At 61.7% G+C, this 112,609-nt stretch carries 99 protein-coding genes, 1 tRNA gene and 1 pseudogene (1 of these 101 only partly in view); 51 read left to right on the top strand and 50 right to left on the bottom strand.

All coding sequences use genetic code 11. The features are described from left to right. A protein-coding gene (locus ACE4QZ_RS22170; RefSeq protein ID WP_021785769.1) for an ATP-binding protein crosses the window boundary here: on the bottom strand, window positions 1-1,721 show its 5' portion. The gene continues 37 nt to the left of window position 1, outside the view; the window shows 1,721 of its 1,758 coding nt (coding positions 1-1,721); the start codon lies at window positions 1,719-1,721; its stop codon lies off the left edge, out of view. Window positions 1,722-1,851: 130 nt separating this feature from the next. Beyond that, the gene (gene bglX / locus ACE4QZ_RS22165) at window positions 1,852-4,143 is read right to left on the bottom strand and encodes a beta-glucosidase BglX (RefSeq protein ID WP_103469435.1); all 2,292 of its coding nucleotides are present in this window, start codon (window positions 4,141-4,143) and stop codon (window positions 1,852-1,854) included. Between the two features lie 186 nt (window positions 4,144-4,329). Here bglX and ACE4QZ_RS22160 point away from each other — a divergent pair, with 186 nt between their 5' ends. Then, window positions 4,330-4,947: a TPM domain-containing protein gene (locus ACE4QZ_RS22160; protein ID WP_021785767.1), complete on the top strand. Its 618-nt coding sequence runs from the start codon at window positions 4,330-4,332 to the stop codon at window positions 4,945-4,947. Between the two features lie 88 nt (window positions 4,948-5,035). After that, on the top strand, window positions 5,036-6,250 hold the full coding sequence (locus tag ACE4QZ_RS22155; RefSeq protein WP_392526234.1) for a class I SAM-dependent methyltransferase: 1,215 nt from the start codon (window positions 5,036-5,038) through the stop codon (window positions 6,248-6,250). A gap of 56 nt (window positions 6,251-6,306) precedes the next feature. Here ACE4QZ_RS22155 and ACE4QZ_RS22150 read toward each other — a convergent pair whose 3' ends face one another. The 10 genes from ACE4QZ_RS22150 to ACE4QZ_RS22105 all read right to left on the bottom strand — a co-directional run bounded on the left by ACE4QZ_RS22150 (window position 6,307) and on the right by ACE4QZ_RS22105 (window position 17,135). Continuing rightward, window positions 6,307-7,218: an EamA family transporter gene (locus tag ACE4QZ_RS22150; RefSeq protein ID WP_021785765.1), complete on the bottom strand. Its 912-nt coding sequence runs from the start codon at window positions 7,216-7,218 to the stop codon at window positions 6,307-6,309. Continuing rightward, window positions 7,215-7,946, bottom strand: coding sequence for a hypothetical protein (locus ACE4QZ_RS22145; RefSeq protein ID WP_021785764.1), 732 nt, complete (start codon window positions 7,944-7,946; stop codon window positions 7,215-7,217). The genes ACE4QZ_RS22150 and ACE4QZ_RS22145 overlap by 4 nt, the downstream gene beginning before the upstream one ends. Continuing rightward, window positions 7,934-9,346: a saccharopine dehydrogenase C-terminal domain-containing protein gene (locus ACE4QZ_RS22140; protein ID WP_410480185.1), complete on the bottom strand. Its 1,413-nt coding sequence runs from the start codon at window positions 9,344-9,346 to the stop codon at window positions 7,934-7,936. The genes ACE4QZ_RS22145 and ACE4QZ_RS22140 overlap by 13 nt, the downstream gene beginning before the upstream one ends. An 836-nt stretch (window positions 9,347-10,182) precedes the next feature. Beyond that, window positions 10,183-11,202: a DUF4917 family protein gene (locus tag ACE4QZ_RS22135; protein WP_410480184.1), complete on the bottom strand. Its 1,020-nt coding sequence runs from the start codon at window positions 11,200-11,202 to the stop codon at window positions 10,183-10,185. Window positions 11,203-11,415: 213 nt separating this feature from the next. Beyond that, the gene (locus ACE4QZ_RS22130) at window positions 11,416-13,122 is read right to left on the bottom strand and encodes a SulP family inorganic anion transporter (RefSeq protein ID WP_103463008.1); all 1,707 of its coding nucleotides are present in this window, start codon (window positions 13,120-13,122) and stop codon (window positions 11,416-11,418) included. Between the two features lie 210 nt (window positions 13,123-13,332). Further along, window positions 13,333-13,406: transfer RNA gene (locus tag ACE4QZ_RS22125), tRNA-Gly, on the bottom strand. A gap of 110 nt (window positions 13,407-13,516) precedes the next feature. Continuing rightward, window positions 13,517-14,404, bottom strand: coding sequence for a (R)-3-hydroxydecanoyl-ACP:CoA transacylase (gene phaG, locus ACE4QZ_RS22120; protein WP_410480183.1), 888 nt, complete (start codon window positions 14,402-14,404; stop codon window positions 13,517-13,519). Between the two features lie 343 nt (window positions 14,405-14,747). After that, window positions 14,748-15,440 carry a pseudouridine synthase gene (locus ACE4QZ_RS22115; RefSeq protein WP_021785758.1) on the bottom strand — a complete coding sequence of 231 codons (693 nt, stop codon included), beginning with the start codon at window positions 15,438-15,440 and terminating at the stop codon, window positions 14,748-14,750. Between the two features lie 8 nt (window positions 15,441-15,448). Then, the gene (locus ACE4QZ_RS22110; RefSeq protein ID WP_021785757.1) at window positions 15,449-15,661 is read right to left on the bottom strand and encodes a cysteine-rich CWC family protein; all 213 of its coding nucleotides are present in this window, start codon (window positions 15,659-15,661) and stop codon (window positions 15,449-15,451) included. Next, window positions 15,654-17,135 (bottom strand): diguanylate cyclase, encoded by a 1,482-nt coding sequence (locus ACE4QZ_RS22105; RefSeq protein WP_021785756.1) that lies wholly within the window; start codon window positions 17,133-17,135, stop codon window positions 15,654-15,656. The genes ACE4QZ_RS22110 and ACE4QZ_RS22105 overlap by 8 nt, the downstream gene beginning before the upstream one ends. A 212-nt stretch (window positions 17,136-17,347) precedes the next feature. Between ACE4QZ_RS22105 and ACE4QZ_RS22100 the strand changes: the two genes are divergently transcribed. Continuing rightward, complete coding sequence (locus tag ACE4QZ_RS22100; RefSeq protein WP_410480182.1) at window positions 17,348-17,797, top strand: hypothetical protein; 450 nt, start codon at window positions 17,348-17,350, stop codon at window positions 17,795-17,797. 44 nt (window positions 17,798-17,841) lie between these two features. Here the strand turns inward: ACE4QZ_RS22100 and ACE4QZ_RS22095 are convergent, their stop codons facing one another. Then, window positions 17,842-18,948, bottom strand: a complete 1,107-nt coding sequence (locus ACE4QZ_RS22095) for an enoyl-CoA hydratase/isomerase family protein (protein WP_410480181.1) — start codon at window positions 18,946-18,948, stop codon at window positions 17,842-17,844. A gap of 126 nt (window positions 18,949-19,074) precedes the next feature. Here ACE4QZ_RS22095 and ung point away from each other — a divergent pair, with 126 nt between their 5' ends. Continuing rightward, window positions 19,075-19,767: a uracil-DNA glycosylase gene (ung, locus tag ACE4QZ_RS22090; RefSeq protein ID WP_103469429.1), complete on the top strand. Its 693-nt coding sequence runs from the start codon at window positions 19,075-19,077 to the stop codon at window positions 19,765-19,767. 27 nt (window positions 19,768-19,794) lie between these two features. Here the strand turns inward: ung and ACE4QZ_RS22085 are convergent, their stop codons facing one another. The 6 genes from ACE4QZ_RS22085 to ACE4QZ_RS22060 form a co-directional block, all read right to left on the bottom strand. Further along, window positions 19,795-21,477, bottom strand: coding sequence for a bifunctional metallophosphatase/5'-nucleotidase (locus ACE4QZ_RS22085; protein WP_410480180.1), 1,683 nt, complete (start codon window positions 21,475-21,477; stop codon window positions 19,795-19,797). Window positions 21,478-21,567: 90 nt separating this feature from the next. Continuing rightward, window positions 21,568-22,623, bottom strand: a complete 1,056-nt coding sequence (locus ACE4QZ_RS22080; RefSeq protein WP_021785751.1) for an AbrB family transcriptional regulator — start codon at window positions 22,621-22,623, stop codon at window positions 21,568-21,570. Further along, window positions 22,616-24,130, bottom strand: a complete 1,515-nt coding sequence (locus ACE4QZ_RS22075; RefSeq protein ID WP_021785750.1) for a tripartite tricarboxylate transporter permease — start codon at window positions 24,128-24,130, stop codon at window positions 22,616-22,618. The genes ACE4QZ_RS22080 and ACE4QZ_RS22075 overlap by 8 nt, the downstream gene beginning before the upstream one ends. Before the next feature lie 3 nt (window positions 24,131-24,133). Further along, window positions 24,134-24,592 carry a tripartite tricarboxylate transporter TctB family protein gene (locus ACE4QZ_RS22070; protein ID WP_084850814.1) on the bottom strand — a complete coding sequence of 153 codons (459 nt, stop codon included), beginning with the start codon at window positions 24,590-24,592 and terminating at the stop codon, window positions 24,134-24,136. A 67-nt stretch (window positions 24,593-24,659) separates the two neighbouring features. Beyond that, window positions 24,660-25,640, bottom strand: coding sequence for a Bug family tripartite tricarboxylate transporter substrate binding protein (locus ACE4QZ_RS22065; protein WP_021785748.1), 981 nt, complete (start codon window positions 25,638-25,640; stop codon window positions 24,660-24,662). 46 nt (window positions 25,641-25,686) lie between these two features. Beyond that, complete coding sequence (locus ACE4QZ_RS22060) at window positions 25,687-26,976, bottom strand: OprD family porin (RefSeq protein ID WP_410480179.1); 1,290 nt, start codon at window positions 26,974-26,976, stop codon at window positions 25,687-25,689. A 200-nt stretch (window positions 26,977-27,176) separates the two neighbouring features. Between ACE4QZ_RS22060 and ACE4QZ_RS22055 the strand changes: the two genes are divergently transcribed. Then, window positions 27,177-27,848: a response regulator gene (locus ACE4QZ_RS22055; RefSeq protein WP_021785746.1), complete on the top strand. Its 672-nt coding sequence runs from the start codon at window positions 27,177-27,179 to the stop codon at window positions 27,846-27,848. Then, complete coding sequence (locus ACE4QZ_RS22050; RefSeq protein ID WP_021785745.1) at window positions 27,841-29,220, top strand: sensor histidine kinase; 1,380 nt, start codon at window positions 27,841-27,843, stop codon at window positions 29,218-29,220. Before ACE4QZ_RS22055 ends, ACE4QZ_RS22050 begins: the two co-directional genes overlap by 8 nt. Before the next feature lie 63 nt (window positions 29,221-29,283). Here the strand turns inward: ACE4QZ_RS22050 and ACE4QZ_RS22045 are convergent, their stop codons facing one another. Both ACE4QZ_RS22045 and ACE4QZ_RS22040 read right to left on the bottom strand, forming a co-directional pair. Beyond that, window positions 29,284-30,090 carry an HDOD domain-containing protein gene (locus ACE4QZ_RS22045; RefSeq protein WP_028698136.1) on the bottom strand — a complete coding sequence of 269 codons (807 nt, stop codon included), beginning with the start codon at window positions 30,088-30,090 and terminating at the stop codon, window positions 29,284-29,286. Window positions 30,091-30,145: 55 nt separating this feature from the next. Next, window positions 30,146-31,087 carry a YgfZ/GcvT domain-containing protein gene (locus tag ACE4QZ_RS22040; protein WP_101196228.1) on the bottom strand — a complete coding sequence of 314 codons (942 nt, stop codon included), beginning with the start codon at window positions 31,085-31,087 and terminating at the stop codon, window positions 30,146-30,148. A 133-nt stretch (window positions 31,088-31,220) separates the two neighbouring features. On the opposite strand from ACE4QZ_RS22040, the gene ACE4QZ_RS22035 reads away from it, so the two are divergent. Next, window positions 31,221-31,475: a succinate dehydrogenase assembly factor 2 gene (locus ACE4QZ_RS22035; RefSeq protein WP_003252043.1), complete on the top strand. Its 255-nt coding sequence runs from the start codon at window positions 31,221-31,223 to the stop codon at window positions 31,473-31,475. Further along, window positions 31,459-31,917 carry a protein YgfX gene (locus tag ACE4QZ_RS22030; RefSeq protein ID WP_410480178.1) on the top strand — a complete coding sequence of 153 codons (459 nt, stop codon included), beginning with the start codon at window positions 31,459-31,461 and terminating at the stop codon, window positions 31,915-31,917. The genes ACE4QZ_RS22035 and ACE4QZ_RS22030 overlap by 17 nt, the downstream gene beginning before the upstream one ends. A 117-nt stretch (window positions 31,918-32,034) precedes the next feature. Here the strand turns inward: ACE4QZ_RS22030 and nadB are convergent, their stop codons facing one another. Continuing rightward, window positions 32,035-33,639 carry an L-aspartate oxidase gene (gene nadB / locus ACE4QZ_RS22025; RefSeq protein WP_410480177.1) on the bottom strand — a complete coding sequence of 535 codons (1,605 nt, stop codon included), beginning with the start codon at window positions 33,637-33,639 and terminating at the stop codon, window positions 32,035-32,037. Between the two features lie 435 nt (window positions 33,640-34,074). Here nadB and rpoE point away from each other — a divergent pair, with 435 nt between their 5' ends. The 10 genes from rpoE (at window position 34,075) to pdxJ (ending at window position 44,045) form a co-directional block, all read left to right on the top strand. Beyond that, window positions 34,075-34,656: an RNA polymerase sigma factor RpoE gene (gene rpoE / locus ACE4QZ_RS22020; protein WP_003252049.1), complete on the top strand. Its 582-nt coding sequence runs from the start codon at window positions 34,075-34,077 to the stop codon at window positions 34,654-34,656. Window positions 34,657-34,689: 33 nt separating this feature from the next. Further along, window positions 34,690-35,280 carry a sigma-E factor negative regulatory protein gene (locus tag ACE4QZ_RS22015; protein WP_021785741.1) on the top strand — a complete coding sequence of 197 codons (591 nt, stop codon included), beginning with the start codon at window positions 34,690-34,692 and terminating at the stop codon, window positions 35,278-35,280. Between the two features lie 12 nt (window positions 35,281-35,292). Beyond that, window positions 35,293-36,258, top strand: coding sequence for a MucB/RseB C-terminal domain-containing protein (locus ACE4QZ_RS22010; protein ID WP_084850810.1), 966 nt, complete (start codon window positions 35,293-35,295; stop codon window positions 36,256-36,258). A gap of 206 nt (window positions 36,259-36,464) precedes the next feature. Next, the gene (locus ACE4QZ_RS22005) at window positions 36,465-37,868 is read left to right on the top strand and encodes a DegQ family serine endoprotease (protein WP_373939453.1); all 1,404 of its coding nucleotides are present in this window, start codon (window positions 36,465-36,467) and stop codon (window positions 37,866-37,868) included. Between the two features lie 180 nt (window positions 37,869-38,048). Continuing rightward, complete coding sequence (gene lepA / locus ACE4QZ_RS22000; RefSeq protein WP_031322928.1) at window positions 38,049-39,848, top strand: translation elongation factor 4; 1,800 nt, start codon at window positions 38,049-38,051, stop codon at window positions 39,846-39,848. Between the two features lie 5 nt (window positions 39,849-39,853). Next, window positions 39,854-40,708, top strand: coding sequence for a signal peptidase I (gene lepB, locus ACE4QZ_RS21995; protein WP_021785737.1), 855 nt, complete (start codon window positions 39,854-39,856; stop codon window positions 40,706-40,708). Window positions 40,709-40,871: 163 nt separating this feature from the next. Continuing rightward, window positions 40,872-41,561, top strand: a complete 690-nt coding sequence (gene rnc / locus ACE4QZ_RS21990) for a ribonuclease III (RefSeq protein ID WP_003252059.1) — start codon at window positions 40,872-40,874, stop codon at window positions 41,559-41,561. Next, the gene (gene era / locus ACE4QZ_RS21985) at window positions 41,554-42,456 is read left to right on the top strand and encodes a GTPase Era (RefSeq protein WP_003252061.1); all 903 of its coding nucleotides are present in this window, start codon (window positions 41,554-41,556) and stop codon (window positions 42,454-42,456) included. Before rnc ends, era begins: the two co-directional genes overlap by 8 nt. 121 nt (window positions 42,457-42,577) lie before the next feature. Beyond that, complete coding sequence (recO, locus tag ACE4QZ_RS21980) at window positions 42,578-43,261, top strand: DNA repair protein RecO (RefSeq protein ID WP_021785736.1); 684 nt, start codon at window positions 42,578-42,580, stop codon at window positions 43,259-43,261. 61 nt (window positions 43,262-43,322) lie between these two features. Then, on the top strand, window positions 43,323-44,045 hold the full coding sequence (gene pdxJ, locus ACE4QZ_RS21975; RefSeq protein ID WP_265413591.1) for a pyridoxine 5'-phosphate synthase: 723 nt from the start codon (window positions 43,323-43,325) through the stop codon (window positions 44,043-44,045). 126 nt (window positions 44,046-44,171) lie between these two features. On the opposite strand, the gene ACE4QZ_RS21970 is transcribed toward pdxJ, so the two are convergent. Together ACE4QZ_RS21970 and ACE4QZ_RS21965 are read right to left on the bottom strand one after the other, a co-directional pair. Continuing rightward, window positions 44,172-45,554 (bottom strand): heavy metal sensor histidine kinase, encoded by a 1,383-nt coding sequence (locus ACE4QZ_RS21970; RefSeq protein WP_410480176.1) that lies wholly within the window; start codon window positions 45,552-45,554, stop codon window positions 44,172-44,174. Continuing rightward, a complete protein-coding gene (locus ACE4QZ_RS21965) occupies window positions 45,551-46,225 on the bottom strand; it encodes a heavy metal response regulator transcription factor (protein ID WP_021785733.1) in 675 nt (224 codons plus the stop codon). The genes ACE4QZ_RS21970 and ACE4QZ_RS21965 overlap by 4 nt, the downstream gene beginning before the upstream one ends. A gap of 309 nt (window positions 46,226-46,534) precedes the next feature. Here ACE4QZ_RS21965 and ACE4QZ_RS21960 point away from each other — a divergent pair, with 309 nt between their 5' ends. Then, window positions 46,535-46,738 carry a hypothetical protein gene (locus tag ACE4QZ_RS21960; protein WP_009684756.1) on the top strand — a complete coding sequence of 68 codons (204 nt, stop codon included), beginning with the start codon at window positions 46,535-46,537 and terminating at the stop codon, window positions 46,736-46,738. 69 nt (window positions 46,739-46,807) lie between these two features. Here the strand turns inward: ACE4QZ_RS21960 and cmoB are convergent, their stop codons facing one another. From cmoB to ACE4QZ_RS21925, 7 genes are all read right to left on the bottom strand, one after another. After that, a complete protein-coding gene (gene cmoB / locus ACE4QZ_RS21955; protein WP_084850807.1) occupies window positions 46,808-47,764 on the bottom strand; it encodes a tRNA 5-methoxyuridine(34)/uridine 5-oxyacetic acid(34) synthase CmoB in 957 nt (318 codons plus the stop codon). Then, window positions 47,761-48,504 carry a carboxy-S-adenosyl-L-methionine synthase CmoA gene (gene cmoA / locus ACE4QZ_RS21950; RefSeq protein ID WP_084850806.1) on the bottom strand — a complete coding sequence of 248 codons (744 nt, stop codon included), beginning with the start codon at window positions 48,502-48,504 and terminating at the stop codon, window positions 47,761-47,763. The genes cmoB and cmoA overlap by 4 nt, the downstream gene beginning before the upstream one ends. Window positions 48,505-48,593: 89 nt before the next feature. Continuing rightward, window positions 48,594-48,986, bottom strand: coding sequence for a protease inhibitor I42 family protein (locus ACE4QZ_RS21945; protein WP_410480175.1), 393 nt, complete (start codon window positions 48,984-48,986; stop codon window positions 48,594-48,596). A 151-nt stretch (window positions 48,987-49,137) separates the two neighbouring features. Beyond that, window positions 49,138-51,555: an endopeptidase La gene (gene lon / locus ACE4QZ_RS21940; RefSeq protein ID WP_410480174.1), complete on the bottom strand. Its 2,418-nt coding sequence runs from the start codon at window positions 51,553-51,555 to the stop codon at window positions 49,138-49,140. A gap of 203 nt (window positions 51,556-51,758) precedes the next feature. Then, window positions 51,759-54,170 carry a glucose/quinate/shikimate family membrane-bound PQQ-dependent dehydrogenase gene (locus ACE4QZ_RS21935; protein ID WP_021785727.1) on the bottom strand — a complete coding sequence of 804 codons (2,412 nt, stop codon included), beginning with the start codon at window positions 54,168-54,170 and terminating at the stop codon, window positions 51,759-51,761. A 30-nt stretch (window positions 54,171-54,200) separates the two neighbouring features. After that, on the bottom strand, window positions 54,201-55,535 hold the full coding sequence (locus tag ACE4QZ_RS21930) for a carbohydrate porin (protein WP_103443789.1): 1,335 nt from the start codon (window positions 55,533-55,535) through the stop codon (window positions 54,201-54,203). A 603-nt stretch (window positions 55,536-56,138) separates the two neighbouring features. Continuing rightward, window positions 56,139-58,181 (bottom strand): TonB-dependent receptor, encoded by a 2,043-nt coding sequence (locus ACE4QZ_RS21925; protein ID WP_103443790.1) that lies wholly within the window; start codon window positions 58,179-58,181, stop codon window positions 56,139-56,141. Window positions 58,182-58,344: 163 nt separating this feature from the next. Between ACE4QZ_RS21925 and ACE4QZ_RS21920 the strand changes: the two genes are divergently transcribed. Continuing rightward, the gene (locus ACE4QZ_RS21920) at window positions 58,345-58,566 is read left to right on the top strand and encodes a VF530 family DNA-binding protein (RefSeq protein ID WP_021785724.1); all 222 of its coding nucleotides are present in this window, start codon (window positions 58,345-58,347) and stop codon (window positions 58,564-58,566) included. A 1-nt stretch (window position 58,567) separates the two neighbouring features. Beyond that, window positions 58,568-59,203, top strand: a complete 636-nt coding sequence (locus ACE4QZ_RS21915; RefSeq protein ID WP_410480173.1) for a Pr6Pr family membrane protein — start codon at window positions 58,568-58,570, stop codon at window positions 59,201-59,203. Window positions 59,204-59,363: 160 nt separating this feature from the next. Here the strand turns inward: ACE4QZ_RS21915 and ACE4QZ_RS21910 are convergent, their stop codons facing one another. From ACE4QZ_RS21910 to ACE4QZ_RS21895, 4 genes are all read right to left on the bottom strand, one after another. Continuing rightward, window positions 59,364-63,890: a hemagglutinin repeat-containing protein gene (locus tag ACE4QZ_RS21910; RefSeq protein WP_103443791.1), complete on the bottom strand. Its 4,527-nt coding sequence runs from the start codon at window positions 63,888-63,890 to the stop codon at window positions 59,364-59,366. Window positions 63,891-63,917: 27 nt separating this feature from the next. Next, window positions 63,918-65,603 carry a ShlB/FhaC/HecB family hemolysin secretion/activation protein gene (locus ACE4QZ_RS21905; protein ID WP_103443792.1) on the bottom strand — a complete coding sequence of 562 codons (1,686 nt, stop codon included), beginning with the start codon at window positions 65,601-65,603 and terminating at the stop codon, window positions 63,918-63,920. Window positions 65,604-65,763: 160 nt separating this feature from the next. Further along, window positions 65,764-66,318 carry a murein L,D-transpeptidase family protein gene (locus ACE4QZ_RS21900; protein ID WP_010952551.1) on the bottom strand — a complete coding sequence of 185 codons (555 nt, stop codon included), beginning with the start codon at window positions 66,316-66,318 and terminating at the stop codon, window positions 65,764-65,766. A 22-nt stretch (window positions 66,319-66,340) separates the two neighbouring features. Next, window positions 66,341-66,892: an NUDIX hydrolase gene (locus ACE4QZ_RS21895; protein WP_103443793.1), complete on the bottom strand. Its 552-nt coding sequence runs from the start codon at window positions 66,890-66,892 to the stop codon at window positions 66,341-66,343. Between the two features lie 123 nt (window positions 66,893-67,015). On the opposite strand from ACE4QZ_RS21895, the gene ACE4QZ_RS21890 reads away from it, so the two are divergent. The 5 genes from ACE4QZ_RS21890 to purT all read left to right on the top strand — a co-directional run bounded on the left by ACE4QZ_RS21890 (window position 67,016) and on the right by purT (window position 70,298). Next, window positions 67,016-67,615: a CoA pyrophosphatase gene (locus ACE4QZ_RS21890; RefSeq protein WP_021785718.1), complete on the top strand. Its 600-nt coding sequence runs from the start codon at window positions 67,016-67,018 to the stop codon at window positions 67,613-67,615. Window positions 67,616-67,659: 44 nt separating this feature from the next. Further along, window positions 67,660-68,184, top strand: a complete 525-nt coding sequence (locus ACE4QZ_RS21885; RefSeq protein WP_103443794.1) for a gamma carbonic anhydrase family protein — start codon at window positions 67,660-67,662, stop codon at window positions 68,182-68,184. 1 nt (window position 68,185) lies between these two features. Next, window positions 68,186-68,377, top strand: coding sequence for a DUF1289 domain-containing protein (locus ACE4QZ_RS21880; protein WP_162149608.1), 192 nt, complete (start codon window positions 68,186-68,188; stop codon window positions 68,375-68,377). Between the two features lie 195 nt (window positions 68,378-68,572). Continuing rightward, window positions 68,573-69,040, top strand: coding sequence for a VUT family protein (locus ACE4QZ_RS21875; protein WP_021785715.1), 468 nt, complete (start codon window positions 68,573-68,575; stop codon window positions 69,038-69,040). A 76-nt stretch (window positions 69,041-69,116) separates the two neighbouring features. Beyond that, window positions 69,117-70,298, top strand: coding sequence for a formate-dependent phosphoribosylglycinamide formyltransferase (gene purT, locus ACE4QZ_RS21870; protein ID WP_103443795.1), 1,182 nt, complete (start codon window positions 69,117-69,119; stop codon window positions 70,296-70,298). A 37-nt stretch (window positions 70,299-70,335) separates the two neighbouring features. Here purT and ACE4QZ_RS21865 read toward each other — a convergent pair whose 3' ends face one another. The 3 genes from ACE4QZ_RS21865 to ACE4QZ_RS21855 all read right to left on the bottom strand — a co-directional run bounded on the left by ACE4QZ_RS21865 (window position 70,336) and on the right by ACE4QZ_RS21855 (window position 73,928). Continuing rightward, a complete protein-coding gene (locus ACE4QZ_RS21865) occupies window positions 70,336-71,634 on the bottom strand; it encodes an MFS transporter (RefSeq protein WP_021785713.1) in 1,299 nt (432 codons plus the stop codon). A gap of 269 nt (window positions 71,635-71,903) precedes the next feature. Next, window positions 71,904-73,109, bottom strand: a complete 1,206-nt coding sequence (locus ACE4QZ_RS21860) for a transporter associated domain-containing protein (protein ID WP_103443796.1) — start codon at window positions 73,107-73,109, stop codon at window positions 71,904-71,906. 9 nt (window positions 73,110-73,118) lie between these two features. After that, window positions 73,119-73,928, bottom strand: a complete 810-nt coding sequence (locus ACE4QZ_RS21855) for an inner membrane protein YpjD (protein WP_021785711.1) — start codon at window positions 73,926-73,928, stop codon at window positions 73,119-73,121. A 311-nt stretch (window positions 73,929-74,239) separates the two neighbouring features. Here ACE4QZ_RS21855 and ffh point away from each other — a divergent pair, with 311 nt between their 5' ends. The 6 genes from ffh (at window position 74,240) to ACE4QZ_RS21825 (ending at window position 78,319) form a co-directional block, all read left to right on the top strand. Continuing rightward, window positions 74,240-75,616: a signal recognition particle protein gene (ffh, locus tag ACE4QZ_RS21850; RefSeq protein WP_003252139.1), complete on the top strand. Its 1,377-nt coding sequence runs from the start codon at window positions 74,240-74,242 to the stop codon at window positions 75,614-75,616. 258 nt (window positions 75,617-75,874) lie between these two features. Then, window positions 75,875-76,126 (top strand): 30S ribosomal protein S16, encoded by a 252-nt coding sequence (gene rpsP / locus ACE4QZ_RS21845; RefSeq protein ID WP_003252142.1) that lies wholly within the window; start codon window positions 75,875-75,877, stop codon window positions 76,124-76,126. A gap of 5 nt (window positions 76,127-76,131) precedes the next feature. Then, complete coding sequence (rimM, locus tag ACE4QZ_RS21840) at window positions 76,132-76,668, top strand: ribosome maturation factor RimM (protein ID WP_084850792.1); 537 nt, start codon at window positions 76,132-76,134, stop codon at window positions 76,666-76,668. Between the two features lie 3 nt (window positions 76,669-76,671). Next, entirely contained in the window at window positions 76,672-77,424 is a 753-nt protein-coding gene (gene trmD, locus ACE4QZ_RS21835) for a tRNA (guanosine(37)-N1)-methyltransferase TrmD (RefSeq protein ID WP_003252146.1), read from the top strand. A 42-nt stretch (window positions 77,425-77,466) separates the two neighbouring features. Next, window positions 77,467-77,817 carry a 50S ribosomal protein L19 gene (gene rplS, locus ACE4QZ_RS21830; RefSeq protein ID WP_003252148.1) on the top strand — a complete coding sequence of 117 codons (351 nt, stop codon included), beginning with the start codon at window positions 77,467-77,469 and terminating at the stop codon, window positions 77,815-77,817. 94 nt (window positions 77,818-77,911) lie between these two features. Continuing rightward, window positions 77,912-78,319, top strand: a complete 408-nt coding sequence (locus ACE4QZ_RS21825) for an acyl-CoA thioesterase (protein ID WP_014592194.1) — start codon at window positions 77,912-77,914, stop codon at window positions 78,317-78,319. A gap of 3 nt (window positions 78,320-78,322) precedes the next feature. On the opposite strand, the gene ACE4QZ_RS21820 is transcribed toward ACE4QZ_RS21825, so the two are convergent. Further along, window positions 78,323-80,128: a cation:proton antiporter gene (locus tag ACE4QZ_RS21820; RefSeq protein WP_103443797.1), complete on the bottom strand. Its 1,806-nt coding sequence runs from the start codon at window positions 80,126-80,128 to the stop codon at window positions 78,323-78,325. A 68-nt stretch (window positions 80,129-80,196) separates the two neighbouring features. Between ACE4QZ_RS21820 and xerD the strand changes: the two genes are divergently transcribed. From xerD to ACE4QZ_RS21790, 6 genes are all read left to right on the top strand, one after another. Continuing rightward, on the top strand, window positions 80,197-81,093 hold the full coding sequence (gene xerD, locus ACE4QZ_RS21815; protein ID WP_003252154.1) for a site-specific tyrosine recombinase XerD: 897 nt from the start codon (window positions 80,197-80,199) through the stop codon (window positions 81,091-81,093). 153 nt (window positions 81,094-81,246) lie between these two features. After that, window positions 81,247-81,990, top strand: a complete 744-nt coding sequence (locus ACE4QZ_RS21810; protein ID WP_103443798.1) for a thioredoxin fold domain-containing protein — start codon at window positions 81,247-81,249, stop codon at window positions 81,988-81,990. Between the two features lie 83 nt (window positions 81,991-82,073). Then, on the top strand, window positions 82,074-83,378 hold the full coding sequence (locus ACE4QZ_RS21805) for a homoserine dehydrogenase (RefSeq protein ID WP_003252157.1): 1,305 nt from the start codon (window positions 82,074-82,076) through the stop codon (window positions 83,376-83,378). Window positions 83,379-83,438: 60 nt separating this feature from the next. Next, window positions 83,439-84,848 (top strand): threonine synthase, encoded by a 1,410-nt coding sequence (gene thrC, locus ACE4QZ_RS21800; protein ID WP_003252159.1) that lies wholly within the window; start codon window positions 83,439-83,441, stop codon window positions 84,846-84,848. 130 nt (window positions 84,849-84,978) lie between these two features. Beyond that, a complete protein-coding gene (locus ACE4QZ_RS21795; protein WP_021785707.1) occupies window positions 84,979-85,398 on the top strand; it encodes a response regulator in 420 nt (139 codons plus the stop codon). A 79-nt stretch (window positions 85,399-85,477) separates the two neighbouring features. After that, entirely contained in the window at window positions 85,478-85,759 is a 282-nt protein-coding gene (locus ACE4QZ_RS21790) for a DUF3509 domain-containing protein (protein ID WP_021785706.1), read from the top strand. 188 nt (window positions 85,760-85,947) lie between these two features. On the opposite strand, the gene ACE4QZ_RS21785 is transcribed toward ACE4QZ_RS21790, so the two are convergent. Further along, complete coding sequence (locus ACE4QZ_RS21785; RefSeq protein ID WP_103443799.1) at window positions 85,948-86,823, bottom strand: TIGR02285 family protein; 876 nt, start codon at window positions 86,821-86,823, stop codon at window positions 85,948-85,950. Between the two features lie 19 nt (window positions 86,824-86,842). Further along, a complete protein-coding gene (locus ACE4QZ_RS21780) occupies window positions 86,843-88,042 on the bottom strand; it encodes a CaiB/BaiF CoA transferase family protein (protein ID WP_010952569.1) in 1,200 nt (399 codons plus the stop codon). 130 nt (window positions 88,043-88,172) lie between these two features. Here ACE4QZ_RS21780 and ACE4QZ_RS21775 point away from each other — a divergent pair, with 130 nt between their 5' ends. Continuing rightward, window positions 88,173-88,715, top strand: coding sequence for a YaeQ family protein (locus ACE4QZ_RS21775; protein ID WP_003252169.1), 543 nt, complete (start codon window positions 88,173-88,175; stop codon window positions 88,713-88,715). An 8-nt stretch (window positions 88,716-88,723) separates the two neighbouring features. After that, complete coding sequence (gene recJ, locus ACE4QZ_RS21770; RefSeq protein WP_020192999.1) at window positions 88,724-90,433, top strand: single-stranded-DNA-specific exonuclease RecJ; 1,710 nt, start codon at window positions 88,724-88,726, stop codon at window positions 90,431-90,433. 92 nt (window positions 90,434-90,525) lie between these two features. Here recJ and ACE4QZ_RS21765 read toward each other — a convergent pair whose 3' ends face one another. From ACE4QZ_RS21765 to ACE4QZ_RS21755, 3 genes are all read right to left on the bottom strand, one after another. Next, window positions 90,526-91,068 carry a hypothetical protein gene (locus tag ACE4QZ_RS21765; RefSeq protein ID WP_103443800.1) on the bottom strand — a complete coding sequence of 181 codons (543 nt, stop codon included), beginning with the start codon at window positions 91,066-91,068 and terminating at the stop codon, window positions 90,526-90,528. Between the two features lie 52 nt (window positions 91,069-91,120). Continuing rightward, entirely contained in the window at window positions 91,121-92,005 is an 885-nt protein-coding gene (locus ACE4QZ_RS21760) for a hypothetical protein (RefSeq protein WP_410480172.1), read from the bottom strand. A gap of 496 nt (window positions 92,006-92,501) precedes the next feature. Then, entirely contained in the window at window positions 92,502-92,780 is a 279-nt protein-coding gene (locus ACE4QZ_RS21755) for a DUF3077 domain-containing protein (RefSeq protein ID WP_103443802.1), read from the bottom strand. 330 nt (window positions 92,781-93,110) lie between these two features. On the opposite strand from ACE4QZ_RS21755, the gene tnpB reads away from it, so the two are divergent. The 3 genes from tnpB to ACE4QZ_RS21740 all read left to right on the top strand — a co-directional run bounded on the left by tnpB (window position 93,111) and on the right by ACE4QZ_RS21740 (window position 96,395). Continuing rightward, window positions 93,111-93,470: an IS66 family insertion sequence element accessory protein TnpB gene (gene tnpB / locus ACE4QZ_RS21750; protein ID WP_019437365.1), complete on the top strand. Its 360-nt coding sequence runs from the start codon at window positions 93,111-93,113 to the stop codon at window positions 93,468-93,470. An 18-nt stretch (window positions 93,471-93,488) separates the two neighbouring features. Next, window positions 93,489-95,045 (top strand): IS66 family transposase, encoded by a 1,557-nt coding sequence (gene tnpC, locus ACE4QZ_RS21745; RefSeq protein ID WP_410480171.1) that lies wholly within the window; start codon window positions 93,489-93,491, stop codon window positions 95,043-95,045. Between the two features lie 243 nt (window positions 95,046-95,288). After that, a complete protein-coding gene (locus tag ACE4QZ_RS21740) occupies window positions 95,289-96,395 on the top strand; it encodes an NADH:flavin oxidoreductase/NADH oxidase (RefSeq protein ID WP_103443803.1) in 1,107 nt (368 codons plus the stop codon). Window positions 96,396-96,705: 310 nt separating this feature from the next. On the opposite strand, the gene ACE4QZ_RS21735 is transcribed toward ACE4QZ_RS21740, so the two are convergent. From ACE4QZ_RS21735 to ydcS, 5 genes are all read right to left on the bottom strand, one after another. Further along, window positions 96,706-98,130 (bottom strand): gamma-aminobutyraldehyde dehydrogenase, encoded by a 1,425-nt coding sequence (locus ACE4QZ_RS21735; protein WP_084852279.1) that lies wholly within the window; start codon window positions 98,128-98,130, stop codon window positions 96,706-96,708. A gap of 17 nt (window positions 98,131-98,147) precedes the next feature. Continuing rightward, window positions 98,148-98,954, bottom strand: coding sequence for an ABC transporter permease (locus tag ACE4QZ_RS21730; RefSeq protein ID WP_103443804.1), 807 nt, complete (start codon window positions 98,952-98,954; stop codon window positions 98,148-98,150). Continuing rightward, window positions 98,944-99,855, bottom strand: a complete 912-nt coding sequence (locus ACE4QZ_RS21725; RefSeq protein ID WP_021784211.1) for an ABC transporter permease — start codon at window positions 99,853-99,855, stop codon at window positions 98,944-98,946. Before ACE4QZ_RS21725 ends, ACE4QZ_RS21730 begins: the two co-directional genes overlap by 11 nt. Before the next feature lies 1 nt (window position 99,856). Further along, on the bottom strand, window positions 99,857-100,888 hold the full coding sequence (locus tag ACE4QZ_RS21720) for an ABC transporter ATP-binding protein (protein WP_103443805.1): 1,032 nt from the start codon (window positions 100,886-100,888) through the stop codon (window positions 99,857-99,859). A gap of 150 nt (window positions 100,889-101,038) precedes the next feature. Continuing rightward, window positions 101,039-102,190, bottom strand: coding sequence for a putative ABC transporter substrate-binding protein YdcS (ydcS, locus tag ACE4QZ_RS21715; protein ID WP_021784209.1), 1,152 nt, complete (start codon window positions 102,188-102,190; stop codon window positions 101,039-101,041). A gap of 216 nt (window positions 102,191-102,406) precedes the next feature. Between ydcS and ACE4QZ_RS21710 the strand changes: the two genes are divergently transcribed. The 8 genes and pseudogenes from ACE4QZ_RS21710 (at window position 102,407) to wspR (ending at window position 111,944) form a co-directional block, all read left to right on the top strand. Next, window positions 102,407-103,090 carry a tellurite resistance TerB family protein gene (locus ACE4QZ_RS21710; protein ID WP_103443806.1) on the top strand — a complete coding sequence of 228 codons (684 nt, stop codon included), beginning with the start codon at window positions 102,407-102,409 and terminating at the stop codon, window positions 103,088-103,090. A 392-nt stretch (window positions 103,091-103,482) separates the two neighbouring features. Then, on the top strand, window positions 103,483-105,105 hold the full coding sequence (locus ACE4QZ_RS21705) for a methyl-accepting chemotaxis protein (protein ID WP_021785882.1): 1,623 nt from the start codon (window positions 103,483-103,485) through the stop codon (window positions 105,103-105,105). 5 nt (window positions 105,106-105,110) lie between these two features. Beyond that, on the top strand, window positions 105,111-105,617 hold the full coding sequence (locus ACE4QZ_RS21700) for a chemotaxis protein CheW (RefSeq protein ID WP_103443807.1): 507 nt from the start codon (window positions 105,111-105,113) through the stop codon (window positions 105,615-105,617). Next, window positions 105,614-106,897, top strand: coding sequence for a CheR family methyltransferase (locus ACE4QZ_RS21695; protein ID WP_103443808.1), 1,284 nt, complete (start codon window positions 105,614-105,616; stop codon window positions 106,895-106,897). Before ACE4QZ_RS21700 ends, ACE4QZ_RS21695 begins: the two co-directional genes overlap by 4 nt. Continuing rightward, a complete protein-coding gene (locus ACE4QZ_RS21690) occupies window positions 106,894-107,559 on the top strand; it encodes a chemotaxis protein CheW (RefSeq protein WP_021785885.1) in 666 nt (221 codons plus the stop codon). Before ACE4QZ_RS21695 ends, ACE4QZ_RS21690 begins: the two co-directional genes overlap by 4 nt. Beyond that, complete coding sequence (locus tag ACE4QZ_RS21685; protein WP_103469421.1) at window positions 107,556-109,847, top strand: hybrid sensor histidine kinase/response regulator; 2,292 nt, start codon at window positions 107,556-107,558, stop codon at window positions 109,845-109,847. Before ACE4QZ_RS21690 ends, ACE4QZ_RS21685 begins: the two co-directional genes overlap by 4 nt. After that, window positions 109,844-110,857, top strand: coding sequence for a Wsp signal transduction system protein-glutamate methylesterase WspF (gene wspF, locus ACE4QZ_RS21680; RefSeq protein ID WP_103443810.1), 1,014 nt, complete (start codon window positions 109,844-109,846; stop codon window positions 110,855-110,857). Before ACE4QZ_RS21685 ends, wspF begins: the two co-directional genes overlap by 4 nt. A gap of 48 nt (window positions 110,858-110,905) precedes the next feature. After that, window positions 110,906-111,944, top strand: a pseudogene (gene wspR / locus ACE4QZ_RS21675) (Wsp signal transduction system regulator diguanylate cyclase WspR). A gap of 50 nt (window positions 111,945-111,994) precedes the next feature. On the opposite strand, the gene ACE4QZ_RS21670 reads toward wspR, so the two are convergent. Further along, window positions 111,995-112,417 carry a hypothetical protein gene (locus ACE4QZ_RS21670; protein ID WP_084852168.1) on the bottom strand — a complete coding sequence of 141 codons (423 nt, stop codon included), beginning with the start codon at window positions 112,415-112,417 and terminating at the stop codon, window positions 111,995-111,997. Window positions 112,418-112,609 lie beyond the last annotated feature (192 nt).

The raw sequence follows: 112,609 nt of genomic DNA, 5'->3' as shown, positions 1-112,609 counted from the left end.
CTCAGGCGCGCGCCGCCAGGCAGGTTTTCGGCCCGCAACTGGCCGCCGGCCTCATGGACTATGCCGTAAGAGATGGCCAGGCCCAGCCCTAGCCCTTCCCCCACCGGTTTGGTGGTGAAGAACGGGTCGAAGACCTTGGCCAGGTCGGCTTCGGCAATGCCGCCACCCGAGTCGAGCACACTCAGGCGCCATAGCTCCCCGTCGGGTTCGATGCGGATCTCCAGGCGTTTGTAACGCTTGTCGATCATGGCGTCGAGTGCGTTGTGCAGGAGGTTTATCAGCACCTGCTCCAGGCGGATGGCATCGCCGCGTACCCAGGCCGGGCGTGCCAGGTACAGAGCCACCTCCACTTCCTCGCTGCGAATGCGCGCTTCCAGCAGGTGCAAGGCCTGGTCGACCACGGTTGCCAGGTCGAGGCGTTCGCGCAGGCCCATCGGACTGTTGCGGGCAAAGGTTTTCAGGTGGCTGGTAAGTGCTGCCATGCGCGTGAGCATCTGTTCCAGCGGCTCCAGCGCTTGCCGCGCTTCGTCATGGCGACCATGGTCAAGCAGCAGGCGCAGGGTTTCCAGTTGCATACGTTGGGTGGTCAGCGGCTGGTTGATTTCATGGGCCATGGCCGCTGACATTTGCCCGAGTGCGGCCAGTTTGGCTGATTGCACCAGGCCTTCCTGGGCAGTGCGCAGCTCGCGGGTGCGCTCCTCGACCTGGCGTTTGAGTTCTTGCCGGCTGCGCTGGCGCAGGCGTGCCAGGCGCAGGCGTTGACTGACGAAAAGGGCGGCGAACACCAGGCTCAGCCAGACGGCGGCGGCGCCAAGGGCTGCATTACGGCCGTCTGCAGCGACCTGCGGTTTGCGCAGCAGGTGCAAGGTCCAGTTTTCGCCTTCCAGCGGCAGGCTTTCCCACAAGTACTCGGTGCTACCCTCGGGGCCTTGCACGCGGCTAAGGGTGCTGTAGGGGGCAAACCGCGTCAGTACCTGATGCTGTAGCGGCACCAGCGGTTGCTTGTCGTACTGACGGGTTTCGGCCAGCTCGGCTCGGTCGGCGCCACTGAGCGGCTGAAGCTCGCGGTAGCGCCAGCCATCCTGGTTTGCGATGAACGTAATGCCGCGGGCGTCGCTGACCAGCAGGATATCGTTGCCCTGTCGCCATTCGCGTTCCAGCTCGGGGAATTCCAGCTTCACCACCATGGCACCAAGGAATCGGCCGTGCTCGTCGTTCACCGCGCTGGCGAGGAAGTAGCCCGGCACGCCACTGGTCACGCCCACGGCATAGAAGCGGCCACTGCCCTGGCTGCGGGTTTGCTTGAAGTAGGGACGGAAACCGTAGTTGGAGCCGACGTAGCTGCTGGGCAGCCGCCAATTGCTGGCGGCAATGGCCAGGCCGGTGCGGTCGAGCAGTTCGAGGGTGGAGGAATTGGCGGCGCCATTGATACGTTCGAGCTTGTGGTTCAGGGCGTTCTGAACGCCTTCGTCGACCGGGCCGCGCAAGGCTGCGATCAGTTCCGGGTCGAGCGCCAGCACGGCGGGGAGGGCACGGTAGCGGTCGATCAGGGTGTGCAGTGCGTTGGCGTACAGGCCCAGTTGCTGGCTGGCACGCTTGGCGTCGTCTTCCATGGCCTGGCGCTTGGCCTGGTGCATGGCCCAGCCGGCGCTGAGTGCGGTACCCAGCACGATCAGCAGGGTGATCAGCCCCAGACGCAGGGCGCGAAAGGAAAAGGGCATTGGGGGCGGATCCGGTGGTGGGATATCGGGGCCGGCCTCTTCGCGGGTAAACCCGCTCCTACAGGTACTCTGCAGCACCTGTAGGAGCGGGTTTACCCGCGAAAAGGCCGGAACAGGCGGCCTTTTTCAGTCAAAGCAATTCGAAGCTCTGCTGCTGCACCGCCTGGGAATCCAGCCCTACCTGGACATTGAACTCCCCAGGTTCGGCAACCCGCTGCAACTGGCCATTGTAGAACTTCAGGTCGTCCTCGCTGATGCGGAAGGTCAACGTGCGGGTTTCGCCCGGTTCAAGCATCAGCTTCTGGAAGTTTTTCAGCTCTTTCACCGGGCGGCTCATCGACGCCGACACATCCTGCAGGTACAACTGCACCACCGTCTCGCCTGCAACCTTGCCGGTGTTCTTGACCGTTACCTTGGCTTCCAGCGTATCGCCGCGCTTGAGATCCTTGCTCGACAGGTTCAGGCCTGACAGCTCGAAGCTGCTGTAGCTCAAGCCATAGCCGAACGGGTAAAGCGGCCCGTTGGGTTCTTCGAAGTATTGCGAGGTGTAGTTGCCCGGCTTACCCGGCGTGAACGGCCGGCCGATGCGGGTGTGGTTGTAGTACATCGGGATCTGCCCCACCGACCGTGGGAAGGTAATGGCCAGCTTGCCGGAGGGGTTGTAGTCGCCAAACAGCACGTCGGCGATGGCATTGCCGCCTTCGGTGCCGGCGAACCAGGTTTCGAGGATGGCGTCGGCCTGCTCGCGCTCCCAGCTGATCGACAGCGGCCGGCCGTTCATCAACACCAGCACCAGCGGTTTGCCGGTGGCCTTGAGCGCCTTGATCAGCTCGCGCTGGCTGGCAGGGATCTCCAGGGTGGTGCGGCTCGACGACTCGTGGGACATGCCACGGGACTCGCCGACCACTGCGACCACGACGTCGGATTGCTTCGCCGCCTTGACTGCTTCATCGATCAGCACGGCAGGCGGGCGTGGGTCGTCGACGATTTCCGGGGCATCGAAGTTGAGGAAGTTCAGGTAATCGAAGATCGCCTTGTCGCCCGTGACGTTGGAGCCTTTGGCGTAGACCAGCTTGGCCTTGCCCTCCACGGCGCGGCGCAAGCCTTCGCGCACGGTCACCGAGTGGACGGGTTTACCGTCGGCGGCCCAGCTGCCCATCATGTCGATCGGGGCATCGGCCAGCGGGCCGACCAAGGCAATGGTGCCGGCCTTTTTCAGCGGCAGGGTCTGGTTGCGGTTTTCCAGCAGCACCAGGCTGCGGCGTGCCACGTCACGCGCAGCTTCGCGGTGCAGGCGGTCGTTGCCGTAGTAGTCCTTCAGGTCGGTTTCGGCCTTGCCGATGCGCACGTACGGGTCTTTGAACAGGCCCATGTCGTACTTGGCGCCAAGCACCTCACGCACCGCCTGGTCCAGTTCGCGCTGGGTCACCTCGCCGGACTTCAGCAGGCCCGGTAGCTCTTCGCCGTACAGGGTATCGTTCATGCTCATGTCGATGCCGGCCTTGATCGCCAGCTTGGCGGCTTCACGGCCATCACGGGCGACGCCGTGGCGAATCAGTTCCTGGATGGCACCGTGGTCGCTGATGGTCACGCCCTTGAAGCCCCACTCCTTGCGCAGCAGGTCGTTCATCAGCCAGGTGTTGGAGGTGGCCGGTACGCCGTTGATCGAGTTCAGCGCGACCATCACGCCACCGGCACCTGCATCGAGCGCGGCGCGATAGGGTGGCAGGTAGTCGTTGTACATTTTCGGCAGGCTCATATCGACCGTGTTGTAGTCGCGCCCGCCTTCCACGGCGCCATACAAGGCGAAATGCTTGACGATGGCCATGATGCTGTCGGGGTTGGCCGGGCTGCTGCCCTGGAACGAGCGCACCATTACCTGGCCGATTTTCGAGGTCAGGTAGGTGTCTTCGCCGAAACCTTCACTGGTGCGGCCCCAGCGCGGGTCACGGGCGATATCCACCATTGGCGCGAACGTCATGTCCAGGGCGTCGGCCGAGGCTTCGATCGCGGCGGTGCGGCCGACCTTGGCGACGGCCTCCATGTCCCAGGTAGCGGCCATGCCCAGGCCGATCGGGAAGATGGTGCGCTCGCCGTGGACGGTATCGTAGGCGAAGAACATCGGGATCTTCAGGCGGCTGCGCATGGCCGCGTCCTGCATTGGCCGGTTTTCGGGGGCAGTGCGTGAGTTGAAGGTGCCGCCGATGCGGCCGGCGGCGATCTCCTCGCGGATCTTGTCGCGGGGCATTTCCGGGCCGATGCTGATCAGGCGCAACTGGCCGATTTTTTCGGCTTCGGTCATCTGGCTGATCAGATGCTCGATGAATGCCTGCTTGTCCTGCAGGGGCGGGGCGGAGGGGGCGGCGAGGGCCGCCTGACTGGCAAGGCCCATGGCCAGGCCCAGCAAAGACAGTTTCATCATCAATTCCGTTATGGGGCCGCTGCCGTATCCACGGTGATAGGTGCGCGACCGAAGTTTTCAGGCGGCTATTGTTGTACGATTTGCGGGCAATTCTTCCAGCGGCGGATTATGCCTGAATATGTCGCCTGCGGATGAAGCCCCGAATGCCGGGATAACAACTATAAGAACGCTCAAGAGACCGACGGCATGACCCCCTTCGACGAATACCATCAGCGGCAGATTGCCGAAGCCATTGCCCGTGCCGAACGGCGTACCGATGCCGAACTGGTGACGGTGCTGGCCCGCCGAGCAGACGATTATGCCTATTGGCCGTTGCTCTGGGCCGCCGTGCTGGCGCTGGCCGTACCCGGTCTGTTGCACTGGCTGCTGGCTTGGCCCAGCGTGCGCGGTGTGCTGATGGGCAACGTGCTGTTGTTCGTCGGCCTGTGCCTGCTTCTGCGCAACCCGCGCCTGGCCGATTGGTTGATCCCCCGTGCCTTGCGCCGCTGGCGCGCCTCGCGCCTGGCCCGCCAGCAGTTTCGCGAGCAGAACCTGCAGCGCACAGCAGGCGCTACGGGCGTGCTGATTTTTGTCAGCGAGGCGGAGCGGCATGTGGAAATACTGGTCGATCGGGGTATTGAACACTGCCTGGATGCCGAAGCCCGCGCGGCCATCGGTGCCCGCTTTGCCGAGCAGGTGCGCCAGGGGCGAACGTTCCAGGGCTTTGTCGAGTGCATCGAGGCGTGTGGCGAGCTGCTTAGCCAGCACGTGCCGCCAACCCATGCCCGCAACGAATTGCCCAACCGTTTGGTGATTCTCGACTGAAGGAGCACCAGCGTTTCTGGAGAGCGCTCCCACAGGGTGCTTGGGGCACGTTAGAATAGGCGTTCCGCTACCCAAGGCTCCCTTTTTCATGTCCGCCAGTACTTCTGCCTCTTGCGCGCCGGATGCGCGCGCTCAGTTTCTCGACCTGCTGAACGCCGCCCTGCACGGCGAAACCCTGGTCAAGCTGGTGCTGGCGCGCCATGTCGGTGCCGACCAGACCTTGCAACGGATCATTGCCAAGCCGCTGCAGGTCAAGGGCCAGCCGTGCCTGTCGCTGGTCTACCGCCACCAGACCCGCGACATCACCCGCAACCTGCCGCTGGACCAGGCCCAGGTGCTGGTTGCCGAGTTGCTGCCGGACAGCTTCCGCAATGCTCACCTGTTCGATGCTGACGGCGAAGTGCAGCTGACCTTCAGCAAGAAGGGCAAACCGATGCTCCAGCGCCACGGTGCCCAGGCGCCGCGTGTGGCCGACGCGGGCAGCGGGCATGACCGCGAGAAGAAGCGTTATCTGGAACTGTCGCGGCCATTTCTGCGCGACCTCGGTGTGACCGACGCACAAGGCGCACTGATCCCGTCCATGTCGCGCAAGTGGAAGCAGATCAACAAATTCATCGAGGTCTTCGGTCACGCCCTCGCCAATGCACCGGTGTCGGCGGAACAGGCGCTGCGGGTGGCCGACTTCGGTTCGGGCAAGGGCTACCTGACCTTTGCCATGCACGATTACCTGCGCAACAGCCTGGGCCGCGACGCACAGGTGACTGGCGTGGAACTGCGCCAGGACATGGTCGACCTGTGCAACACCGCAGCCGCACGCCTGGACCACCCGGGCCTGGAGTTCCAGTGTGGTGATGTACGCAGCGTGGTGCCTGAGGCCATCGAGGTGATGATCGCCTTGCATGCCTGTGACATCGCCACCGACTACGCCATCCACACCGGCATCCGCTGCAACGCCGCAATCATCATGTGCTCGCCGTGCTGCCACAAACAGATCCGCCCGCAACTGCACAGCCCGGGGTTGCTGCAACCCATGCTGCAGTACGGCCTGCACCTGGGCCAGCAGGCCGAAATGCTCACCGACAGCCTGCGCGCGCTGTATCTGGAAGCCTGTGGCTATGAAACCAAGGTGTTCGAGTTCATCTCGCTGGAGCACACCAACAAGAACAAGATGATTCTTGCGGTGAAGCGGCGCCAGGCGGGGGATAACGGGGCGTTGCTGGAGAAAATTGCCCAGCTCAAGGCGTTCTATGGGGTGCAGGAGCATTGCCTGGAAACATTGTTGCGCGCGGATGGATTGCTTTGATGGTCATCTTTGCGTGAATGTTGGCGCGCCCCCAGGCTCTTGCAGTTTCATGCTTTTTACATGTCATTAAATGCCGCTATCGATATGCCTGATATGATGATCAGGATTGAGATGGACTTCCTCAGGATGCCAGAGGGTGCGATATCTTCGCTAATGAAGTTCGGAAAGAACCGGGTGGCGATGATTCCAAAAATAAGTACAAACACAGGGTGAATACTAACAACGACTGAGACCAAGGCCGCGCCGCCGCCTACTGCCAATGCGGCCATGAAAAATACGTAGCCTCCTACATCGAATAGATTGGTGGCGGCGAAAATGCTAAATTGCCTGGCGTTAAGAACTTTCAGGTCCTGAATTATTAGCCTTCTCCAGGCAGGGTTAAGCAGCAGTAGAAGCCCACCGAATGCATACCCTGAAAAGTTGAAAAGCAGAACGAACTCAAGGTTTTTGCTTTTTAGTATTTCGTCGGAAATGATGGTTGATATAGCGCCAAAAAATGCGGATACAAATACCATCGCAACATGCCTTCTTTCTCCTAGCCCAAGAATTGTTTTTTTTGACAGGCAGAGCGATAAAATACCCCCGGTGATCAAGAAAAATCCTAAAAACTGCTCGTGCGTGGGGAAAGCGTGAAATATTAATATGGATGCCGCCAGAACAAATAGTGGCTCTGACTGATGGATAGGTATCACTACCGAAACATCCATGTCCTCCAGGGAGTAGCTATATGCGAAATACTGAAGGAATATAGCAAGCCCAGAAAGTATATTAAGGCTGGCGAATAGGGGGTCGATTTCAGAGACATCAAGAAAAGTAAGTATGGCTGCGGCAAAAAATATATTACCTATGCTGAGAAGGAAAATAAAGGGTATATAATTTGATGTTATATGTTCAATGGCGAATTTGTCTAGTATGTTGGATAGGCTCCATAGTAATGGTGCCATTAGAGATAAGTATATCCAAGTCATGGGTGACGCTCCAGGGCACCGATGATCGTGCTTTTGCTATGTTGTAATAGTTCATGGGAAAAATCGTCAGTGTTATGATCAAAAAGGAATGTATTGTTGTAGGTGAATGATTGTGAGGTTTCATGTGCCAAAATGTTGTCCAGTATAGTTGGCGCCTCCTTTAATCTTGATGAGTGGCGAAGCTTCAAGATTGTTATTGTGTTTCCATAGTGTGCAGCTTCATCCCTAGCGGCGTTACGTATCCAGGTTGACAGACATGAAGGTCCCAAGCTATCAAAAAAATCAAAGTCTTGCTTGTAGGCTCTTGTGCTTGTTATTTCATCGAATGCAATAGAGAGCAGAATGGTGAATTCATCAGTCAGAAATTTTTCAATGGCCCCAAAGTCTGGCTCTCTGGCATTCAGCTGGCGTTCGATGAGCTCTTCGCTTTGTCCGTAAAGAACGCTGTTTATCTTGCGCAGGCCTCTGTAGTGGTTTTGTTCGTCGAGATGCCAAAGGCATGTAAACTCCAGGAATTCATCGCTTAGATTAAGGTCTTTACGTTTCAGGAGATAGAGAAGAAAGTGCTTCGAATCGAACTCGGAACTCATGTCGTGCCATAAATTTTCTTGGCGACGCTTGATGTCTTTCTTGTTTTTGGTAATGGTGGCAGGTGAAAGTTCTTTCAATAGTTCGACTGATGACCAGTCATGGCACTTCAGGCCGATTGCCGTCTTTATATAGCCCATGTTTGTACGTCCTGTACGTGTTCAAGGAATTTCTCAAACTGCCATGAGAGGTAGGTTGAGGGATAAAGGCTATCCTTTGCGTTGTAATCAGGTGACCAGTTTGTGTATGCGCCGACCAGCTCTCCCAAATAGGGTTGTGCAATGCCGAGTATGAACTGGAAATCGATTTCCTCCGCCTCCACAATTCCATGTCTTGGGTTTTCTAAGGCCCATCTGATGCCAGCTATTACACCTGCAACTACTTGTAAGGTGGTGGCAGAACTTTGGGGGTTCAAAGCTTGAGCTGCACAGTTTTTAAGGGCAGAGCCGTACCAATATGCATTCTTCTCATGCCCCAGCAAGAGAACGCCGAGATAGTCAGCGCCCTCAAGGATATCATTGCCACTAATGACACGTTTTCGCTGCTGTGGCTGCCATGAATTTCCGATTAGTTCATGAAGTGAGAGAATGGCGTCATTGCAAGGATGATAGGCGTAATTGACGGTTGGCCTATAGGAGACGCCGTTCTCATCATGAACTGTCAAGTAATCCGACAGGGATATGGATTCGTTGTGAGTGATCAAGAATCCCAAGCAAGGGCCGGCAGCAGGTGTCCACGTTTTTATTCGAACCGATGCGCCCGGCTGAGTCAAATATATTGAACTCTTGCAGCCGGACTCATGAAAATGTGCTCCAATTGGTAGTTTTAGCTCATGAGTCCCCCAGCCTAATTCCGAAGGCTGGCATCCTTCAGCGATAAAACCGTCGACTGACCAAGTGTTGATGAACTCCCCGATTGTTTTAGGTGTTTTAGCTATTTGAGTGTCATGTTCAGCGATGTGAATGGTTTTGATGTGCAGGTCGCATGCTAGCTGCGCCCATTCTTGGCGTGTGGTTGGTACGTGGTCGTTCGCGCCGTACAGATCATGCCGAAGGTGAAGTAGTGCTTGTTTGACAAAGTGGGATGCCAACCCAGGGTTTGCCCCATGTGCGATAACGGCTGTGGGGCCACCTTTGCACTCTCGTTTAAGGGCGAGCATACTTTCTCGTAGATAGTAGTTGGTCCTGTACTTGAGGTCTATGGTGGTGTTTGTATAGTATCCTGCCCACGGCTCGATACAGGTGTCTAAATATTTTGCTCCCCGCTCTTGGCAATAGGCGACCAAGTCTAGGCTTGAGACGTCGACGGATAGATTTATCAAGAATGTATTGTCATCCAGGTCTATCAGGATGTCTTTGTAGTTTTCGATCGTCAGGCGCGTGCAAACAAAAGTTGTGGGGGAAACGGTGGGGTGACTGTTGTCGTCTTTTGGGAGTGGGTCAATGACAGTAAGTGAAGATATCTGGTCGCCAAACTCATCAGAGAGTATGGGGAGAAGTGCGGTTGCAGTCGCTCCGTACCCTATAATTATAAATTTCATCGGGTAACTTCCTGTTATTTTATCTGTTGATGAATCAGGTCAAGGCCCGGCGCGATGGTGCGCGGTACATATAAGACGCACTTGATAGAATCATCAGGCGTATGAGCGGTCAAGGTTTTTTGCAGGTGCAGTTGCATTTTAAAGTAAGTACTACGGAGCGATCCTAATGGCTTGTAGGATATTTCTGGTCTTGCTCGGAGCTTGGAAGTTGGTATTCTGATTGCATCCCTCTGCGTCCTGGCAATTTTGCGCGCCAGTTAAGGCGTGTGGTCGATAACGGCTTGGGCAGCAAAGCGGTGATAGTTGCGCCAAATGCTGGGAAGGAGAAGTAGCGATGGAATATGGGTTAACGCTCAAGTATCAGTTGAGCGAAAAAGTAGGCACCGATGCGATATTGGAACATCTGGCCGAAGGCGGGTGTAGTTTGCGCTGGTCGGTTTAGGACAGCCAATTCGATTGGCGCTAGTATTTATCCGCGAATCTACCTCTGCGAAAGAAGCGATCAAGAGCGCGCTGAAAGGCGTTTGCAGTGTTGTGACCAGCGCTCGTCTCATCGAAGCGACATCTGGTCTCTTAGGCTCTGTACGAAAGTCTTGGGGCGCAGGTCAGGCAAGGCGAAAACAACCGAGGAAGCGGAGTCTACTGGAGTACATGAGCATTCCAAGGCTGTTTTCAACGCAGGATGAACAAGTATAAAGGCTTTTCGTACAGAGCCTAAGGCAACTACTGGCTTGCTCAGGGCACCTTGGAGCTGGCTCGCAGAGCGTTGCTGTAAATGTCTCAAGTGCGTATGAGCGAGTGTTTGGTGCTTGTGACTCAACCTATTGAGCTTCTGCTCAAGCCCCTCGTTCAAGGCTGGACGGCACTTCGACAGCCAATGCTGCCTGCCCCAGCGGATGGGTGCTGGCATCGAAGAAATGCAGCGTCGTCCCCGGCAAATCCCCGAAACGATCTGCAAAATGCTGCTTCTGATTAATCACCGACGCCTCGCCCAGCGGCCGAATGGCAATGGACAGCTGTTGCGGACGTGCTTGGCGCACAGCGTCGAGCAGGTGCCGGTCACTGCTGTCCAGGTGCTGCCCGAACAGGCATAGCCCCTGGCTTTCCCCTGCCAGCTGCCCCAGGCACCAGCTCAGATAGTCCGAGTTGCGGATGGCGCGCAGTTTCTCGTCGCTGCGGTCTTCGTTGACGAACAGCGGTACTTCACCCGGGATGTTCACGGCAAACCCATCGAGCAGTTCGGCACTTTCAGCGCTGCGCTGGCGGGTGGTGCCGTCGGGCAGCTTGAGCAAGTGCAGGCCGCCATGCAGGTGCATCACCCGGGTACCTTCGCTGCCGGTGCGTCGCACGTCGAAATAGCCTTGTTCGTCGAACAGCTCGGCGAAGCCATTCGGGGCGTGCTGCACGGCCCATGGCAGCAGCAGGTCGTAGTTGCTGGTGTAGACGCTTCGATAGCCGCGCAGCGCCTGATTGAGGGTTGCCAAGGTGGCCGGCGGCAGCAGTGGCCAGGGCAGATGCACCGTACGCACGGCGTGGATCAACGCTTCCTTGATCGAGTAGTAGCGGTTCAGCGGTGCGGTGGAGTTGATGGCCAGGGCGGCATTGGTACGCACCGTGGTGTTGAGGGCGCTGAGCACCGGCTCGAACAGTTCCGTGGCCAAGGACTTGAACAGTGCCTGGTCGCTGACCGCCAGGCCTTTCTTGCGGCCTGCGCGTTGCGCTTGCTCGAACAGCGAGAAGTAGCCGAACGGCTTCCATACTGCGCGGCTGGCGCCATTGCCCAGCAGCAGGGCGTCGCAGGGGTGGCGGGCGGCGAGTTCTGGCCAGGGGGTAAGGGTGGCATCGAGTGCGGGCATGCTGGGTCCGTTGGGTGGTGCGGGAACGGGGGCGACTTTAGCATGTCGTGCGAGGTGTGCGAGGGTTGGTGTCAAGGCGATGGTCTTGTGTTGTCTGTGCTGGCCCTTTCGCGGGTAAACCCGCTCCTACAGGTCCAGTGCAGTACCTGTAGGAGCGGGTTTACCCGCGAAAGGGCCAGCAAGGCGCAGCATGTTGAACAGGACGAAAGCCGCTCAGCCCTGTTCGGTCACTTGCACACTGCGGTTTCGGTTGCGCCACACGCGGTACGCGCGAATTCCCGCGCGTACCGAGCCGAATAGCAGTTTGTCTTCCATGTCCCGCGCCATCCCCGAGCGCACCAGCATGCGCAGGAAGGTACCGCGGGCGCGGGCGATGGCGAAGAAGATGCCTTGGGCCGCCAGGGTGTCACGCACTTCGCGTAGGGCGGCGATGCCGCTGACATCGATGCTGGTGACCGCTTCGGCATCGAACAGCACGGCTTTAGGCTGGTCCTGGCTTTGCACGGCTTCCAGCAGGCGCATCTTGAAGTAGTCGGCATTGAAGAACAGGATGGCGTCGTCGAAGCGGTACACCACCAGGCCAGGCACGGTGCGGGCGTCCTTGAACTTGCGGATGTCCACCTGGCCTTCGGTGCCCGGCAGCCAGCCCAGTACGGCATCGGTGGGCTGGTAGATGCTGTAAAGCAGGCGCAGGATCGCCAGGGTTACGGCAAACACGATGCCGGGCAGCACGCCCAGGCCCAGTACGCCCGCCGTGGTCAGCAGGCACAGCCAGAACTCGAAGCGGCTAAGACGCCGGATGTGCCCCAGCGACTTGATGTCGATCAGCCCCCAGCCAGCCATCAGCAACACGGCGCCCAGCGCAGCCTGCGGGATCCACGCCATGGGCGCGGTGAAAAACAGCAGGATCAGGGCGATCACCAGTGCAGCGATGATGCCCACCAACTGGCTTTTGCCTCCGACCATGTCGTTGACTGCAGTGCGTGAGTCGGCGCCGCTGATGGCAAAGCCCTGGGAAACCCCAGCCGCCAGGTTGCTCACGCCCAGCGCGACGAATTCGTGGTTGGCGTTGATTGCATAGCCATGCCGGGCGGCAAAGCTGCGTGCGGTAAGCATGGCGCTACAGAAGCTGACGGTAGCGATACCCAGGGCGTCGCGCAGCAGGCTCTTCATTTCCGCCAGGTTGCTGTGTGGCCAGGCCAGTTGCGGGATGCCTGCAGGTACCGGCCCAAGGACGGCAACGCCGAAGCGGTCGAGGCCGAACAGGCCAACCAGCAGCATGAACAGCGCCACTACCGTGAGGGCTGCGGGCAGGCGCGGGTAGCGCCGTGGCAGCCAGATGAGCAGGCCCAGGGCGACCAGACCGATGATCAATGTGACCCAGTGAATTTCCCCCAGGCGCTGGAAGAAGTTGATCAGGCTGAGGATGAAACCATCGCCCTCGATCTTGAAGCCCACCACCTTGGACAGCTGCCCGGCGATCAGGCTCAGGCCGATACCGTTGAGGTAGCCGATCAGGATCGGCCGCGAGAAAAAGCTGGCGATGAACCCGGCTCGCGCCAGGCCGGCGGCAATCAGCATCACGCCGACCAGCACGGTGACGATCACCGACAGTTCAGCGATGCGCTGCGGGTCGCCCATGGCCAGCGGTGCCACGGCACCGGCGATCATCGCGCAGGTGGCGGCATCGGGGCCGACCATCAGCTGGCGCGAGCTACCGATAAGCGCGTAGACGATCATCGGTAGTACACAGGCGTACAGGCCATATTGCGGCGGCAGCCCGACGATCTGCGCATAGGCAATGGCAATGGGAATCTGGATCGCGGCTACCGACAGGCCAGCTTGCAGGTCGGCGTGGAACCATTCACGGCGGTAGTGCAGCAGATTGGCAAGGCCCGGTAGCCAGCGGGAGAGAAACATGCGTTGTCCTTTCGAATGGTTTCACGAATCCATTGAGCATATCCGCCACAAGCCGTTTCGCTTGCACGCGCTGAGGCCCGATGCGCATTGAAGCGGATCGGCGGGTAAATGGCCATGGGCCAGATCACGGGAAGGGGAAAAACGAAAAAAGGAGCCAAGGCTCCTTTTGACTGCGATGACGTTGCTGGAACGCCATGCGGGAATGCGATGTGGAGCGGGTAGAGGGAATCGAACCCTCAACTAAAGCTTGGGAAGCTTTCGTTTTGCCACTAAACTATACCCGCATCTGAGCTGGACTTTTTACCAGAACCTTCAGCGAATTAGAAGCCCAAGTTATAAAAAAGCTTGTCGGCGCCTGTGGCCTGCGGGTATTTGCTACAAGGCGCCGAGCCGCTCAGATGGCAAATGCATGCTGCCCCTGTTGCACAGGTTGGTAACGTTGGCGGGGTTCACGCACGGTTGGCTTGAGGAACCCCAGCATGACACTGCGGGTGTTCTCGCAGGCGGTTTTGTTCTCCATGTCCAGGAAGTGGCCCGCGTCGCGGATCACGCTGAACTGGCTTCTGCCCACATGCTTGCTGAACTGCCGCGCATCCTCGACGGTGGTGTATTCGTCGCGTTCGCCGTTGATGAACAGTACCGGAATGTTGATATTGCGCGCGCCTTGCAGCGCACGTTCCAGGTCGTGCTCCAGCACCTGGTTGATGTGGAAGTGCATCTGTGCGTACTCGTGGCTGTCCAGGCTGCTCACATGGCGATAGTTGAAGCGCTTGAACAGCGACGGCAAGTGCTTGCCGATGGTGTCATTGACCAGGTTGCCGACCTGATAACGGTCGCAGGCGGCCAGGTACTGGCAGCCACGGTCCAGATAGTCGCGCATCGGCTCGTTGATCACTGGCGAGAACGAACTCACCACTGCCTTCTTCACGTACCGCGGCTGGTGCGCCAGCGCCAGCAGCGTGCTTGCGCCACCCCACGAAAAAGACATCACGTGGTCTGCCTGGAAGTGCTCGATCAGCTCAAGGAGGATATGCGCCTCGGTCTCCTTGCTGATCAGCCGTTCGTGACGGTTGTGCGGCTTGGACTTGCCTGAATACGGCTGGTCGAACAGAACCACGTTGAACTGTGGGTGCAGGTTACGTACCGTCTGGGCGAACGAGGCCGTGGTGGCCAGCGAGCCGTTGATCAGGATGATCGTGTTTTCGGCCGCATCCGCGCGATAGAACTCCGTGTAAACCCGATACTGACCTTGGATATCAAGTACAGCGATTTCTGGCCTCATGTCATCGACTCCTGGCGCAAAAAGGGTATTCGCGTCACCTAGGGTGCACGTGCTTTATGACAGGTAGGCATTTGCCTGAAGATAAAACCGGGGCCCTGTGTCGATCCTTGGCACTTGCGTCGACGGTATTGTTTTTGGCGGGCAATTTGCCGTGCCCCAAGACATCTAGGCCTTGGGTGGCCGGCAAAAAGTGTCATCGACCGCGGGTGTGACTTGGTAGTCACATGCAGACTGACGATTTGGATTCAAGCAGTGGGTTGGGGATCGCGCAAGTGCCGTTCGGTAAGTAATGTGACTTTTGTCGCTGAGCGGTCGTATGACGAGCCGGGCTGTCTGTTGCGGCCTAGACGGTGGCTATCTCATGCGCCGTCAGTTCACGGTACTCCCCCGGCGCCAACCCCGGATCCAGCCGGATCGCCCCCATGCTTTCCCGATGCAGCCCCACCACCTTGTTGTTGAAATGCCCGAACATGCGCTTGACCTGGTGATAACGCCCCTCGACGATCGACAGCCGGGCCTGGCGGGGGCTGAGGATGTCCAGCTGGGCAGGCTGGGTGGTCAGGTTTTCGAAGGCGAAATAGAAACCCTCGCGAAACTTGGCCACATAGTGCTCGCCAATCTCGTCCTCGGTGTCCACCAGATAATGCTTGGGCAGCTTGGTAGCAGGCTGGGTCAGGCGCCTTGACCACTGGCCATCATTGGTCAGGATCATCAGCCCGGTGGTGTTGAAGTCCAGGCGCCCGGCGATGTGCAGGTCATCGCGCAACACCGTTGGCAGCAGGTCGAGAACGGTACGGTGTTGCGCATCGTGGGTGGCGCTTACGCAGCCGGTAGGCTTGTACAGCATCAGGTAGCGGGCCGGGCGGCCGGCCTGCAGCAGTTGCTCGTCCAGCTCTACGCGGCTGAACTCACGGACTTCGGTCAGCGGGTCGCTGACGATCTGGCCGTCCACCCGCACGCGGCGTTGCACCAGCATCAGGCGAACTTGCTGGCGGTTGTAGCTGGGCAGGTTGGCGAGGAAACGGTCAAGGCGCATGGTAACGATCAGTGGGCAGCGGATGGACGGAGCTGTTCTTCAACGGCGGCGCAGCGCGGGCACAGACAGGCCTTGTTGCGCAGTTCGTCGGGCAGGGCCTGGAGCACGGCCGGGTCGATGGTCACGCTGTAGCACCAACACGCCTGGGTGGCGCGGCGTGGGTCGGCCAGGCTGCACTGGTTGAGGGCACCGCAAGCGGGGCAGAGTTGCTGGTCATTCATGGCGGGTTTCACTGCAGACGCGGTTGCGGCCAGCCTGCTTGGCACGATAAAGCGCGCGGTCGGCGCGGGTCAGCAGGGCGTGCAGGGTATCCCCCGGTTGCAGGCTGCTCAGGCCGATGCTGGTGGTCAGCCGCAGCGGCTGGTCGTCGTAACTGAAGGTCAGCTGCTCGGTGCGTCGGCGGATCTTTTCCGCCACCTCGATGGCCTGGCGGCCTTCAGCTTCGCGCAGTAGCACGATGAATTCCTCGCCGCCCCAGCGGCACAGTATATCTGACTGACGCAGGCTGCCTTGCAGCACATTGGCGAATTGGCGTAGCACTTCGTCACCTGCCAGGTGGCCGTGGGTGTCGTTCAGCGCCTTGAAGTGGTCCAGGTCGATCAGCAAGGCCACCAGTGGGCTGCTGTCGCGCCGGGCTTCTCGCAGCGCCTGGGCGGCGAGCAGGTCGAAGCTGCGCCGGTTGTGCAGGCCGGTGAGGCTGTCGAGTGTGGCCAAGGCTTCGGTGCTGGCCTGGTGGCGGCGGACCATGGCATGCACCAGTGCCAGCACCACCAGGGTGATCATCGTACAGATCGCCAGATTCAGGTACAAAGCGTGGCGAATGCGGTCGAGGATGCCGGTTTCGCGTTTGTCCACCAACAGGTACCAGTCCAGTTCGGGCAGGTGGCGCACGTTGAGAAAGTGGCTGTGGTTTTCGCTGTCATGGTACTCGTGGCTGCCTTCACCTGGCACCAACTGCTCGGCCAGCATGTCCTTCAGCTCAGGGTTGTCGCTGAGTCGCTGGCCGACTTGCAAACCATGCGGGCCGCCCTCGGAGCCGGTCAGCAGCACCTTGCCTTTGGCATCCGTGAATAGCACCGCACGCTGGTAGCGGCGTTGGTACTGATCGATCAGCTTGACCACCGACGATACGCTCAGCCCTACGCCTGCAGCGCCGATGAAGCGTTGCTGGTAGTCGTGCACCTTGTAGTTGATGAACACGGTCAGGCTGTCCTGGTTGGCCATGTCCAGATCGACGTTGATCTCATAAGGGGCCTTGAGTTCACGCAGGCGGAAATACCAGGCATCACGCCAGGTACCTGGTTCGACATGCTTGAGTACACCTTTGGCCTGGTAGTAGGTCAGCGTGCGATCGGACACGAAAAAGGACGTGAAGATGTCCTGCTTGCCCGTGACCTCGCCCAGGTAGCGGGTCATGCGTTCGGTATCCTGCTCGCCGGACAGCACCCAGTCGCGCAGGAAGGTGTCCTGGGCCATCATCGAGGCGATCAGCACCGGGCGGATCAGGTCTTTCTGGATTTCCGAGTAGACAGTGTCGGAGGTCAGCGGCAATTCGGTATTGATGATGCCGTCGCGGATGGCGCTGCGCGAGGAGAAGTAGCTGAGCAGCGAAGTGGCCAGGAAGCCGCAGGCCAGTAACACGAGCAGGGTAACGATCAGCGAGCGCTGCGAGAACAGAGCGGAACGTAAGGGCATGATCTTCCCGTGATGTGTGCCAAGCCGCTTATTCTAGTGAGATGGCCGACAAATGACTGCAAGTTTTTCAGGGTTATTTCACCTGTATCAAGTTATTGCAGGAATGGCACTGCACCTGCGCGCCACTGTCTTATTCAGTGTCGATTAACGTATCTCGTGTCGACGCTCGCCAGCGCCGCTGTTCGGGCACTCCAGCGGTCCAGGAGGCCGCCATGTCCTATCGAATCCTGTTGGTCACCCTGCTGGGGCTGATGACTTCGGCCTGCGCCCCGTACTATGAGCGCGGGGGCTATTACCGTTCGGACTACTACTCCACCGACCGCTATGTGGCGCCGGGGTATTACCGCCATGACCGCTACTATGTGGCGCCAGCCCCGCGCTACTACTATCAGCCTGCCCCCCGTTACTACCATGGGGCGGCCCCTGCACCCCATTACCGGCCATATGCACAGCCAGGGATGAACCAGTGGCATGGCAACCCGCGCCATGACTATGGCAATCGGCAGCGGCAAGACTACAGGCAGGACCGGGATCGCCATGACTATCGCAATGGCAGCCAGCGTTACCGGCAGGGCGACCGGCACTCCAATCGGCAGGTTGACGACCGCGGCCGCTGGGACGGGCGGCGCGGGCAGGGGCGAGGAGGAAGCTGGCAGCGCTAGGTGAGTGGAGGCGGGGGCTGAAAAGCAGCCCCCGGATCAGCAAGCTAACCCACATCCGCCAATGGGTGCCGCCCTTCCCACGCCTTGGCAAAATGCGCCTCGACTACCGCCGCCGGCACTTGCGCCACATCAGGCCAGTGCCAGCGCGGCTGATTGTCTTTGTCCACCAGGCGAGCGCGCACACCTTCACTGAATTCAGGGTGGCGGCAACAGTTCAGGCTCATGCTGTATTCCATCTGGAACACCTGCGCCAATGACAGGTACCGCGCCCTGCGGATCTGCTCCCAGACCAGATGCGCCGTCAGCGGGCAACCCTCATGCAGGCGTTGACCGGCATCTGCCAGCAATGGGTCGTCATGCTGCTTGAGCCTTTCCAGCGCGCGCCAGGCTGAGGCAGCATCAGCCACGTCGAGTAACTGATCGATCTCTTGCCGTCGCGGCAACCACTGGGCATCAGGCAGCTCGGCGCAGGCACGATGCTGCTCGGCCTTGAGCAGGCTATTCAGTTGTATGGCGGTCTGCTCCTGCCAGTTGAGTTGCAGCAACTCCTCGATCAAGGCTTCTTGCTGGTGCTCGCCCAGAAAGCGGTCAGCCAGGCCCAGGTCAAGGGCATCGCGGGCGTTGATCGGTGCACCTGTCAGGCCGAAGAACAAACCCAGCTTGCCCGGCAGCCGGGCCAGGAACCAACTGGCGCCTACGTCAGGGTAAAGGCCGATGCTGATTTCCGGCATGGCCAGCCGGCTGCTGGGTGTGACGATGCGTACGTTGGCGCCTTGCAGCAGCCCCATGCCGCCACCCAGGACATGCCCATGGCCCCAGCACAATAACGGTTTGGGGTAGGTGTGCAGGGCAAAGTCCAGGCGGTATTCGGCGGCGAAGAAGGAGGCTGCCAACGGCGGGACACTGCCGGGGTGGTCGCGGCAGGCTTGCACCAGCGCACGTACATCGCCGCCTGCGCAAAAGGCTTTTGCCCCGTTGCCGCGCAGCAGCACGCAGACGATACCCGGGTCGCGGGCCCAGGCGTGCAGTTGTTCGCCCAGCACCTCGATCATCGGCAGGTTCAGGGCATTGAGCGCCTTGGGTGCATCCAGGGTGGCGATGCCGATGCGGGCGCCATCGACGCCGGTGAGTACCTCGCAGTGAATGGTCATGGGCTACCTCTCGCAAGTCATCGCTCAAGTATGGCTTGCCTGGCCGATCATGCCGGTCGTCGGTCGGATCGTTTGACAAGCGCGAAGGGCTTACCTAGTGTCGCGCCATTGTTTATGGAAGGCCCCATGACTGAAGACGATCGCATCAAACTCGAACCCAGCTGGAAGGCCGCATTGCGCGGTGAATTCGACCAGCCTTACATGCACCAGCTGCGCCAGTTCCTGCGTGGCGAGTACGCTGCCGGCAAGGAGATCTACCCGCCAGGGCCGCTGATCTTCAATGCGCTCAATTCGACACCGCTGGATCAGGTGAAGGTGGTCATCCTCGGTCAGGACCCGTACCACGGGCCGGGGCAGGCACATGGCTTGTGCTTCTCGGTGCAACCGGGCGTGGCCACGCCGCCGTCGCTGGTCAATATCTACAAGGAGCTGCAGCGCGACCTGAACATCCCGATCCCCAGCCACGGCTACCTCCAGAGCTGGGCGGAACAAGGCGTTCTATTGCTCAACACGACCATGACCGTCGAGCGCGCCAATGCCGCGTCGCATGCCAAGAAAGGCTGGGAATTGTTTACCGACCGGATCATCCAGGTGGTCAGTGAGCAATGCCCGAACGTGGTATTCCTGCTATGGGGGGCTCATGCGCAGAGCAAGCAGAAGCTGATCGACGGTACCAAGCACCTGGTATTGAAGTCGGTCCATCCTTCACCGCTGTCGGCGTATCGCGGGTTCATCGGCTGCGGGCATTTCAGTCGTGCCAACAGCTTCCTCGAGCAGCGGGGGCTCGGGCCCATCAACTGGGCACTGCCCCCACTGTGAGAAACCGCGGGTGGGGTACGCAATCGCTCAGGGCGTCATGCTGATGCGCGGCTCGCTGCGCTGGCCAATTGCAATACCCCGCTCATGGTTCTGGCGCACATACTCCACCAAGGCTTCAAGGTCGGTGATGCCGGTGTCCTGGCGTCGCCTTCCTTCTTTGAACGTGGCCAAACCACCGCCACCATCGGCCAGGAACAGGTTGCTGACTACGCGATAATGGGTCAACGGCTCTAGGGGTTTCCCATGCAGACGTACACTACCCTCGACCACACGGCTGCCGACAGGCCGTGAACCATCCCATTCATAATGGAAACCTTTCGATACTTGCAGCGGATTGAAACTGCCCCTGTTCCATTGAAGGTTGAGCAGTTCGGTAATCTGCCTGCCTGTCAGTTCCTGAACTATCAGAGGGTTATTGAACGGTTGTACGGCGAATAATTGTTCGTAGGTCAGGTCGCTATCGGCAGGTTGTATCAGGTCACTTCGCAGCCCACCCAGGTTGAGAAAAGCAACCTGTGTCTGAAACGCTTGGGTCATGGCCAATTGGGCATCCGTGACCAGGTTCCCCAAGGTTGTTTCACCGGCGGCATTTTCTTCGCGGTCAAGTTCTGCCGTCGAGATGCGTCCTATGGGTTCGAGCAGTTTTTCCCCGGACCGCTGACGCACTTCCTCCAGCAAACTCGTCAACTTGGCATTCGGCAGGTAGTTCTGTGGGTCAGCAGGAATATTGCGGGCGGTGATGTTCGTGACGTGATGGGTGCCTGGCGTCACCTGCAACTTCAACTGAGTCAGGAAGTGGCCGTATTTGCCAGCCTGAGTGATGCTCAGATCACCCACCTTGCATTGATAGCTGGCATGCGAGTGACCACTGATGACGGCATCTACCGCAGGATCCAGCCGCTTCGCCACGTCGACGATCGCACCGCCCAGCTGACTGCAATCCTTCGTGTCGAACGGCTCGGCGGTATCCCCTCCCTGGTGCATGACCGCAATGATTGCATTGACACCTTTGGCTTTGAGCTCCGGAATCACGTCATTGATGGCTTGCGCTTCATCTGTGGCCTTGAGCCCTGCGAATGCTCTGGCCGAAACCACTTTTTCCATGTTGCGCGGTACTGCACCGACGAACGCTATCTTGACCCCTTTTACCTGTTGAATGTGATAGGCCGGTAACAAGCGTTTGCCCGTAGTGGTATCGATCAGGTTGGACGCTATGTAAGGGAAGCCACTTCCTGGATAGTTGCCGCGAAACTTGCAAGCCTTTTCAGGGCGCGTTGACTCGCATCCTCCGTGGATCTGTCGAAGAAACTCGGCCTTGCCTGCATCCAGTTCGTGGTTCCCGGATGCGCTGACGATCATGCCCATCGCGTTCAAGGCCTCAAGCACAGGCTCGTCAGCCCAGAGCGCAGAAATGGCGGGGCTGCCCCCTATCAAGTCGCCAGCGCCGATGAACAGCAGATCGGGGTCCTGCGTTCGCAGTTCATCGAGCATGGCGCCGAGTGTGGCGATGCCGCCGTAGGTCAGGCGGGTAGCGCCTTGCGCGCCGGCGTAGTCTTGGGGGTTGGGTTCCAGGTAGCCGTGAAGATCATTGATAGCCACGACGTTGATCTGGACGGGGGCAGGTGACTCTGCGGCAAGACTGCCTGCGCTAAAGGCAAGGCATGCCCAGGCAATAGCCGAGCGATAGTTGCAAGAAAGACGGACTTTCATCTTTACCTCTTGAATGCCGGGAAGTGTGGGTTTGCTGGCGATCAGGGCAGCAATCCGACTCTATTCACCCGGGCATTGAGCAAGTGGTAACTATCTATCTTCAGGGTGCTTGCAGCTTGAATGCCTGTTGTCCCACAAGCGGAAAAGCGGTTCTGCAAGAAACAACACCAGAATCAGGCGCATTACCTGCAGCGCCGTAACCAGCGGCACCGACAACTGCAACGTTTCGGCCGTGAGGCTCATTTCGGCAATCCCGCCAGGCATCATCCCCAGTGTCAGCGAACGCAAGTCCAGTGCAGTCATCATGCTCAGCACCCACGCAGCAGTGGCGGCAATCGCCATGCACAACACCGTGGCCATCAAGGTGCGCCCCAGGAACGACGGTGCGCGGCGGAAAAACGCGCGGTTGAAATGGCAGGCCAGGCCGCTGCCGATGAGCCACTGGCCGATCTGGCTGGCGCCATTGGGCAGGGCGATCTGCAGGTTGCCGGCCAGGCTGACCGTAGCTGCTACCAGCAATGGCCCGAACAACCATGGGTTGGGCTGACGCAAGCGCTGCCAGAGCAAGGCAACGGCAACGCCCAGGGGCGCAATCAGCGCCAGCCAGCCCCAGCTCACGCTACCGGTGTGGTTCAGTGGTACACCGTCACCCAGCAAGAACTTGAACAGCACCGGCACGCACAGCACCACTGCCAGCACACGCAAGCTCTGCGCTGCCGCCACCTGGCTGAGCACCGCGCCATTGCGCGCCCCAAGGTTGACCATTTCTCCCGAACCGCCTGGCATGCTGGCAAAGAACGCTGTGGCACGGTCTTCGCCGGTTTGCCGCAGCAGCCATACGCTGATCACGCTGGACAGGGTGGTGAACAACGCCCCGAAGAAGATCAGCGCGAAATGGCTGGCTACTTGCTCGATCACCGCTGGCGTGAAGTGCAGGCCGATGCCGATGCCGATGATCCACTGCCCACATTTGCGGCCGTTGGGGATTTCCGAAAGTTGCCAGGGCGTCAGGCAGCGCACCAGGATGATCGCCAGCAATGAACCGACCATCCATGGCAAAGGCCAGCCGACCTTGCTGGCGGCAAAACCGCCAGCAAGGCCGACCAGCCCGGTCGCGACGAACAATGGCAACGACCGATCAGGCATCGGCCAAGGCCCGGCGCTGCAGGCTGCGTTTGCGCCAGATGCGCAGCAGCGGCAGGGCGAGCATTGCCACTACCAGCGCCCAGATACCCATGCTGATCGGGCTCGACCAGAGGATGCCCAGTTCACCATTGGAGATCGACAGCGCCCGACGCAGGTTCTGCTCCATCAGCCCGCCGAGGATGAAGCCCAGCAGAATCGGCGACAGAGGGAAGTCCAGTTTGCGCATGATGTAGCCCATGATGCCGATGCCGACCATGAGGAACAGGTCGAAGGTAGTGGCATGCACGGCATAAACGCCGATCGCGGTGATGATGGCGATCACCGGCACCAGCGCCCAGTTTGGCACGGCGAGGATACGGGTGAAGATGCGGATCATCGGGATGTTGAGGATCACCAGCATGATGTTGGCGACGAACAGCGAGGCAATCAGGCCCCAGACGATATCTGGCTGCTGCTCGAACAGCAGTGGGCCAGGGGTGATGTTGTACAGGGTCAGGGCGCCGATCATCACCGCCGTGGTGCCGGAGCCGGGTACGCCCAAGGTCAGCATCGGTACCAGGGCGCCACAGCAGGACGCACCAATGGCAGTTTCCGGTGCTGCCAGGCCACGGGCATCGCCCTTGCCGAACTTGCCGCTTTCACCCGCCAGGCGCTTCTCGGTCATGTAGGCCACGGCGCTGGCCAGCGTTGCGCCGGCGCCGGGTAGAACACCCATGATGAAACCGAGCAGGCCGCAACGGATGTTGACCAGGAACACCGAGGCCGCTTCCTTGAAGTTGAACAGCATGCGGCCGGTAGCCTTGACTGCCTGGTGGCCATGGTGGGTCTTTTCCAGCAGCAGGAGGATTTCGCTGATGGAGAACAGGCCCAGCACGAGCACCACGAACTGAATGCCGTCGGCCAGGTGCACGCTGTCACCGGTGAAACGGTACACGCCGCTGTTGGCGTCGATGCCGACCGCCGACAGGAACAGGCCGATGAGTGCGGCAATGAAGGTTTTCAGTGGTTTGTCACCGGCCATGCCACCCAGCGCGACGATGGCGAACACCATCAGCACAAAGTACTCCGCAGGGCCGAAGGCGATGGCCCATTTCGCCAGCAGCGGGGCGAACAGCACCATGCCGCAGGTGGCGATGAAGGCGCCGATGAACGAACTCCAGGCCGACAGCGACAGGGCAACACCGGCCAGACCCTGGCGGGCCATCGGGTAACCATCGAGGGTGGTCATGACGGTCGAGGCTTCGCCCGGGATGTTCAGCAGGATCGAGCTGATACGCCCGCCATATTCGCAGCCCAGGTACACCGCAGCCAGCAGGATCAGCGCCGATTCCGGCGGCAGGCCGAGGGCAAAGGCGATGGGGATCAGCAGGGCCACGCCATTGATCGGGCCCAGGCCCGGCAGCAGGCCGACCACGGTACCGATCAAGGTGCCGGAGAGGGCGGTGACCAGGTTGTAGGGGGACAGGGCAATGCCGAAGCCCTGGCCCAGGTAGCTCAAGGTATCCATGTGTCAGTTCTCCAGTACGCTCAGCAGGCCAAGGGGCAGGGGCACGTCCATCACGCGGTCGAACAGCCAGTAGAGGAAAATGCTCATGCCGACCACCACGATGGCGCTGCGCAGCCCGCGGCCACCGTACAGGCGGGCCATGGGCAGGCCGACCAGGACAGCGCTGAGGATGAAGCCGAGGGCTTCGAAGGTGGCGGCGAAGACGAGCAGCAGGCCGACACAGGCGGCGATCTTGATCAGGGTCTCGCGATCGAGTTCCGGTTCGTCGTCCTTGCGCACGATGGGCGTTGGGCGGAATACCAGGTACAGCAGCCCCAGCCCCATCAGGCCGAGCACCAGCAACGGGTAAGCGCGCGGGCCCACCGGTTCATAGGAAAATGCAGCCTGGTAGGGCCAGGCCATGACGGCCAGGGCGGCACACACCGCAAGCAGGGCCAGGGCGAAAATGCGTTGAAGGATCATTGGGGAATCCTCGATTGTGGGCGCGGTAAACCCGCACCCACAAGGGCTATGAAAGGTCGTGGAAGGCTTACTGGATCAGGCCGAATTCCTTGGCCAGTGCCTTGTAGTCAGCCACTTGCTTCTTCACATAGCCGTCTAGCTCTTCGCCGGTCATGGCGAACGGGAACAGCTCGCGCTGGTCTCGCAGCTTGGCGAAGTCCTCTGAGGCAAGCATCTTGTCGAACGAGGCCTTCCACCAGGCGTAATCCTCATCGCTCACCTTTGGCCCCAGGTAGAAACCACGCACCACCGGCCAGACGATGTCGTAGCCCTGTTCCTTGGCCGTCGGGATGTCTTTCATTTCCGGCTCGTCCAGGCGGTTTTCCGAGAACACTGCGAGGAGGCGCATGTTGCCGCTCTGGATGTGCGGCATGGAGTCGGAAATGTCGGTAGAGCCGACCTGGATGTGACCACCCAGCAGTGCCGTGGCGATTTCGCCACCGCCTTCCAGGGCCACGTAGCGCAGGTCGCGCGGGTTTATGCCAGCGGCCTTGGCGATCAACGCGGTCTGCATCCAGTCCTGGCTGCCAACGGTACCGCCGGAACCGATCACGACCTTGCTCGGGTCTTTCTTCAGCGCGGCGACCAGATCATCAAGGGTCTTGTAGGGCGAGTCGCTCTTCACCGCGATGGCACCGTAGCTGGTGCCGACGGCAGCCAGCCATTTCACCGCGTTTTCGTCGAAACGGCCGAACTTGCCCTGGGCCAGGTTAAGCAGCGAGCCGCTGGACCAGGCCACCAGCGTGCCGGCGTCTGCCGGGCGCTGGGCGACCACGGCGTTGTAGGCGACCGCGCCGACACCGCCGGGCATGTAGGTGACGCGCATTGGCTTGCTGAGGATCTTTTCTTGTACCAGTGCGCTTTGCACCAGCTTGCAGGTCAGGTCGAAGCCACCACCGGGTGAGGCGGGTGCGATGCATTCGGGGCGTTTCGGTTCTGCAGCGAGGGCGTTGCCGGCCAACAGCAGGCAGCCGGTAGCGAGGACGAGGCGGCGCAGTGAAAAGGTCATCGTCGATCTCCGTGAGCGTTGTTGTTATCGGATTACCGCTATGGGGTTACCACAGCGCCACGCTGTAGCTGACCAACAGCCTCACTTCATCCGCGTCACGGGCGAAGTTGGAGCGGAAGGTAGCGTTGCGCAGGCGCACGGCGACGTTCTTCAACGGGCCGCTTTGTACCACGTACTTCAGTTCGGTGTTGCGTTCCCACTCTTTGCCTTCGCCACCGGCAGCTCGGCTGACGTTGTCACCGCTGACATAACGGGTCATGAAGGTCAGGCCCGGTACGCCGAGCGCGGCGAAGTTGTAGTCGTAGCGCGCCTGCCAGGAGCGTTCGTCGGCCCCGGCGAAGTCGTTGATCTGGACGAAGTTGACCAGGTACGGGTTGGCGCCATCCACATACGGGAAGGCGCTGTCGCCAGACAGCTGCTGCCAGGCAGCGCTGACCTTGTGCCCGCCCAGGGCATAGCTGAGCATGCCGTTGAAGGTGGTGTTGTCGATGTTGCCGGCCTTGGCTGCGCCAGTGTCGTCACTCATGGCAAGGCGCAGGTCGGCACCCAAGGTGCCCGGGCCCCATGGTTGGGTGGCGACCATGCCGATGAAGTGCTGGCGGTAAATATCGTCGAGCTGGGCGAAGTGGTAGCTGCCAGTGATGCGGTCGGTGAACTGGTAGTCGAGCCCGCCCAGAGCCAGGTTGTCAGCGTTGAAAGAGCCACCGAAGCGGCCGTTCTTGTTGTTCAGCGCCAGGTCTTCCCAGTTGGTGTCGTTGCGGTCCTTGGCCTTGTCTATGCGGCCACCGGTGAAGGTCAGGCCCTTGATCTCCTTGGAGGTGAGCAGGCCGCCCTCGAAGGTTTGCGGCAGGATACGCCCATCGTTGGGCTGCAGCGTCGGCAGTTCGGGGATCAGGGAGCCGATCTTGAGTTCAGTCTGGGAGATCTTCACCTTGCCGGTCAGGCCCAGCTTGGAGTATTCGTCGGCAGCCTTGCCGTCATCGTGGGTCGGCAGCAGGCCGCTGTTGGCACGGTCCGGGCTGGAGTCGAGCTTGATGCCGAGCATGCCCAATGCGTCCAGGCCAAAGCCCACGGTGCCATCGGTGTAGCCAGACTCGAAATTGAGCATGAAGCCCTGGGCCCATTCATCGCGCTTGGATTGCTGCGCGCTGGTGCCGTCGCGGAAGTCGCGATTGAAGTACATGTTGCGGGTTTCGAAGGTGGCCGTGCTGTCTTCGAAGAAGGCGGCCTGGCTCATCGGGGCGACACCGGCAAGCGCGAGGGCGCTGGCGATGGCCGAGGGGCGTGCGATAAAGGAACGGGTAGGCGCGAACGCCTGCGGCTGCGATGACAGCATCGTCGAGGACTCCGTTTATTGTTCTTATTCGTTGCACCTTGCTGGTGCTTTTTTCGGCGCGAAGGGCGACCGTGGTGCGATGCTAGGCAACGAACCTTTCGCTAACCTTTCAGCGTGAAAGGTTTGTCACGAGGGGCTTCACAGGCGTGATGACAGCGGTACACTCCGCGCCACCGTCCCACCCGAGCAGGGAGAACCCGATGCGTGTGCTGCTGGTCGAAGACCACCTGCAACTGGCCGAAAGCGTGGCCCAGGCCTTGAAAAGCCATGGCCTGACCGTAGATGTGCTGCATGACGGCGTGGCGGCCGACTTGGCGCTGGCCAGTGAGGAATACGCCGTGGCCGTGCTGGATGTCGGCCTGCCGCGCATGGACGGCTTTGAGGTGTTGGCGCGCTTGCGAGGTCGTGGCAAGACCTTGCCAGTGCTGATGCTGACTGCGCGCAGCGACGTCAAGGACCGGGTCCATGGCCTGAACCTGGGCGCCGACGATTATCTGGCCAAGCCGTTTGAGCTGACCGAGCTGGAGGCGCGGGTCAAGGCCTTGCTGCGCCGCAGTGTGCTCGGTGGCGAGCGCCAGCAACGTTGTGGGCCGTTGGTGTATGACCTGGACACCCGGCGCTTCACCCTCGGTGACGACAACCTGGCGCTGACTTCGCGCGAGCAGAGTGTGCTGGAAGCGCTGATCGCTCGTCCTGGCCGAGTGATGAGCAAGGAGCAGTTGGCTGCCCAGGTGTTTGGCCTGGACGAAGAAGCCAGCCCTGATGCCATCGAAATCTACATTCACCGGCTGCGCAAGAAGCTCGACGGGCACCCTGTGGCCATCGTCACTTTCCGCGGTCTGGGCTATTTGCTTGAGCACCGCGATGCGTGACAACGGCAGCCTGCGCGGGCGCTTGCTGGGTAACTTGGCACTGTTGCTGGTGGTGCTGATGCTGGCCAGCGGCCTTAGCGCCTACTGGAATGGCCGCGAGGCCGCCGACACCGCTTACGACCGCACCCTGCTGGCTTCGGCGAGGACCATCGCCGCGGGCCTGTCGCAGCGCGATGGTTCGTTGAGCGCGGATGTGCCTTACGTGGCGCTGGACACGTTCGCCTATGACAGTGCGGGGCGCATTTACTATCAGGTGCTGGATATCAAGCAAAGGCTGATTTCTGGCTATGAGAACCTGCCGCCACCGCCGCCTGGCACGCCGCGCACCGATGACTATCCGGCATTGGCACGGTTCTACAACGCCACTTACCTCGGCCAGGACGTTCGTGTGGTCAGCCTGCTGAAGCCGGTAAGCGAGCCGAACATGAACGGCATGGCAGAAATCCGCGTAGCCGAAACCGAGGAAGCGCGGGTGCGTATGGCTCGAGGGTTGATGGCCGATACCCTGCTGCGCCTGGGCATGCTGGCACTGGGGGCGTTGGTGATGGTGTGGTTTGCCGTGAGTGCCGCGTTGCGGCCGTTGGAGCGCCTGCGCACAGCAGTGGAAGAACGCCAGCCGGACGACTTGCGAGCGTTGCCGGTGGTACAGGTACAGCGTGAGCTGAGCCCGCTGGTGCGTGCCTTGAACCACTTTACCGAGCGCTTGCGCGGCCAGTTCGAGCGCCAGGCGCAGTTCATTGCCGACGCGGCCCACGAACTGCGAACGCCGCTGGCGGCGTTGAAGGCACGTGTCGAGCTGGGCTTGCGCTCGGCCGAGCCACAGGAGTGGCGGCAGACCTTGGAGTCTGCAGCCCAGGGTACCGACAGGCTGACTCACCTGGCCAACCAGTTGTTGTCGTTGGCGCGGGTCGAGAATGGCGCACGGGCAATCGCCGAAGGCGGTGCGCAGCGTCTGGATTTGAGCCAGTTGGCCCGCGAGCTGGGCATGGCCATGGCGCCTTTGGCGCACAAGCGCGGGGTGGCGCTGGCGCTGGAGGCCGAGGCGCCGGTATGGCTGAAAGGGGAGCCGACGTTGCTCAACGAGTTGTTGAGCAACCTGGTGGACAATGCCTTGGCGCATACGCCAGCGGGTGGCAATGTGATTTTGCGGGTAAAGGCGCCGGCAGTGCTGGAAGTGGAAGACGACGGGCCAGGTATTCCCGAGGCCGAGCGCGAACGGGTGTTCGAGCGCTTCTACCGGCGAAGTGCGCAGGGCAGCGGGTTAGGGCTGGCGATCGTTGGCGAGATCTGTCGGGCGCACCTGGCTCAGGTGAGCCTGCATGATGGTGAGAAGGGCGGGTTGCGGGTACGGGTGAGTTTTATAGCGGATTGATGGCTTGCCTGTGTCGACCCTTTCGCGGTTCACCGCGAAAAGGCCCTGGCAGGCTGTTACAGCTCAGCGCAACATGCTCCGCGCTTCCAGCAGTTCATCGACCTCCAGCTCGGTGCCAAACGGCAGCCCCAGATGGCGGTAAGCCGGTAGCGCAGCCAATGGCCGGTGGCGCCCGCGCTGGCTGATGCAGCGGGCGATCTGCACGATGTCGATGTAATCGATCTTGTCCGTCTGGCGGTCCAGGTCATGAACCTGGCTCGGCAGGTGGACCAACTGCTCCGGAAACTCCCAGGCCTTGAGGATCTTGTCCCCCAGCACGGGCTGGAGTTGCTCGATCACGTAATGCAGGCAAACCGGGTCGGACAACAGTTCGTTGTGCTCTTCGGCATAGATGAGTACCGGCAGCGCGCCAATCTGGTTGACCAGCCCACCCAAGGTGGCCTGGTCAGGCTTGAGAGGTGTAAAGCGGCGGCAGATTTCGTAGCTGATGCCCGCCACTTCCAGGCTACTGGCCCAGATATCGCGCAGTTTCTGCTCGACTGCCGGCGAGCGGGCATGGAAAATCTGCTCGATCACCAGGCCGATGGCCAGGTTGCAGCTGTAGTTGATGCCTAGTCGCGTGATGGCGGTGTGCAGGTCGGTAACCTCGACCGCAGCACGCAGCAGTGGGCTGTTGACGACCTTGATCAGGCGCGCTGAAAGGGCCGCGTCGCGACCGATCACCTTGCTCAGGGCCGCTACGCTGATCTCGCTGTCTTCCGCTGCTTCGCGGATGCTCAAGGCAACTTCGGGCAGGGTGGGCAGGACCAGGTCATCCTTTTCGATGGCGTCGAGCAATTGTGCTTGAACCAACTCGGCCAGCTTGTTCATGGGCATGTCTACCGCAGTGGTGGTGCGGCCCCGCCACAGGGGTGGGGCAGGCTGGTCAGCGCTGGATTTCCCGGTCGCGGTCCAGTTCGTAAGGCAGGGTCAGTACCTGCAGGCGTGGGCCTTCGAGGCTGCCCAGATGCAGGTTGCCGTCTTCCACTGCCTCGGCGCTGAGCACCGCGAGCAGTTCGCAGCCCGCGCCGTTGCCGGCAGCTATGACCACTTCACCGACCGACGAACCATGGGTGGGCGAGAAAATCTCGGCGCCCGGGGCAGGAATGGCCTGCTGGTCCAGTGCCAGGCGGTACTGGCGGCGTTTGAGTTTGCCTAGGTACTGCATGCGGGCGACGATTTCCTGGCCGGTGTAACAGCCTTTCTTGAAGCTGACGCCGTCGACGGCCTGCAGGTTGATCATCTGCGGGATGAACAGCTCACGGGTCGGGCCCATGACCTGGCCGATACCTGCACGAATCTGCCCCAGCAGCCAGTCGTTGATACTCCCTTCGGGCAGCGCTGCGGCAAGGGCCTGGCGTACAGGCTCTGCATCCGCCGCCGGCACCCACAGTTCAACACGGCCAGCGGATGCGGTGATGGCGATCAGCCCATCATGGCGCACGGTGCTACCGGCAGCTGCGGGCACGACAAGCCCCAGCGCCTGCAGTACAGAGTCGCCACCTTGCAGGCCGAAGCGTGCCCAAGCGGTGCTTTCGTCGGTCAGCGTGGCCTTGGAGAACACAGCGTACTTTTTCAGGTCGGCCAGTTGCGCGTCGAGCAATTCGCTGGCCATGGCCAGCAGGTAGCCGTTGCCTTCGGGCACTATGCGGAAGCTCGACTGCATGCGCCCCTTGACCATGCAGCGGGCGCCGAGGCTGGCGTATTCCTGGCTGAGATAGTTGATGTTGCAGGTCAGCTGGCCTTGCAGGAACTTGCCTGCATCGGAGCCGCGGACGGCGAGGATGCCCTCGTGGGACAGGGGGCAGAAGAAAGCGGAATCGGCCATGGGTCATCGCGGTGGCTAAAGACTGGCGGCCATCATAGAACGCCGGTAACAAAATAGGTAGGTGACTAGACCAACGCCCGGTGTCGCTTCGCGCGCCTGGCTGTATACTGGCGGCCCATTCGAGGAGGGCCCCATGGTCGAACAAACTGAACTCAACCGGCTTTTCTGGCACAGCCGCCGCGGCATGCTGGAACTGGACGTACTGCTGGTGCCTTTCACCCAGGAAGTCTACCCCACCCTCAATGAGACCGACCGTGAACTGTACGTGCGTCTCTTGAGCTGCGAGGATCAGGACATGTTCGGCTGGTTCATGGAGCGCACCGAGTCCGAAGACCCGGAACTGCAGCGCATGGTCCGCATCATTCTGGACCGTGTCCAGCCCAAGTGAGTGCTTCGAGTGCCGCTGGCAAGGCTCGCGCCTGCTGCTGGCGGCCTACCTGGCTTGTCAGGTTCTGGCGTGGCTTGCCGTGTGGGCGAGCCCGCTGCCCGGTTGGTTGGCCTTTTCGGTTGTCGCCGCCTGCTCGGCCCACGCTTGCTGGGCCATTCCCCGACGTATTCTGCTGACCCATGACCAGGCTGTTGTCGGCCTGCGCCGTGATGTGCGGGGCTGGCAGGTGCTCAGCCGTGCCTGCGGGTGGCAGTCAGTGCGCTTGTGCCGGGATAGCCTGGCTTTGCCTGGGCTGGTGGTGTTGCGCTTCGAGCGGGCGGGGCGGTGGTTGGGGCAGAGCCAGTGCGTGCCGGGGGATGCGCTGGGGCCGGATGAGCATCGGCGATTGCGGGTGCGGTTGAAGTTCAGCCGGCGGCGCTGGGCCGCGGTGGGCCGGGCATAGATCAAGGCCGGGTCGGATTCTTCGCGGGCTCGCCCGCTTCCACAGGTACTGCGCAAAACTGCAAGGCAGTTAACCCTTTGTGGGAGCGGGCGAGCCCGCGAAGGCCGCGACGCCGTTTCAGAGCGGGCTAAGGATGGTGTCCTTGGCCTCGTCCAGCATCCCCGGATAATCCAGTGTGTAATGCAACCCGCGGCTTTCCTTGCGCTGCATGGCGGACAGGATCATCAGTTCGGCCACCTGCGCCAGGTTGCGCAACTCGATCAGGTCACGGCTGACCTTGTAGTTGCTGTAGAACTCGTCGATTTCATCCAGCAGCAGACGAATGCGGTGCTGGGCCCGCTGCAGGCGCTTGCTGGTGCGTACGATGCCGACGTAGTCCCACATGAAGCGCCGCAGTTCGTCCCAGTTGTGCGCAATGATCACGTCCTCGTCCGAGTCGGTCACCTGGCTGGCGTCCCAGCCGGGCAGGGCCTTGGGCATGGCCACTTGCTCCAGGTGCGCCTGGATGTCGGCAGCGGCGGCGCGACCATATACAAAACATTCCAGCAGCGAGTTGCTGGCCATGCGGTTGGCGCCGTGCAGGCCGGTGAAACTGGTTTCGCCGATGGCATACAAGCCAGGCACGTCGGTGTGGCCGCAATCGTCGACCATCACTCCGCCGCAGGTGTAATGCGCCGCTGGCACCACCGGGATCGGCTGACGGGTGATATCGATGCCAAAGGCCAGGCAGCGCTCGTACACGGTGGGGAAGTGGCTCTTGATGAAGTCCGCAGGCTTGTGAGTGATGTCCAGGTATACGCAGTCCACGCCCAGACGCTTCATCTCGTGGTCGATGGCGCGGGCCACGATGTCCCGTGGGGCCAGCTCTTCGCGTGGGTCGAAGCGCGGCATGAAGCGTTCGCCGTTGGGCAGGCGCAGCAGGGCGCCCTCGCCGCGCAGGGCTTCGGTGATCAGAAAGCTCTTGGCCTGCGGGTGATACAGGCAGGTGGGGTGGAACTGGTTGAATTCCAGGTTCGCCACCCGGCAGCCGGCCCGCCAGGCCATGGCGATACCGTCGCCGCAGGCACCATCGGGGTTGCTGGTATAGAGGTAGACCTTGGCCGCACCGCCAGTGGCCAGCGCGGTGAAGCGCGCGCCGAACGTGTCTACCTCGCCGGTGTTGCGGTCGAGCACGTAGGCGCCCAGGCAGCGTTGGCCGGGTAACCCCAGGCGGCGCTCAGTGATCAGGTCCACCGCCACCCGCTGCTCCAGCAGCTGGATGTTCGGGCGCTGGCGAGCCTGTTCCAGCAGCGTGGTGAAAATTGCCGCGCCGGTAGCGTCGGCGGCATGGATGATGCGCCGGTGGCTGTGGCCCCCTTCACGGGTGAGATGAAACTCGAAGCCGCCATCGTCGACGCTGTGGTGTTCATCGCGGGTGAAGGGCACGCCTTGCTCGATCAGCCACTGGATCGCTTCGCGGCTGTGCTCGACGGTAAAGCGCACTGCATCTTCATGGCACAGCCCGCCGCCGGCATTGAGGGTGTCCTCGACATGCGACTGCACAGTATCGGTATTGTCCAGCACTGCAGCGACGCCGCCCTGGGCCCAGAAGGTCGAGCCATTGGCCAGGTCGCCCTTGCTCAACACGGCTACGCGAAGGTGGCTGGGGAGGTTAAGTGCCAGGCTGAGACCGGCGGCACCGCTGCCGATCACCAGGACATCATGTTGGAATTGTTGGCTCATGTCGGGACACTAGTAATCTTTGGGAGGGGCACGGCACAATGGTCACGCGCGGATGGCATTGTGAAACTATCGTTAAACGTGTCGGGATGCCTTTATAGCAGCCCCGGGTGGCCAATTTCCATGCTACTTGCCAGGTTGCGACAACCTTTGTGGGAACTTTCCGACATGGCCGGAAATCCTATGAAGGCTGCCCGTACGCCACAATTTGCCGCGGCGACGCAGGGCGGCAGGCCTTTCCGGGCTTTACCCCTGCGTATTTGAAACCTGATTATCGACGTTGCCGGCTGTGACCGCGCCGCGTCTTCCGTGCAAGCCGACAAAGGGCTGCAGGAAACTTGCTTGGAGGGGAGAACTTTTGCGCAAAGCCCGAGTCTATGGTTGCAAGCCTGAACGATGGCTGATGCAACGCTCCTTCGAGTTCACTGAGGAGTGTTCATGCTAACCCAGGAAGAGGATCAGCAGCTTGTCGAGCGCGTGCAGCGCGGCGACAGGCGAGCTTTCGATCTGTTGGTGCTGAAGTATCAGCACAAGATTCTCGGGTTGATCGTGCGGTTTGTTCACGATACCCACGAGGCCCAGGATGTAGCACAGGAAGCCTTCATCAAGGCCTACCGTGCGCTTGGCAACTTCCGCGGCGACAGTGCGTTTTATACGTGGCTGTACCGCATCGCCATCAACACGGCGAAGAACTACCTGGTGTCCCGTGGAAGACGGCCACCAGACAGTGATGTGAGCTCCGAGGACGCGGAGTTTTACGACGGCGATCATGGCCTCAAGGATCTCGAGTCCCCAGAGCGCTCGTTGTTGCGGGATGAAATCGAAGGCACTGTCCATCGCACCATCCAGCAACTGCCCGAAGACCTGCGTACGGCATTGACGCTGCGCGAGTTCGACGGTCTGAGTTACGAAGACATTGCCAGTGTCATGCAATGTCCGGTGGGTACCGTGCGCTCTCGAATCTTCCGCGCTCGGGAGGCCATAGATAAAGCCCTGCAGCCGTTGTTGCAGGAAACCTGAGACAGCGGCGACAGCGCCAAGAGAGGAACCGCCATGAGTCGTGAAGCTTTGCAGGAATCGCTGTCCGCGGTGATGGATAACGAAGCGGATGAACTGGAATTACGTCGGGTGTTGAACGCCGTCGACGAAGCCGAAACCCGTGCCACCTGGTCGCGTTACCAGGTTGCCCGTGCAGCCATGCACAAGGAGCTGCTGCTGCCTAATCTGGATATCGCCTCGGCGGTTTCTGCTGCGCTGGCTGACGAAGCCGTGCCAGCCAAGGTCAAGAAAGGCCCTTGGCGCAGCATTGGCCGTCTGGCGGTAGCTGCCTCGGTTACCGTGGCGGTGCTGGCGGGTGTGCGTATGTACAACCAGGACGAGATCACTGGGGCCGAGCTTGCTGCCCAGCAGCCTGTCCAGCAAGGCCTGAGTGTGCCACAAACGCAAGGCCCGGCCGTTTTGGCAGGCTATAGTGAGAGCAGTGAGCAACCAACCGGGCCAATGGCCAATGGTGTGCTGCAGAACCAGGCTGGCTGGGATCAGCGTCTGCCAGGCTACCTGCGCCAGCATGCTCAGGAATCTGCGCTCAAGGGCACTGAAACCGCATTGCCGTATGCCCGCGCCGCCAGCCTGGAAAACCGTTAAGTAAGGAGGATCATGCGCGCGCTACCTCTCCTGTCGCTGCTGATAGGCAGCTGCATGACGGTGCCAGCATTGGCGGCCAACTCTTCGCCCGAGGCGAGTGAGTGGTTGAACAGGCTGGCACAGGCCGAGCAAAAACAGAGCTATCAAGGGTCGTTCGTCTACGAACGCAATGGCAGTTTCTCCTCCCACGACATCTGGCACAGGGTCGAGGGCGGCAAAGTCAGCGAGCGGCTGTTGCAGCTTGATGGCGCCGCCCAGGAAATCGTGCGCGTGGATGGCAAGGTGGAGTGCGTCAGCGGGGCCTTGGCCAGCGGAGTCGTGGCGCCGTCGGATACCGCACCGCGTGTGCTTGATCCGCTGAAACTGATGGGGTGGTACGATTTGAGTGTGGCAGGCAAGTCGCGGGTCGCCGGGCGTGATGCCGTGATCATTACGCTCACTCCACGCGACCAGCACCGTTATGCTTTCGAATTGCATCTGGACCGCCACTCGGGCTTGCCGCTGCGTTCGTTGATGCTCAACGACAAGGGGCAGTTGCTGGAACGCTTCCAGATGACCCGTCTCGATACCGATGACATCCCCAGCGACGCAGACCTGCGCCCAGGTGCTGCCTGCAAGCCTGTGCAGCATGTGGCGGCCGGTAGCAATGATACCGCTGCGGGTTGGCGTTCGGACTGGCTGCCACCCGGTTTCGAGCTGGTCAACAGCTCGGTGCGCCGCGATCCCAAGCGCAACAGTTCTGTCAGCAGCCTGATGTATGACGACGGCCTGGCGCGTTTTTCGGTATTCATCGAGCAAGTGAGCGATGATGGCAGCACCGACATGCGCACCCAGTTAGGCCCGACCTCGGCAGTCTCGCGTCGCCTAAATACACCCAAGGGCAAAGTGATGGTGACCGTGGTTGGCGAAATTCCGCTGGGTACGGCAGAACGCGTCGCCCTGTCGATGCGCCCCCAGGATGCCCAGGCGCGCCAGTAATGGCGCGCTTTTGCATGCCGAGCCAAGTCGGATGGGCATACGCCTGAAATGAAATTAAAGCATTGTCATTTGCAATCCATCGGCAAATTTTCTATAGGTCAGGCTTTGAAGAGCCTGGCCTTTTCTGCTTTGTGCAGGGGTCTTTCCAAACTACCGCTCGTTGTGACGGGAGTCGTATGTCAATACCACGCTTGAAATCCTACCTAATGATGTTCGCTGCTGTGCTGATGCTCGGCCAGGTACTCACCGCCCAGGCCGAGGAAGCCCTGCCGGACTTCACCACCCTGGTCGAGCAGGCTTCGCCGGCGGTTGTCAACATCAGTACCAAACAGAAGCTGCCTGAGCGCCGAATGGCGGCAGGCCAGATGCCGGACCTGGAAGGCCTGCCGCCGATGTTCCGCGAATTCTTCGAGCGCAACATGCCCCAGCAGCCGCGCTCGCCGCGCGGCGACCGCCAGCGCGAGGCGCAGTCGTTGGGCTCGGGCTTCATCATTTCCAGTGATGGCTATGTGCTCACCAATAACCATGTGGTGGCCGATGCCGATGAGATCATCGTCCGCCTGTCGGACCGCAGCGAGCTGAAGGCCAAGCTGGTTGGCACCGACCCGCGCACCGACGTTGCGCTGCTGAAGGTCGACGGCAAGAACCTGCCGACCGTGAAGCTGGGTGATTCCGAAAAGCTCAAGGTGGGCGAGTGGGTACTGGCCATCGGTTCGCCGTTCGGCTTCGACCATTCGGTGACCAAAGGTATTGTCAGCGCCAAGGGCCGGACCCTGCCCAATGACACCTACGTGCCGTTCATCCAGACCGACGTTGCCATCAACCCGGGTAACTCCGGCGGCCCGCTGTTCAACATGAAAGGCGAAGTGGTGGGTATCAACTCGCAAATCTTCACCCGTTCTGGCGGTTTCATGGGCCTGTCGTTCGCCATCCCGATCGATGTAGCGATCGATGTCTCCAACCAGCTGAAGAAAGACGGCAAGGTCAGCCGCGGCTGGCTGGGCGTGGTGATTCAGGAGGTCAACAAGGACCTGGCCGAATCGTTCGGCCTGGACAAGCCGGCGGGTGCCCTGGTAGCCCAGGTGTTGGAAGACGGCCCGGCGGCCAAAGGCGGCCTGCAGGTGGGGGACGTGATCCTCAGCATGAACGGCCAGCCAATCGTCATGTCGGCCGATCTGCCACACCTGGTTGGTAGCCTCAAGGATGGCGAGAAGGCCAAGCTGGAAATCATCCGCAACGGCAAACGCCAGACCCTGAACATCAGCGTTGGCGCACTGCCGGACGACGATGTCGACATCGGCACCGGTGCCGACGGCAGCGCCGAGCGCAGCAGCAACCGCCTGGGTGTATCGGTCGCCGACCTGACCGCCGAGCAGAAAAAATCTCTGGAGCTCAAAGGTGGCGTGGTCATCAAGGAAGTGCAGGATGGTCCGGCAGCCATGATCGGCTTGCGCCCGGGTGATGTCATCAGCCACCTGAACAACCAGGCCATCGGTTCGGCCAAGGAATTCACCGAAATCGCCAAGGAACTGCCGAAGAACCGTTCTGTGTCGATGCGCGTGCTGCGTCAGGGGCGTGCCAGCTTCATCACCTTCAAGCTTGCTGAATAAGCGGTTTCGCAAGGCGAAAGGGCAGCTTCGGCTGCCCTTTTTCATGAATCTTCACAATTGCGGGAATGATTGCTGTGTACAGTCGGACAGAGGAATCTCCCATAACCCAGCAGCTTAAGGTACAATTCCCGGCTATTTTTCGGCGGGCGTCCGGCTCGCAGCCTTTTCGAGTGTTGACCCGTGAGTGATTTGAGTCATATCCGCAATTTCTCCATCATCGCCCACATCGACCATGGCAAGTCGACGCTGGCTGACCGTTTCATCCAGATGTGCGGCGGCCTGACGGCGCGCGAGATGGAAGCCCAGGTGCTCGATTCCATGGACCTGGAGCGTGAGCGCGGTATCACCATCAAGGCCCACAGCGTCACGCTTCACTACAAGGCGCAGGACGGCAAGATCTACCAGCTGAACTTCATCGATACCCCCGGCCACGTCGACTTCACCTACGAAGTCTCGCGCTCGCTGGCGGCCTGTGAAGGTGCACTGCTGGTTGTCGACGCCGGCCAGGGCGTGGAAGCCCAGTCCGTAGCCAACTGCTACACCGCCATCGAGCAGGGCCTGGAAGTCATGCCGGTCCTGAACAAGATGGACCTGCCACAGGCGGACCCGGACCGCGTCAAGGACGAGATCGAGAAGATCATCGGTATCGACGCCACCGACGCCGTAGCCTGCAGCGCCAAGAGCGGCATGGGCGTGGACGAGGTGCTCGAGCGCTTGGTGCACACCATCCCCGCGCCAGAAGGTGAGATCGATGCACCGCTGCAAGCGCTGATCATCGACTCCTGGTTCGACAATTACCTGGGTGTGGTCTCGCTGGTGCGCGTGCGCCAGGGCCGCGTCAAGAAAGGCGACAAGATCCTGGTCAAGTCCACCGGCAAGGTGCACCTGGTCGACAGCGTCGGTGTCTTCACCCCGAAACACACCCAGACTGCTGATCTGAAAGCCGGCGAAGTAGGCTTCATCATCGCCAGCATCAAGGACATTCACGGCGCCCCGGTTGGCGACACCCTGACCCTGTCCTCGACCCCTGAGGTCGAAGTGCTGCCCGGCTTCAAGAAGATTCAGCCGCAGGTCTACGCCGGCCTGTTCCCGGTCAGCTCCGACGACTTCGAGGATTTCCGCGACGCTCTGCAGAAGCTGACCCTGAACGACTCCTCGCTGCAGTACATGCCGGAAAGCTCCGACGCGCTGGGCTTTGGCTTCCGTTGCGGTTTCCTGGGCATGTTGCACATGGAGATCATCCAGGAGCGCCTGGAGCGCGAGTACGATCTGGACCTGATCACCACCGCTCCAAGCGTAATCTACGAGCTGGAGTTGAAAACCGGCGAAACCATCGTCGTCGACAACCCGTCCAAGCTGCCGGACGTCTCGGCGGTAGCCGACTTCCGCGAGCCGATCGTCACCGCGACCATCCTCGTTCCGCAGGAGCACCTGGGCAACGTCATCACCCTGTGCATCGAGAAGCGTGGCGTACAGCGCGACATGCAGTTCCTCGGTAGCCAGGTGCAGGTGCGTTACGACATGCCGATGAACGAAGTGGTGCTCGACTTCTTCGATCGCCTCAAATCCACCAGCCGCGGCTATGCTTCGCTGGACTATCATTTCGATCGCTACCAGTCGGCCAACCTGGTCAAACTGGACGTACTAATCAACGGCGACAAGGTTGATGCCCTGGCATTGATCGTGCACCGCGACAACGCGGCCTATAAAGGCCGTGCGTTGACCGAGAAGATGAAGGAACTGATCCCTCGGCAGATGTTTGACGTAGCGATCCAGGCAGCCATTGGCGGCCAGATCATTGCGCGGACAACCGTCAAGGCGCTCAGAAAGAACGTACTGGCCAAGTGCTACGGTGGTGACGTCAGCCGTAAGAAGAAGCTGCTGGAGAAGCAGAAGGCCGGTAAGAAACGCATGAAACAGGTGGGCAACGTGGAAATTCCACAAGAAGCCTTCCTCGCCGTGCTCAGGTTGGATAGCTAGGTCCTATGTCGCTAAATTTCCCGCTGTTGCTAGTCATCGCCGTCTTCATCTGCGGTCTGCTTGGCTTGATCGACCTGCTGTTCCTGGCCCCGCGCCGGCGTGCGGCAATCGCCAACTATCAGGGCAGCGTCAGCCAGCCCGAGATGGCGGTGGTCGAACGGCTGAACAAGGAGCCGTTGCTGGTCGAGTATGGCAAGTCGTTCTTCCCGGTACTGTTCATCGTGCTGGTGCTGCGTTCGTTCCTGGTCGAGCCGTTCCAGATCCCCTCGGGGTCGATGAAGCCGACCCTGGAGGTGGGCGACTTCATCCTGGTGAACAAGTTCTCGTACGGCATTCGTCTGCCGGTGATCGACAAGAAGGTCATCGCGGTCGGTGACCCGCAACGCGGGGATGTGATGGTGTTCCGCTACCCGAGCGACCCGAATGTCAACTACATCAAGCGTGTGGTTGGCCTGCCGGGCGACGTAGTTCGCTACACCAACGACAAGCGGCTGTTCGTCAACGGCCAGCCCGTTGCCGAACAACTGGTGGGCAGCGAGCCGGGTACCCTGGGCAGCGCTCAGCTGTACAAGGAAAAGCTCGGCGAGACCGAGCACCTGATCCGCAAGGAAATGAGCCGTTATCGCATGCCGCCGGACCAGCAGTGGACCGTGCCTGCGGGCCATTACTTCATGATGGGCGACAACCGCGACAACTCCAACGATAGCCGCTTCTGGGATGACCCGAACATTCCCAAGGAACTGCACGGCATGGTTCCGGACCGGAACATTGTCGGCAAGGCTTTTGCGGTGTGGATGAGCTGGCCAGAGCCCAAACTCAGCCACTTGCCCAACCTGTCGCGGGTTGGCCTGATCCATTGATACCCATCGGCGCTGTCCAGCAGACAGCGCCGAATGCTTTTCTGACATAGGCTGTGTTCTCAGGGATCGGGAGATTCGCCGCAAATCGATCGGCGGACCACAGCCAAACAGTCTTTCAGGATGTTGATTTGAACAACGCGTTGAACAACGATCGGGTGGCCGCATGAGTGCTTCCCTTGCCGGTCTGGAGCGAAAGCTCGGTTACACCTTCAAGAACCAGGACCAGATGCTCCTGGCACTGACCCATCGCAGTTACGCCGGGCGCAACAATGAGCGCCTGGAGTTCCTCGGTGACGCCATTCTCAACTTCGTTGCCGGTGAAGCGCTGTTCGAGCGTTTTCCGCAGGCTCGCGAAGGCCAGTTGTCGCGGCTGCGTGCACGGTTGGTCAAGGGTGAGACCCTGGCCCGTCTGGCCCGTGGTTTTGACCTGGGCGATTACCTGCGCCTGGGCTCCGGAGAACTCAAGAGCGGCGGCTTTCGTCGCGAGTCGATCCTGGCTGACGCCCTGGAGGCACTGATTGGTGCCATCTACCTGGACGCTGACATGGACACTGCCCGCGAGCGCATCCTGGCCTGGCTGGCCGATGAGTTTGAAGGCCTGACGCTGGTCGACACCAATAAAGATCCGAAAACCCGCCTGCAAGAGTTCCTGCAGTCGCGCAGCTGTGAGCTGCCGCGTTACGAAGTAGTGGATATCCAGGGTGAACCACACTGCCGAACCTTCTTCGTCGAATGCGAAGTGGTACTGCTGAACAACAAGAGCCGTGGTCAGGGCGTTAGCCGGCGTATTGCCGAGCAAGTCGCCGCCGCGTCTGCACTGATCGCCCTGGGCGTGGAGAATGGCAATGACTGATAGCAACCCGACCCGCTGCGGCTATGTAGCCATTGTCGGCCGCCCCAACGTCGGCAAGTCGACCCTGCTCAACCACATTCTCGGTCAGAAACTCGCGATTACCTCGCGCAAGCCCCAGACCACCCGTCACAACATGCTCGGCATCAAGACCGAAGGTGATGTGCAGGCGATCTATGTCGATACCCCGGGGATGCACAAAGCCAACGACAAGGCGCTGAACCGCTACATGAACCGCAACGCCTCGGCGGCCCTCAAGGACGTCGACGTGGTTATCTTCGTGGTCGACCGTACCAAGTGGACCGACGAGGACCAACTGGTTCTGGAGCGCGTGCAGTATGTGACCGGCCCGCTGATCATCGCGGTCAACAAGACCGACCGCATGGAAGAGAAAGCCGAGCTGATCCCGCACCTGCAGTGGCTCCAAGAGCAACTGCCGAACGCCGAGGTGATGCCGATTTCCGCGCAGCAGGGGCACAACCTTGAAGCGCTGGAAGCTCAGATCGCCAAGCACCTGCCCGAGAACGATCATTTCTTCCCCGAAGACCAGATCACCGACCGCAGCAGCCGCTTCCTCGCCGCTGAACTGGTACGCGAGAAGATCATGCGCCAGTTGGGTGCGGAGCTGCCGTACCAGATCACCGTCGAAATCGAGGAATTCAAGCAGCAGGGCCATGTGCTGCACATTCACGCGCTGATCCTGGTCGAGCGCGACGGCCAGAAGAAAATCATCATTGGTGACAAGGGCGAGCGCATCAAGCGCATCGGTTCCGAGGCGCGCAAGGACATGGAAGTGCTGTTCGATTCCAAGGTCATGCTCAACCTGTGGGTCAAGGTCAAAGGCGGCTGGTCCGATGACGAGCGCGCCCTGCGTTCGCTGGGCTACGGCGACCTGTAATTACCTGACCGGTCGGTTATTCCTGTGGGAGCGGGCTTGCCCGCGAATGCGATAGTGGGTTCACTGACGCTTTCGCGGGCACGCCCGCTCCCACACGTACATCAGGCCCCAGAGATAGTGCATGGACCAACCCACCCCCCAGCCAGCCTATGTACTGCACAGCCGTGCCTATAAGGAAACCAGCGCGCTGGTAGACTTCTTCACCCCTCAGGGCTGCATGCGAGCCGTGTTGCGCCGCGCGCGGGGCAAGGGCGGCAGCCTGGTGCGACCATTCGTGTCGCTGGAGGTGGAGCTGCGTGGGCGCGGCGAGCTGAAGAATGTCGGCCGTATGGACAGCACCGGCATCGCCGCCTGGCTACACGGCGATGCCCTGTTCAGCGGGTTGTACCTCAATGAACTGCTGATGCGCCTGCTGCCTGCCGAAGCGCCGTTCCCGGCGCTGTTCGAGCACTACACCTTGACCTTGCAGGCACTGAGTGCCGGGCGCCCACTGGAGCCCCTGCTGCGCTCGTTCGAATGGCGGCTGCTGGACGAACTCGGTTATGCGTTTTCCTTGCACCATGACGTCAATGAGCAGCCCATTGCCACCGATGGCCTGTACCGCTTGCGCGTTGACGCCGGCCTGGAGCGGGTAGAGCTGGCGCAGCCCGGCCTGTTCCGTGGCACCGAGCTGCTGGCTATGGCCCAAACCGATTGGGACGCCCCCGGCGCCTTGCTTGCCGCGAAGCGGCTGATGCGCCAGGCACTGGCAGTTCATCTGGGGGCAAAACCGCTGGTCAGCCGGGAACTGTTTCGCAAGCGCTGATCTGGACGTATGCTGTTGGGCTCAATCTTCAGGAGAGCCTTTCGTGACTCACAGCAACCGCATGCTTCTTGGCGTAAACATCGACCACGTGGCGACCCTGCGCCAGGCCCGTGGCACGCGCTACCCTGACCCGGTCAAGGCAGCTCTGGACGCCGAGGAAGCAGGCGCCGATGGCATCACCGTGCACCTGCGTGAAGACCGCCGGCACATCCAGGAGCGTGATGTCATGCTGCTCAAGGATGTGCTGCAAACCCGCATGAACTTCGAGATGGGCGTCACCGAAGAGATGATGGCCTTTGCCGAGAAAATTCGCCCGGCGCACATCTGCCTGGTTCCCGAAACCCGTCAGGAGCTGACCACCGAAGGTGGCCTGGATGTGGCAGGGCAGGAAGCGCGGATCAAGGCTGCAGTGGAACGGCTGGCGCGTACCGGTGCCGAGGTGTCGCTGTTCATCGACGCCGACGAGCGGCAGATCGAGGCCTCGCGTCGGGTTGGCGCACCGGCCATCGAGCTTCACACCGGCCGTTATGCCGATGCAGAAACTCCCACCGAAGTGGCTGAAGAGCTCAAGCGCATCGTCGATGGTGTGGCGTTTGGCGTGGGGCAGGGGCTGATCGTCAATGCGGGTCACGGGCTGCACTACCACAACGTCGAGGCGGTGGCGGCGATCAAGGGTATCAATGAGCTGAACATTGGCCATGCACTGGTGGCGCATGCCCTGTTTGTCGGCTTCAAGGCTGCTGTGGCCGAGATGAAGGCGCTGATCGTGGCGGCTTCGCGCTGATTGTTGGCCGCCTGTACCGGCCTCTTCGCGGGCTTGCCCGCTCCCACAGGGGCTGCACAGCCTCAAGGCCTGCGGGGTATCTGTGGGAGCGGGCAAGCCCGCGAAGAGGCCGGTACAGGCGGCCGATCACTCGGCAGGAAACACCAAGGTAAACCGGGTAGGCCCCAGGGGGCAGCTGCTGACCTCGACCCGCCCGCCATGCAACTGCATGATCGACTTCACGATCGCCAGCCCCAGCCCGGTCCCGCCCTCCAGCCGCGAACGCCCCGAACCTACCCGGTAAAACCGCTCGAACAAGCGCGACTGTTGCTCTGCCGCCACACCCGGCCCCTGGTTCTCCACGGATAGCCGTACTTCGCTGCCCGAGCGTTCGATGCACAGAACTATGGGTTTACCCTCTGGACTGTGTCGTATGGCGTTGCTCAACAGGTTCGACAGTGCCCGCTGAAACATGAGCCGGTCTCCCTGCGCTGTTCCCCAGCCCTGAACGCTTATCTCAATCTCTTTCAGCTCGGCACTGTAGGCAAACAGCTCGACAACCCGCGCTGCCTCGTCGGCCAGCGCCAAAGGTTTCAATGCGATCTGCGTATGCGGCTGGCTGACCTGGGCAAGAAACAGCATGTCGTTGATGATACGGTTGAGCCGGGTCAGCTCTTCGACGCTGTCTTCCAGCACTTCCCGATAGTTGGCGTTGTCGCGCTCACGGGCCAGTGTCACCTGCGCCTTGCCCATCAGGTTGCCCAACGGTGTGCGCAGTTCATGGGCCAGGTCGTCAGAGAACTGCGACAGCTGCCTGACACCTTGGTCGAGTCGATCGAGCATCACGTTGATACTGCCGGCCAGGTCTGCCAGTTCCTGCGGCAGGGAGGTAGCGGGCAGGCGATGCTGCAGGTCCTGGGCCGACACCTGCCCGGCAATGCGCCGGAAGTGCCGCAACGGTTTCAGGCCGCGTTGCATCAGCCACCATGCCCCCGCACCAATCAAAACCAGTAGCAGTGGCAATGCGAGTAACGTGGAGTGCAGATAGGCCTGTAGCAGGGCGTTGTCGTCGGCGCGGTTGAGCGACATCATCACCTTGACGGGGGTGTTATCGCGCAGACGCATCAGCCGGGTAACGGTGAGAATCTGGTTACCGCCGCTGTCACGCCAGGTGTGAAAGGCCAGGCGCGCATCGGTGTGCAGTTCACCGACTCGTGACTCCAGGGCCGGGCCAAGGCTGAGCAGGTGGGGGTGGCGGCCGTCGAGGGCCAGTACACTGAGGCTCAGGTTGTCATGCCCCATCACCAGGTCCAGCAGTGGGTGGGCGCGGCTGCCCAAGTCCTCGCTGCGCAGGTCCACACGCAGGTTGTGCTCGACCTGAAGCATCTTGCGCGCCAAATCCTTGCGCGCGCGGCTGTCCAGTTCGTGATCCAGGGCAAACACGGCCAGGCAGGCCAGCAGCAGCACCAGTGCGGCGCCCATCAATGTCACGCTCAGGCCCAGGCGTAACGACAGGCTGGCGTTTTTCAAAGGCGAGCCTCAAGTACGTAGCCCACACCACGCAGGGTATGGATCAGCTTGTTGTCGAACGGGTCGTCGATCTTCGCCCGCAGGCGCCGGATCGAGACCTCGACCACGTTGGTGTCGCAGTCGAAGTTCATGTCCCACACCAGTGAGATGATCTGCGTGCGCGACAACACTTCGCCAGTCTGGCGCATTAGCAGGTGCAGCAGGGCGAACTCCTTGGCGGTCAGGTCGATGCGTTGCCCGGCGCGGTAGGCGCGGTGGCGGCCGGGGTCCAGCTCCAGGTCAGCGACGCGCAGGGTGCTGGGTTGCAGTTGCTGGTCGTTGCGGCGCAGCAGGCTGCGGATGCGCGCCAGTAGCTCAGGAAACTCAAAAGGTTTGAGCAGGTAGTCATCCGCGCCCAGGTCCAGGCCTCTTACCCGATCGGCCAAGCGACCGTGGGCGGTAAGCATCATGATGCGCGTGGCCGATTCGGCACGTAGCCGCTGCAGCACGGTCCAGCCATCGATTTCGGGCAAGTTGACGTCGAGGATGACAAGGTCATAGGCCTGTTGGCGGGCCAGGTGCAGGCCGTCGGTGCCTGTGCGGGCGCAGTCGACCACGTAACCGTTCTCGCGCAGGCCTTGTTGCAGGTAGTCGGCGGTACGCAGCTCGTCCTCGATGATCAGTAGGCGCATTGGGGGCTCGGTGTGTTGAAAGGGGGCGATTCTTGACCCTGTAGTGACATCAGGGTCAAGGGCCCCATGTTACGGCATGAAAAAAGGCCAGCGTTGCAGATAACGAATTTGTAATTCTGCTGTTATCTGGCGGTCTGTTCGGGCCTCTTCGCGGATAAACCCTTTCCTGTAGGAGCGGGTTTACCCGCGAAGAGGCCCGAACAGTCCACACAAGGCCACATTGCAGGACTGTAATCCCCGCCTCACCTTGCCGTTAGCCAGCCCTCGCTAGGATGGCCGTGTCCGATCGGTTATTACGAGGCAAACACGATGAACCTGACCAAATACCTGCTGTTGGCCACCCTTGCCCTGGGCAGCGCCAGTGTTTATGCCGAGGGCGGTGCGGAGCGCTCCAGGCAGTTCTGGCAAGCCTTCCGCGAAGACCAGCAGCGACTGCATGGCGACAAGCAACAGGCTGTTGCCGAGCGCGAGCGCAAGGCGCAAGAGAAGGCGCGTGAGGTGGCCAAGGATTGAGGTAACGACACCTGCGCCGCGACGGCTCCTCGCCGCAGGTGTATTCAGGCGCCCCTGCGGGCGCCTTTTTTATTTGCGCGCCAGCAGGGTGGCGCGGCGTGGGGCTGGCAGGCCTTCGACGGTCTTGCTGTGGTCGTTCGGGTCGAGGAAGTCGCTCAGCGACTGGTAGCGCATCCACTCGGTGCTGCGCTGTTCCTCGACGCTGGTTACGCTCACGTCGACGCAGCGCACATCGCTGAAGCCGGCACGGCGCAGCCAGCGGGCCAGCGCCGGTACCGACGGCAGGTACCAGACATTGCGCATCTGTGCGTAGCGGTCCTCAGGCACCAGCACCTGGTTTTCATCGCCCTCGATAACCAGCGTTTCCAGCACCAGCTCGCCACCTTTGACCAGGCAGTCCTTGAGCGCCAGCAAGTGCTCGATGGGCGAGCGGCGGTGATAGAACACGCCCATGGAGAACACGGTATCGAAACCTTCCAGGTTGGCGGGCAGGTCTTCCAGGGCGAACGGCAGGTGCCAGGCCGGCAACTCCGGCAGGTATTGCTGCACGGCCTGGAACTGGCAGAAGAACAGCCAGTTGGGATCGACGCCAATTACCATGTCCGCGCCGGCACCGAGCATGCGCCACTGGTAGTAGCCATTGCCACAGCCCACGTCGAGTACGCGTTTGCCCTTGAGGTCCAGGTGCGGGCCGACCCGCGACCACTTCCAGTCCGAACGCCATTCGGTGTCAACGTGCACGCCAAACAGGTCGAACGGCCCTTTGCGCCAGGGCGACAGGCCCATCAGTGCCTGGCGCATCTGCGCACGGGTGGCGTCGTCGCAGTCGCAATCCAGGCGCAACCCGTTGACCAGGTCGATTTCACTGGGTTGCAGGGCGGGCAGGGCTTCCAGCGCCCCGCGCCAGCGGTCGAGGTCACCATGGCCCTTTTCCAGCTTGGCGTCCAGTTGCGCTTGCAGGCCTTGCGACCAGGAAGCCAGAGGCGTGCCCGCCAGGCGGCGGACGAGGGGAGACAGATCGATCATGGCAGGGCTATCAACGAGGCGAAGTTAAGGCATTGGAACCAAGGCACCACCTTCGAGAAACCGGCTGCGCGCAGGCGTTCCTGGTGGGCTTCGAGTGTGTCGGGTTTCATCACGTTCTCGATGGCGCTGCGCTTCTGGGCGATCTCCAGTTCGCTGTAGCCATTGGCCCGTTTGAAATCCAGGTGCAGCTCATTGAGCAGGTCCTGCTCTTGCTCATCGGCGAAGCGCAGCTTCTCCGAGAGAATCAGCGCGCCGCCGGGCAGCAGCGCCTGGCGGATTCGCCCGAGCAGTTCAAGGCGCTGGTCAGGGGCGATGAACTGCAGGGTGAAGTTCATCGCCACTACCGAGGCGGGCTCGAAGGGCAGGGCAAGGATATCGGCCTCCAGCACCTGCACCGGCAGCAACTCCTGGAACATCGAATCTTGTGCAGTGAGGTACTGGCGGCAGCGCTCGACCATGGCGGCGGAGTTATCCACCGCGATTACCCTGCAGCCGTCGCTGCGTACATGACGACGCAGCGACTGGGTAACGGCACCCAGCGATGCGCCCAGGTCGTACAGCGCGGTGCCTGGCTGGGCGAACCGAGCGGCCAGTACGCCGAGGTTCTCGACGATGGTTGGGTAACCGGGCACCGAGCGCTTGATCATGTCCGGGAACACACGCACGACGTCTTCGTTGAAGACGAAGTCGGGCACCTGCTCCAGGGGTTGGGAGAAAAGGCGGTCGGGTTGTTTGCTCACGGCGAATCCAGGCGGCTGGTGATAGGCAGGGGGCGCATTCTAGCCAAACCGCAGCCTGGATGCATGGTTGGCTGACCAGCGCTTTGCGTTCAATTGACCCGAATGGCGCAATCGAAGGTCTGCACCGGGCGCACTTCCGGGGCCCAGGGTTGCTGGTAGACCAATACCAAGTTCCCTTCGCCAGTCGCGCGGGCCTGGAAGCGCCAGGTCGACATGCCCGAACTGCCGACGATGCCGGTGTCTTCAGGCGCGCTGTAAACCTCGGGGCCAAGGCTTTGCAACACGTTGGGCGCCGGGTTCTGTACCAGCCAGCGGTAGCCGGTGGTGGGGTTGCTGGGCAAGGTAAGCGTGAGGCTCTGGCCGACCTGCAGGCGCTTGGGGCATTCGCTTTCGGCGTCCAGGTCAACGGGCTGCGACGGTTGTTGCGCGCAAGCAGAAAGCAGGGCAAAGCTCAGGGGAACGAGCAGACGAGGAGAGGTCATGGTGGCTCCGAAGGCTGGCGATGGCCTGAGGATAACCGATGATCGAGGAAATTTGTGTTGCCTGTGCCGGCCCTTTCGCGGGCAAGCCCACTCCTGCAAGGGTTCGCTATCCCTTCAGGAGCGGGCTTGCCCGCGAAGAGGCCGGTGCAGGCTAGAACAGCACTTTGGCCACGTCGGCAAAGCGCTTGGCGAAGTGAACTGTCAGGCCTTCACGCAGGTAGTCCGGCAGTTCTTCGAAGTCGCCGCGGTTAGGCTCCGGCAGGATCAGTTCGAAAATCTTCTGCCGCCGCGCCGCAATCACCTTCTCGCGCACGCCGCCAATCGGCAGTACCTGGCCAGTGAGGGTGAGCTCGCCAGTCATGGCGACACCTTTTTTGGCAGGCTGGTCGCGGGCCAGTGAAAGCAAAGCGCTGGCCATTGTGATGCCGGCACTCGGGCCGTCCTTGGGCGTGGCGCCTTCGGGTACGTGCAAGTGGATGAACGCTTCGTTGAAGAAACCTGTATCCCCGCCAAATTGCTTGAGGTTGGAACTGATATAGCTGTAGGCAATTTCGGCAGACTCCTTCATCACGTCACCCAGCTTGCCGGTCAGCTTGAAGCCGCGGTTGTGGGTGTGGATACGGGTTGCCTCGATCGGCAGCGTGGCACCGCCCATGCTGGTCCAGGCCAGGCCGGTGATCACGCCTTTGCCTGCCAGAACCTGTTCGCTGCGGAACACCGGCATGCCGAGAGCGGTTTCCAGGTCTTTGGTACCGATCTTCAGCTTGGCTTCGGGGTTATCCAGCAGCTTGACCACAGCCTTGCGCACCAGTTTGCCCAGTTGCTTCTCCAACTGGCGCACGCCGGCTTCGCGGGCATAGCCGTCGATCACCAGGCGCAGTGCGCTGTCGCTGATGCTGAGGCTGGTCTTGGAAACGCCGGCCTTTTCCAGCTGCTTGGGCCACAGGTGGCGCTTGGCGATGGTCAGTTTTTCTTCGGTGATATAGCCGGACAGGCGGATCACTTCCATGCGGTCGAGCAACGGCCCGGGTATTGAATCAAGGGTGTTGGCAGTGCACACGAACAGCACCTTGGACAAGTCCAGGCGCAGGTCGAGGTAGTGGTCGAGGAAGTCGACGTTCTGCTCGGGGTCGAGGGTTTCCAGCAACGCTGATGCCGGGTCACCTTGGTAGCTCTGGCCCATCTTGTCGATTTCGTCGAGCATGATCACCGGGTTCATCACTTCGACATCTTTCAGGGCCTGCACCAGCTTGCCGGGCTGGGCGCCGATGTAGGTGCGGCGGTGGCCCTTGATCTCGGCTTCGTCACGCATGCCGCCGACGCTGAAGCGGTAGAACGGCCGGCCGAGCGATTCGGCGATGGACTTGCCGATGCTGGTCTTGCCCACCCCGGGCGGGCCCACCAACAGCACGATCGAGCCGCTGATCTCGCCTTTCCAGGCGCCCACGGCGAGGAACTCGAGGATGCGCTCCTTGATGTCGTCGAGGCCGGAGTGATACTGGTCGAGGACTTTGCGCGCATGCTTGAGGTCAAGCTTGTCTTTGCCGTACACGCCCCACGGCAGGGCGGTGGCCCATTCCAGATAATTGCGGGTGACGGCGTACTCGGGCGAGCCGGTTTCCAGAATGGCCAGTTTGCCCATCTCTTCATCGATGCGCTTGCGTGCCTGCGGTGGCAGGGTCTTGCCTTCCAGGCGCTGTTCGAACTGTTCGAGATCGGCGCTGCGGTCGTCCTTGGTCAGCCCCAGCTCCTGCTGGATGACCTTGAGTTGTTCCTTCAGGAAGAATTCGCGCTGGTGCTCGCCGATCTGCCGGTTGACCTCGGCCGAGATCTCGTTCTGCAAGCGCGCGACTTCCACCTCTTTGCGCAGCATTGGCAGTACCTTTTCCATGCGTTTGAGCATGGGGACGCAGTCGAGCACTTCCTGCAACTGGTTGCCGGTGGCCGAGGTGAGCGCGGCGGCGAAGTCGGTGAGCGGCGAAGGGTCGTTGGGGCTGAAGCGGTTGAGGTAGTTCTTCAGCTCTTCGCTGTACAGCGGGTTGAGCGGCAGCAGCTCTTTGATCGCGTTGATCAGTGCCATGCCGTAGGCTTTGACCTCGTCGGTCGGCTCGGCGGGCTGGCGCGGGTATTCGACTTCGACCAGGTAGGGCGGGCGGTGGTGCTTGAGCCAGTTGCGGATACGCACCCGGGACAGGCCCTGGGCGACGAACTGCAATTTGCCGTTTTCGCGGCTGGCATGGTGCACCTTGACCAGCGTGCCGTACTGCGGCAATGCCGAGGTGTCGAAGTGGCGGTGGTCTTCTGGCGGGGTGTCCATGAAGAACAGCGCCAGGCAGTGGTCCGGTGACTTGGCCACCAGGTCGAGCGTTTCGGCCCAGGGTTCTTCATTGACGATGACCGGCAGTACCTGGGCCGGGAAGAACGGGCGGTTGTGGATCGGGATGACGTAGACCTTGTCCGGCAGCTGCTGACCGGGCAGGGCGAGGGCGTGGCCGGCTTCGGCCTGGAGGGTGTGTTCGACTTCGCTGTGTTCGTCAGGGTGTTCGGGGAAATCCTGCTGGTCGCTCATGGGGCACCTGCGTGAATGACTATGGTGCTTAGATGGGGCGGGGAGGGATGGGTTTCAATGGTTCGGGCGCAGCCTTGTGTCGCGATTGGGCTGCGCAGCAGCCTCAGAATCCATCCAGCATTCTAGATCGTTGGGGCAGCTGCGCGACCCAATCGCGACACAAGGCCGCTCCCACAGGGTTGAGCCTGCGGGAGCGGTGTAGCTTACTCAGCTAATTTGTAAGCGATGATGTAATCGCCCATCTTGGTGCCCAGCGAGCCATGGCCGCCGGCAGTCACCAGCACGTACTGCTTGCCGTCCTTGCCGGTGTAGCTCATCGGCGTAGCCTGGCCACCCGCTGGCAGGCGCGCTTTCCACAACTCCTTGCCGTTGTTCACGTCATAGGCGCGCAGGTACTGGTCGAGCGTGCCGCTAAGGAAGCCGACGCCACCGGCGGTAACGATCGAGCCGCCCATGCTCGGCACGCCAACCGGCAGGCCGATCGGTAGCGGGGTGCTGTCGCGGGTGGTGCCGTTCTTGTGTTTCCACACCACCTTGTTGGTGAACAGGTCGATGGCGGCGACGTAACCCCAGGCGGGGGCCTGGCACGGTACGCCGAGCGGCGACATGAACGGGTGCATGGTCACGGCATACGGTGCGCCGGTGTTCGGCTGCACGCCGCTGGTCTCGCTTTCACGCTTGCTGCCTTCGGCAACCTGCTCACGCGGGACCATCTTCGACACGAAGGCCATGTAGTTGGGCGAGGTGAACAGCAGCTGGCGCACCGGGTCGACCGACACGCTGCCCCAGTTGAATACACCGACGTTGCCGGGGTAGACCAACGAGCCTTGCTCGGATGGCGGGGTGTACTGGCCTTCGTAGCGCAGCTCGCGGAACTGGATGCGGCACAGCATCTGGTCGAAAGGCGTGGCGCCCCACATGGCCTGTTCGGTCAGCTCTGGGCCGAGCAGGTTGAGGTCTGAGCGGGCCTGGGTTGGCGAGGTGTGGTCGCCTTCCACTGCACCTTGTGGGGTGGGGATCTCGCGGATCGGCACGATTGGCGTACCGTCGCGGCGGTCGAGCACGTACAGGCTGCCTTGCTTGGTCGGTACGATGATCGCCGGTTTCACGCCATCGTCGGTTTTCAGGTGGACCAGGGTCGGCTGGCTGCCGACGTCCATGTCCCACAGGTCGTGATGGGTGAACTGGTAGTTCCAGCGTGCCTTGCCGGTGGCCAGGTCAAGGGCGACCACGCCGGCGCTGTACTTCTCGGCGCCTGGGGTGCGGTCGGCGCCCCACTGGTCCGGGGTCTGGTTGCCCAGCGGCAGGTAGATCATGCCAAGGTCTTCGTCGACGCTGGCGATCGACCACATGTTGGCCGAGTTGCGGCTGTACATTTTGCCGGCAGCCAATGGCTTGGTGTCGTCCGGGTTGTTGCTGTCCCAGTTCCACACCAGGTGGCCGTCGTGCACGTCGTAGGCGCGGATCACCCCGGACGGCTCATTGGTCGACTCGTTATCGGTGACGTGGCCACCGATGATCACCAGGTCACGGGTAATCGCAGCAGGCGAGGTGGAGTAATAGCCGCCGGCGGTGAACGGGCCAATGCCGGTGGTGAGGTCGATCACGCCCTGGTTGGCGAAGCCTTCGCAGACCTTGCCGTTGTCGGCGTTGATGGCGATCAGGCGGGCATCCGCGGTAGGCAGGTAGAGGCGACGCGGGCAGGCTTGGGCCACGGCTTGGCCTGCGTCGGTAATTTTCGGCGCCGGGCTGCCGTCGCGGCTGACGTAGCGGTTTTCGTCATAGTACGAGACGCCACGGCACGTCATGTGGGCAAAGCCCTTGAAGGTGCCGGTCGGGCTCTTGACCTGCGGGTCGTAGCGCCAGATTTCCGCGCCAGTGTCCGGGTCCAGCGCCAGCAGGCGGCTGTGCGCGGTGCAGGCGTACAGCATGCCGTTGACCTTCAGCGGGGTGTTCTGGTTGGTCAACTCCACCGGGTCGTTTTCGGTTGGCAGATCACCGGTGCGAATGCGCCAGGCTTCTTCCAGGCGGTAGGCGTTCTGCGGGGTGATCTGGCGCAGCGGCGAGTAGCGGTCGCCATGCTCGGTACGGCCGTAGGCCTGCCATTCGCCGTCGGGCATGGCCGGGGCGGCGCTGGCCATTTCGCTGCTGTCGCGGCCCAGTTCGCCGAACACTTCACCGGGGTGGGTAAACTGGCTGCCCAGCGCGCAAGCGCCCGAAGCGACCACTGCCACGCCGAGCAGTGCAGTATTGGCTTTGCTGGCCGGGCCGATCAGCGGGCGACGCGCCCACGGTAGCAGCAGCACTACGCCGATGGCGAACCAGATGGCCAGCCGCGGCACCAGTTGCCACCAGTCCAGGCCTACTTCGAGCAGGGCCCAAACGGTGCTCCCCAGCAGCACCAGGCCATACAGGCCCAGGGCGATCCGGCGTTGGGCCAGCAGCAGGATGCCCGAAAGGGCAAAGCCGATACCGGCGATCAGATAGTACAGCGATCCGCCTAGCTGGCTCAGCTTGATACCGCCGGCCAGCAGGGCCAGGCCCATCAGCAACAGCAGCGCGCCAACCAGGCGCGGTAGCCAGCGGCTTCCTTGGTTCGCACCTTCAGTGCTCATCGTAGGTTCTCCGTCAGGTCAAAAAAGGGGTTAGAAACTGCTCTGGATCTTCAGGCCGCCGATCAGGGCGCCATCGACCTGCGACACCCCGCCCGGGTGGCGGATGTATTGCAGGTTGGGGCGTACCGTGAGCCAGTCGGCCAAATGGATGCCGTAGTACAGCTCGGCGCTGTACTCGGTGTCCTGCACTGGCAGGAAGCCTGGGTTGTCGTAGTCGTAGAGGCCGGCGGCCTGGTTGACCAGGCGGGCGTTCTTGCGATAGGCAGGGTTGACGTGCACGCGGGCCAGGGCGAAACCGATGTCGTCCTTGGCGCGGGCATTGAAGGGCCCTTTGTATACCAGTCCTGCCTGCACATAGTTGTCGATGGCATTGGTCTTCTTGTCATGCACCGTGGCGTTGGCGAACACGCTCAAGCCGCGCGACTGGTCGGACGCCAGCGAGGTGACCTGCTGCTGGGCGCCAATCCACAAGCCGTGCTTGCTCGAGCTGCTGCGGTAGGCGGCGCCGCTGAGGGCGGCCGGCTGACCGTTGCTGTCCTTGAGAACATCTTGTGCCTTGGCATTACTGTAGTAGTAGCCGGCACGATATTCCCCTTTCAAACCTTGGATACGTGGGGTCCATACCAGTTCGAACGGCATTACCGCACCTTGGGTGCCGCTGCCGCTGAGCTTGAAACCATTGCCAGATTCGAGGTTGGAAGGGTTCTGCTCGAAGACGCCGACCTGTGCGTACAGCTCAGGGGTAAGGTTGTAGCGCACGCGCAGGGCCCACTGGCTGACTGGCCAGTTGTACCAGATGCCACCCACCCAGTTGCCCACCTGCGAGCCGCAGAAGGCCAGGTTCTGGAAGTCGCAAGGGAAGCTGTTGAAGTCTTCGCCTTCACCGAAGCGGCCGAATTTCACATCCAGCGCACCATCGAAGTACTTCTGCTTGATCCACATCTGCGTCAGCCGCCAGGTTTCGCCTCGGCCCCAGACTTCCTGGGCGGAGGTGAAGCCGCCGACACGCGGGTCGTTGATGCGGTCGTTGCTGATGTTGTCGCCGTGGCGCTCGGTGATGGTCAGCTGGAGTTCGGTGTCGTGCCAGCCGAGGATCTTGTCCAGGTCCAGGTGGCTGCCAAAGGTGAACTGGTCGCTGTAGCGCGCGGTGCGGTCGTGGTCGTAGCCGCCGTGCAGGTTGCTGCCCATCTCGCCGGTGTAGCCAAGGGTGAAGTCGTAGCCTTTTTCCAGCAGTTCGCTGCGGGTTCCGCCCCAGTCGCCGAGCATCCACGGAGAGTCGCTAGCGAACATTTCGCTGGCGCTGGCGGGGGTTGCCAAGGCACTGAGGGCGAGGCCGATGTAACAGGTTTTAGGCAGTTGGAGCATGAGATAGCGCTATCTTTTGATTATTGAAAAAACGGCAAGCGCATCGAAGGGCGGGCCCCTCAATGGATATGGCGACAAGAGTGTTCGATGAAGCGTTTCAGCTTGCGGCGGGGAGGATATAGGGGAAGCTGTAAGAAAAAAAGACAAATTGTCGCAGATGATTGTTGCTGAACGGGCAACAGTCGAGGTCGGTAGGGGAGTGGGCAGCCGGTGAACCCGCAACAGAGATCGCATAAGGGCTGACAGGTGTTGGCCACAAGATTTGCAGCGCCTGGGGGATCGAGCGCCGCCCGCGCGGCGCGCATCGCGAGCTGGCGCTCGCTCCTACGTTTGTTTCGGGCCAATCATTCCTGTGGGATATGCACGCGAACGCTTTGGCGCATGGCTCGATATCGCGTCGTACGAACAAGGCGGTCGCGCGCGCCTGGCACAGGCGTTACTGGCCCGAAACAAACGTAGGAGCGAGCGCCAGCTCGCGATGCGCGCCGCGCGGGCGGCGCTCGATCTCACAGGCGCTGAAGATGCTGTGACGAGCACCTGGCAACCCTGATGCAATTGCCAGAAACCATAGAATCTCCCACACCCATCTTCGTCGCGTCTGGTTCAGAAGGTCGTACGCAACCCCACTTCCACACTGCGCCCCGGCGCCGGCGCGATATCGCGCAGGATCGAACTGGCATAGCGCACGGTCTGGTCGGTCAGGTTTTCGCCGCGCACAAACGCCAGCCACTGGCTCTGGCCAACGTCGAAGCGGTAGCCAACGCTGGCCCCCAGCGTGGTGTAGCCATCGGTGCTGGTTTCGTTGGCGGGTTTGCGGTGCTGCGATGCTGCATGTTGCACATCTACTCGCGCCTGCCAGCGGTCCAGCTCCCAGACCAGGCCGCTGTTCAGGCGCAGCGGCGCGATACGGGGCAGTGGCTCGCCACTGTCGAGGTTCTTGGCCCGGGTATAGTCACCGGACAACTCCAGTGCGAAGCTGCCGTAACGGTTTTCGGCCAGTTGCCAGCGGTCCTGGGCCTCGATGCCGTAGAAGCGCGCCCGCACGCCTTGGTACTGGTATTCCGGGAAGCCCTCATGGTCATGATCGTGATCGTGGTCATCCTCGTCATGGTCATGCCCGCCCTCGCGGGTGTTGCCGGTACCGATCAGGCCGATGTAGTTGCGGAAGTGGTTGTAGAACACCCCGACACTGCCTTTATGGGTGCCATTGTCGAAGCGTAGCGCCAGGTCGGCGGAAATGGCCTTTTCCTTGTTCAAACTGGCGTCGCCGACTTCAAAGGCGCCGGTGGCCACGTGCGCGCCATTGGCGTACAGCTCGTAAAAGGTCGGGGCACGCTCGGTGTAGCCGAGGTTGGCCGCCAGCGACCAGATGGGGTCGAGCTGGTACACCGCGCCTGAAGACAGGCTGAAGGCGTTGAAGCTGCTGGCGCTGTCGGCGTCGACGAAGTTCTCGTTGCCTTTGGCGTCAGGATCTACGCGGGTGTGCTCCATGCGCGCACCCAGGCTCAGGTTCAGGCGCTCGCTGGCTTGCCACTGCTCGAGCATGAACAGTGCCACGCTGTCGGTATCGGTATGCGGGACGAAGGCTTCCTCGCCGAGGGCCGAAAACTCGTTACGGCTGACTTGGGCCCCAATGATCCCTTCCACTGGTCCGAGCGGTTGGTGGCGGGCTTCAATACGCGCTTCGTAGCCTTTGTTCTTGAAGGTGGTATGAACTTCGCCTTCTTCGATTTCTTTGTGCTCGTAGTCGGTGTAACCGGCATCTACCTTGACTGAGCTGAACGGGCCGTCGAGGTCGCGCAATTCGGTGGCGAAGGCGTAGTGGTCCTGTTTCATGTCCAGGCGCACGCCGGACTCGGCCACCGAGCCATAGTTGCTGTCGTAGCCGCTGTACGAGAGGCCGGCGTAGCCGTGGTCCCAGTGGTAGGCACCACCGATTGCGCCGCCGTCCTGGCGACCGTCGCTGTTTTCCAGGCGGTGTTTGCTGCCGGGCTCGTCGGCATCGCGCACTTTGGCGCTGCGGGCGTAGCCAGGGATGCGCAGATCGTTGAACTGGCGGCTGTTGGCATCCAGGTGCAGGGCGAAGGCACCGTTACCGGCCTCCAGCTTGCCGGCACTGCTGCGGGTGGTGTCGGCGCCGCCGTAACGCAGTTCACCGGCACCGTGGATGCCCTCGATGGGCGAGTCCGGGATGCGGTTGTCGAAGGTGTTGACCACGCCGCCGATGGCGTTACCGCCATACAGCAAGGCGGCCGGGCCACGGACGATTTCGACGCGATCGACCGTCACCGGGTCCAGGGGCACGGCGTGGTCATAGGACAGCGACGAGGCATCCAGGGCGCCGACGCCATTGCGCAGGATGCGGATGCGGTCGCCATCCAGGCCGCGGATCACCGGGCGGCTGGCGCCAGGGCCAAACCAGGTAGAAGCGACGCCGGGCTGCTTGTTCAGGGTTTCACCCAGGCTGCCGTGCTGTTGTTGCAGCAGATTCTCGCCATCTAGCACGGTGCTGGGAGCGGCCAGTTGGCGGTTACCCAACGGGTTGGCGGTGATGACCTGTGGTTCGAGTTCTACGGCCTGGCTGGGGGATGCAGCCAGCCAGAGTGCGACGGCAAGGGGGGAGAGGCGAAGCGGTGTGTACAGCATGGGGATGGGGCGTTCCTTGGCAGATGCTTTGTAGTGTTACAACATAACATAACTATTCCATCACAGAGGTTTTGCCTCTGACCAGCGATTTTTCTGTCGACTCGACTGATCCCTCCCACCACTACACTCGTGTAAGGTGCGCATCTTTCCTACGGAGCACAGCATGAGCACGGCCCAACACAACGCGCTGCACGGCAAGACCCTTGAACAGATCCTCACCGAGCTGGTGGCGCATTACCAATGGCCTGGCCTGGCCGAGCGTATCGATGTGCGCTGCTTCAAGAGCAACCCGACCATCAAGTCGAGCCTGACGTTCCTGCGCAAAACACCATGGGCGCGGGAAAAGGTCGAACAGTTGTACGTGAAGCTGCAGCGCCAGGCCTGACATGTCGCGTGGCCCTTGGCTGACCGGTATGGCTGTGCTGGGCTGGTTCGGCCTGGCCGTGCAGGTGAACCTGGTGCTGCTGGCGCGTTGGCAGGAACAGGCCAGCCTGATTGGCGGCCTGATCAATGTGTTCGGCTACTTCACCGTGCTGACCAATACCCTGGTGGCGACGGTGCTCAGCTATGCCGCGTTCGGTCGGGAAGGTCGTGGCAAACGCTTTTTCCTGTCGCCTTCAGTCAGCACTGCTGTGGCCGCCAGTATCGTACTGGTGGCGCTGGCCTACAGCGTGCTGCTGCGTCATTTGTGGCAACCACAGGGTTGGCAATGGCTGGCGGACGAGTTGCTGCACGACGTAATGCCGGTGCTGTATGCCTTGTACTGGTGGTGCGAGGTGCCCAAGGGCAGTTTGCGGCTATGGCATTTGCTGGTGTGGGCGGTGTACCCGGCGGTCTACTTTGGTTATGCGCTGTGGCGGGGGAGCGAGATTGGCGTGTATGCCTACCCGTTTATCGATGTGGCGAGCCTGGGGTATGGGCAGGTGATGCTCAATGCCCTCGGGGTGCTGGCGGGTTTTTGGGGGATAGGGCTGGTGTTGCTTGGGCTGGATCGGTGGCGGGGGCTGCACAGGCTGGCTTGACCTGTGCCGGCCTCTTCGCGGGCAAGCCCGCTCCCGCAGAGAAATCACAAGCCCAGGGGCTGTGGTATTCGCTGTGGAAGCGGGAGACACGCGGCCTGGGTGTCAGCAGCAGGGCACAAGATTTCTGAAATCCCCAAATTGCCTGGGCCGCGATGGCGTCTTAGTGCTTCTTCCCTTGCATGCTCGAAACCCATTGCTCGCTGCGACTATGCCCACTGGTCCTCAACACGCCCAGGTCCAGCGCATTTTCGCCATCCGCCGCCATTTTGCTTTTGGCTATCTCGGCGATTGCCGTGCCCAGGTCCACCGGTGAGTTCGACGCATCCAGCGACAGGTCTCGGCGATAGTCATTACCGCTCAGCGTTTCCTGGGTGACCAAGTTGGCGTCGAGCCTCACGTCGCCCTTGGCCGACTGCAAGCGTGCCCCCACCAGATGAGCGTTGCCACCGACCTGCAGGTCGATGCCGTCGCTGCTTTTCAGCGTGGTCTGACGCGCCACGTTGTCGCGCTGTGCATGCGACACGTCGAGGCTGACGGTTGGCGAGAACCCTGGGTCTGCCTTGCTCAGGGCCGAACCGGCCGTTTTCTCGACCTTGCCTCCCAGCGGGCCAGCCACCGATTTGGCCGCGTTGACATAGCCCTGCGGGTTTTTCTCCTGGCTCAGCCTGACATCGCCCTTCACGCTCAGGGTGTCGACGCTGTCCTTGAGGCTGGCGATGCGCAGGTCACCGTCGATTGTGCCGCCAATATGCCCTGCATCCAGGGTGGCACTCTCGATGCGGGTATCACCACGGCTTTGCAGGTCGATGCGCTCGGCGCGCAGGTCACTGGTATTCCAGGTGAGGTTGTCGCGCTTGTCGAGCTCAACCTTGAGCCGGCCATGCAAGCCGCGGGTGTCCAACGCGCCCTTGGCCATGTTGAAACCGGCGCCGGCCGAAATGTCGAGGTTGTTGCGTCGCTCCTGACTGGAAGAGGCTTCAACCAGCATGCCGCCATTCGAGGCGTCGAGGGTTATCTGTTCGGCCGAGGCCTGCAGGCCTTGCAGGTGCAGGGCGATGTCCTCGCGGGCGCTGCTGCTCAGGGTCAGTGTGCCGTTGCTGGCAAACTGGGCATCGACCGCCTGCCGTGCTTGTTCGTCTTGCTTGCCGTGGCTGAAGTGGCCGCCGATGGCTCCCCCCTTGGTCTGGCCAGCCTTGGCCGCCAGCTCCATGCCTCCACCCAGGTTGCTGCCTGCGGCTTGCTGGGTATTGCTGGCCGCCTTGACCTGCAACTGGCCGCCACTTTGCACCTGTATGTCGCCGGCCTTGGCCTCGCGGCTACCAATGCGCGTGCCTTCGAGCAACAGGTCGCCTGTGCTGGTCAGCTTTACCTCGCCCTTGGCGTCGATTTGTGCCACTTGTGCCTTGCCCTGCGTGCTCAGCTTTTGGCCATGGTCCAGATACCCCCGGCCATCGACACCGGTGCTGCCCGGGCGGTTGCCGACTTTGGCCCAGGCATTGCCATCGAGCTGGCGTGACTGTTGTTCGGCCTGGTCGGTCGCCTGGGGTAAGGCCAGCGACCCGGCACTGTGCATGACCACGCTGCCTTCACCGCCATCGATGCGGGCCCCTTCGTAGCGGCCATCGCTGCCCAGCTGTACCTGGATACCCTGTTGCCCGTAAAGGCTGCCGGGTACGGCGGTACTGGCAATATCCTTTTTATCCAGCGAACCCCCTTTGCCGGCGGCACGTACATTCAGGTCCTCGCCGGTGCTGGTGTCCAGGCGCGCGTCGCCACCATAGGCCAGGCGTTGAACGGTGGATTCCTGGGTGTTTTGGGCGGCGTTCATCTGGTGCTGCTGCGCCTCGATCTTCAGCGAGCCGGCATTGGCCCGCCAGGCTGTGCCCTGGTCGGCCAGTGTGTCAGCCTTGACCTCGACCTTTGCTGCGGACAACTCACTGACCTGAGCAATGCCACGGCGCTGGTTTTCCAGGCGCTTGAGGTGTTCAACCGTCATGTCGGCCCCCACGCTGGGCGGCGCCATGGCGTCTTCGGGCGAAGCTTGCTGGAAGCGCGGGGCTTCCTCACCCAGCACCAGGCGCTCGATAGGGCGGGTCAGGTCGCGGTATTCGATGCTGGCGCCCAGGCTACCCGACCAGTCGTCACGGCTTTGTTCATGTTCATGGGTATCCTGCACCGCACGGTTGTCGATGCGTTCGGCGTTCACCTGCAGGGTGTTGCCGGCCTCGACGTGCGCGGCCTCGGTGAGCAGTGCATCACTGCGCAATTTCAGATCGCCGCTGGCCTGCAACGCGCTGCGCTGCACCTTGCTTTCGCGTTCGGCTTGCACCCCGCGGTTGTGATGGCCTTCGAACAAACTGCCCAGGCGGTCGATGCCACCGGTTACCGTCAGCCCGCCACCACTTTCGGTGGTGCTGGTGGCTGTGTCACGGTCATTGCGGGTCGCCCCCAGTGTCACTTCCCGCGCCTGCACATCGAGGTCGCCGGCAGTGGCCTGGGCCTTGCTGCCGTTGACCTGCAGGTGCGCGCCGCTGCTCATGCCCACCGAGGCGCCTTTGAGCTCACTGGCAACCTGGGTGGTCGCGCGCTGCTTGGCGGTGGTGGTAACGACCTCATAGGCCACGCCAGCCGCGTACTGGCGGGACTCCGGCTTGCCATCCTCGGCTTCCTGGGTCTGTCTGGCGCTGGCCGTGAAACCGCGTTGTTGGTCGCGGGTTTCGCGTTCATCGACCGATTGCGCACTGCCAATCAGCAGGTCGCCTTTGGCTTCGACTTGCAGATGCTTGCCTGCTTCGACCTTGGCGCCCTGGATGCGCATCTCTTCGGCGCTGGCCAGGCGCAGGTTGCTGGTCGAGCTGACGTCGCTGACCAGTACCTGCTGTTTGCGGTCCGTGCTTTCGTGCTTGCTGCCGATCAGGCCGAACAGCTTACTGTCGCTGGTGCGCTGGGTGGAGGTCGTGCTGCCATGGTCTGCCTCGATGGCCAGCGAACCGTTATCGCTGTAGAGCACCGCGTCCTGTTTGCCGAACACGGTGCTGCCTTTGATGGCAACCTGGTCGGCTCTCACTGTGAGCTCGCCATCGCTGGTTACCGTGCTGCCCGCGACGACCTGGCCCTTGGTGTCGTTACCTTTTCTATCGCCAAAGAATGTACCGGATACCAGGTCGCCTCGGTAGTCGCGTTGGGTGCCGTGTTCCTGCAAGGTGGTGGTGCCGATGTCTGCCTGTTTTGCCTGGATAGCCAGATCGCCGCGGCTGTGCAGGCTGCTGCCCTGCACGTTGAGGTTGTCGCTTGCCTTTATCGACATGTGCCCGGCGCTCAGGGTACTGCCCTTTGCGGTTTCCTTGAGCTGGTTGCTATCGCTATCACCGCGCCATAGGTCCTTGCGATGACGCACCTGCTTTTCGATGCGTTTGCTGTCTATGCCGGCGATGATGTCCAGGCCGGCACCGCTGTCGAGCGTCAGCTCGTTACCGGCGTCCAGCTTCGCTGCGGTCATGCGCATGTCGTCGCCGGACTGCAACAGCACGCTGTCGGTGCCCAGCAATTGACTGCCCTGTTGCTGCTGGTGGGTGGTGGTGGTTTTGCTGTTGTAGGTTTCGCGGGTGACGAACCAGAACTTCTTGTTCCAGCTGTCACTGTCGTGCTTGATGTGCTCGATTGTCTTGGCGTCCAGTGTGAGCTTCTTGCCCGCCCGTGCTTCGATTCGCTGGGCCTGGCCGTCGACCGTTTCAAGCATCAGGTCATCGGCAGCGGTGAGTTTCAGTACGCCGCGCTCGCTGCGCAGCTCGGTCGGGCGGTCGGCTCTGCCACTGACATGCAGGCCCCCAGCCGAGCTGATGTCGACCCCCTCGGCGCCCAGAATCTGCGAGGCCCCCACACGCACACCCGCGCCTTCGGCAGTACTTACCACACGGATACGCCCGGCGCGCATGGCGCCGAACAGGCTGGCGTCAATGCTCGAAGAGGGGCTGGGCAGGTGTTCGACCACCTCGCCGTTGCGGCTGTCGATACGGTTGCGACCGACGGTGATGTCGAGCGTTTCGCGGGCCATGAGCAGGCCTTTGCTGTCTACGCGCGGTGCGATCAGTTCGAGCGCGCCACCGGCATTGTCCTGACCACGCTCCAGTACCTGCAGGGTGCCGCTGGCAGTGAGCGTATCGAGGTACCTGAGCTGCTGCTCCTCGAATTGCGGGGTGCCCACCACGAAGCCCGCGCGGGTGGTGTTGATGAAACTGCCGCCGTTGAGGGTGATGCCATTGGGGTTGGCCAGGATGTAGTCGGCCGGGCGCCCGAAGATTTCCTGTGGCCCCTCGATCAGCGAGGCGTTGCGGCTGACCACTTCGTTAAGAATGGTCGAGGCGGCCTGGCCCTGAAACTGCGGGTTGGCCGCCAGGGCACCGGCCAGTTGCGATTGCCCGGCTGCGGTGGCGTTGTTCAGCACCAGGCCTGGGGTGCCAACGTTGTAGTCGATGAACTGGTTATGTGACAGCCCCCTGGCGTTGGGCGGCACGATGTCGATGACCGGTACCCCGTGGCCGTTGTGGATGACCGGGGTACCCCCGGGGCCGCTGGCTGCTTCCAGCCCGGTCTGAGCCAGTGCGGCGCTGGGCCCGAACACAGCGAAGAAGATTGCCCAGCGCAAGGTATCCGGGCGAACAGGCGGTAACTGCGAGAGTGTTTGCATTTTCTCGTTCTCTTTGTTGTGGGTGAATCAGATGTTCAGGGTCCAGTCCAGTACCCAGAAGCCGGGCTCCAGCCGCGGGCGGGGCAGGTCGCTGGTGTACAGGGCGCGTTGGTAGTCCAGGCGCAGGCGGCTGCCGGGCAGGCTCAGTTCCAACCCTGCGGCGGCCCCGGCCAGGCGCTGCGACGGTTTGCCTTCGGCGGTACGAACCCAGCCCTGGTCCAGGCCGATGTAGGGGCGTATCTCGAAGGGGTGGGCCCAGGTCAGTGGCAGCGCTTGGCTGAACGTATTGCGCCAGACAGCGCTGCTGGCACCGGAGTAAGTGCGCAGACGAAAGCCGCGTACAGCCGAATCGTCGCTGACCAGCAGTTGTTCGACGGCAGGCAACGGGTCGCGGCTGTACTGCAGGGCCAACTCGCTCTGCCAGCGCCAAGGGTTGGGTGCCGGGCCCTGACGCAGGTGCAGCAGGTTGGCGCGGTATTTGCGAAAGTCCGGGCGCAGGCGTTGAGCACCCAACGGCGAACGGTCGGCACCCAATGTGTCAATGCCTTGGGCAACGCCGAAGTAGCCGTTCCACAAGCCACTTTCGAGCCACAGCAGGTTGATGCCGGCCTCTACCGTGGTCAGCGTCGGGCTCTGCTGGACGATAACCGCGCCAGCGGTGCGGTTGACCAGTTGTTTGCGGTCCAGTCGGGCGCTGGCGCTGAGCATGCCTTGCTGGTTGCGCCACAATACCCGCTCGATACTCAGGCCCTGATAGCTGCTGCTGCCGTCGGCAGCCTTGTCGCTGTAGGGGAGGGGGGCTTGATAACTTAGCTGGCTGGCGCTGAGGGCAAAGGTCCAGGCGCCGTAGGGGATGCTGTAGTACAGCGATATGCCTTGGCTTTGGCCGGGCGTATCGAGCACCGTGCTGGTCAACGACAGGCGTAGCTCATCATTGAGGCCAAGCGGGCTGTCCAGGCCAACGCCGAGGGAGATGCGGTGGCGGCCGGTCAGCTCGCTGCCACGGTTGTCGAAGCGGCTGTCCAGGTGCCAGCGTGAACCAACCTTGCCTGGCTGCACGACCACGCGGGTGCCGCCCTGCAGTTCGCCGGGCAGCAAGGTGGCGCCCAGTTCATAGGCGCGTAGGCGGTTGAGCTGGTCCAGGCCTTGCTCAAGCTCGGGCAGGTACAGTGGCTGCCCAAGCAGGCCTGGGAAGGCATTGGAGAGAGACAGGGGCAGGTCGGGGCCTGCCAGTTCGATGGTTTCGACAAAGCCTTCGACAATGACGATGTCCAACGGCATGCCCTCTGCTGGGGGCTGCCGCAGGTAGGGGCGGCTGGTTGGGTAGCCGGCTTGTACATAACGTTGGGTGATGGCTTTGAGCAGCCGGTTGATGTCGGCGATGCCCATGCAGGCAGGTGTGAAAGCACGGAGGGTCGGCGCCAGTGCCGAGTTCGAAAGCCGGTGCATGCCCGCCACGCGCACGCCATCGACTGCCCAGCAGCGATCGTCGTGCGCGTGGCGGGAAGTGGTGGTGTTGGTCGGTTCAACCGGGGCGGGTATACGCTGCCAGCGTTCCAGCCGCTGCTGTTGCTCCAGCTGCCGCAGCCCCTGCTGTTGATCGCGCAGCTGCTGGCTGGCAGGGTCGTCGGCCAGCACCTGGGGAATGGACAGCAAGCCAGAAAGGCAACCGGCCGACAGCCAATGGGCAATGCGGTGAATCAGGCACGGCATTGAAGCACCCCGCAAATGATGTACGGTTTTCGTACTCGTCTGCGTGGATGCTAAAAATTAAGTCACTCGCCTGGATGCAGTACCCTGCCTAAGCACCTGTAAGGCAGGTTCTCGCAAAACGGTGGGAAGGTTCCTACAACCGTTACCGGAAGGCCCTATATCAAGGCCGGATCTCGATCAGCGTTCCATCCCGTACCAAGTCCCACACTTCCTGCATGTCGCGGTTGCGCATGGCAATGCACCCATCCGTCCAGTCCAGGGTATGGAAGTACCATTCCGGGTACTCATCGTTGATCGGCGTGCCGTGAATCATGATCATGCTGCCGGCATTCACCCCTGCCCGGGTCGCGCGGGCGGCATCGCTGATGTTCGGGTAATTGATGTGCATCGCCAGGTTGAAGCGGTCGCTTTGCTTGCGCCAGTCCAGCCAGTACAAGCCCTCAGGGGTTTTCTTGTCGCCTTCGCGTTCCTTGGCGCCCTTGGGCTGCTTGCCCAGCGAGATGCGGTAGGTTTTCAGCGGCTCGCCACGGCTGATCAGCTGCAAGCGGCGCTCGGACTTGATCACCAGCACCTTGTCGATCAACGGTTGCATGGCTTGCTGCGAAGGCGATGGGGTTTGCGCTGCCGGCGCGGGCTTGCGGATGATGGTTTCGGTGAAGGCCGCCTGGGACACCGAGGTAACGCAAAGGCAGAAAAGGGCAAGCAACCAGCGCATGTAACAGTATCCCTGAAGGCTTTTAGGTGTGTGGCGAAACGTTCATCGGCGGCAGGTATTCATGGCCTATGGGGTAGTGCTGGCCGATGCGGTCGCGATAGTAGCATTCTAGTGTGCGAGTGACGGTGCGGAAAGCCAGCTCGTCCCACGGTATCTCATGTTCTTCGAACAGGCGCACCTCCAGGCTTTCGATCCCGACGGCAAAGTCCAGGTCCGCCAACTCGGCGCGGAAGAACACATGCACCTGGCTGATGTGTGGTAGATCGAACAGCTGGTACAGGGACGTCGGCCCGACCCGGGCGCAGGCTTCCTCGACGGTTTCGCGACGTGCGGCCTGGTCGAGGGTTTCGCCGTTTTCCATGAAACCGGCGGGCAGGGTCCAGAAGCCCCGGCGCGGTTCGATGGCGCGGCGGCACAGCAACACCTGGCTGCCCCAGGTTGGCAGCACGCCGGCCACGATGTTGGGGTTCTGGTAGTGGATGGTCTGGCAAGAGCCGCAGACGTACCGCAGGCGGCTGTCGCCCTCGGGGATCTGCTGAGTGACCGGTTGGCCGCACGCGCTGCAGAATTTCATGTGTGGTTCCTTATGTTCAAGGCTATCTTGGCGCGGCCACCGTGCCGCCGCAAGCGCTGGGGCTTGGGTGCTTCACGGCTTTGGTGCATCATGCAACACAGGACCTGGATACGAGCGTGCGCAATGCTGGACGAGCTACTTCGCCGAATGAGCAACCACCAACCCGCATCACTGGAAACCGACAGACGGTTCCCCGAAGCGGCGGTCCTCTTGCCCATTACCCGCAGCGAAGCGCCCGAACTGGTCTTGACCCTGCGCGCCAAGGGGCTGTCTACCCACGGTGGTGAAGTGGCCTTTCCCGGTGGCCGTCGGGACCCTGAAGACCCGGACCTGGTATTTACTGCCCTGCGCGAGGCTGAAGAAGAAATCGGCCTGCCTCCTGGCCTGGTGGAGGTGATTGGCCCGCTCAGCCCGCTGATTTCGCTACATGGCCTGAAAGTGACGCCATTCGTCGGGCTTATTCCCGACTTCGTCGAATATCGCGCCAATGATGCCGAGATTGCGGCAGTGTTCACCGTGCCGCTGGAGTTTTTCCGCCAGGACCCGCGCGACCATACCCACCGTATCGATTACCAGGGCCGTAGCTGGTTCGTGCCAAGCTATCGTTATGGCGAATACAAGATCTGGGGGTTGTCGGCGATCATGATCGTCGAGCTGGTCAACCTGCTGTTCGATGCCGGTATCAGCCTGCATCAGCCGCCGGAGCGTTACATCGAAAATTGAGCGGGGCCTACCCCGCCGTCTGCGTCGCAGCCTGAGGAACAAGCATGAAATATCGCCTGGGCGACCTGCGGGTCGAGAGCCACCCCACCAGTTGGACCGCACCCAACGCCACGCTCATTGGCAGCGTGCGCCTGCAAGCCAATGCCAGTGTGTGGTTTGGCGCGGTGTTGCGCGGGGATAACGAGCTGATCGATATCGGCGAAGGCAGCAACGTGCAGGATGGCACGGTGATGCACACTGACATGGGCTCGCCCCTGACGTTGGGCAAGGGCGTAACCGTCGGCCACAACGCCATGTTGCATGGCTGCACGGTGGGCGACTTCAGCCTGGTCGGTATCAACGCCGTAATCCTCAATGGTGCGCGCATCGGCAAACACTGCATCATCGGCGCCAACGCACTGATTGCCGAGGGCAAGGAAATCCCGGATGGTTCGCTGGTGATGGGCTCGCCGGGCAAGGTGGTACGCGAACTGACCGAGCAGCAGAAGCGCATGCTTGAAGCCAGTGCCGCACATTACGTGCACAATGCCCAGCGCTATGCGCGGGATCTGGTGGTTGATGATGAGTGAAGTGGTCGAGCGGCCGGTGGCTTCGCCGTGTGTGAGTATTTGTGCGCTGGACGAGCAGGATATCTGCACCGGCTGCCAGCGTACCGTGGCGGAGATTGGTCGCTGGGGGCGGATGGACAATGATGAGCGTCGGGCGGTGCTCAAGCGTTGCCATGAACGGGCGGTAGAAGCCGGCCTCATCTTGCAGGCCTGACGCGAACCTGTGGGGGCGGGCGTGCCGGCGAACACCGGCGAAGCCGGTGCCATGCACCGCAGTGGCAGCTTCGCGGGCATGCCCGCTCCCACAGGTACAGCGTCAGCCTTTCGGGCCTCACAACATCTGTGGGAGCGGGTTTACCCGCGAACGGCCCAGCGGTAATCTGTGCGGCTTGCCCACAGACTGCCCGCCATGTTCTATCTGATTGCCTACATCAGCAGCGTAGTGCTGATCAACTACGCCTTCTCAAGTGCCCCGCACCTGGACATCATCTGGTCCGCCTGGGGCGGCCTGGTGTTTATCCTGCGTGACATGGTGCAGACCCGCTTCGGTCATGGCGCCCTGTTCGCCATGCTGGTGGCTCTGGTGCTGTCCTATGTCACGTCGGAGCCTGCGATCGCGCTGGCCAGCGCCAGCGCATTTTTCATCTCCGAGCTGATCGACTGGCTGGTGTTCAGCATCACCCGTCGGCCCCTGCGCGACCGCCTGTGGCTCAGCTCGGCGTTGAGCATCCCGGTGGATACCTTCATTTTCTTCGGCATGATCGGCGCTCTGACCCCGGCAGTGATCGGCACCGCGATGGCCTCGAAGTTCGCCGGTGTAACGGCGGTGTGGCTGGCCATGGCATTTCGCGCACGGCGGGCCGCCGTCGCCGGTTGATGGTGTAGAATAGCGGTCCTTTTTCAGCGGGTGGCGCCTAGTCTGGCGCGGCCCCGGATGCCTTCGAGGACCTGAAATGACCCGTATCGGAACCCCATTGTCGCCTACCGCGACCCGTGTACTGCTCTGCGGCTGTGGCGAGCTGGGCAAGGAAGTGGTAATCGAGCTGCAGCGCCTGGGCGTCGAAGTAATCGCCGTCGACCGTTACGCCAATGCTCCGGCAATGCAGGTGGCGCACCGCAGCCATGTGATCAACATGCTTGATGGCGTTGCCCTGCGCGCGGTAATCGAAGCCGAGAAGCCGCACTACATCGTTCCGGAAATCGAAGCCATCGCCACCGCCACCCTGGTCGAGCTGGAAAACGAAGGTTTTACCGTGGTGCCGACCGCCCGCGCCACCCAGTTGACCATGAACCGCGAAGGCATCCGCCGCCTGGCTGCCGAAGAGCTGGACCTGCCAACCTCGCCGTACCACTTCGCCGATACCTATGAAGACTACACCAAGGCCGTAGCCGACCTGGGTTACCCGTGCGTGGTCAAACCGGTGATGAGCTCGTCGGGCAAGGGCCAGAGCCTGCTGCGCAGCGATGCTGACCTGCAGAAGTCGTGGGACTATGCCCAGGAAGGCGGTCGCGCTGGCAAGGGTCGGGTGATCGTCGAGGGTTTCATCGACTTCGAATATGAAATCACCCTGCTGACCGTGCGCCACGTGGGCGGCACCACCTTCCTCGAGCCCGTCGGCCACCGTCAGGAGAAGGGCGATTACCAGGAGTCCTGGCAGCCACAGGCCATGAGCCCGAAGGCGCTGGCCGAATCGCAGCGCGTGGCCAAGGCGGTCACCGATGCCCTCGGCGGTCGCGGCCTGTTTGGTGTGGAGCTGTTCGTGAAGGGCGACCAGGTGTGGTTCAGCGAAGTGTCGCCGCGCCCGCATGACACGGGGCTGGTCACCCTGATTTCCCAGGACCTGTCGCAATTCGCCCTGCATGCCCGCGCCATTCTCGGCCTGCCGATTCCGGTGGTGCGTCAGTTCGGCCCGTCGGCCTCGGCAGTGATCTTGCCCGAAGGCCAGTCCCAACAGACCAGCTTCGCCAACCTGGGCGCAGCGCTGAGCGAGCCGGATACCGCCATTCGCCTGTTCGGCAAGCCGGAAATCAACGGTACCCGTCGCATGGGTGTGTGCCTGGCGCGTGACGAATCGGTCGAACTGGCGCGGGCCAAGGCGACGCGTGCAGCTCAGGCGGTCAAGGTCGAGTTCTGATCCGAGAGTGCTGGGGCCGCAAAGCGGCCCCAGTCGCTTACAGCGCGGTATTGCGCGTCTCTTTCAGGCACAGCACGGCAATCAGGCTGATCACCGCCGCCACCGACACATAACCCCCCACCCAGCTCAACCCGCCCATGCTCACCAGCTTCTGGGCAAAGAACGGAGCCGCCGAGGCGCCGACGATACCGCCCAGGTTATACGCCGCCGAGGCCCCGGTATAACGTACGTGAGTCGGGAACAGCTCTGGCAGCAGTGCCCCCATCGGCGCAAAGGTCACGCCCATCAGGAACAGCTCAATGGCCAGGAACAGCGCCACGCCCGTGGTCGATCCCGAGGTCAGCAGTGGCTCCATGGTAAAGCCCGAAGCTATCGCCAGCAGGCCGCCGACGATCAGTACCGGCTTGCGCCCGTAACGGTCACTGAGCCAGGCCGACAACGGTGTGGCCAGGGCCATGAACACAACCGCGAAGCACAGCAGGCCAAGGAACGTTTCGCGGCTGTAGCCCAGTGTGGTTACGCCGTAGCTCAGCGAGAACACCGTGGAAATGTAGAACAGCGCATAGCACACCACCATGGCCGCAGCGCCCAACAGGGTTGGCAGCCAGTATTTGGAGAACAGGTCGACCACCGGCATTTTCACTCGCTCATGGCGGGCAACGGCCTTCGCAAACACCGGGCTCTCTTCGAGCTTCAGGCGCACATACAGGCCCACCAGTACCAGGGCGGCGCTGAGCAGGAACGGAATACGCCAGCCCCACTCGCGGAACTGCTCGTCGCTGAGCACCAGCGCCAGGGTCAGGAACAGGCCGTTGGCAGCCAGGAAGCCGATTGAAGGGCCCAACTGCGGGAACATGCCAAACCAGGCACGTTTGCCTTCCGGAGCGTTCTCGGTAGCCAGCAAGGCCGCGCCACCCCATTCGCCACCCAGGCCCAGGCCTTGGCCAAAACGCAGCAGGCAGAGAATGATCGGCGCCCACACGCCAATGCTGTCATAGCCCGGCAGCACGCCAATGGCGGTAGTGGATACGCCCATCAGCAGCAGCGAGGCGACCAGCGTCGACTTGCGGCCGATGCGGTCGCCAAAATGGCCGAACAACGCCGAGCCCAGTGGGCGGGCAAGGAAGGCGATACCGAAGGTGAGGAAGGCGGCCAGCATTTGCGCGGTGCCCGACCCGGACGGGAAGAACACCGGGCCGATCACCAAGGCGGCGGCGGTGGCGTAGACGTAGAAATCATAGAACTCGATGGCCGTGCCGATGAAGCTGGCGGTGGCTACCCGCGCAGGCGAGTTGACTGGCGCGGCGGGTGCTTGGGCGTAAGTGCTGCTTGTCATTGAATAGGTCCCTGACAGTCTGGTCCGGCTCCATGGGCTTGGCCCGCGATGGCATGCCATGTAAATGGCACGGTTACGCGGACGCCGGAGCGTATTGTTGTGTGCGCCCGACTGACGATAGCCCAAGGGGGGGTAGGGGCGGGGCGGGTACTGTTCGGGGGTGTTGACGCAGGACCGCAAGGCATATCAGTTGAGCGGACTGGCCGTGGAGCGCCGGGTGCGGGTAGCAGGCGTGACGGCGGGGCTGGGTAAGCGTGACCCGAGTATAGCTATCGGGTCACGGTCCACACCAGTACCTTGCTGGCGCAATTGTCCTCTGTTTCAAGGATTTCCAGGCGATAACGGCCTATCTTCAGGCAAACAGCGCTTTCCGGGATGCTTTCCAGCGCTTCGGTAACCAGCCCGTTGAGGGTTTTCGGCCCGCCGTCGCAGGGCAGGTGCCAGCCCAGGGTGCGGTTGATTTCGCGTAACGAAGCGGTGCCATCGATGACGAAGGTGCCATCGGGCTGCGGGTGCACATGCGGGTTGTCCAGGCTTTGTTCGTCCTCGAACTCACCGACGATCTCTTCGAGAATGTCTTCCAGGGTGACGATACCCAGTACTTCGCCGTACTCGTCCACGACCACGCCCAAGCGGCGTTGCTGCTTGTGGAAGTTCAACAACTGCATTTGCAGGGGCGTGCTTTCCGGTACGAAATAGGGTTCGTAGCAGGCGCCGTGCAGCGCTTCGAGGGTCAGCTCGGCCTTGGGCAGCAGGTGACTGATCAGCTTGGTGTTGAGAATCGCTTCGACTTGGTTGATGTCGTTGTGGTAGACCGGCAGGCGGGTGTGGCGGCTGACGATCAGTTGCTCGATGATGCGTTCGATCGGCTCGTCGAGGTTGATACCATCCACTTCGTTGCGCGGCACCAGGATGTCGTTGACGGTGATCTTGTCCAGCGACTGCAGGCCGTCGAGCATGCCATGGCGAGGCGCTTCGTGCTGTTCATCCTCATCGAAGTCGTCGGCATCCTGCGCGTGCAGGGCCACCGCTGTGGGCTGTGCACGGAACGGGCGCAGAATCAGCTTGGCGGCGCCGTCCAGCAGGCAGGCCAGTGGCTGCAGCAGGGCGAGGGGCACTTTCAGCAGGCTGGCACCAAGGCTCACGAACGCCTGCGGGTTACGCCGGGCCAGGCGTCGCGGCAGGTATTCGGCAAACACCAGCAAGGCGAGGGTGGCGGCCATGCCTGCCAGCCAGAAGCCGTGCTCGCCACTCTGGCGCTGGCCGACCAGGCAGGCCAGCCCCAGTACCAGCAGCTTGCCCAGGCTGGCGCACAGCACCAAGGCCTGTGCTGGCAGCACGGGCTGTCCGTCTTCGCCGGCGCGCAGTGCGCCATTGAGCTGCAGGCGGGCAGCATCCACAGCGGTGAACAGCGCTGACCACAAAAGGGCCAGTGCCAGAGTGCCGAATAGCGGTGCGTACGGCAGGGTGTTCATGGGCGGCCGTCAGATATGCAAGATGAATTCGCGAACCAGCTTGCTGCCAAAATAGGCCAGCATCAGCAGGCAGAAACCGGCCAGCGTCCAGCGGATGGCCATGTGGCCCCGCCAGCCCAGGCGGGTGCGGCCCCACAGCAGCACACTGAACACCACCCAGGCGACACAGGCCAGCAAGGTCTTGTGCACCAGGTGCTGGGCGAACAGGTTGTCGAGGAACAGCCAGCCGGAGATCAGCGACAGCGACAGCAGGCACCAGCCGGCCCAGAGGAAGCCGAACAGCAGGCTTTCCATGGTTTGCAGCGGCGGGAAGTTGCGGATCAGCCCGGACGGGTGCTTGTTCTTCAACTGGTGGTCCTGCAGCAGCAGCAGCAGCGACTGGAACACCGCGATGGTGAACAGCCCGTAGGCCAGGATCGACAGCAGGATATGCGCAAGGATGCCGGGTTCTTCGTTGATCAGCGGTACCGTACCGGGTGGCGCGAACTGGGCCATCAGCGCGGTCACCGCACCCAGTGGGAACAGCAGCACCAGCAGGTTTTCCACGGGTATGCGCAGGCAGGCCAGCAGGGTCAGGGAGATGACGGCCACGGCGATCAGGCTGGCGGCGCTGAAGAAGTCCAGGCTCAGGCCCAGCGGGGTGATCAGCTGGAAGAACAGCGCACCGGCCTGGGCCAGGACCGCGATGACACCCAGCAGGCCAAGCAGGCGCTTGTCGGCCTTGCGGCCCTGAGACAGATATGAGCCCTGGTAGATGGCCGCCGCTATATATAAGCCGGCAGCGATCAGGTTGGGGATGAGGCTTGGAGAGGAGACCATAAGTCCTGGGTGGCGAGCCTTAAAGAGACGGAGTTTGGCATAGATTCTGCCGCTCTAGGAAGACTGAAGGGTTGTGTCAGGGCATTCGCGGGCACGCCCGCTCCCACAAGTATGGCGCAGGCCTGCAAGCAGTGAGGATCCTGTGGGAGCGGGCGCGCCCGCGAAGAGACCAGCACAGGCACCGAATATCTACCAAGGTGTGCGTCGCCGCTGCACTTCGCTATAATCGCCGCCTTGCTGTGCCCGGCGGGTGTGTATTTCCCCCCTGGCACCTGACAAACCTCGGCTTTACTGGGCCTGAAAGGATCACCATGTTCGAAAACCTGACCGACCGCCTGTCACAGACGCTGCGCCATGTCACCGGCAAGGCCAAGCTGACCGAAGACAATATCAAGGACACGCTGCGCGAAGTGCGCATGGCCCTGCTTGAGGCCGACGTTGCCCTGCCGGTAGTCAAGGATTTCGTCAACAGCGTCAAGGATCGTGCAGTCGGTACCGAGGTGTCGCGCAGCCTGACCCCGGGCCAGGCCTTCGTGAAGATCGTCCAGGCCGAGCTGGAAAGCCTGATGGGCGCGGCCAACGAAGACCTCGCACTGAACGCCGCCCCACCTGCTGTCGTGCTGATGGCGGGCCTGCAGGGCGCCGGTAAGACCACCACCGCCGGCAAGCTGGCGCGCTTCCTTAAAGAGCGCAAGAAAAAGAGTGTGATGGTGGTGTCTGCCGACGTTTATCGCCCGGCGGCGATCAAGCAGTTGGAAACACTGGCCAACGATATTGGCGTCACCTTCTTCCCGTCCGATATCAGCCAGAAACCGGTGGCCATCGCCGAAGCCGCCATCCGTGAAGCCAAGCTGAAGTTCATCGACGTGGTCATCGTCGACACCGCCGGCCGTCTGCACATCGACGCCGACATGATGGACGAGATCAAGGCGCTGCACGCGGCCGTCAAACCGATCGAGACGCTGTTCGTGGTCGACGCCATGACCGGCCAGGACGCTGCCAACACCGCCAAGGCGTTTGGCGAGGCGCTGCCGCTGACCGGTGTGGTACTGACCAAGGTCGACGGTGATGCCCGTGGCGGTGCCGCGCTGTCGGTACGTGCAATCACCGGCAAGCCGATCAAGTTCATCGGTATGGGTGAGAAGACCGAGGCCCTCGAGCCGTTCCACCCCGACCGCGTCGCTTCGCGCATCCTCGGCATGGGCGACGTGCTCAGTCTGATCGAGCAGGCCGAGCAGACCATCGACAAGGCCAAGGCCGACAAGCTGGCCAAGAAGCTGAAGAAGGGCAAGGGCTTCGACCTCGAAGACTTCCGCGACCAGTTGCAGCAAATGAAGAACATGGGCGGCCTCGGCGGCCTGATGGACAAGCTGCCAAGCATCGGCGGGGTCAACCTGTCGCAAATGGGCAACGCCCAGGGCGCGGCCGAAAAGCAGTTCAAGCAGATGGAAGCGATCATCAACTCCATGACCCCGGCCGAGCGCCGCGACCCTGACCTGATCAGCGGTTCGCGCAAGCGCCGTATTGCGTTGGGTTCCGGTACCCAGGTGCAGGATATCGGCCGGCTGATCAAGCAGCACAAGCAGATGCAGAAGATGATGAAGAAATTTTCTGCCAAAGGCGGCATGGCCAAGATGATGCGCGGCCTCGGTGGGATGCTGCCAGGTGGCGGCATGCCAAAGCTGTAACCCTGATTCGGGTGCCTGCCTTTTATCGGGCAAGCGCCCAGAACCCCCGCTTTAGCGGGGCAACGGCCGCGTATTTCGCGGTGCAACCGGCAAATCTGGACGGCAGGGCGAGGCCTTGCCGAAAAAGTCATTTGCAAATGTCCGTGTATTCCCCGAGAATATGCGGCCTTTTGGGCACCCGTGTGCCTATTTGGCATTCAGATTTGCAGTACCAGCTGCTGTATCAACTGCAGCACCGACTATAGGAACGATGTTCACATGGTAACCATTCGTCTGGCCCGTGGCGGCTCGAAAAAGCGCCCATTCTACCACCTGACCGTGACCAACTCGCGTAACGCCCGTGACGGCCGTTTCGTTGAGCGCGTAGGTTTCTTCAACCCGATCGCTGCTGGCGCCGAAGTCAAGCTGTCGGTCAACCAAGAGCGCGTCACCTACTGGCTGAGCCAGGGTGCACAGCCGTCTGAGCGTGTTGCTCAGCTGCTGAAGGAAGCTGCCAAGGCCGCTGCCTGAATAGTATGAACGCGACGCCAGAAAAGGCTGACGACCTCATCGTCGTTGGCAAGATTTTTTCGGTTCACGGCGTTCGCGGCGAGGTGAAGGTGTATTCCTTTACCGATCCGATTGAAAACCTGTTGGATTATCCACGCTGGACGCTTCGGCACGAAGGCAAGGTAAAGCAGGTCGAGCTGGTCAGCGGTCGTGGCTCCCAAAAGGGCCTGGTCGTGAAACTAAAAGGTCTCGAGGATCGCGATGAAGCCCGTCTTCTGAGCGGTTACGAAATCTGCATCCCGCGGAGCCTTTTGCCCAACCTGGCTGCCGACGAGTACTACTGGTACCAGTTGGTGGGTCTGAAGGTCATCAACCAGGACGAACAACTGTTCGGCAAGGTCGATCACCTGTTGGAGACCGGTGCGAACGATGTAATGGTGGTCAAGCCCTGCGCAGGCAGCCTGGATGATCGCGAGCGTCTGTTGCCCTATACAGAGCAATGTGTGCTGGCAATCGACCTGGAAGCAGGCGTGATGCGGGTCGAATGGGACGCGGACTTCTAAACGATGGGTAACCTTCGCGTAGACGTCATCACGTTGTTCCCCGAGATGTTCTCGGCCATCACGGAGTACGGCATTACCAGCCGCGCGGTGAAACAAGGGTTGCTTCAGGTGACTTGCTGGAACCCGCGGGACTACACCACAGATCGTCACCACACGGTAGATGATCGGCCGTTTGGCGGTGGTCCGGGCATGGTGATGAAAATCAAGCCTCTGGAAGACGCCTTGGTTAGCGCCAGGCAGGCGACCGGAGCAGCGGCGAAGGTGATCTACCTTTCGCCACAAGGCCGCAAGCTGACTCAGCAGGCGGTCAAAGGCCTGGCCGAACAGGAATCGTTGATCCTGATCGCCGGTCGTTATGAAGGCATCGACGAGCGCTTTATCGAGGCTCATGTCGATGAGGAGTGGTCGATTGGTGACTATGTGCTTTCCGGTGGCGAGCTGCCGGCCATGGTACTGATCGATGCGGTTACGCGGCTGCTGCCCGGAGCTTTAGGGCATGTGGACTCGGCGGAAGAAGATTCTTTCACCGACGGTCTGCTCGATTGCCCGCACTACACCCGGCCTGAGGTGTATGCGGATCAGCGTGTTCCCGACGTGTTGCTAAGTGGCAACCATGCACATATCCGGCGTTGGAGGATGAAGCAGTCCCTTGGTAGGACCTTCGAACGACGCGCCGATCTTCTGGAAAGTCGCTCGCTTTCTGGAGAAGAGAAGAAGCTGCTCGAGGAATATCTCCGCGAGCGGGACGATAGTTAAACGTATCGATGGTGGATCGCGTATCCATCTTAGGAGCACAGCATGACCAACAAGATCATCCAGCAGCTCGAAGCCGAGCAGATGAGCAAGGAAATCCCGACCTTCGCACCAGGCGACACCGTTGTCGTTCAGGTTAAAGTGAAGGAAGGTGAGCGTTCCCGTCTGCAGGCGTTCGAAGGCGTCGTTATCGCCAAGCGTAACCGCGGTCTGAACAGCGCCTTCACCGTGCGCAAGATCTCCAGCGGCGTTGGCGTAGAGCGTACCTTCCAGACCTACAGCCCGCAAATCGACAGCCTGGCCGTGAAACGTCGTGGTGACGTGCGTAAAGCCAAGCTGTACTACCTGCGCGACCTGTCCGGCAAAGCCGCTCGCATCAAGGAAAAACTGTCCTGAGTACAGTTTGCCCGGTGGCCGAGGCCGCCTAGCGAGAAAGAAGCAGCCTTCGGGCTGCTTTTTTGCGTTTTGAACCCCCGAAAATGTGATTGCCATGACTACCCGAGACCAGGAAATCCAGCGCCGCACCGAACTGTCGGTTACCCGCGTGACCAAGGCGGTGTTCCCCAATACCACCAACCACCACAACACCCTGTTTGGCGGCACCGCCCTGGCCTGGATGGACGAAGTGTCGTTCATCGCTGCCACGCGTTTCTGCCGCCTGCCGTTGGTGACCGTGTCTACCGACCGCATCGATTTCAAGCATCCGATTCCGGCGGGCTCGATCGTCGAGCTGGTGGGTACGGTGATCAAGGTCGGCAATACCAGCTTGCAGGTGCAGGTGGATGTGTTTGTCGAGAACATGTACCTGGATGGCCGTGACCGTGCGATCCATGGGGTGTTCAGCTTCGTCGCCATCGACGAGGACAAGCGCCCGGTGCCCGTGCTGCCAGGCGCCTGAGTGTCACGGCTCCGGTGCTGGCTCGATCAATGCCACCAGGGTCCAGCCCGGTTGTGGCTGCAACGGGTTATCAGGGCTGGCTACATGAACCCAGCCATGGTCATCGCGTGCGAACAGCAAGTGTGCACGCTCGCCATGCAGCGCCTGGTAGGCGTCCCAGCCAAAGCCTTCGGTCAGGGTGGTGCTATACAACTCGGCGCCCTGATGCATGCGGTTGGCCAGTTGCAAATAGGTCATCGGCTTGGCCCCCAATAGATGCCCGCGGTGCTCTTCGGCCGCCCGATGTTTGTCGCTGCGTTGTTTCTCCAGGCCACTGGCTAGCACGAATAGCCGGTTGTGCCCGAAATCATGACGGAACCTGGCGCAGGCCAATGCATTGATTTCGCCGGCAGGAGAGAGGCCCAGCAAGTGCCCGAGGCCGACCAGGTCCAGATGGGCGTCGGCATGCTGCGAGGCCGGGTTGCCAAAATAGGTCGTGAGCCCGTCCATGCGCGCGGCGCGGATGTTTTCCCAGCTGGAGTCCGTCAGCAAAACCCGGCAGCCCAATTGCTGAAGGGTTTTGGCGATGGCCCGGGCCGGCTCGTTGGCACCGACGATGAGAAACCCGCTGGGGGCCGGTTCGGCGACCTTGAGCAAGCGTGCCAGCGGCCTGGCCGTGGCGCTTTGCAGTACCACCGTGCCGATGATTACCGCGAAGGTCAACGGTACCAGCAGCAAGGCATCCTGGTGGCCGGCCTGGTCCAGGCGGATGGCAAAAATGGCTGAAACGGCTGCGGCAACGATACCGCGTGGAGCAATCCAGGCCAGCAGCGCGCGCTCCCGCCAGTTGAGTGTCGAGCCCAGTGTGGCCAGCCAGACGCTGAGGGGGCGTGCCAGCAACTGGATCACCAGCAACAGTGCCAGCACGGCAGGGCCAAGGCCTAGCAGGGCATGCAGGTCAAGGCGTGCAGCCAGCAGGATGAACAGACCGGAAATCAGCAGCACACTGAGGTTTTCCTTGAAGTGCAGGATCTGTCGCACATCAACCCCGCGCATATTTGCCAGCCACATTCCCATCACGGTGACCGCCAGCAGCCCCGACTCGTGCACGATCTGGTTGGCGGCGATGAAAATACCCAGTACCGCCGCCAGTGACGCGAGGTTGTGCAGGTATTCTGGTAGCCACTGTTCGCGCATGATTTGCCCCAGCAGCCAGCCCCCAGCCGCGCCCAGGGCGGTACCGCAGAAGATCACGCCGGCGAAGGTAACAAGGCTCTGGCTCAGGCCGTTACCCTCGGCGCTGGCGATGATGAAGCTGTATACCACCACGGCGAGCAGCGCGCCGATCGGGTCGATCATGATCCCTTCCCAGCGCAGGATGTTCGCGATCGCTGCTTTTGGCCGCACCACGCGTAGCATGGGCGCGATCACCGTTGGGCCGGTCACCAGGGTCAGGGTGCCGAAGAGAATCGCCAGCGGCCAGTCGAACCCGAGAAGCCAGTGGGTTGCCAGTGCAATCACCAGCCAGGTGACCAGTGCGCCCACCGTGACCAGGCGATGCACCACACTGCCGATCTCGCGCCACTGCGACAGGTGCAGGGTCAGGCTGCCTTCGAACAGAATCAGCGCTACCGCCAGCGACACCAGCGGCATCAGCAATGGGCCGAACAGCGCCTCGGGGTCGAGCCATCCCAGCGCTGGACCGGCAAGGATCCCGGCCAACAGCAGGAACAGAATTGCCGGCAGCTTCAGGCGCCAGGCCAGCCACTGGCAGGCGAGCGCCGCTGCGCCGATGCCGCCCACACTCAGAAGGATCTGCTGTTCGTTCATGCGGGCTCCCTATGCCGGCGTTGTTATGAAAGACTAAGCGCCATTTCCTCGTTTGCCACCGAGATTTCATGCCCGCCCTCGACCACCCCCTGATTGACCAGTTCCTTGACGCCCTTTGGCTGGAAAAAGGCCTGTCCGACAACACACGCGTGTCCTACCGTAGCGACCTGGCCCTGTTCAATGGCTGGTTGCAGGAGCATTCGGTATCGTTGCCAGACGCCGGCCGCGACCTGATCCTCGATCACCTGGCCTGGCGCCTGGACCAGGGCTACAAGCCACGTTCCACGGCGCGTTTCCTGTCCGGCCTGCGCGGCTTCTTCCGTTATCTGCTGCGTGAAAAGCTGGTGGCCATTGACCCGACCCTGCAGGTCGATATGCCGCAATTGGGCAAGCCGCTACCCAAGTCGCTGTCCGAAGCTGACGTCGAAGCCTTGCTGCAGGCTCCGGACCTGGGCGAAGCCATTGGCCAGCGCGACCGTGCCATGCTCGAAGTGCTCTACGCTTGCGGTCTTCGGGTCACCGAACTGGTCAGCCTGACCCTCGATCAGGTCAACCTGCGCCAAGGTGTGCTGCGGGTAATGGGCAAGGGCAGCAAGGAGCGCCTGGTGCCCATGGGCGAAGAAGCGGTGGTGTGGCTGGAACGCTACCAGCGCGATGGCCGCGCCGAACTGCTCAACGGCCGGCCCAGCGACGTGCTGTTCCCCAGCCAGCGCGGCGAGCAGATGACGCGCCAGACCTTCTGGCACCGTATCAAGCACCACGCACGGGTTGCCGGCATCGACAAGCCGCTGTCGCCGCACACCCTGCGGCATGCCTTTGCCACCCACCTGCTCAACCACGGTGCCGACTTGCGTGTGGTGCAGATGCTGCTGGGCCACAGTGACCTTTCGACCACGCAGATCTATACCCACGTCGCCAAGGCCCGTCTGCAGCAGTTGCACGCCCAGCACCACCCACGTGGATGAATGTTTTTCATGTTCCGCCGACCGGTCCTTGCGACCTCCTTCACGGGCAGCGTGATGTGGTAGGCTTGGGCGGTTTGCACCAAGGGCCGCACGGTCACCGCGTATTTTCCGCAGGTGGCGCCCTCCGGCCCCTGTCCGCCTTCAGGAGTTCCCATGCGCGTGACCCAGTTTTTCGCCGCCGCCGCGTTGGCGCTGGCCAGTACCTTTGCCGTTGCTGCGGCAACCGATAGCAACGCCGGTGCCGAGCAGGCTATCCGTAAATCGTTGCAGAACCTCGAGCTGGAAGTGCCCGTGGAAAGCGTGGCCAGCAGCCCACTCAACGGCCTGTATGAAGTCAAGCTGCAGGGCGGCCGCGTGCTGTATGCCAGCGCCGATGGCCAGTTCGTGATGCAGGGCTACCTGTTCCAGATCCAGGACGGCAAGCCGGTCAACCTCACCGAAAAAGCCGAACGCCAAGGTATTGCCAAGCTCATCAACGGCATTCCAGCCGGCGAGATGGTGGTTTATCCTGCCAAAGGCGAGACCAAGTCGCACATCACCGTGTTCACCGACACTACCTGCCCGTACTGCCACAAGCTGCACGCCGAGGTGCCCGAGTTGAACCGTCGCGGTATTGAAGTGCGCTATGTCGCCTTCCCGCGCCAGGGCCTCGGTTCGTCGGGTGACCAGCAGTTGCAGGCAGTGTGGTGCTCCAGCGACCGCCGTGGGGCGATGGACAAAATGGTCGAAGGTAAAGAAATCAAGGCCGCCAAGTGCACCAACCCGGTCAGCAAGCAGTTCCAGCTGGGTCAGTCGATCGGGGTCAATGGCACGCCGGCCATTGTTCTTGAGAGCGGCCAGGTCATTCCGGGCTACCAGCCGGCACCGCAGGTCGCCAAGCTGGCACTTGCCAAGTAATCCAGTTCAGTACGCCGTCGTCATGGGGTGACGGCAAGTTTCACGGTCGGCAAACGTGTCGGCCGTTCAATGGGGAGTTCACAGTGAAACCGGTCAAAGTAGGCATCTGTGGGTTGGGGACCGTCGGTGGCGGAACCTTCAATGTACTTCAGCGCAACGCCGAGGAGATTGCCCGCCGTGCCGGGCGCGGTATTGAAGTGGCACAGATCGCCATGCGCTCGCAGAACCCGAACTGCCAGATTACCGGTACCCCCATTACCGCTGACGTGTTCGAAGTTGCAAGCAACCCGGAGATCGACATTGTCATCGAGCTGATCGGTGGCTATACCATCGCCCGCGACCTGGTGCTGAAGGCCATCGAAAACGGCAAGCACGTGGTCACCGCCAACAAGGCGCTGATTGCCGTGCACGGCAACGAAATTTTCGCCAAAGCCCGCGAGAAGGGTGTGATTGTCGCGTTCGAGGCGGCCGTAGCCGGTGGCATCCCGGTGATCAAGGCCATCCGCGAAGGCCTGTCGGCCAACCGCATCAACTGGCTGGCTGGCATCATCAACGGCACCGGCAACTTCATCCTCACCGAAATGCGTGAGAAGGGCCGTGCCTTCCCGGACGTGCTGGCCGAAGCCCAGGCGCTGGGCTACGCCGAAGCCGATCCGACCTTTGACGTAGAAGGCATTGACGCTGCGCACAAGCTGACGATCCTGGCGTCCATCGCGTTCGGTATCCCGCTGCAGTTCGACAAGGCCTACACCGAAGGCATCACCCAGCTGACAACGGCAGACGTGAACTATGCCGAGGCGTTGGGCTACCGCATCAAGCACCTGGGTGTGGCGCGTCGCACCGCCGAAGGTATCGAGCTGCGCGTGCACCCGACGCTGATCCCGGCCGACCGCCTGATCGCCAACGTCAACGGCGTGATGAATGCTGTCATGGTCAACGGTGATGCTGCCGGCTCCACCCTGTACTACGGTGCCGGCGCGGGTATGGAGCCTACCGCTTCGTCAGTGGTCGGCGACCTGGTCGACGTAGTCCGTGCCATGACTTCCGACCCGGAAAACCGCGTGCCGCACCTGGCCTTCCAGCCAGACTCGCTGTCGGCCCACCCGATCCTGCCGATCGAAGCCTGCGAAAGCGCCTACTACCTGCGCATCCAGGCCAAGGATCACCCGGGCGTACTGGCCCAGGTCGCCAGCATCCTCTCGGAGCGTGGTATCAACATCGAGTCGATCATGCAGAAGGAAGCCGAGGAGCAGGACGGCCTGGTACCAATGATCCTGGTGACCCATGGCGTGGTCGAGCAGCGTATCAACGATGCCATCGTCGCCCTGGAAGCCCTGCAGGACGTGGTCGGCAAGGTTGTGCGCATTCGCGTCGAGCAGCTCAACTAACAAATATTTGCCGACGGGCCGCCCGCGCGGCCCCGGCCCCAGCATCGAAGGTTTGCACCCATGCGCTATATCAGTACCCGCGGCCAGGCACCGGCCCTGAATTTCGAAGACGTGCTGCTGGCTGGCCTGGCCAGCGACGGCGGGCTTTACGTACCGGAAAACCTGCCACGCTTCACCCAGGAAGAAATCGCCTCCTGGGCCGGCTTGCCCTATCACGAGCTGGCCTTCCGCGTGATGCGCCCGTTCGTCGAAGGCAGCATCGCCGACGCCGACTTCAAGAAGATCCTCGAAGAAACCTACGGTGAGTTCGCCCACGCTGCGGTCGCCCCGTTGCGTCAGTTGAACAGCAACGAGTGGGTGCTGGAGCTGTTCCACGGCCCGACCCTGGCGTTCAAGGACTTTGCCCTGCAGTTGCTCGGTCGCCTGCTTGACCATGTGCTGGCCAAACGCAACGAGCGCGTGGTCATCATCGGTGCCACCAGCGGTGATACCGGTTCCGCCGCGATCGAAGGCTGCCGCCGTTGCGACAACGTCGACATCTTCATCCTGCACCCGCACCAGCGGGTGTCGGAAGTGCAGCGCCGCCAGATGACTACCATCTTTGGCGACAACATCCACAACATCGCCATCGAAGGCAACTTCGACGACTGCCAGGAAATGGTCAAGGCCAGTTTCGCCGACCAGTCGTTCCTCAAGGGCACCCGCCTGGTCGCCGTCAACTCGATCAACTGGGCGCGGATCATGGCCCAGATCGTCTACTACTTCCATGCAGCCCTGCAGCTGGGTGGCCCGGCGCGCTCGGTGGCGTTCTCGGTACCAACCGGCAACTTCGGCGACATCTTCGCCGGCTACCTGGCGCGCAACATGGGCCTGCCGGTCAGCCAATTGATCGTCGCCACCAACCGCAACGACATCCTGCACCGCTTCATGAGCGGCAACCAGTACGTCAAGGAAACCCTGCACGCCACCCTGTCGCCGTCGATGGATATCATGGTCTCGTCCAACTTCGAGCGCCTGCTGTTCGACCTGCATGGCCGCAACGGTGGTGCCATTGCCGAGCTGATGGCCAACTTCAAGCAAGGTGGCGGCTTCAGCGTCGAGCAAGACCGCTGGACCGAAGCCCGCAAACTGTTTGACTCGCTGGCTGTCAGCGACGAGCAAACCTGCGAGACCATCGCAGAAGTGTTCGCCGCCACCGGTGAAGTGCTCGACCCGCATACTGCCATTGGCGTCAAGGCTGCCCGCGAGTGCCGCCGCAGCCTGGACACGCCAATGGTGGTGCTGGGTACTGCGCACCCGGTCAAGTTCCCGGACGCGGTGGAGAAGGCCGGTGTGGGCAAGGCGCTGGAACTACCCGCGCACCTCAGCGACCTGTTCAGCCGTGAAGAGCGTTGCACGGTACTGGCCAATGACCTGAAGGCTGTACAGGGCTTTGTCAGCCAGCACGGCAACCGCGGCAAGCCGCTGTAATAGCATTGCTTTTGGGGCTGCAGAGCGGCCCCAAAGTCTCAGCCTTTTCCCTCGGGCCTATCAGAAACATCCTATTCGGTCCGCCGAGTGCCAAGCATAAATTAGCCGGTCCTCCCACCAGGAGCGGCTCATGCACCAGCCCTATGTGTTAATCCACCAGGCTCGCCCGTCCCACCAGATCCTCTTGCACCAGGCCCTCAACGGCCAAGGCGTGTTCAACGTGCGCATCAGCGAAAGCGTCGCTGACCTTGACGCCTGCCTCTGCGCTGAACGTCGTCCTGACTTGCTGATCCTCGACCACGCCATGCCAGCCCGGGCCGGCCTTGCTTTGCTCGCCCAGCAGCGGCGAGTGCGCGCATTGCTGTTCGTCGGCAAGCCCGCCCCAAAGCGTCAAAACCTTGCCCAAGAGGCCAGAAAACGCGGCATGTGGGTGCTCGACGAGTTGCCCTGGCCGCTGTCAATGCCACGCCTGCAGCATGCCTTGCAAACACTGCAGGTGCGCCCAGGGAGGCGTATTCAAACTGTCATGCCAGCCCCGCATGCTCACTGAAGCGGGCGTGGTTTGACGAACTTTTTGCGGCGCCTGCTGGTCAGTCACTTTAGGTCCCACCACGCAGCGAGTGATCCGGATGGAAAGAATCTGCAGCCTGCTCAACGAAGCCCTGACGCCCTATCAGACCCACCTCGGCATCGCCGATCCCGGCGGTAATCGCCAACTGACCGTTCACGACCGCCTCTCGGGTATTACCTTGCAGCGCACGGTCAGCGAGCGCCAATTGCAGGAGCAACGCCTGTTGATCGACCTCGTGGACGGCTTGCACCGAGACCTGCAGATAGCCGAGGGCCGGTTGCAGCCTTGTGTGATCGCGGCATTGCAGCATCGCCAGCAACCGCAGGGAACCTTTGCCTGAGTGGCTTATCAGACAGTGTAGGGGCAGCCAGCCAGTGCTTTGCTCCGGCGCTGGCAAGGCTGTCACGGGAAGTCCTCAAGGGCTTTCGCTTGGCCCCGGGCGTCTTCCCCAGCGCCCGGGGTTTCTTTTTCCGGGCAGGCACCTATTCCCAAGGCTGCTCCTGCAACGACGGTGCATGCCGGTTGGGCTTATCTGTCCTCAAAGAAAAGACGGCTGTCCTTCAGGTAGTCTTCCCGCAATGCCAGGTCCAGCCAGCGGGCATACAACCCTGGCAACACATCCCGGCGCAGGGCAGGCAACAACTGGTCGATGTGTGCAACTGCCGCACGCCCCCGTTCGTTATCTGAACATCCCACATGCAGAAACTGGTAGCGATTCACGCCCTGCACAGTATGAAACTGGTAGTCAGCCAGTGACCCGCCTTGTTGTTCGATCAGGTAGCGCACCTCTGGCCAGTAGCCGAGCACCAGGCGCAGACGCCCCAGTTGCTGCATTTGCAGCAGGTTGGCGGTGGCCTCGTTGCCGTAGTGCCGGCTGAGCGTGCTGTCGGGCAACTGGCTCAGGATGGTGTCAATCTGGGTGCCATAGCTGCGCTCGGCGACAATCCCCAGCTTCAGCGAGGCCTTGCTCAGCAGGCCATTCAGGTCCACCTGCTGGCCGTCGAGGTAGGGTGCCACCAGCGCCTGGTTTTCCTTGCGCAGCACCAGGCCACCGCTGAGCGCGCCCAGCGATGGAACAGAAAAATGCACATACTCGGCCCGTTTCGGGGTCCACAGCACGGTTGGGTCGCAGGTGAAGGTGTCACGGTCTTGCAGCATCTGCAGGCCGCGGGCGCGGTTGACCCGCACGATGCTGTGGTCGTACTCGGGCATCTGCCTGATCAGCAGCGGTAACAATTGGTCGATCACCCCCCGGCCTTCTTCCGGGCCATCAAAAATGGTGAACGGTGGCAGGTCACGCACCAGCCAGAAGAGGTGCTCCTTGGCGCTCGCTGGCTGTATCAGCAACGCGGGCAAAAGCCCGCAGAGCAGGACCAGAAGGCGTAGGCAGCGGATTGCGTACATGGAGACAGAAGCGCCAGGGTCAGACCGTGCCCGCTGCACGCAGGCTGGCGATGGCCGCTGCGTCGTAGCCCAGGCTGCCGAGCAGCGCCTCGGTATGCTCGCCCAAGGCCGGGCCAACCCATTCGCTAGATCCGGGCGTTTCCGACAGCTTGGGCACGATGCCGGGCATGTGGAATGGCTTGCCATCCGGCAGCTTGGCCTGCAGGAACATCTCGCGCGCCAGGTACTGGGGGTCGTTGAACATGTCTTCGGCCGAATAGATACGGCTGGCCGGCACTTCGGCGGTGGTCAGCACCTGCATCAGTTGCTCCAGTGGCAGGCTGTTGGCCCAGCGGTCGATTACCCCGTACAACTCGTCACGACGCAGGTCGCGGCCGTCGTTGCTGGCCAAGGTGGGGTCATTGGCCAGGTCGTCGCGACCGATGGCCTGCATGAAGCGCTTGAAGATCGCATCACCGTTGGCGCCGATCTGTACATGCTTGCCGTCGGCGCTTGTGTGGATGGAGGAAGGTGTGATGCCAGGCATGATGTTGCCGGTGCGTTCGCGGATAAAACCGAACACATCGAACTCCGGGACCATGCTCTCCATCATGGCAAAGATCGCCTCGTACAGGGCCACGTCCACCACCTGGCCCTGGCCGCCATTGACTTCCCGGTGGCGCAGCGCCATTAGCGCGCCGATCACCCCCCACAGGGCAGCAATCGAGTCACCGATGGAAATCCCCGTGCGCACCGGCGGGCGGTCATCGAAACCGGTGATGTAGCGCAGGCCGCCCATCGACTCGCCTACGGCACCGAAGCCTGGCTGGTCTTTCATCGGCCCGGTCTGGCCAAAGCCCGACAGGCGCACCATCACCAGGCGCGGGTTCAGCGCATGCAGTACATCCCACCCCAGGCCGAGTTTCTCCAGCACCCCCGGGCGGAAGTTTTCGATCAGGATGTCGGCCTCGGCCAGCAGGCGCTTGAGGATATCGCGGCCCTCGGGGTGCTTGAGGTTGAGGGTGAGCGACTGCTTGTTGCGGGCCTGAACGAACCACCACAGCGAGGTGCCCTCGTACAGCTTGCGCCACTTGCGCAGCGGGTCGCCGCCGTCGGGCGATTCGACCTTTACCACTTCGGCGCCGAATTCGGCACAGATGCGCGAGGCGAACGGCCCGGCGATCAGGGTACCGAGTTCGACAACTTTAAGGCCGGCGAGGGGTTTGCTGGGCGTCGACATGGGGTATCCGTGGCAGTTGGGCAGAGCCGTGGTTTTATCACACGTCGGTTTCGCCGGGTACTGCTGCGGGGCATGGAAGGTGCGGATGGGGTAGACTGTGCCACTTTCTTTTGCACGAAGCCCGTCGACCATGGCCCAGCCGTCCACCACCTACAAGTTCGAATTGAATCTCACCGACCTTGATCGCAACGTCTACGAAAGCGTCAAACAGACTATCGCTCGGCACCCTTCGGAAACCGAAGAGCGTATGGCCGTTCGTTTGTTGGCGTACGCGCTCTGGTACAACGAGAACTTGTCGTTTGGCCGCGGCCTGTCGGATGTCGATGAACCGGCGCTGTGGGAAAAGAGCCTGGACGATCGCGTGCTGCACTGGATTGAAGTTGGTCAGCCCGATGCCGATCGCCTGACCTGGTGCTCGCGTCGTACCGAACGCACCAGCTTGCTGGCTTACGGCAGCCTGCGAGTGTGGGAAGGCAAAGTAGTGAGCGCGGTCAAGAACCTGAAAAATCTGAGCATTGCCGCTGTGCCGCAGGAGGTGCTGGAAACCTTGGCGACCGACATGCCGCGTAGCATCAAGTGGGACGTGATGATCAGTGAAGGTACGGTATTCGTGACCGACGACCGTGGCCAGCATGAAGTCCAACTGCAGTGGCTGCTCGGTGAGCGTGGTTGAAGCAACCCATGCGTATCGAACCTCGCCCGCTGCCGCCGACCCTGCCATTTCTGGGTAACCTGCCACCCTTGCTGACCCGCCTTTACGCCGCGCGCGGCGTGCAGAGCGAGGCCGAGCTGGACAAAAGCCTGGCACGCCTGCTGCCGTACCAGCAGCTCAAGGGGATCGAGGCCGGTGTGGACCTGCTGGTCGAAGCCATCGACCAGCGCCAGCGCATCCTCATCGTCGGCGACTTCGATGCCGACGGTGCCACCGCCAGCACCGTCGGGGTGCTGGGCCTGCGCCTGCTGGGTGCGGCCCATGTCGATTACCTGGTGCCCAACCGCTTCGAGTACGGCTACGGCCTGACCCCGGAAATCGTCGAGGTGGCGCTGCAGCGCCAGCCGCAGTTGCTGATTACCGTGGACAACGGCATTTCCAGTGTTGATGGGGTGGCAGCCGCCAAGGCCGCCGGGCTCAAGGTGCTGGTCACCGACCACCACCTGCCGGGCGAGCAGTTGCCCGATGCCGATGCCATCATCAACCCCAACCAGCCGGGCTGCAGCTTTCCGAGCAAGTCGCTGGCCGGGGTAGGGGTGATCTTCTATGTGTTGATGGCCCTGCGCGCTCGCTTGCGCAGCCTTGGGCGCTACGAGGCGCAGCCACAGCCGAACATTGGCGAGCTGCTCGATCTGGTGGCGCTGGGCAGTGTTGCTGACGTGGTGCCGCTGGATGCCAACAACCGCATCCTGGTGCACCAAGGCCTCGAGCGCATCCGCGCCGGCCGCGCCCGGCCCGGCCTCAAGGCCATCCTTGAGGTGGCGCGGCGCGATCACCGGCGCATCACTTCGACTGACCTTGGTTTCATCCTCGGCCCACGGTTGAATGCCGCCGGGCGCCTGGACGACATGAGCCTGGGCATCGAATGCCTGCTGTGTGAAGACGCGGCGCTGGCCCAGGACATGGCCCAGCAGCTGGACGACCTGAACCAGGACCGCAAGTCCATCGAGCAGGGCATGCAGCGCGAAGCCCTGGCCCAACTCAAGGACCTGCCGGTCGAGTCGATGCCGTATGGGTTGTGCCTGTTCGATGCCGACTGGCACCAGGGCGTGATCGGTATTCTGGCTTCGCGCTTGAAGGAGCGTTACCACCGGCCGACCATCGCCTTCGCCGATGCTGGTGATGGCATGCTCAAAGGCTCGGCGCGTTCGGTGCCGGGCTTCCATATTCGCGATGCGCTGGATGCCGTGGCGGCGCGCCATCCGCAGTTGATCAGCAAGTTCGGCGGCCACGCCATGGCGGCAGGGTTATCGTTGCCCGAGGCCAATTTCCCGGCATTTGCCGAGGCGTTCGATGAAGAGGTGCGGCGTCAACTGCGCGAAGAAGACCTGACCGGCCGGCTGTTATCCGACGGTAGCCTGGCGGTCGAGGAATTCCACCTCGACCTGGCCAAGGCCCTGCGCCACGCCGGGCCTTGGGGCCAGCACTTCCCGGAGCCGCTGTTCCATGGCGTGTTCCAGTTGGTGGAGCAGCGTGTGGTTGGCGAACGGCACCTGAAAGTGGTGCTCAAGAGCGAATGTGGCTCGGTGCGGCTGGATGGCATTGCCTTCGGCATTGACCGCGAAGTGTGGCCAAACCCGACGGTGCGCTGGGTGGAGTTGGCGTACAAACTGGATGTGAACGAGTTTCGCGGTAATGAGAGTGTGCAGTTGATGATTGCGCATATGGAGCCGCGCTGAGTTTAGCGTCAGGTGCCTGCCTTGGATCTTGCGCTGGGGCACAAATCGAGCGCAGCCCGCGCGGCGCTCGATCTCCCAGGTGCTGCTCAGGTTCAGTTGCACTCCTTTCTGGGGCAGTAGTAGATCGCCGCTGCCGCAATCAAGATGCTGATGCCGCTAAATGAGAAAATGATAACTGCTAGTGTGGTCTCCCGGTTTCTTACATTGGTGACATGTGCCGCCATTGCAGAATCATAAAGAACCATTCCATTAGGAGCGATTAAGCGCTGAGCCGTTGCAGCGCTTTTAGAGGTTGCTATGTCAACAAAGAGTGGCGTATTTAGGTCCAGGCTCGCTGCATCATAGTATATTTTGTCTGCATAAAGATGGACGTTGTGGTGCTTTCCATTTGAAGTTTTAAACTTGATGCTGAACGTATAAAGAGATTTGTCGCTATCCCAGGTTTCAGGCTTGGAGGTGAGAAAGGCTGGAACTCGCGACCATAACTCTTCATTGGTGTTTTTGTGTTCGCGCCACATGAATGTGAAGCTGGTGCCTAGGGTGAGATTTATAAGTCCGCCTATTAATAGCGCTTTGGCTTGTTTGTGAGGCGGGAGTTCACGTATGAGTTTTAGCGATTGCTGCCAGATATTCATATCGGCTCGTTACGGCGTGGAGGGTTTTACAGGTTGGCTAGAAGTACTGATCCTACTGCGCGCTGCTACAGCATATGTAGTTATCTTGATTGTCCTGGTTGTCGTCAATAGGTACGGTAATTGATGGTGCTTGGTCGGGTGGCTTTATACCATCTATACTTTCTATGCTTATAGTCAGTGTTGCGTCAGGGGCAGGTATGTCAGGGGTAGATGTCACCGCTACTGAGTTGCTGCTGGAGTTTCCGCTAAGGGGAGGCGGTTGCGTTGAATTGAAAGTCTCGCTCCCTGTTGGGGCGGTGTGAGCCTGGCTGCTATCTGGAAAACTTAGTGGTTCGGTGCCTAGGGATATTTCTGAAGAGTCAGGGTTCCAGTTAACGGTTGTGATCATTCCCTGGTGGGTGGAAAGTATCTGGTCAGGTGAAGCGAGTGTGAAGTCAGGCGCAATCCGTGGCGCGGTAAAACCAGTAAGGTCACCTTGACTCAGCAGGCTGGTAAAGAGTGGAGCCATCTTGTCGTAAGCTGCTTTAGCCAGGTCAGAATTGAAGATGCTATAGAGTGTGGCGGTTACGCCCACGACTGTGGCCCCTCCAGCAATTAAAGGTGCTCCGGCCAGAATGGCGAACGAGGCCACGATGCCTGCGACGTTGCTTGCCAAACTTATGACATCTCCGCTCTTAATTTCCGCGCCCTCTTTGAGGTCTGCCGCGACTTTCAGGAAGGTCACGGTGCCAGAAAGGGTATTGGTAACAATGTTAATGAAGGGTACAGCACCTATCGGGAGGTGAGTGACGGAGACTACTGAGGCTATCGCCGTAGTTGTCTGTGCTGTTTGGATGACTAGTGAAAATCCGGTTTTATCTGTGTTGAATTGGTCGTGGATTGCTGCTGCTTCCCCAGTTTGATTGATGGCCCCAATGGCTGTCGCTGGCCAGTTCATGCTCGCAGCACTCCAGTGAGGTACGTTTGCTACCGGCTATGAAGATGTGCCAGCAAGGACGTGCGAGGGGAATTGTATTAATGGGCCAGCCATATCTCCATATTGCACCCGAAAATGAATTTGTGAGTAAATTTTGCTCGTGTTCAGTAATGAACTTATCTAATACTTTCGGTTTTTCTGTAAAGGGGGATATCCGTCATTGACTCAACTCGCGAGCGTGGAGGTCGGGTTTGTGCGAACTGCGTGATTGGCTTCATTGGTCGCCGTGACGTGATGGACAATAGTATTTGAGAGGCAGAACAGCGATAGGAGGAGGGAGATGTTGCTTGAGAAGAATTTCCCAAGAGAACGTAGAACTTTAAGTAATAGGCTGTAGGATTTTTCTAAGATGTCCGGTAGGCCGGGTGGAAAGGGTTGTCGTGGGTGGTACTACCCTAGCGCTTAAAGGGCGGTCGACTTTTGCTGATTACAGTCAGACCGCGGAATGAAGGAGGTTTCAGTCACCCAACGGTTTATGCGTCATGCCCAGCTCGGCATCATCCATCAGTGCCTTGGCCATGGCACTCAGGTAATGGGATGCCCAGATCATCATCGGTTTTTCATCCATCAGACCGATGATGGTCAGCTCTCTTACATAGCCCATCAACTCCGATGCCTGCTCGCAGGCATCCCGGCAGGGAATGCCTGGCTCGATGCGGAACAGGGGATGGGTCTGGTGTTCGCCTTGGAAGAAGGTGGTTTTGCCGACAGTGAATTGGGTGTCGTCTGTGGTCATCGATTCCTCTTGCAGGGTTGCGGAAGTCGAGCGCCGCCTGCGCGGCGCATCGCGGATAAATCCGCTCCTACAGTTTGTTTCGGGCCAGTCACTCCTGTGAGGCCACCGCTGTTCGCCTTGTTTGTTCCCTTCGATATCGAGGTGGGCACCACTGCTTTTCATCGGTCTTCAGCCATGCATCAAGGCGGTCCCTGTTGGCGGCACAGGAGTGATTGGCCCGAAACAGATGTAGGAGCGGATTTATCGTAAGTGCTCCATGAACCCCACATTCAAAGCGCTTACCTGATGCCCGATGCTGTGCTCCCGATTTCCTTCTGGAGCCAGCCCTGCATGATGCGCCCCGACAGCAAAGTCGAAAAAGTCTACCTCTACCCCAAGCCTGTGGACTTTCGAAAGTCCATCGACGGCCTTACTGCCTTGGTAGAACTGGATATCAAAGTCGCCGTGTTCGACCCCGTGCTCTTCGTCTTCCTCAACAAGGCGCGTAATCGGATCAAAGTGTTGTACTGGGAGCGCAACGGCTTCTGCCTCTGGCTCAAGCGCCTGGAAGCCGAGCGCTTCAAAATGTCGCCTGAACCCAGCGACGAAGCGATTGTCCTGACCGTCCAAGAACTCAATTGGCTGCTCGACGGTTTCGACCTTTGGCGCAACCGTCCTCATCAGGTTTTGACTCCGCGCTACGTCGCCTGACCCGGTATAATCCGCGGCATGATTTCCGTGCCCGACAATCTCCCAGACGATCCTGCCCTGCTCAAGCAATTATTGCTTGAGAGCTATGCTGCCCGTTTGCGCGAGCAGGAAGTCAATCAGGCCCACATCGTCCAAATTGACGATCTGAAAGAGCAAATCAAGTTATGGCGTGACCGTTTCTTTGGCCGCAAGTCCGAGCAAACCGTCGATCTCAAAACGCCGCAACTGGCCATGTTCGATGAAGCGGAAAATGACCCTCTGCTGGCTGTAGTCGATGATGCCGATGAAGAAGTCGTTGTCCCGGTCAAGCGCCGTGGCAAGCGCAAGCCACTGGCGGCTAATCTGCCACGTATCGAAGTTATCCATGAGTTGCCCGAACACGAACTGACCTGCGCCTGCGGTTGCCGTAAGCATGTCATCGGCGAAGAAACCAGCGAGCAGCTCGATATCGTGCCGATGCAGATCCGCGTACTCAAACACGTGCGCAAGATCTATGGCTGCCGTGGTTGCGAGACTGCTCCTGTCACTGCTGACAAGCCCGCCCAGTTAATCGAAAAAAGCATGGCCAGCCCAAGCGTGCTGGCCATGCTGCTGACGACCAAGTACGTCGATGGCTTGCCGCTACACAGGTTTGAAAGTGTGCTGTCCCGGCACGGCATCGAGGTTCCACGACAAACCCTGGCGCGTTGGGTGATCCAGTGCAGTAAATACTTCCAGCCGCTGTTGAACCTGATGCGTGATCGGCTGCTGGAAAGTCCGGTGATTCATTGCGATGAGACTCGCGTCCAGGTGTTGAAAGAACCGGATCGAGACCCGACCAGCCAATCCTGGATGTGGGTGCAAGCCAGTGGCCCGCCTGATCGACAAGTTGTGCTGTTCGACTACACCACCAGCCGTGCGCAGGAAGTACCATTGCGTCTGCTGCAAGGCTATCGCGGCTATGTGATGACCGACGATTATGCGGGTTACAACGCTTTGGCGTTGCAGCCCGGTATCGAGCGACTGGCATGCATGGTTCACGCGCGCCGCAAGTTCGTCGAAGCACAAAAGGTGCAGCCCAAGGGTAAGACCGGACGAGCCGATGTGGCGCTGACGATGATCAATAAGCTGTATGACATCGAGCGCGACCTCAAGGAGGTCAGCGACGAACAGCGGTTCATCGGTCGCCAGGAAAGAAGCTTACCGATCCTCGGTCAGCTGAAAAGCTGGCTGGACAAGACGTACGCCCAGGTGACGCCGCAAAGCGTATTGGGCAAGGCGGTGCATTACCTGGCAAACAACTGGAGCCGCCTGGAACGGTATGTCGAAGCGGGCCATTTGCCAATCGACAACAACCTGGCAGAGCGTGCGATAAAACCGTTTGTCATTGGGCGCAAGGCTTGGCTGTTCAGTGACACGCCCAAGGGCGCCGCGGCAAGTGCGCAGATATACAGCTTGGTCGAGACCGCCAAGGTCAACGGCCAGGAGCCCTATACGTGGCTGCGCCACGTACTTGAGCGCCTGCCGTATGCGTCGTCGGTCTCAGACTACGAAGCCTTGCTGCCATGGAACTGCTCGCCAGAGATACCACGGTAAGCTGAGGCCCTATCTTTTAGAAGGTGGGGTTCATGGATCGCACTCGATTTATCCGCGATGCGCCGCGCGGGCGGCGCTCGATCTCACAGGCGCTGCAAACCTTTCGGCGAACCCCTCGCCATCCCACAGAACCTTCCCCCCCCACCAATCTGGTCTAGTCTCATTAATGACCGGCACCGGGCCAGGGATGTGCACTTGAGTGTCCAGGCCGGATCACCATTGGAGTCCTTGGGAGGTGCCCTCATGAGCCTGCTGCTCGAGCCTTACACCCTGCGTCAGCTGACCTTGCCCAACCGCATCGCCGTGTCACCAATGTGCCAGTATTCCGCCGTCGATGGCTTGGCCAACGACTGGCATCTCGTCCATTTAGGCAGCCGCGCCGTAGGTGGCGCGGGCCTGGTGATTACCGAAGCTGTGGCGGTTACCGCCGATGGCCGCATCACCGCCGAAGACCTTGGCCTGTGGGACGACGCGCAGATCGCCCCGTTACAACGCATCACCCGCTTCATCACCGCCCAGGGCGCCGTGGCTGGCATTCAGCTGGCTCACGCCGGGCGCAAAGCCAGTACCTACCGCCCGTGGCTTGGCAAACCAGGCAGCGTCAAACTGGAGGAGGGCGGCTGGCAGCCGGTGGGGCCATCGAGGATCGCCTTCGATCCGCAGCACACACCTCCACGCGAGCTGAGCCAGGACGAGATCCAGGATGTAATCGCCGCTTTCGTCGCCTCGACCGAACGCGCCTTGAAGGCTGGATTCAAGGTGGTGGAAATCCATGCTGCCCATGGCTACCTGCTGCACCAGTTCCTGTCACCGCTGAGCAACCAGCGCCGTGACGAATACGGCGGTAGCTTCGAAAACCGTATCCGCCTGACCTTGGAGGTGGTCGACGCCGTGCGCAAGGCCTGGCCTGCCGAATTACCGCTGTTCGTGCGGGTATCGGCTACCGATTGGGTAGAGGATGGCTGGAACCCGGATGAAACCGTTGAACTGGCACGCCGCCTGCGGAGTTTGGGCGTGGATCTGATCGATGTTTCTTCTGGTGGCACCTCGGTCAACGCCGAGATCCCTACCGGCCCCGGCTACCAGACCCGCTTTGCCGAGCGCGTGCGCAAGGAATCGGAAATGGCCACCGGCACGGTGGGCATGATCACCGAACCGGCCCAGGCCGAGCACATCCTGCGCACCGGCCAGGCCGACATTATCTTCCTGGCCCGCGAACTGCTGCGCGACCCGTACTGGCCACTGCATGCCGACGACGACCTGGGCGGCAACAAGGCCACCTGGCCGGCGCAATACCAACGCGCCACGAGCAGGGCCAACCCGATTCACGAGTCTGATTTGCGGGACTAGGGGCTTCGAGTTGCTGGGGGTTGGCGAGAGTTTTGTTTGGGGCTGAGATCGAGCGCCGCCCGCGCGGCGCATCGCGAGCTACGCTCGCTCCTACGTTTGTTTCGGGCCAGTCACGCCTGTGACAGGCGCGCGCGACCGCCTTGTTTGTACGACGCGATATCGCGCCATGCGCCAAGGCGTTCGCGCGCAAATCCCACAGGCATAATTGGCCCGAAACAAACGTAGGAGCGAGCGTAGCTCGCGATGCGCCGCGCGGGCGGCGCTCGATCTCGTTGGCGTTACAAATGTACCGACGTACCCCTGAGCCTCCTCAATGCTTGATCATCACATGCCGCACACAGGTGTAGTCCTCCAGCCCATACATCGACATGTCCTTGCCATAACCTGAATGCTTCTGCCCGCCATGGGGCATTTCGCTGACCAGCATGAAGTGGGTGTTCACCCAGGTGCAGCCGTACTGCAAGCGCGCCGCCAGGCGGTGGGCGCGGCCGGTGTCACGGGTCCATACCGATGAGGCCAGGCCGTAATCGGAGTCGTTGGCCCATTCCAGCGCCTGCGCTTCATCGGTGAAGCGGGTGACCGAAACCACCGGGCCAAACACTTCGTTGCGCACGATCTCGTCGTCCTGCAGGGCATCGGCCAGCACAGTAGGCTCGAAGAAATAGCCATCGCCCTCTATTGCCTTGCCACCGGTTACCAGACGAATGTGCGGCTGGGCGATGGCCCGCTGCACCAAACCGGCGACCTTGTCGCGGTGCTGGGCACTGATCAGCGGCCCCAGTTCGGTTTCTTCAGACTCCTGCAGGCCCGGTTTGAGGCTGGCTACGGCTTTACCCAAGCGCTCGACGAAGCGCTCGTAGATCCCGTCCTGCACATACAGGCGGCAGGCTGCGGTGCAGTCTTGGCCGGCGTTGTAAAAGCCGAAGGTGCGGATGCCGTCGATGGCGGCATCGATGTCAGCGTCATCGAACACCAGCACCGGCGCCTTGCCGCCCAATTCCATGTGCATGCGTTTCACGCTGTCGGCGGTGGCGCTGATGATGTGCGCGCCGGTGGGGATCGAGCCGGTCAGCGATACCATGCGCACCTTGGGGTGGGTTATCAACGGGTTGCCGACCGTCTGGCCGCGACCGAAGAGAATGTTCAGCACCCCCGGCGGGAGCAAGTCCTGGGCCAGCTCGCCCAGGCGCAGGGCCGTCAGGGGCGTCAGTTCGGACGGCTTTATCACCACTGTGTTGCCGGCAGCCAGGGCCGGGGCGATCTTCCAGGCCAGCATCATCAGCGGGTAGTTCCACGGCGCGATGGAAGCCACCACACCCAACGGGTCGCGGCGAATCATCGAGGTGTGGCCTGGCAGGTACTCGCCTGCCGCCAAGCCGCCCAGGCAGCGCGCCGCACCGGCAAAGTAGCGGAACACGTCGGCAATCGCCGGGATTTCGTCGTTCAGTGCAGCGCTCAGGGGCTTGCCGCAGTTTTGCGATTCCAGCCTGGCCAGTTCGTCGCCATGGGCTTCGATGGCGTCGGCCAGCGCCAGCAAGGCCTGCGAACGTTCTTTAGGGCTGGTTTGCGACCAGCTGTCGAAGGCCTGGTCGGCAGCGCGCACGGCGCTGTCCACCTGGGCTTCGCTGGCTTCGTTGATCTGCGCCAGGGCAGTGCCCAGCGCCGGGTTGAGCACGGTCCAGGCCGGGCCTTGGCCAGCGACCAGCTGGCCATTGATCAGCATCTGCGTTTGCATCGGGGGCTCCTCCAGGGTCATTTGCCACCGCCCGCGACGCTATCGCCGCCACGGGTCAGGTAATAGGCGCCAAGAATCGGCAGCATGGTCACCAGCATCACCAGCATGGCGACAACGTTGGTCACGGGTACGTCGCGCGGGCGACTGAGCTGGTTGAGCAGCCAGATCGGCAGGGTGCGCTCGTGCCCGGCGGTGAACGTGGTGACGATGATTTCATCGAACGACAAGGCAAAGGCCAGTATGCCGCCCGCCAGCAGCGCCGAGCCGAGGTTGGGCAGGACGATGTAGCGGAAAGTCTGCCAACCGTCGGCGCCAAGGTCCATCGAGGCTTCGATCAGGCTTTGCGAGGTACGCCGCAGGCGGGCGATCACGTTGTTGTAGACGATCACCACGCAGAACGTGGCGTGGCCGACTACGATGGTGAACACCCCGGGCTCTATCCCCAGCGTCTTGAATGCCGAGAGCAGGGCGAGGCCGGTGATGATGCCTGGCAGGGCGATGGGCAGGATCAGCACCAGCGAAATGCTTTCCTTGCCAAAAAAACTGCGCCGGTACAGCGCCGCTGAGGCCAGCGTACCGAGCACCAGTGCGATCAAGGTGGCCAGGCAAGCCACCTGCAGCGAAAGCTTGATTGCCTCAAGCACATCGGGCCGGGCGAAGGCCACGTCGATCCACTTCAGGGTAAAGCCTTTGGGCGGGAAGCTGAACGCCGCGTCTTCGGTATTGAAGGCGTACAGGAAGATGATAAGGATCGGGAAGTGCAGGAACAGCAAGCCGCCCCACGCCGCCAGGCGCAGCCCTGCAGACGCTTTTTCAGAGTGCATCGAAGGCCCCCAGGCGCTTGACGATGGCCAGGTACACCGCGATCAGCACGATGGGCACCAAGGTGAATGCGGCGGCCATCGGCATGTTGCCGATCGCCCCTTGCTGGGCATAGACCATGCTGCCGATGAAGTAGCCGGGCGGGCCGACCAGTTGTGGCACGATGAAGTCACCCAGGGTGAGCGAGAAGGTGAAGATCGAGCCGGCGGCGATACCGGGGATCGACAGCGGCAGGATCACCTGTACGAAGGTTTGCCCTGGCCGGGCGCCCAGGTCTGCCGAAGCCTGCAGCAGCGAAGGTGGCAAGCGCTCCAGCGAGGCCTGGATCGGCAGGATCATGAACGGCAGCCAGATATACACGAACACCAGGAAGCGCCCCAGATGCGAAGTCGACAGCGTGCTGCCGCCCACGCCCGGCACGGCCAGCACTGCTTGCAGCAGGCCATCCAGATGCAGCTGCTGGACGAACCATTGGGTCACGCCGCCCTTGGCCAATAGCAGGGTCCAGGCATAGGTCTTGACGATATAGCTGGCCCACATGGGCATCATCACCGCGATGTAGAAAAACGCCTTGGTCTTGCCGCTGGTGTAGCGCGCCATGTAGTAGGCGATGGGGAACGCCAGCACCGCGCTGGCCAGCGACACCGCCACCGCCATGCTCAGGGTGCGCAGGATGATGTCGAAGTTCGATGGGTTGAACAGCGCGGCGAAGTTGCCCAGGGTCAGGTCCGGGGTCACCGCCATGGTGAAGTCGTCGAAGGTATAGAAGCCCTGCCACAGCAGGTTCAGCAGCGAGCCCAGGTAAATCGCGCCGAACCAGGTCAGTGGCGGGATCAACAGCAGTGCCAGGTACAGGTTGGGGCGCCGGTACAGCAGGTTGGACAAGCTGCGCAGTGTGCTCATCTCAGCGGTCCTCGGTTTCCTGCAGCACCGTCATGGCCTCGCGGGGCCAGTGCGCCTGCAGCCGTTGCCCGGGCTGCCAGGCCTGCACCTGCTTCTGCCAGCGGTCATTGGCCTGGCTGACTGCCAGCAGTTGGCCGTTGTCCAGCTGCAGTTCGTAGCGGGTGGCGCTGCCTTGATACTGGACATCACGCAGCACGCCGCTGACCTGTACCTCATGGCTGGTCACTACCGGGTCGCCCAGGCGAATGTGCTCGGGGCGGATGGAGAAGGGCGCAAGGCTGCCGTTGAGCTGCATGGCCAGCTCGCCACGCACCACGTTGGACGTGCCGACGAATTCAGCGACGAAGGTTGTGCTGGGCTTCATGTACAGGTTGCGCGGGGTGTCGACCTGTTCGATACGGCCGCGGTTGAACACCGCGACCCGGTCGGACATCGACAGCGCCTCGGTCTGGTCGTGGGTGACGAAGATGAAGGTGATGCCCAGTTGGCGTTGCAGCTTTTTCAGCTCGCCTTGCATCTGTTCGCGCAATTTCAGGTCCAGCGCGCCCAGTGGCTCATCCAGCAGCAGCACCCGCGGCCGGTTGACCAACGCCCGGGCCAGGGCCACGCGCTGACGCTGGCCGCCAGACAGCTGTGCCGGTTTGCGCGCGCCATAGCCGGCCAGGGCCACCATGGCCAGGGCCTCTTCGGCGCGGCTTTGGCGTTCGGCCTTGCCCACGCCTTTTACCTTCAGGCCATAGGCGATGTTGTCCAGCACGTTCATGTGCGGGAACAGCGCATAGTCCTGAAACACAGTGTTGACATCACGTTGGTAGGGCGGCATGCCAGCAGCCTCGACCCCTTGGATGCGGATCGACCCGCTGGAGGGTTGCTCGAAGCCCGCGATCAGGCGCAGGCAGGTGGTCTTGCCTGAGCCGGAAGGGCCGAGCATGGAAAAGAACTCGCCATCGATGATGTCGATGCTGACCTGGTCGACGGCCTTGACCTCGCCGAAGGTGCGGGAAACCTGGGTGAACTGGACGGCTAGGGGCATGCGTGGGCTCCAGGAATGAATATTTCTCCTGTACTGGCCTCTTCGCGGGCAAGCCCGCTCCTACAGGTGGAGCGCCACCCTTGCATCAGGTGAAGAACCTGTGGGAGCGGGCTTGCCCGCGAAGAGGCCGGCACAGGCATTCAGACAACCTCAGCGACCACCCATGATCGCAATGTAGTCCTGGGTCCAGCGGCTGTAAGGCACGAACTTGCCCCCTTGGGCCTGCGGTGTTTTCCAGAAGGCAATCTTGTCGAAGTTGTCGAAGCCGTTGGTCTTGCAGCCCTCGGCCCCCAGCAGCTCGCTGGCGGTACACGCCGCCGGCACAGCCGGCAACGAGCCGAACCAGGCTGCCACATCGCCTTGCACCTTAGGTTGCAACGACCAGTCCATCCATTTGTAGGCGCAATTGGGGTGCTTGGCCTCGGCGTGCAGCATGGTGGTGTCGGCCCAGCCGGTCGCGCCCTCCTTGGGAATGGTCGAAGCCACTGGCTGGTTCTCGGCCTTGAGGCCATTGACCATGTAGCCCCAGGAGCTGGAGGCAACCACGCCTTCGTTTTTCACATCGCTCATCTGGACCGTGGCGTCATGCCAATAGCGGTGGATCAGCGGTTGTTGCTGGCGCAGCAGTTCCAGCACGGCCTTGTATTGTGCCTCGTTCAGTTCGTACGGGTCCTTGATGCCCAGTTCGGGCCTGGACGACTTCAGGTACAGCGCTGCATCGGCGATGTAGATCGGCCCGTCATAGGCTTGCACGCGGCCCTTGTTCGGCTTGCCATCGGGCAGGTTCTGCGGCTCGAACACCACGCTCCAGCTGGTCGGTGCCTGCTTGAAGGTGTTGGTGTTGTACAGCAGAACGTTTGGCCCCCACTGGTACGGCGTGCCGTACACCTGCTTGTCGACCACATACCAGCCACCGTTCTGCAAGCGCGGGTCGATGGTCTTCCAATTGGAGATCAGGGCGGTGTTGATCGGCTGTACACGCTTGCCTGCGATCAGCCGCAACGATGCATCGCCCGAGGCGGTGACCAGGTCATAGCCGCCCTTGGTCATCAGGCTGACCATCTCGTCCGAGGTGGCGGCCGTTTTTACACTGACCTTGCAGCCGGTTTCCTTTTCGAAGTTGGTCACCCAGTCGTAGGCCTTGTCGCTTTCACCGCGTTCGATGTAGCCGGGCCAGGCGACGATGTCCAGGCGCCCCTCGCCGGCTCCCAGGGCCTTGGGCGGTTCGGCGGCCTGCAGGCTGGCGCTGGCCAGCATGGCGCAGGTGGTGGCGCCGAGCAATGCGGTCTTGTGCACTGACATGGTGTTCCCTCTTCTTGGCGATCTTGTTCGGGCAGTCATGAGGCAAGCAGTGAAGCAATCGTTATAAGCGTAGTGCGTGGGTGCGAAGCATTGGCGATATCGAGTCTAGTTGGCTTTTTGCCAGCTAATGCAACATCCGGAAGCAAATCCCTGCATGGCGTGCGCTTCGCCAAGCCTTACTCTGGCGTTTGAATCTTCTTACGTGGAGACACGCGAATGAATACCCGGGGCTTGCTTGATCAACTCCTCAAATCCGGCCAGCAAATGCTCGAGAAGCAGGGGGGCGCGACCAAACCTGGCAGCGCGTCAGGCGGGCTTGGCGGGTTATTGTCCGGAGCAGGGGGCGGTCTTTTGGGGGGCGGCGCTCTGGGCCTGTTGCTGGGTAGCAAGAAGGCCCGCAAGTACGGTGGCAAAGCCCTGACTTACGGTGGCCTCGCCGCGCTGGGGGTGCTGGCCTATAAAGCTTATGGCAACTGGCAGGCAAACCAGCGTGTGGCCGCAGCCGAGCCTCAAACGATAGACCGCCTGCCGCCGGCCCAGGCCGAGCAGCACAGCCAGGCGGTACTGCGCGCCCTGGTGGCTGCGGCCAAGTCCGATGGGCATATCGACGAGCGCGAGCGGGCGTTGATCGAGGGCGAGTTTACGCGCCTGGACAGCGACCGCGAATTGCAACACTGGCTGCATGCCGAGCTGAACAAGCCGCTGGACCCGGCTGAAGTGGCCCGCGCTGCGCAAACGCCGGAGATGGCTGCCGAGATGTACCTGGCCAGCGTGATGATGGTTGATGAGGAAAACTTCATGGAGCGTGCCTACCTGGACGAGTTGGCACGCCAGTTGCGGCTGGACCCGGGCTTGCGCCAGGAGCTGGAAAGCCAGGTACGGCAAGCGGTGGCTCCGTAATACACCTGTCGGGGAATATTCAGCGCCTGTTAGATGGAGCGCCGCCCGCGCGGCGCATCGCGAGCTGCGCTCGCTCCTACGTTTGTTTCGGGCCAGTTATTTCTGAGGGATTTGCGCGCGAGCATTTTGCTGCATGGCGCGATATCACGTTGGACGAACAAGGCGGTCGCGCGCATTGGCACAGGCGTTACTGGCCCGAAACAAACGTAGGAGCGAGCGCAGCTCGCGATGCGCCGCGCGGGCGGCGCTCGATCTCACAGGCGCTGAATATGTTGCGTCATGCACATGGTGGCTTTTACCTCATACCCCGCACTTCACCCGCAAAAGCATAAGGCGCCTGGGCTATACTTCGGCGATTTTTCCCGCTCGTTGTGAATTCCTGAGGGCTGAATGTGAAGAACTGGACCTTGCGCCAACGGATCCTGGCAAGTTTCGCCGTGATCATCGCCATCATGCTGCTGATGATCGTGGCCGCCTACTCGCGGTTGGTGACTATCGAAACCGCCGAAGAGGCGGTGGGGACCGATAGCATTCCCGGCGTCTACTACAGCTCGATGATCCGCAGCGCCTGGGTCGACAGCTACGTCACCAGCCAGCAGTTGGTGGGCCTGTCGAACCATCGTGAAATTACTTCGGCCGACCTGGAACTGTTCAGAAACTTCGATAACCGGCTGAAGCAATTCATGGCCAGCTACCAGACCACCATTCAGGACAAGGACGACCAGGCCCGATTTGACAGCTTCGTGCAACTGGAAGAAAACTACCTCAAGATCGTCAACCAGGTGCTGGATGCGTACGGTCAGCACAACTACGACGAAGCCCAACGGCTGATCAACGAGGTCCTCACCCCGGCCTGGATGGACGGGCGCGAGCACCTGAATGATGTGATCGAGAATAATCGGGCCTCTGCCGGTGCCGCCACCAACGAGATCGTCAATGCCGTCAATACGGCCAAGGGCAGCATGTTGGTTTCGCTGTTGCTGGCAATCGTCGCTGCCGGCATCTGCGGCCTGCTGCTGATGCGCGCTATCACGGCGCCCATGCAGCGTATTGTGCATGCACTCGACAAACTGCGCTCCGGTGACCTGAGCATGCGCCTGAGCCTGGATCGCAAGGACGAATTCGGTGCCATCGAAAGCGGCTTCAACGAAATGGCCGAGGCATTGGCCAACCTTGTGGCCCAGGCCCAACGCTCGTCGGTGCAGGTGACCACTTCGGTCACCGAGATTGCCGCCACGTCCAAGCAGCAGCAGGCCACCGCCACTGAAACAGCCGCCACCACCACCGAAATCGGCGCTACCTCGCGGGAGATCGCCGCCACTTCGCGGGACCTGGTGCGCACCATGACCGAAGTGACTACGGCTGCTGATCAGGCATCCAGCCTGGCAGGCTCCGGGCAGCAGGGCCTGGCACGCATGGAAGAGACCATGCACCAGGTGATGGGCGCTGCCGACCTGGTCAATGCCAAGCTCGGTATCCTCAACGAGAAAGCCAGCAACATCACCCAGATGGTGGTAACCATCGTCAAGGTTGCCGACCAGACCAATCTGCTGTCGCTCAACGCCGCCATCGAAGCGGAAAAGGCCGGCGAATATGGCCGCGGCTTTGCCGTGGTCGCTACCGAAGTGCGCCGCCTGGCCGACCAGACCGCCGTGGCCACCTACGACATCGAGCAGATGGTGCGCGAGATCCAGTCGGCAGTGTCGGCCGGTGTCATGGGGATGGACAAGTTCTCCGAAGAAGTGCGCCGCGGCATGTTCGAGGTGCAGCAGGTGGGCGAACAACTCAGCCAGATCATTCACCAGGTGCAGGCCTTGGCGCCGCGCGTATTGATGGTCAACGAAGGCATGCAGGCCCAGGCCACCGGTGCCGAGCAGATCAACCAGGCGCTGGCCCAGCTCAGCGATGCCAGCACCCAGACTGTCGAGTCGTTGCGCCAGGCCAGCTATGCCATCGATGAGCTGAGCCAGGTGGCCGCGGGCCTGCGTGGCGGCGTGTCGCGTTTCAAAGTCTGACCGCGATGAACGACTTGCAACTGCGCAGCGCGGGGGCGGAGAACACCAAAGGGGTGTTGTACCTGCAGTTTCGCATCAGAGAGCAGCGGTTTGCCCTGAGCGTGCACGAGGTGGTCGAAGTGCTGCCCCGTCAGCCGCTCAAGCCGATCGCCCAGGCTCCCGCCTGGGTCGCGGGTATCCTCGCCCATCGTGGCCAGTTGGTACCGGTGATCGACCTTGCCGCACTGAGCTTCGGCCAGCCGGCGGTGCAACGCACCAGCACCCGCTTGGTGCTGGTGCGCTACCGAGGCAGCCTGCAGCTGGGCCTGATCCTGGAGCAGGCCACCGAAACCCTGCGTTGCCAACCGAACGAGTTCCAGCCCTATGGGGTGGACTCAGGTGAAGCGCCTTATCTGGGGCCGGTGCGCCAGGATGCCCAGGGCCTGCTGCAGCGCATCGAAGTCAATGACCTGCTGCCCGACGCCGTGCACGCATTGCTGTATACGCAAGACCCGACAGGGATGCCTAAATGAACGAACAGCGTTTCTTCCGCTTCTTGCGCGAGCGTATTGGCCTGGACGTGGAGTCGGTGGGCGCGCCCATGGTCGAACGCGCGCTGCGTCAACGTTGCGTGGCTGCGGGCGCGATGGACCTGGACGATTACTGGCTGCGCCTGCAGCAGTCGGCAGATGAGCAACAGGCGCTGATCGAAGCGGTGATCGTCCCGGAAACCTGGTTTTTCCGGTACCCCGAATCCTTCAAAGCGCTGGCCAGCCTGGCCCATAAACGGCTGGCTCAACTGGCTGGCGCGCGTCCGTTGCGATTGCTCAGCCTGCCGTGTTCTACCGGCGAAGAGCCCTATTCGCTGGCCATGGCCTTGTTTGACGCCGGCATGGCGCCAGGGGCATTTCTTGTTGATGGAATGGACATCAGCCCCAGTTCGGTAGCCAAGGCCGGGCAGGCGGTGTACGGGCGCAATGCGTTCCGTGGTAGCGAACTGGGCTTTCGCGATCGTTACTTCGATGCTCTGGGCGAAGGCCACCGCCTGCATGAACGGGTACGCCAGCAAGTCAGCCTGCGGGTGGGCAATGTGCTTGACCCGGCGCTGGCCAGCCGCGATGGCCTGTATGACTTCGTGTTCTGTCGCAATCTGTTGATCTATTTCGACGTGGCGACCCAACAGCGTGTGTTCGAAGTGCTCAAGCGCTTGCTGCATCCGCAGGGTGTGCTGTTTATCGGCCCGGCGGAAGGCAGCTTGTTGGCACGCATGGGCATGCGTCCGCTGGGGATCGCCCAGTCGTTTGCCTATGTGCGTCACGAAGGCGACAGCGCCCCCTTGGCGGCGGCACCCGCCCAACCCGCCAAGCGTACGTTCACGACTTTACCCCCACCGGTTTATCCGCAGCCCAGCGTGGCGTTGCCTCGTTCGCTGCGCCCGCTGCGTGTGCTGCCGGTGGCGGCCAAGCCAGCGCCAGCCCGCGAGCACAAGCACGAGGGGGCCAGTGAGTTGCTGGCCGGCATTGCCCGGCTGGCCAATGCCGGAGCCAGCGAGCAGGCCCGTAGCGAATGCCAGCGCTACCTGAGCCAGTACCCGCCGTCGGCACAGGTTTACTACTGGCTGGGATTGCTCAGTGATACTGAAGGCGATGCGCAGCAGGCGTTGAGCCACTATCGCAAGGCCCTGTACCTGGAACCACAGCACCCCGAGGCGCTGGTGCACCTGGCCGCCTTGCTGGCGGCCCAAGGTGACCTGGCCGGCGCCCGGCGCCTTCAGGAGCGCGCGGCGCGGGCTGGCCGGGAGTCTGAACGATGAACAGTGATTCCGCGATGCAGTTGCTCGCCGAGGATGACGCACACATCGACGACTGCTGGAACCGCATTGGCGTGCGCGGCGACAAGCAGTGCCCACTGCTGGAGCGGCATGTTCATTGCCGCAATTGCGAGGTGTATGCCGCTGCTGCCACGCGTTTGCTCGACCGCTATGCGCTGACGCAGGACCACCAGGCTGCAGCGGTACAGCCGGACGAGGAAAACACCGGCCATTCCATGCTGCTGTTCCGTCTGGGCGAAGAATGGCTGGCGCTGGCTACCGCCTGCCTGGTCGAGATCGCCCCGTTGCAGGCGGTGCATTCATTGCCGCACCAGCGCTCGCGGCTGCTGCATGGGGTTGCCAATGTGCGCGGCGCGTTGGTGCCGTGCCTGTCACTGGCTGACTTGCTCGGGGTGCAGGCCGGCGCCACCGAGCCACGTAGCGCCCGGGCGATGCCACGTATGCTGATTCTGGCCGCCGAGGGTGGGCCGGTGGTGATGGCCGTCGAGGAAATCGACGGTATTCATCGGCTCGACCCGCAGCTGCTGGGCAGTGGCCGGGACGCCACACGCTTCACCGCCGCAGTCCTGCAGTGGCGCGGCCGCAGCGTGCGGGTTCTGGACGATCAACACTTAATGTCTGCCGTGCAGCGGAGCCTGTCATGACCCCAGAGCAAATGCGCGACGCATCGTTGCTCGAACTGTTCAGCCTGGAAGCCGAGGCGCAGACCCAAGTGCTCAGCGCTGGCCTGATGGCACTGGAGCGCAACCCCACCCAGGCCGACCAGCTAGAAGCGTGCATGCGCGCTGCGCACTCGCTCAAGGGGGCAGCGCGCATCGTCGGGGTGGATGCTGGTGTCAGTGTCGCCCACGTCATGGAGGATTGCCTGGTAGCGGCTCAGGAAGGCCGACTGCGTCTGACCGCCGAGCATATTGACGCGCTGTTGCAAGGTACCGACCTGCTGATACGTATTGCCACACCCGGCGATGCCGGGGCGCAGGCGACCTTGCCGGTGTTTCTTGCGCAAATGGCCAGCCTGCTCGACTCGGGCACTTCTGCCGCGCCTGTCGTGCCGCTGGCTGCATCCGTGCCGCCGGAGACGCCGCTGGCAACCCTGCCGCCTGCACCCGAGGTAGTGCGAGCCGAACCGCCAGAACCCGAACCCGCCCTGCGGCGCAAGGCTGGCAAGCGCGCTGGCGAAGGTGCCGAGCGGGTACTGCGTGTCACCGCCGACCGCCTCAATAGCCTGCTTGACCTGTCCAGCAAGTCGTTGGTGGAAACCCAGCGGCTCAAACCGTACCTGGCTACCCTGCAGCGCCTCAAACGCATGCACGGCCAAGGCATGCAGGCACTTGACGGCTTGCGCATGCAACTGGAAGACAGTGGTCAGAGCAGCGAGGTGCTCGAGGCCTTGGCACAGACCCAGCGCCTGCTGGCAGAGACCCAGCAGATTTTGCAGCAACAGGCGGCCGACCTGGATGAGTTCGGCTGGCAGGCCAGCCAGCGTGCGCAGTTGTTGTATGACACCGCCCTGGCTTGCCGGATGCGGCCGTTTGCCGACGTGCTGACCGGGCAAAGCCGCATGGTTCGCGACCTGGGCCGTTCGCTGGGCAAACCGGTGCGGCTGGTGGTGGAAGGGGAGAAGACCCAGGTCGACCGCGATGTGCTGGAAAAGCTCGAAGCACCGCTGACCCACCTGTTGCGCAATGCCGTCGACCACGGCATCGAATTGCCCGAGCGGCGCCTGCTGGCGGGCAAGCCGGACGAGGGGGTGATCCGACTGCGGGCTTCGCACCAGGCGGGCATGCTCAGCCTGGAGCTGATCGACGATGGCGCCGGTATCGACCTGGAGCGCCTGCGCAGCAGCATCGTCGAGCGCGCCCTGTCGCCTGCTGATACGGTGGCGCAGATGAGTGAGGCGGAGCTGCTGACGTTCCTGTTCCTGCCCGGTTTCAGCCTGCGCGACAAGGTTACCGAAGTGTCCGGGCGCGGTGTGGGGCTGGATGCGGTGCAGCACTTGATCCGCGAGCTGCGCGGCTCGATCGAGTTGACCCAGGTGGCAGGGCAGGGCTGTCGCTTCCATCTGCAGGTGCCGCTGACCCTGTCGGTCGTTCGCAGCCTGGTGGTCGAGGTGGGCGGTGAGGCTTACGCCTTCCCGCTGGCGCATATCGAACGCACGCTGGAAGTGACCGCCGACCAGATCGTGCAGATCGAGGGGCGCCAGCACTTCTGGCACGAAGGCCGGCATATCGGCCTGGTGGCGGCCAGCCAACTGCTCAATCGCCCGGCCGGGCAAAGTGACGAAGCCAGCCTGCGGGTGGTGGTGATTCGTGAGCGCGAGCAGCTGTACGGCGTGGCCGTGGAGCGGTTGGTGGGGGAGCGGGTGCTGGTCGTGATGCCACTCGACCCACGCTTGGGGAAGGTGCAGGACATTTCCTCAGGCGCCTTGCTCGATGATGGCTCGGTGGTCCTGATTGTCGATGTCGAAGACTTGCTGCGCTCGGTGGAAAAACTGCTCAGCACTGGCAGCCTGGAGCGCATCGAACGCGGCAGCAGCGGAGCCCGTGGTGTGGTCCGCAAGCGCATCCTGGTGGTCGACGACTCGCTGACCGTGCGCGAACTGCAGCGCAAGCTGCTGGGCAACCGTGGCTACGACGTGGCGGTCGCGGTGGATGGCATGGACGGCTGGAACGCCCTGCGCGGCGAGGACTTCGACCTGCTGATCACCGACATCGACATGCCGCGCATGGACGGCATCGAGCTGGTTACCCTGGTGCGTCGCGACCAGCGCCTGCAGTCGTTGCCGGTGATGGTGGTGTCCTATAAAGACCGTGAGGAAGACCGGCGGCGAGGACTGGATGCTGGCGCCGACTACTATTTGGCAAAGGCCAGTTTCCACGACGATGCGTTGCTGGATGCTGTGGTGGAGCTGATCGGAGGTGCTCAGGGATGAAGATCGCCATCGTCAATGACATGCCCCTGGCCGTCGAAGCGTTGCGCCGGGCGGTTGCCCTGGAGCCCGCACACCAAGTCGTATGGGTGGCCAGCAACGGTGCCGAGGCGGTGCAGCGCTGCACTGAGCAGTTACCGGACCTGATCCTCATGGACCTGATCATGCCGGTGATGGACGGTGTCGAGGCGACCCGGCGGATCATGGCCGAAACCCCATGCGCCATTGTCATCGTTACGGTCGACCGTAAACAGAACGTGCACCGCGTGTTCGAGGCCATGGGCCATGGTGCCCTCGATGTGGTCGATACCCCAGCGCTGGGTGCTGGCGATGCCCGCGAAGCGGCGGCGCCCTTGCTGCGCAAGATCCTCAATATCGGCTGGCTGGTCGGCCAGCAGCGTGCACCTGCCGCAAGGTCGGTGGCCGCACCGCCGCGCGAGGCTTCCCAGCGTCGCGGGTTGGTGGCAATCGGGTCTTCGGCGGGGGGGCCTGCAGCACTCGAAGTGTTGCTCAAGGGCTTGCCGGCAGCGTTTCCGGCGGCCATCGTGCTGGTCCAGCATGTGGACCAGGTGTTTGCCGCAGGCATGGCCGAATGGCTCAGCAGCGCAGCAGGCATGCCGGTGCGCCTGGCCCGTGAAGGCGAACCACCGCAGCCAGGGCAGGTACTCCTGGCCGGCACCAACCACCACATTCGCCTGCTACAGAACGGCCAACTGGCCTACACTGCCGAACCTGTGAATGAAATCTACCGGCCCTCGATCGATGTGTTCTTCGAAAGCGTGGCACGTTACTGGAATGGCGATGCAGTGGGCGTGCTGCTCACCGGCATGGGCCGCGACGGTGCCCAGGGCCTGAAGCTGATGCGTCAGCAGGGCTTTCTGACCATTGCCCAGGACCAGGCCAGCAGCGCGGTGTACGGCATGCCCAAGGCTGCTGCGGCTATTGATGCCGCCGTGGAAATTCGCCCGCTGGAACGCATAGCAGGGCGCCTGACTGAATTTTTCGCAAAATGACGAAACGTATTGAATCACGCCGCCAGGCCGGTAGTGATCGGGTGAACAATGATGAATGATTTACCGATCGAAGGTTTCGCGACCACCAACGAAAACTCGGCGATGGTGCTGCTGGTCGACGATCAGGCCATGATCGGCGAAGCGGTGCGGCGTGGCTTGGCCAATGAAGACAACATCGACTTCCACTTCTGTGCCGACCCGCACCAGGCGGTGGCCCAGGCCATGCGCATCAAGCCCACGGTCATTCTTCAGGACCTGATCATGCCTGGCCTGGACGGCTTGACTCTGGTGCGCGAGTACCGCAACAACCCGGTGACCCAGGACATCCCGATCATCGTCCTGTCGACCAAGGAAGACCCGTTGGTGAAGAGTGCGGCATTTGCCGCCGGGGCCAACGATTACCTGGTCAAGCTGCCTGACACGATCGAACTGGTGGCACGCATCCGCTACCACTCGCGTTCCTACCTGACCCTGCTGCAGCGCGACGAGGCCTACCGTGCCCTGCGCGTCAGCCAGCAGCAGTTGCTGGATTCCAACCTGATGCTGCAGCGGCTGATGAACTCCGATGGCCTGACCGGGCTGTCCAACCGTCGCCATTTCGACGAGTACCTGGAGCTGGAATGGCGCCGGGCGATGCGTGAACAGCAGCAGCTGTCGTTGCTGATGATCGACGTGGACTACTTCAAAGTCTACAACGACAGCTTTGGCCACCTGGCCGGTGACGAGGCCTTGCGCCAGGTGGCCGAAGCCATCCGTAGCTCGTGCTCGCGGCCGACCGACCTGCCGGCGCGCTATGGCGGCGAAGAGTTCGCCCTGGTGCTGCCCAACACCTCGCCAGGCGGGGCACGGCTGGTGGCCGAAAAGCTGCGCCAGACCGTGCTGGGCCTGGGCATCCCGCATACTGCGCCGACGGCTGATGCATTTTTGACCGTAAGCATCGGCCTGGCCACCCAGACACCTGCTATTGGCAGCCATTGCCGGCAGCTGATTTCGGCGGCGGACAAGGGACTTTACTTGGCCAAGAACAGCGGGCGGAACCAAGTGGGAGTTGCTTGAGGGGCAAATACCGCCAGCGCACACTGATTAGAGTGTTTCAGAGCATGGCTGGCAGTGTCGATGCCGATGGGTTTACAGCGGTCATTCCACGATCTTTACGGCTTTTGTAATGCCGTGAAAAATGATTATCTTGTCGCCTGGATAATCTAGCTGAACTTCGGCCTTGAACAGATAAATGGAATTGATCTTGAGCGTATTGTCATCGCCATAGTAAGGACACATGGACGATGTCGGTTGGACGGTATGGCGAACGCGGCCAAACGTGTCCGCAAACCTGAATTCTGTCCGGACTTCCCTCAGGTTCTCCTGGGACCCACCCTCGACGCCAGGGAAGTCAAAGCACATATCGATTCTGTACTTTAGAGGGCCACCGCTTGTATCAATTATTTCCTTCAGGCTAAGCGTGCTGTTTCTTTCTTTCGTCAGGGTAATGGTGCCGAGCTCGCCCATAAGTCGCCATTCGTTATAGGTGGCTGATTTAGGAAAGTTTTCGATGATTTTCATGCTGGCCTCGTTCAGGTGCGATTGCAGGTCGGTATTACAAGGTATGAGTTGAATACCAGTCGCCAGTGATTACAACTGGCAGAAATGTCAGTGGCAGTAGTCTGTCGGTTTTCCCTGCCGGGCGGGTCTGCCGCCGCGCCTCCGACTGCGTTATACTCGCGGGCTTTTCACCGAATTCGCACGAGTAGCCCG

This window comes from Pseudomonas sp. DCA-1 (genome assembly GCF_046523955.1).
GTDB lineage: Bacteria > Pseudomonadota > Gammaproteobacteria > Pseudomonadales > Pseudomonadaceae > Aquipseudomonas > Aquipseudomonas putida_Y.
Note: the sequence above shows the minus strand (reverse complement) of the source record. Positions and strands in the feature narration are given on the sequence as shown.

Excerpts from the sequence above, each read along its gene's own strand:
- ACE4QZ_RS21820 (WP_103443797.1), bottom strand. The coding sequence starts at position 80,128 with ATGAACGAACAGCAGATCCTTCTGAGTGTGGGCGGCATCGGCGCAGCG.
- ACE4QZ_RS22080 (WP_021785751.1), bottom strand. The coding sequence starts at position 22,623 with ATGCCTGATCGGTCGTTGCCATTGTTCGTCGCGACCGGGCTGGTCGGC.
- ACE4QZ_RS22145 (WP_021785764.1), bottom strand. The coding sequence starts at position 7,946 with ATGGGCTATATAAAGACGGCAATCGGCCTGAAGTGCCATGACTGGTCA.
- ACE4QZ_RS21885 (WP_103443794.1), top strand. The coding sequence starts at position 67,660 with ATGAAATATCGCCTGGGCGACCTGCGGGTCGAGAGCCACCCCACCAGT.
- purT (WP_103443795.1), top strand. The coding sequence starts at position 69,117 with ATGACCCGTATCGGAACCCCATTGTCGCCTACCGCGACCCGTGTACTG.
- ffh (WP_003252139.1), top strand. The coding sequence starts at position 74,240 with ATGTTCGAAAACCTGACCGACCGCCTGTCACAGACGCTGCGCCATGTC.
- ACE4QZ_RS21930 (WP_103443789.1), bottom strand. The coding sequence starts at position 55,535 with ATGCTCCAACTGCCTAAAACCTGTTACATCGGCCTCGCCCTCAGTGCC.
- ACE4QZ_RS22050 (WP_021785745.1), top strand. The coding sequence starts at position 27,841 with ATGCGTGACAACGGCAGCCTGCGCGGGCGCTTGCTGGGTAACTTGGCA.
- ACE4QZ_RS22060 (WP_410480179.1), bottom strand. The coding sequence starts at position 26,976 with ATGCTGTCATCGCAGCCGCAGGCGTTCGCGCCTACCCGTTCCTTTATC.
- nadB (WP_410480177.1), bottom strand. The coding sequence starts at position 33,639 with ATGAGCCAACAATTCCAACATGATGTCCTGGTGATCGGCAGCGGTGCC.
- ACE4QZ_RS21775 (WP_003252169.1), top strand. The coding sequence starts at position 88,173 with ATGGCCCAGCCGTCCACCACCTACAAGTTCGAATTGAATCTCACCGAC.
- ACE4QZ_RS21755 (WP_103443802.1), bottom strand. The coding sequence starts at position 92,780 with ATGACCACAGACGACACCCAATTCACTGTCGGCAAAACCACCTTCTTC.
- ACE4QZ_RS21785 (WP_103443799.1), bottom strand. The coding sequence starts at position 86,823 with ATGTACGCAATCCGCTGCCTACGCCTTCTGGTCCTGCTCTGCGGGCTT.
- lepB (WP_021785737.1), top strand. The coding sequence starts at position 39,854 with ATGTCGCTAAATTTCCCGCTGTTGCTAGTCATCGCCGTCTTCATCTGC.
- ACE4QZ_RS22095 (WP_410480181.1), bottom strand. The coding sequence starts at position 18,948 with ATGACCATTCACTGCGAGGTACTCACCGGCGTCGATGGCGCCCGCATC.
- ACE4QZ_RS21670 (WP_084852168.1), bottom strand. The coding sequence starts at position 112,417 with ATGAAAATCATCGAAAACTTTCCTAAATCAGCCACCTATAACGAATGG.
- ung (WP_103469429.1), top strand. The coding sequence starts at position 19,075 with ATGACTGAAGACGATCGCATCAAACTCGAACCCAGCTGGAAGGCCGCA.
- ACE4QZ_RS21900 (WP_010952551.1), bottom strand. The coding sequence starts at position 66,318 with ATGCGCTGGTTGCTTGCCCTTTTCTGCCTTTGCGTTACCTCGGTGTCC.
- ACE4QZ_RS21855 (WP_021785711.1), bottom strand. The coding sequence starts at position 73,928 with ATGGTCTCCTCTCCAAGCCTCATCCCCAACCTGATCGCTGCCGGCTTA.
- ACE4QZ_RS21860 (WP_103443796.1), bottom strand. The coding sequence starts at position 73,109 with ATGAACACCCTGCCGTACGCACCGCTATTCGGCACTCTGGCACTGGCC.
- ACE4QZ_RS22105 (WP_021785756.1), bottom strand. The coding sequence starts at position 17,135 with ATGCCCTTACGTTCCGCTCTGTTCTCGCAGCGCTCGCTGATCGTTACC.
- ACE4QZ_RS22115 (WP_021785758.1), bottom strand. The coding sequence starts at position 15,440 with ATGCGCCTTGACCGTTTCCTCGCCAACCTGCCCAGCTACAACCGCCAG.
- wspF (WP_103443810.1), top strand. The coding sequence starts at position 109,844 with ATGAAGATCGCCATCGTCAATGACATGCCCCTGGCCGTCGAAGCGTTG.
- ACE4QZ_RS21740 (WP_103443803.1), top strand. The coding sequence starts at position 95,289 with ATGAGCCTGCTGCTCGAGCCTTACACCCTGCGTCAGCTGACCTTGCCC.
- rplS (WP_003252148.1), top strand. The coding sequence starts at position 77,467 with ATGACCAACAAGATCATCCAGCAGCTCGAAGCCGAGCAGATGAGCAAG.
- ACE4QZ_RS22005 (WP_373939453.1), top strand. The coding sequence starts at position 36,465 with ATGATGTTCGCTGCTGTGCTGATGCTCGGCCAGGTACTCACCGCCCAG.
- ACE4QZ_RS21700 (WP_103443807.1), top strand. The coding sequence starts at position 105,111 with ATGAACGACTTGCAACTGCGCAGCGCGGGGGCGGAGAACACCAAAGGG.
- ACE4QZ_RS21695 (WP_103443808.1), top strand. The coding sequence starts at position 105,614 with ATGAACGAACAGCGTTTCTTCCGCTTCTTGCGCGAGCGTATTGGCCTG.
- ACE4QZ_RS21710 (WP_103443806.1), top strand. The coding sequence starts at position 102,407 with ATGAATACCCGGGGCTTGCTTGATCAACTCCTCAAATCCGGCCAGCAA.
- ACE4QZ_RS21760 (WP_410480172.1), bottom strand. The coding sequence starts at position 92,005 with ATGAACTGGCCAGCGACAGCCATTGGGGCCATCAATCAAACTGGGGAA.
- ACE4QZ_RS21915 (WP_410480173.1), top strand. The coding sequence starts at position 58,568 with ATGTCGCGTGGCCCTTGGCTGACCGGTATGGCTGTGCTGGGCTGGTTC.
- ACE4QZ_RS22100 (WP_410480182.1), top strand. The coding sequence starts at position 17,348 with ATGTCCTATCGAATCCTGTTGGTCACCCTGCTGGGGCTGATGACTTCG.
- ACE4QZ_RS22035 (WP_003252043.1), top strand. The coding sequence starts at position 31,221 with ATGGTCGAACAAACTGAACTCAACCGGCTTTTCTGGCACAGCCGCCGC.
- ACE4QZ_RS22150 (WP_021785765.1), bottom strand. The coding sequence starts at position 7,218 with ATGACTTGGATATACTTATCTCTAATGGCACCATTACTATGGAGCCTA.
- ACE4QZ_RS21965 (WP_021785733.1), bottom strand. The coding sequence starts at position 46,225 with ATGCGCCTACTGATCATCGAGGACGAGCTGCGTACCGCCGACTACCTG.
- ACE4QZ_RS22160 (WP_021785767.1), top strand. The coding sequence starts at position 4,330 with ATGACCCCCTTCGACGAATACCATCAGCGGCAGATTGCCGAAGCCATT.
- pdxJ (WP_265413591.1), top strand. The coding sequence starts at position 43,323 with ATGCTTCTTGGCGTAAACATCGACCACGTGGCGACCCTGCGCCAGGCC.
- ACE4QZ_RS22085 (WP_410480180.1), bottom strand. The coding sequence starts at position 21,477 with ATGAAAGTCCGTCTTTCTTGCAACTATCGCTCGGCTATTGCCTGGGCA.
- ACE4QZ_RS22070 (WP_084850814.1), bottom strand. The coding sequence starts at position 24,592 with ATGATCCTTCAACGCATTTTCGCCCTGGCCCTGCTTGCGGTGTGTGCC.
- xerD (WP_003252154.1), top strand. The coding sequence starts at position 80,197 with ATGCCCGCCCTCGACCACCCCCTGATTGACCAGTTCCTTGACGCCCTT.
- ACE4QZ_RS21945 (WP_410480175.1), bottom strand. The coding sequence starts at position 48,986 with ATGACCTCTCCTCGTCTGCTCGTTCCCCTGAGCTTTGCCCTGCTTTCT.
- recO (WP_021785736.1), top strand. The coding sequence starts at position 42,578 with ATGGACCAACCCACCCCCCAGCCAGCCTATGTACTGCACAGCCGTGCC.
- ACE4QZ_RS21920 (WP_021785724.1), top strand. The coding sequence starts at position 58,345 with ATGAGCACGGCCCAACACAACGCGCTGCACGGCAAGACCCTTGAACAG.
- phaG (WP_410480183.1), bottom strand. The coding sequence starts at position 14,404 with ATGAGGCCAGAAATCGCTGTACTTGATATCCAAGGTCAGTATCGGGTT.
- ACE4QZ_RS21690 (WP_021785885.1), top strand. The coding sequence starts at position 106,894 with ATGAACAGTGATTCCGCGATGCAGTTGCTCGCCGAGGATGACGCACAC.
- ACE4QZ_RS22040 (WP_101196228.1), bottom strand. The coding sequence starts at position 31,087 with ATGGCCGATTCCGCTTTCTTCTGCCCCCTGTCCCACGAGGGCATCCTC.
- ACE4QZ_RS21890 (WP_021785718.1), top strand. The coding sequence starts at position 67,016 with ATGCTGGACGAGCTACTTCGCCGAATGAGCAACCACCAACCCGCATCA.
- ACE4QZ_RS22055 (WP_021785746.1), top strand. The coding sequence starts at position 27,177 with ATGCGTGTGCTGCTGGTCGAAGACCACCTGCAACTGGCCGAAAGCGTG.
- ACE4QZ_RS22155 (WP_392526234.1), top strand. The coding sequence starts at position 5,036 with ATGTCCGCCAGTACTTCTGCCTCTTGCGCGCCGGATGCGCGCGCTCAG.
- ACE4QZ_RS21875 (WP_021785715.1), top strand. The coding sequence starts at position 68,573 with ATGTTCTATCTGATTGCCTACATCAGCAGCGTAGTGCTGATCAACTAC.
- ACE4QZ_RS21790 (WP_021785706.1), top strand. The coding sequence starts at position 85,478 with ATGGAAAGAATCTGCAGCCTGCTCAACGAAGCCCTGACGCCCTATCAG.
- ACE4QZ_RS22075 (WP_021785750.1), bottom strand. The coding sequence starts at position 24,130 with ATGGATACCTTGAGCTACCTGGGCCAGGGCTTCGGCATTGCCCTGTCC.
- ydcS (WP_021784209.1), bottom strand. The coding sequence starts at position 102,190 with ATGTCAGTGCACAAGACCGCATTGCTCGGCGCCACCACCTGCGCCATG.
- ACE4QZ_RS22140 (WP_410480185.1), bottom strand. The coding sequence starts at position 9,346 with ATGAAATTTATAATTATAGGGTACGGAGCGACTGCAACCGCACTTCTC.
- ACE4QZ_RS21735 (WP_084852279.1), bottom strand. The coding sequence starts at position 98,130 with ATGCAAACGCAGATGCTGATCAATGGCCAGCTGGTCGCTGGCCAAGGC.
- ACE4QZ_RS22110 (WP_021785757.1), bottom strand. The coding sequence starts at position 15,661 with ATGAATGACCAGCAACTCTGCCCCGCTTGCGGTGCCCTCAACCAGTGC.
- trmD (WP_003252146.1), top strand. The coding sequence starts at position 76,672 with ATGGGTAACCTTCGCGTAGACGTCATCACGTTGTTCCCCGAGATGTTC.
- tnpB (WP_019437365.1), top strand. The coding sequence starts at position 93,111 with ATGATGCGCCCCGACAGCAAAGTCGAAAAAGTCTACCTCTACCCCAAG.
- ACE4QZ_RS21960 (WP_009684756.1), top strand. The coding sequence starts at position 46,535 with ATGAACCTGACCAAATACCTGCTGTTGGCCACCCTTGCCCTGGGCAGC.
- rpsP (WP_003252142.1), top strand. The coding sequence starts at position 75,875 with ATGGTAACCATTCGTCTGGCCCGTGGCGGCTCGAAAAAGCGCCCATTC.
- ACE4QZ_RS21725 (WP_021784211.1), bottom strand. The coding sequence starts at position 99,855 with ATGAGCACACTGCGCAGCTTGTCCAACCTGCTGTACCGGCGCCCCAAC.
- ACE4QZ_RS21730 (WP_103443804.1), bottom strand. The coding sequence starts at position 98,954 with ATGCACTCTGAAAAAGCGTCTGCAGGGCTGCGCCTGGCGGCGTGGGGC.
- tnpC (WP_410480171.1), top strand. The coding sequence starts at position 93,489 with ATGATTTCCGTGCCCGACAATCTCCCAGACGATCCTGCCCTGCTCAAG.
- recJ (WP_020192999.1), top strand. The coding sequence starts at position 88,724 with ATGCGTATCGAACCTCGCCCGCTGCCGCCGACCCTGCCATTTCTGGGT.
- lon (WP_410480174.1), bottom strand. The coding sequence starts at position 51,555 with ATGAGCGACCAGCAGGATTTCCCCGAACACCCTGACGAACACAGCGAA.
- ACE4QZ_RS21795 (WP_021785707.1), top strand. The coding sequence starts at position 84,979 with ATGCACCAGCCCTATGTGTTAATCCACCAGGCTCGCCCGTCCCACCAG.
- ACE4QZ_RS22015 (WP_021785741.1), top strand. The coding sequence starts at position 34,690 with ATGAGTCGTGAAGCTTTGCAGGAATCGCTGTCCGCGGTGATGGATAAC.
- thrC (WP_003252159.1), top strand. The coding sequence starts at position 83,439 with ATGCGCTATATCAGTACCCGCGGCCAGGCACCGGCCCTGAATTTCGAA.
- ACE4QZ_RS21910 (WP_103443791.1), bottom strand. The coding sequence starts at position 63,890 with ATGCAAACACTCTCGCAGTTACCGCCTGTTCGCCCGGATACCTTGCGC.
- ACE4QZ_RS22130 (WP_103463008.1), bottom strand. The coding sequence starts at position 13,122 with ATGTTTCTCTCCCGCTGGCTACCGGGCCTTGCCAATCTGCTGCACTAC.
- ACE4QZ_RS21865 (WP_021785713.1), bottom strand. The coding sequence starts at position 71,634 with ATGACAAGCAGCACTTACGCCCAAGCACCCGCCGCGCCAGTCAACTCG.
- ACE4QZ_RS21925 (WP_103443790.1), bottom strand. The coding sequence starts at position 58,181 with ATGCTGTACACACCGCTTCGCCTCTCCCCCCTTGCCGTCGCACTCTGG.
- ACE4QZ_RS22065 (WP_021785748.1), bottom strand. The coding sequence starts at position 25,640 with ATGACCTTTTCACTGCGCCGCCTCGTCCTCGCTACCGGCTGCCTGCTG.
- ACE4QZ_RS21765 (WP_103443800.1), bottom strand. The coding sequence starts at position 91,068 with ATGAATATCTGGCAGCAATCGCTAAAACTCATACGTGAACTCCCGCCT.
- cmoB (WP_084850807.1), bottom strand. The coding sequence starts at position 47,764 with ATGATCGATCTGTCTCCCCTCGTCCGCCGCCTGGCGGGCACGCCTCTG.
- ACE4QZ_RS21810 (WP_103443798.1), top strand. The coding sequence starts at position 81,247 with ATGCGCGTGACCCAGTTTTTCGCCGCCGCCGCGTTGGCGCTGGCCAGT.
- bglX (WP_103469435.1), bottom strand. The coding sequence starts at position 4,143 with ATGATGAAACTGTCTTTGCTGGGCCTGGCCATGGGCCTTGCCAGTCAG.
- ACE4QZ_RS21905 (WP_103443792.1), bottom strand. The coding sequence starts at position 65,603 with ATGCCGTGCCTGATTCACCGCATTGCCCATTGGCTGTCGGCCGGTTGC.
- rpoE (WP_003252049.1), top strand. The coding sequence starts at position 34,075 with ATGCTAACCCAGGAAGAGGATCAGCAGCTTGTCGAGCGCGTGCAGCGC.
- ACE4QZ_RS22135 (WP_410480184.1), bottom strand. The coding sequence starts at position 11,202 with ATGCCCGCACTCGATGCCACCCTTACCCCCTGGCCAGAACTCGCCGCC.
- rimM (WP_084850792.1), top strand. The coding sequence starts at position 76,132 with ATGAACGCGACGCCAGAAAAGGCTGACGACCTCATCGTCGTTGGCAAG.
- ACE4QZ_RS21935 (WP_021785727.1), bottom strand. The coding sequence starts at position 54,170 with ATGAGCACTGAAGGTGCGAACCAAGGAAGCCGCTGGCTACCGCGCCTG.
- ACE4QZ_RS21780 (WP_010952569.1), bottom strand. The coding sequence starts at position 88,042 with ATGTCGACGCCCAGCAAACCCCTCGCCGGCCTTAAAGTTGTCGAACTC.
- ACE4QZ_RS22010 (WP_084850810.1), top strand. The coding sequence starts at position 35,293 with ATGCGCGCGCTACCTCTCCTGTCGCTGCTGATAGGCAGCTGCATGACG.
- rnc (WP_003252059.1), top strand. The coding sequence starts at position 40,872 with ATGAGTGCTTCCCTTGCCGGTCTGGAGCGAAAGCTCGGTTACACCTTC.
- ACE4QZ_RS21720 (WP_103443805.1), bottom strand. The coding sequence starts at position 100,888 with ATGCCCCTAGCCGTCCAGTTCACCCAGGTTTCCCGCACCTTCGGCGAG.
- ACE4QZ_RS22045 (WP_028698136.1), bottom strand. The coding sequence starts at position 30,090 with ATGAACAAGCTGGCCGAGTTGGTTCAAGCACAATTGCTCGACGCCATC.
- ACE4QZ_RS21685 (WP_103469421.1), top strand. The coding sequence starts at position 107,556 with ATGACCCCAGAGCAAATGCGCGACGCATCGTTGCTCGAACTGTTCAGC.
- era (WP_003252061.1), top strand. The coding sequence starts at position 41,554 with ATGACTGATAGCAACCCGACCCGCTGCGGCTATGTAGCCATTGTCGGC.
- ACE4QZ_RS21825 (WP_014592194.1), top strand. The coding sequence starts at position 77,912 with ATGACTACCCGAGACCAGGAAATCCAGCGCCGCACCGAACTGTCGGTT.
- ACE4QZ_RS21895 (WP_103443793.1), bottom strand. The coding sequence starts at position 66,892 with ATGAAATTCTGCAGCGCGTGCGGCCAACCGGTCACTCAGCAGATCCCC.